Annotated in this window: 99 protein-coding genes, 4 pseudogenes and 1 riboswitch (2 of these 104 only partly in view); of the genes and pseudogenes, 65 read left to right on the top strand and 38 right to left on the bottom strand. The window is 54.4% G+C overall.

Annotation, left to right across the window (positions count from 1 at the left end; genetic code table 11):
- The 7 genes from lepA to acpS all read left to right on the top strand — a co-directional run.
- Nucleotides 1–980: the 3' portion of a translation elongation factor 4 gene (gene lepA, locus HB631_RS04925; RefSeq protein WP_213990017.1), read on the top strand. The gene continues 820 nt to the left of window position 1, outside the view; the window shows 980 of its 1,800 coding nt (coding positions 821–1,800); the start codon falls outside the window, past its left edge; the stop codon is at nucleotides 978–980.
- A 15-nt stretch (nucleotides 981–995) separates the two neighbouring features.
- Nucleotides 996–1,958, top strand: a complete 963-nt coding sequence (lepB, locus tag HB631_RS04920; RefSeq protein ID WP_213990016.1) for a signal peptidase I — start codon at nucleotides 996–998, stop codon at nucleotides 1,956–1,958.
- A 235-nt stretch (nucleotides 1,959–2,193) separates the two neighbouring features.
- On the top strand, nucleotides 2,194–2,874 hold the full coding sequence (gene rnc / locus HB631_RS04915) for a ribonuclease III (RefSeq protein ID WP_213990015.1): 681 nt from the start codon (nucleotides 2,194–2,196) through the stop codon (nucleotides 2,872–2,874).
- Nucleotides 2,871–3,776 carry a GTPase Era gene (gene era / locus HB631_RS04910; RefSeq protein WP_213990014.1) on the top strand — a complete coding sequence of 302 codons (906 nt, stop codon included), beginning with the start codon at nucleotides 2,871–2,873 and terminating at the stop codon, nucleotides 3,774–3,776. Before rnc ends, era begins: the two co-directional genes overlap by 4 nt.
- 11 nt (nucleotides 3,777–3,787) lie before the next feature.
- A complete protein-coding gene (gene recO, locus HB631_RS04905; protein WP_213990013.1) occupies nucleotides 3,788–4,534 on the top strand; it encodes a DNA repair protein RecO in 747 nt (248 codons plus the stop codon).
- A gap of 113 nt (nucleotides 4,535–4,647) precedes the next feature.
- Nucleotides 4,648–5,379, top strand: a complete 732-nt coding sequence (gene pdxJ / locus HB631_RS04900) for a pyridoxine 5'-phosphate synthase (protein ID WP_213990012.1) — start codon at nucleotides 4,648–4,650, stop codon at nucleotides 5,377–5,379.
- Complete coding sequence (gene acpS / locus HB631_RS04895; protein WP_213990011.1) at nucleotides 5,379–5,759, top strand: holo-ACP synthase; 381 nt, start codon at nucleotides 5,379–5,381, stop codon at nucleotides 5,757–5,759. The genes pdxJ and acpS overlap by 1 nt, the downstream gene beginning before the upstream one ends.
- A gap of 38 nt (nucleotides 5,760–5,797) precedes the next feature.
- On the opposite strand, the gene HB631_RS04890 is transcribed toward acpS, so the two are convergent.
- Nucleotides 5,798–6,058 carry a YfhL family 4Fe-4S dicluster ferredoxin gene (locus tag HB631_RS04890; RefSeq protein WP_213990158.1) on the bottom strand — a complete coding sequence of 87 codons (261 nt, stop codon included), beginning with the start codon at nucleotides 6,056–6,058 and terminating at the stop codon, nucleotides 5,798–5,800.
- 384 nt (nucleotides 6,059–6,442) lie between these two features.
- Here HB631_RS04890 and HB631_RS04885 point away from each other — a divergent pair, with 384 nt between their 5' ends.
- From HB631_RS04885 to HB631_RS04875, 3 genes are all read left to right on the top strand, one after another.
- Nucleotides 6,443–10,687, top strand: a complete 4,245-nt coding sequence (locus HB631_RS04885; RefSeq protein WP_213990010.1) for a glycosyltransferase — start codon at nucleotides 6,443–6,445, stop codon at nucleotides 10,685–10,687.
- Between the two features lie 300 nt (nucleotides 10,688–10,987).
- Nucleotides 10,988–11,191 (top strand): hypothetical protein, encoded by a 204-nt coding sequence (locus HB631_RS04880; RefSeq protein ID WP_213990009.1) that lies wholly within the window; start codon nucleotides 10,988–10,990, stop codon nucleotides 11,189–11,191.
- Between the two features lie 242 nt (nucleotides 11,192–11,433).
- A complete protein-coding gene (locus HB631_RS04875) occupies nucleotides 11,434–14,559 on the top strand; it encodes a hypothetical protein (RefSeq protein WP_213990008.1) in 3,126 nt (1,041 codons plus the stop codon).
- A 53-nt stretch (nucleotides 14,560–14,612) separates the two neighbouring features.
- Here HB631_RS04875 and HB631_RS04870 read toward each other — a convergent pair whose 3' ends face one another.
- Nucleotides 14,613–15,473 carry a MurR/RpiR family transcriptional regulator gene (locus HB631_RS04870; protein ID WP_213990007.1) on the bottom strand — a complete coding sequence of 287 codons (861 nt, stop codon included), beginning with the start codon at nucleotides 15,471–15,473 and terminating at the stop codon, nucleotides 14,613–14,615.
- 242 nt (nucleotides 15,474–15,715) lie between these two features.
- Between HB631_RS04870 and murQ the strand changes: the two genes are divergently transcribed.
- From murQ to tadA, 3 genes are read left to right on the top strand one after another with little or no spacing between them, the layout of a single operon-like run.
- Complete coding sequence (gene murQ / locus HB631_RS04865) at nucleotides 15,716–16,615, top strand: N-acetylmuramic acid 6-phosphate etherase (RefSeq protein ID WP_213990006.1); 900 nt, start codon at nucleotides 15,716–15,718, stop codon at nucleotides 16,613–16,615.
- A gap of 50 nt (nucleotides 16,616–16,665) precedes the next feature.
- Nucleotides 16,666–17,304, top strand: coding sequence for a phosphatidylglycerophosphatase C (gene yfhb / locus HB631_RS04860; RefSeq protein WP_218626935.1), 639 nt, complete (start codon nucleotides 16,666–16,668; stop codon nucleotides 17,302–17,304).
- 54 nt (nucleotides 17,305–17,358) lie between these two features.
- Nucleotides 17,359–17,871, top strand: coding sequence for a tRNA adenosine(34) deaminase TadA (gene tadA, locus HB631_RS04855; RefSeq protein WP_213990156.1), 513 nt, complete (start codon nucleotides 17,359–17,361; stop codon nucleotides 17,869–17,871).
- Between the two features lie 208 nt (nucleotides 17,872–18,079).
- Here tadA and mltF read toward each other — a convergent pair whose 3' ends face one another.
- On the bottom strand, nucleotides 18,080–19,588 hold the full coding sequence (gene mltF / locus HB631_RS04850; protein WP_255556811.1) for a membrane-bound lytic murein transglycosylase MltF: 1,509 nt from the start codon (nucleotides 19,586–19,588) through the stop codon (nucleotides 18,080–18,082).
- A 287-nt stretch (nucleotides 19,589–19,875) separates the two neighbouring features.
- Here mltF and purL point away from each other — a divergent pair, with 287 nt between their 5' ends.
- From purL to glyA, 6 genes are all read left to right on the top strand, one after another.
- Entirely contained in the window at nucleotides 19,876–23,766 is a 3,891-nt protein-coding gene (gene purL / locus HB631_RS04845; protein WP_213990154.1) for a phosphoribosylformylglycinamidine synthase, read from the top strand.
- A gap of 647 nt (nucleotides 23,767–24,413) precedes the next feature.
- Nucleotides 24,414–25,850: a HAMP domain-containing sensor histidine kinase gene (locus HB631_RS04840; protein WP_213990005.1), complete on the top strand. Its 1,437-nt coding sequence runs from the start codon at nucleotides 24,414–24,416 to the stop codon at nucleotides 25,848–25,850.
- 2 nt (nucleotides 25,851–25,852) lie between these two features.
- Nucleotides 25,853–26,653 (top strand): two-component system QseEF-associated lipoprotein QseG, encoded by an 801-nt coding sequence (locus HB631_RS04835; protein ID WP_213990004.1) that lies wholly within the window; start codon nucleotides 25,853–25,855, stop codon nucleotides 26,651–26,653.
- Between the two features lie 21 nt (nucleotides 26,654–26,674).
- Nucleotides 26,675–28,012 carry a two-component system response regulator GlrR gene (glrR, locus tag HB631_RS04830; protein ID WP_213990003.1) on the top strand — a complete coding sequence of 446 codons (1,338 nt, stop codon included), beginning with the start codon at nucleotides 26,675–26,677 and terminating at the stop codon, nucleotides 28,010–28,012.
- Nucleotides 28,013–28,077: 65 nt separating this feature from the next.
- A complete protein-coding gene (glnB, locus tag HB631_RS04825) occupies nucleotides 28,078–28,416 on the top strand; it encodes a nitrogen regulatory protein P-II (protein ID WP_132926739.1) in 339 nt (112 codons plus the stop codon).
- 303 nt (nucleotides 28,417–28,719) lie between these two features.
- On the top strand, nucleotides 28,720–29,973 hold the full coding sequence (gene glyA, locus HB631_RS04820) for a serine hydroxymethyltransferase (RefSeq protein WP_213990002.1): 1,254 nt from the start codon (nucleotides 28,720–28,722) through the stop codon (nucleotides 29,971–29,973).
- Nucleotides 29,974–30,254: 281 nt separating this feature from the next.
- On the opposite strand, the gene HB631_RS04815 is transcribed toward glyA, so the two are convergent.
- Entirely contained in the window at nucleotides 30,255–30,995 is a 741-nt protein-coding gene (locus HB631_RS04815) for a hypothetical protein (RefSeq protein WP_213990001.1), read from the bottom strand.
- Nucleotides 30,996–31,370: 375 nt separating this feature from the next.
- Nucleotides 31,371–32,666: a stationary phase inducible protein CsiE gene (gene csiE / locus HB631_RS04810; RefSeq protein ID WP_213990000.1), complete on the bottom strand. Its 1,296-nt coding sequence runs from the start codon at nucleotides 32,664–32,666 to the stop codon at nucleotides 31,371–31,373.
- A 276-nt stretch (nucleotides 32,667–32,942) separates the two neighbouring features.
- Between csiE and HB631_RS04805 the strand changes: the two genes are divergently transcribed.
- Together HB631_RS04805 and HB631_RS04800 are read left to right on the top strand one after the other, a co-directional pair.
- Nucleotides 32,943–33,563: a DUF1007 family protein gene (locus HB631_RS04805; RefSeq protein ID WP_255556829.1), complete on the top strand. Its 621-nt coding sequence runs from the start codon at nucleotides 32,943–32,945 to the stop codon at nucleotides 33,561–33,563.
- Nucleotides 33,554–34,678 carry a nickel/cobalt transporter gene (locus HB631_RS04800; RefSeq protein ID WP_213989998.1) on the top strand — a complete coding sequence of 375 codons (1,125 nt, stop codon included), beginning with the start codon at nucleotides 33,554–33,556 and terminating at the stop codon, nucleotides 34,676–34,678. The genes HB631_RS04805 and HB631_RS04800 overlap by 10 nt, the downstream gene beginning before the upstream one ends.
- 9 nt (nucleotides 34,679–34,687) lie before the next feature.
- Here HB631_RS04800 and suhB read toward each other — a convergent pair whose 3' ends face one another.
- Nucleotides 34,688–35,491, bottom strand: coding sequence for an inositol-1-monophosphatase (gene suhB, locus HB631_RS04795; protein ID WP_213989997.1), 804 nt, complete (start codon nucleotides 35,489–35,491; stop codon nucleotides 34,688–34,690).
- A gap of 118 nt (nucleotides 35,492–35,609) precedes the next feature.
- Between suhB and trmJ the strand changes: the two genes are divergently transcribed.
- From trmJ to sseB, 5 genes are all read left to right on the top strand, one after another.
- Nucleotides 35,610–36,359 carry a tRNA (cytosine(32)/uridine(32)-2'-O)-methyltransferase TrmJ gene (gene trmJ, locus HB631_RS04790; RefSeq protein ID WP_213989996.1) on the top strand — a complete coding sequence of 250 codons (750 nt, stop codon included), beginning with the start codon at nucleotides 35,610–35,612 and terminating at the stop codon, nucleotides 36,357–36,359.
- A gap of 126 nt (nucleotides 36,360–36,485) precedes the next feature.
- On the top strand, nucleotides 36,486–36,983 hold the full coding sequence (gene iscR, locus HB631_RS04785) for a Fe-S cluster assembly transcriptional regulator IscR (protein ID WP_213989995.1): 498 nt from the start codon (nucleotides 36,486–36,488) through the stop codon (nucleotides 36,981–36,983).
- Between the two features lie 53 nt (nucleotides 36,984–37,036).
- The gene (locus HB631_RS04780; protein WP_213989994.1) at nucleotides 37,037–38,251 is read left to right on the top strand and encodes an IscS subfamily cysteine desulfurase; all 1,215 of its coding nucleotides are present in this window, start codon (nucleotides 37,037–37,039) and stop codon (nucleotides 38,249–38,251) included.
- 372 nt (nucleotides 38,252–38,623) lie between these two features.
- Complete coding sequence (pepB, locus tag HB631_RS04775; RefSeq protein ID WP_213989993.1) at nucleotides 38,624–39,919, top strand: aminopeptidase PepB; 1,296 nt, start codon at nucleotides 38,624–38,626, stop codon at nucleotides 39,917–39,919.
- 127 nt (nucleotides 39,920–40,046) lie between these two features.
- Nucleotides 40,047–40,850: an enhanced serine sensitivity protein SseB gene (sseB, locus tag HB631_RS04770; protein ID WP_213989992.1), complete on the top strand. Its 804-nt coding sequence runs from the start codon at nucleotides 40,047–40,049 to the stop codon at nucleotides 40,848–40,850.
- Here the strand turns inward: sseB and sseA are convergent.
- Nucleotides 40,841–41,698, bottom strand: coding sequence for a 3-mercaptopyruvate sulfurtransferase (gene sseA, locus HB631_RS04765; RefSeq protein WP_213989991.1), 858 nt, complete (start codon nucleotides 41,696–41,698; stop codon nucleotides 40,841–40,843). The two genes, sseB and sseA, sit on opposite strands and share 10 nt — an antisense overlap.
- A gap of 354 nt (nucleotides 41,699–42,052) precedes the next feature.
- Between sseA and ndk the strand changes: the two genes are divergently transcribed.
- From ndk to HB631_RS04715, 10 genes are all read left to right on the top strand, one after another.
- Nucleotides 42,053–42,484 carry a nucleoside-diphosphate kinase gene (ndk, locus tag HB631_RS04760; protein WP_213989990.1) on the top strand — a complete coding sequence of 144 codons (432 nt, stop codon included), beginning with the start codon at nucleotides 42,053–42,055 and terminating at the stop codon, nucleotides 42,482–42,484.
- A gap of 169 nt (nucleotides 42,485–42,653) precedes the next feature.
- Nucleotides 42,654–43,832 carry a bifunctional tRNA (adenosine(37)-C2)-methyltransferase TrmG/ribosomal RNA large subunit methyltransferase RlmN gene (locus HB631_RS04755; RefSeq protein ID WP_213989989.1) on the top strand — a complete coding sequence of 393 codons (1,179 nt, stop codon included), beginning with the start codon at nucleotides 42,654–42,656 and terminating at the stop codon, nucleotides 43,830–43,832.
- 66 nt (nucleotides 43,833–43,898) lie between these two features.
- Nucleotides 43,899–44,648 carry a type IV pilus biogenesis/stability protein PilW gene (gene pilW / locus HB631_RS04750; protein WP_213989988.1) on the top strand — a complete coding sequence of 250 codons (750 nt, stop codon included), beginning with the start codon at nucleotides 43,899–43,901 and terminating at the stop codon, nucleotides 44,646–44,648.
- Nucleotides 44,638–45,663, top strand: a complete 1,026-nt coding sequence (gene rodZ / locus HB631_RS04745; RefSeq protein WP_213989987.1) for a cytoskeleton protein RodZ — start codon at nucleotides 44,638–44,640, stop codon at nucleotides 45,661–45,663. The genes pilW and rodZ overlap by 11 nt, the downstream gene beginning before the upstream one ends.
- Nucleotides 45,664–45,693: 30 nt before the next feature.
- Nucleotides 45,694–46,815, top strand: coding sequence for a flavodoxin-dependent (E)-4-hydroxy-3-methylbut-2-enyl-diphosphate synthase (ispG, locus tag HB631_RS04740; protein WP_213989986.1), 1,122 nt, complete (start codon nucleotides 45,694–45,696; stop codon nucleotides 46,813–46,815).
- Nucleotides 46,816–46,964: 149 nt separating this feature from the next.
- Nucleotides 46,965–48,239 (top strand): histidine--tRNA ligase, encoded by a 1,275-nt coding sequence (hisS, locus tag HB631_RS04735; protein WP_213989985.1) that lies wholly within the window; start codon nucleotides 46,965–46,967, stop codon nucleotides 48,237–48,239.
- A gap of 13 nt (nucleotides 48,240–48,252) precedes the next feature.
- Nucleotides 48,253–48,876: a tetratricopeptide repeat protein gene (locus HB631_RS04730; RefSeq protein WP_213989984.1), complete on the top strand. Its 624-nt coding sequence runs from the start codon at nucleotides 48,253–48,255 to the stop codon at nucleotides 48,874–48,876.
- A 10-nt stretch (nucleotides 48,877–48,886) separates the two neighbouring features.
- The gene (gene bamB / locus HB631_RS04725) at nucleotides 48,887–50,068 is read left to right on the top strand and encodes an outer membrane protein assembly factor BamB (protein ID WP_213989983.1); all 1,182 of its coding nucleotides are present in this window, start codon (nucleotides 48,887–48,889) and stop codon (nucleotides 50,066–50,068) included.
- Nucleotides 50,069–50,203: 135 nt separating this feature from the next.
- Nucleotides 50,204–51,676 carry a ribosome biogenesis GTPase Der gene (der, locus tag HB631_RS04720; protein ID WP_213989982.1) on the top strand — a complete coding sequence of 491 codons (1,473 nt, stop codon included), beginning with the start codon at nucleotides 50,204–50,206 and terminating at the stop codon, nucleotides 51,674–51,676.
- Nucleotides 51,677–51,867: 191 nt separating this feature from the next.
- Nucleotides 51,868–52,089: a zinc ribbon domain-containing protein gene (locus tag HB631_RS04715; protein ID WP_213989981.1), complete on the top strand. Its 222-nt coding sequence runs from the start codon at nucleotides 51,868–51,870 to the stop codon at nucleotides 52,087–52,089.
- Between the two features lie 100 nt (nucleotides 52,090–52,189).
- Here HB631_RS04715 and HB631_RS04710 read toward each other — a convergent pair whose 3' ends face one another.
- The 3 genes from HB631_RS04710 to mqo all read right to left on the bottom strand — a co-directional run bounded on the left by HB631_RS04710 (nucleotide 52,190) and on the right by mqo (nucleotide 57,735).
- A complete protein-coding gene (locus HB631_RS04710) occupies nucleotides 52,190–52,642 on the bottom strand; it encodes a GNAT family N-acetyltransferase (protein ID WP_213989980.1) in 453 nt (150 codons plus the stop codon).
- A gap of 131 nt (nucleotides 52,643–52,773) precedes the next feature.
- On the bottom strand, nucleotides 52,774–55,935 hold the full coding sequence (locus tag HB631_RS04705; protein WP_213989979.1) for a beta-galactosidase: 3,162 nt from the start codon (nucleotides 55,933–55,935) through the stop codon (nucleotides 52,774–52,776).
- 189 nt (nucleotides 55,936–56,124) lie between these two features.
- Nucleotides 56,125–57,735 (bottom strand): malate dehydrogenase (quinone), encoded by a 1,611-nt coding sequence (mqo, locus tag HB631_RS04700; protein WP_213989978.1) that lies wholly within the window; start codon nucleotides 57,733–57,735, stop codon nucleotides 56,125–56,127.
- Between the two features lie 484 nt (nucleotides 57,736–58,219).
- Here mqo and HB631_RS04695 point away from each other — a divergent pair, with 484 nt between their 5' ends.
- Nucleotides 58,220–59,425, top strand: coding sequence for an MFS transporter (locus tag HB631_RS04695; protein ID WP_213989977.1), 1,206 nt, complete (start codon nucleotides 58,220–58,222; stop codon nucleotides 59,423–59,425).
- On the opposite strand, the gene xseA is transcribed toward HB631_RS04695, so the two are convergent.
- Nucleotides 59,422–60,804: an exodeoxyribonuclease VII large subunit gene (gene xseA / locus HB631_RS04690; RefSeq protein ID WP_213989976.1), complete on the bottom strand. Its 1,383-nt coding sequence runs from the start codon at nucleotides 60,802–60,804 to the stop codon at nucleotides 59,422–59,424. The genes HB631_RS04695 and xseA overlap by 4 nt on opposite strands.
- 162 nt (nucleotides 60,805–60,966) lie before the next feature.
- Here xseA and guaB point away from each other — a divergent pair, with 162 nt between their 5' ends.
- From guaB to HB631_RS04675, 3 genes and pseudogenes are all read left to right on the top strand, one after another.
- Nucleotides 60,967–62,430: an IMP dehydrogenase gene (gene guaB / locus HB631_RS04685; protein WP_213989975.1), complete on the top strand. Its 1,464-nt coding sequence runs from the start codon at nucleotides 60,967–60,969 to the stop codon at nucleotides 62,428–62,430.
- Between the two features lie 193 nt (nucleotides 62,431–62,623).
- Nucleotides 62,624–64,201 (top strand): glutamine-hydrolyzing GMP synthase, encoded by a 1,578-nt coding sequence (gene guaA / locus HB631_RS04680; protein WP_213989974.1) that lies wholly within the window; start codon nucleotides 62,624–62,626, stop codon nucleotides 64,199–64,201.
- Between the two features lie 216 nt (nucleotides 64,202–64,417).
- Nucleotides 64,418–64,606, top strand: a pseudogene (locus tag HB631_RS04675) (Arm DNA-binding domain-containing protein); the annotation flags it as partial.
- A gap of 437 nt (nucleotides 64,607–65,043) precedes the next feature.
- Here the strand turns inward: HB631_RS04675 and HB631_RS04670 are convergent.
- Nucleotides 65,044–65,301, bottom strand: coding sequence for a hypothetical protein (locus HB631_RS04670; RefSeq protein ID WP_213989973.1), 258 nt, complete (start codon nucleotides 65,299–65,301; stop codon nucleotides 65,044–65,046).
- A gap of 97 nt (nucleotides 65,302–65,398) precedes the next feature.
- Between HB631_RS04670 and HB631_RS04665 the strand changes: the two are divergent.
- Nucleotides 65,399–65,740, top strand: a pseudogene (locus HB631_RS04665) (JAB domain-containing protein); the annotation flags it as partial.
- Nucleotides 65,741–66,147: 407 nt separating this feature from the next.
- Here HB631_RS04665 and HB631_RS04660 read toward each other — a convergent pair.
- A complete protein-coding gene (locus HB631_RS04660) occupies nucleotides 66,148–66,366 on the bottom strand; it encodes a helix-turn-helix transcriptional regulator (RefSeq protein ID WP_213989972.1) in 219 nt (72 codons plus the stop codon).
- A gap of 110 nt (nucleotides 66,367–66,476) precedes the next feature.
- Here HB631_RS04660 and HB631_RS04655 point away from each other — a divergent pair, with 110 nt between their 5' ends.
- The 5 genes and pseudogenes from HB631_RS04655 (at nucleotide 66,477) to bfr (ending at nucleotide 70,449) form a co-directional block, all read left to right on the top strand.
- Nucleotides 66,477–66,722 carry a helix-turn-helix transcriptional regulator gene (locus HB631_RS04655; RefSeq protein ID WP_213989971.1) on the top strand — a complete coding sequence of 82 codons (246 nt, stop codon included), beginning with the start codon at nucleotides 66,477–66,479 and terminating at the stop codon, nucleotides 66,720–66,722.
- Nucleotides 66,723–67,095: 373 nt separating this feature from the next.
- Nucleotides 67,096–67,869, top strand: coding sequence for a type IV toxin-antitoxin system AbiEi family antitoxin (locus HB631_RS04650; protein WP_213989970.1), 774 nt, complete (start codon nucleotides 67,096–67,098; stop codon nucleotides 67,867–67,869).
- Nucleotides 67,862–68,149: pseudogene (locus tag HB631_RS04645) on the top strand (nucleotidyl transferase AbiEii/AbiGii toxin family protein); the annotation flags it as partial. The gene HB631_RS04650 and the pseudogene HB631_RS04645, both read left to right, overlap by 8 nt.
- A 467-nt stretch (nucleotides 68,150–68,616) precedes the next feature.
- Entirely contained in the window at nucleotides 68,617–69,615 is a 999-nt protein-coding gene (locus tag HB631_RS04640; RefSeq protein WP_213989969.1) for a zinc-dependent alcohol dehydrogenase family protein, read from the top strand.
- A gap of 354 nt (nucleotides 69,616–69,969) precedes the next feature.
- Entirely contained in the window at nucleotides 69,970–70,449 is a 480-nt protein-coding gene (bfr, locus tag HB631_RS04635) for a bacterioferritin (protein WP_213989968.1), read from the top strand.
- A 279-nt stretch (nucleotides 70,450–70,728) separates the two neighbouring features.
- On the opposite strand, the gene HB631_RS04630 is transcribed toward bfr, so the two are convergent.
- On the bottom strand, nucleotides 70,729–71,343 hold the full coding sequence (locus HB631_RS04630) for a TetR/AcrR family transcriptional regulator (protein WP_213989967.1): 615 nt from the start codon (nucleotides 71,341–71,343) through the stop codon (nucleotides 70,729–70,731).
- Between the two features lie 185 nt (nucleotides 71,344–71,528).
- Between HB631_RS04630 and HB631_RS04625 the strand changes: the two genes are divergently transcribed.
- The gene (locus tag HB631_RS04625; protein WP_213989966.1) at nucleotides 71,529–72,743 is read left to right on the top strand and encodes an MFS transporter; all 1,215 of its coding nucleotides are present in this window, start codon (nucleotides 71,529–71,531) and stop codon (nucleotides 72,741–72,743) included.
- On the opposite strand, the gene HB631_RS04620 is transcribed toward HB631_RS04625, so the two are convergent.
- Complete coding sequence (locus HB631_RS04620; protein ID WP_213989965.1) at nucleotides 72,676–73,704, bottom strand: UV damage endonuclease UvsE; 1,029 nt, start codon at nucleotides 73,702–73,704, stop codon at nucleotides 72,676–72,678. The genes HB631_RS04625 and HB631_RS04620 overlap by 68 nt on opposite strands.
- 431 nt (nucleotides 73,705–74,135) lie before the next feature.
- On the opposite strand from HB631_RS04620, the pseudogene HB631_RS04615 reads away from it, so the two are divergent.
- Nucleotides 74,136–74,617: pseudogene (locus tag HB631_RS04615) on the top strand (Hcp family type VI secretion system effector).
- Between the two features lie 4 nt (nucleotides 74,618–74,621).
- Here the strand turns inward: HB631_RS04615 and HB631_RS04610 are convergent.
- Both HB631_RS04610 and HB631_RS04605 read right to left on the bottom strand, forming a co-directional pair.
- On the bottom strand, nucleotides 74,622–74,897 hold the full coding sequence (locus HB631_RS04610; protein ID WP_213989964.1) for a hypothetical protein: 276 nt from the start codon (nucleotides 74,895–74,897) through the stop codon (nucleotides 74,622–74,624).
- The gene (locus tag HB631_RS04605) at nucleotides 74,869–75,399 is read right to left on the bottom strand and encodes a DUF2778 domain-containing protein (protein WP_213989963.1); all 531 of its coding nucleotides are present in this window, start codon (nucleotides 75,397–75,399) and stop codon (nucleotides 74,869–74,871) included. Before HB631_RS04605 ends, HB631_RS04610 begins: the two co-directional genes overlap by 29 nt.
- 163 nt (nucleotides 75,400–75,562) lie before the next feature.
- Between HB631_RS04605 and HB631_RS04600 the strand changes: the two genes are divergently transcribed.
- The 4 genes from HB631_RS04600 to HB631_RS04585 all read left to right on the top strand — a co-directional run bounded on the left by HB631_RS04600 (nucleotide 75,563) and on the right by HB631_RS04585 (nucleotide 78,291).
- On the top strand, nucleotides 75,563–77,098 hold the full coding sequence (locus HB631_RS04600) for a Fic family protein (RefSeq protein WP_213989962.1): 1,536 nt from the start codon (nucleotides 75,563–75,565) through the stop codon (nucleotides 77,096–77,098).
- A gap of 126 nt (nucleotides 77,099–77,224) precedes the next feature.
- Nucleotides 77,225–77,413 (top strand): hypothetical protein, encoded by a 189-nt coding sequence (locus tag HB631_RS04595; RefSeq protein ID WP_213989961.1) that lies wholly within the window; start codon nucleotides 77,225–77,227, stop codon nucleotides 77,411–77,413.
- 81 nt (nucleotides 77,414–77,494) lie between these two features.
- A complete protein-coding gene (locus HB631_RS04590; RefSeq protein ID WP_213989960.1) occupies nucleotides 77,495–77,767 on the top strand; it encodes a hypothetical protein in 273 nt (90 codons plus the stop codon).
- A complete protein-coding gene (locus HB631_RS04585) occupies nucleotides 77,767–78,291 on the top strand; it encodes a DNA-binding protein (protein WP_213990151.1) in 525 nt (174 codons plus the stop codon). Before HB631_RS04590 ends, HB631_RS04585 begins: the two co-directional genes overlap by 1 nt.
- 64 nt (nucleotides 78,292–78,355) lie before the next feature.
- Here the strand turns inward: HB631_RS04585 and HB631_RS04580 are convergent, their stop codons facing one another.
- On the bottom strand, nucleotides 78,356–78,538 hold the full coding sequence (locus tag HB631_RS04580; protein ID WP_255556828.1) for a helix-turn-helix domain-containing protein: 183 nt from the start codon (nucleotides 78,536–78,538) through the stop codon (nucleotides 78,356–78,358).
- Nucleotides 78,539–78,718: 180 nt separating this feature from the next.
- Here HB631_RS04580 and HB631_RS04575 point away from each other — a divergent pair, with 180 nt between their 5' ends.
- The 3 genes from HB631_RS04575 (at nucleotide 78,719) to HB631_RS04565 (ending at nucleotide 82,256) form a co-directional block, all read left to right on the top strand.
- Nucleotides 78,719–79,279: a DNA-3-methyladenine glycosylase I gene (locus HB631_RS04575; RefSeq protein WP_213989959.1), complete on the top strand. Its 561-nt coding sequence runs from the start codon at nucleotides 78,719–78,721 to the stop codon at nucleotides 79,277–79,279.
- Nucleotides 79,280–80,010: 731 nt separating this feature from the next.
- The gene (gene ampC / locus HB631_RS04570; RefSeq protein ID WP_213989958.1) at nucleotides 80,011–81,189 is read left to right on the top strand and encodes a class C beta-lactamase; all 1,179 of its coding nucleotides are present in this window, start codon (nucleotides 80,011–80,013) and stop codon (nucleotides 81,187–81,189) included.
- A 293-nt stretch (nucleotides 81,190–81,482) separates the two neighbouring features.
- Nucleotides 81,483–82,256, top strand: coding sequence for a DUF3750 domain-containing protein (locus HB631_RS04565; RefSeq protein ID WP_213989957.1), 774 nt, complete (start codon nucleotides 81,483–81,485; stop codon nucleotides 82,254–82,256).
- A 54-nt stretch (nucleotides 82,257–82,310) separates the two neighbouring features.
- On the opposite strand, the gene HB631_RS04560 is transcribed toward HB631_RS04565, so the two are convergent.
- Nucleotides 82,311–82,463, bottom strand: a complete 153-nt coding sequence (locus HB631_RS04560; RefSeq protein WP_213989956.1) for a hypothetical protein — start codon at nucleotides 82,461–82,463, stop codon at nucleotides 82,311–82,313.
- A gap of 225 nt (nucleotides 82,464–82,688) precedes the next feature.
- Between HB631_RS04560 and HB631_RS04555 the strand changes: the two genes are divergently transcribed.
- Complete coding sequence (locus HB631_RS04555; RefSeq protein WP_213989955.1) at nucleotides 82,689–83,582, top strand: dihydrodipicolinate synthase family protein; 894 nt, start codon at nucleotides 82,689–82,691, stop codon at nucleotides 83,580–83,582.
- Nucleotides 83,583–83,712: 130 nt separating this feature from the next.
- Here HB631_RS04555 and HB631_RS04550 read toward each other — a convergent pair whose 3' ends face one another.
- The gene (locus HB631_RS04550; RefSeq protein ID WP_213989954.1) at nucleotides 83,713–84,309 is read right to left on the bottom strand and encodes a TetR/AcrR family transcriptional regulator; all 597 of its coding nucleotides are present in this window, start codon (nucleotides 84,307–84,309) and stop codon (nucleotides 83,713–83,715) included.
- A 223-nt stretch (nucleotides 84,310–84,532) separates the two neighbouring features.
- Here HB631_RS04550 and HB631_RS04545 point away from each other — a divergent pair, with 223 nt between their 5' ends.
- Together HB631_RS04545 and HB631_RS04540 are read left to right on the top strand one after the other, a co-directional pair.
- The gene (locus tag HB631_RS04545) at nucleotides 84,533–85,312 is read left to right on the top strand and encodes an SDR family oxidoreductase (RefSeq protein WP_213989953.1); all 780 of its coding nucleotides are present in this window, start codon (nucleotides 84,533–84,535) and stop codon (nucleotides 85,310–85,312) included.
- 37 nt (nucleotides 85,313–85,349) lie between these two features.
- Nucleotides 85,350–86,105, top strand: a complete 756-nt coding sequence (locus tag HB631_RS04540; protein WP_213989952.1) for an SDR family oxidoreductase — start codon at nucleotides 85,350–85,352, stop codon at nucleotides 86,103–86,105.
- Between the two features lie 38 nt (nucleotides 86,106–86,143).
- On the opposite strand, the gene HB631_RS04535 is transcribed toward HB631_RS04540, so the two are convergent.
- The 3 genes from HB631_RS04535 to HB631_RS04525 are packed head-to-tail and all read right to left on the bottom strand — an operon-like array spanning nucleotide 86,144 to nucleotide 89,707.
- The gene (locus HB631_RS04535; protein ID WP_213989951.1) at nucleotides 86,144–87,784 is read right to left on the bottom strand and encodes a GMC family oxidoreductase; all 1,641 of its coding nucleotides are present in this window, start codon (nucleotides 87,782–87,784) and stop codon (nucleotides 86,144–86,146) included.
- A complete protein-coding gene (locus HB631_RS04530) occupies nucleotides 87,781–88,317 on the bottom strand; it encodes a sugar dehydrogenase complex small subunit (protein WP_213989950.1) in 537 nt (178 codons plus the stop codon). Before HB631_RS04530 ends, HB631_RS04535 begins: the two co-directional genes overlap by 4 nt.
- The gene (locus HB631_RS04525; RefSeq protein WP_345945688.1) at nucleotides 88,301–89,707 is read right to left on the bottom strand and encodes a cytochrome c; all 1,407 of its coding nucleotides are present in this window, start codon (nucleotides 89,705–89,707) and stop codon (nucleotides 88,301–88,303) included. Before HB631_RS04525 ends, HB631_RS04530 begins: the two co-directional genes overlap by 17 nt.
- Before the next feature lie 334 nt (nucleotides 89,708–90,041).
- Between HB631_RS04525 and yghU the strand changes: the two genes are divergently transcribed.
- From yghU to HB631_RS04510, 3 genes are all read left to right on the top strand, one after another.
- The gene (yghU, locus tag HB631_RS04520) at nucleotides 90,042–90,908 is read left to right on the top strand and encodes a glutathione-dependent disulfide-bond oxidoreductase (RefSeq protein ID WP_213990148.1); all 867 of its coding nucleotides are present in this window, start codon (nucleotides 90,042–90,044) and stop codon (nucleotides 90,906–90,908) included.
- Between the two features lie 101 nt (nucleotides 90,909–91,009).
- Nucleotides 91,010–91,990, top strand: coding sequence for an aldo/keto reductase (locus tag HB631_RS04515; protein WP_213989949.1), 981 nt, complete (start codon nucleotides 91,010–91,012; stop codon nucleotides 91,988–91,990).
- Nucleotides 91,991–92,244: 254 nt separating this feature from the next.
- The gene (locus HB631_RS04510) at nucleotides 92,245–92,709 is read left to right on the top strand and encodes a DUF1456 family protein (protein ID WP_213989948.1); all 465 of its coding nucleotides are present in this window, start codon (nucleotides 92,245–92,247) and stop codon (nucleotides 92,707–92,709) included.
- 31 nt (nucleotides 92,710–92,740) lie between these two features.
- Here HB631_RS04510 and HB631_RS04505 read toward each other — a convergent pair whose 3' ends face one another.
- Entirely contained in the window at nucleotides 92,741–93,187 is a 447-nt protein-coding gene (locus HB631_RS04505; protein WP_213989947.1) for a GNAT family N-acetyltransferase, read from the bottom strand.
- 367 nt (nucleotides 93,188–93,554) lie between these two features.
- Between HB631_RS04505 and HB631_RS04500 the strand changes: the two genes are divergently transcribed.
- The 4 genes from HB631_RS04500 (at nucleotide 93,555) to thiD (ending at nucleotide 96,702) form a co-directional block, all read left to right on the top strand.
- Nucleotides 93,555–94,286: a LuxR family transcriptional regulator gene (locus tag HB631_RS04500; RefSeq protein ID WP_213989946.1), complete on the top strand. Its 732-nt coding sequence runs from the start codon at nucleotides 93,555–93,557 to the stop codon at nucleotides 94,284–94,286.
- Nucleotides 94,287–94,591: 305 nt separating this feature from the next.
- Complete coding sequence (locus HB631_RS04495) at nucleotides 94,592–94,939, top strand: hypothetical protein (protein WP_213989945.1); 348 nt, start codon at nucleotides 94,592–94,594, stop codon at nucleotides 94,937–94,939.
- Between the two features lie 29 nt (nucleotides 94,940–94,968).
- A riboswitch (TPP riboswitch) is annotated at nucleotides 94,969–95,069 on the top strand.
- Nucleotides 95,070–95,107: 38 nt separating this feature from the next.
- Nucleotides 95,108–95,902, top strand: a complete 795-nt coding sequence (gene thiM / locus HB631_RS04490; RefSeq protein WP_213989944.1) for a hydroxyethylthiazole kinase — start codon at nucleotides 95,108–95,110, stop codon at nucleotides 95,900–95,902.
- Nucleotides 95,899–96,702: a bifunctional hydroxymethylpyrimidine kinase/phosphomethylpyrimidine kinase gene (thiD, locus tag HB631_RS04485; protein WP_213989943.1), complete on the top strand. Its 804-nt coding sequence runs from the start codon at nucleotides 95,899–95,901 to the stop codon at nucleotides 96,700–96,702. The genes thiM and thiD overlap by 4 nt, the downstream gene beginning before the upstream one ends.
- Here thiD and HB631_RS04480 read toward each other — a convergent pair.
- From HB631_RS04480 to HB631_RS04415, 14 genes are all read right to left on the bottom strand, one after another.
- On the bottom strand, nucleotides 96,649–97,563 hold the full coding sequence (locus HB631_RS04480) for a hypothetical protein (protein ID WP_213989942.1): 915 nt from the start codon (nucleotides 97,561–97,563) through the stop codon (nucleotides 96,649–96,651). The two genes, thiD and HB631_RS04480, sit on opposite strands and share 54 nt — an antisense overlap.
- A 108-nt stretch (nucleotides 97,564–97,671) precedes the next feature.
- A complete protein-coding gene (gene yegS, locus HB631_RS04475) occupies nucleotides 97,672–98,571 on the bottom strand; it encodes a lipid kinase YegS (RefSeq protein ID WP_213989941.1) in 900 nt (299 codons plus the stop codon).
- 449 nt (nucleotides 98,572–99,020) lie between these two features.
- On the bottom strand, nucleotides 99,021–100,424 hold the full coding sequence (gene yegQ / locus HB631_RS04470; RefSeq protein ID WP_213989940.1) for a tRNA 5-hydroxyuridine modification protein YegQ: 1,404 nt from the start codon (nucleotides 100,422–100,424) through the stop codon (nucleotides 99,021–99,023).
- Nucleotides 100,425–100,696: 272 nt separating this feature from the next.
- Nucleotides 100,697–101,035 (bottom strand): YegP family protein, encoded by a 339-nt coding sequence (locus tag HB631_RS04465; RefSeq protein ID WP_213989939.1) that lies wholly within the window; start codon nucleotides 101,033–101,035, stop codon nucleotides 100,697–100,699.
- A gap of 88 nt (nucleotides 101,036–101,123) precedes the next feature.
- The gene (gene baeR / locus HB631_RS04460; protein WP_213989938.1) at nucleotides 101,124–101,834 is read right to left on the bottom strand and encodes a two-component system response regulator BaeR; all 711 of its coding nucleotides are present in this window, start codon (nucleotides 101,832–101,834) and stop codon (nucleotides 101,124–101,126) included.
- Entirely contained in the window at nucleotides 101,831–103,216 is a 1,386-nt protein-coding gene (gene baeS / locus HB631_RS04455) for a two-component system sensor histidine kinase BaeS (protein ID WP_213989937.1), read from the bottom strand. Before baeS ends, baeR begins: the two co-directional genes overlap by 4 nt.
- A gap of 10 nt (nucleotides 103,217–103,226) precedes the next feature.
- Complete coding sequence (gene mdtD / locus HB631_RS04450) at nucleotides 103,227–104,681, bottom strand: multidrug transporter subunit MdtD (RefSeq protein ID WP_213989936.1); 1,455 nt, start codon at nucleotides 104,679–104,681, stop codon at nucleotides 103,227–103,229.
- Nucleotides 104,682–104,688: 7 nt separating this feature from the next.
- Entirely contained in the window at nucleotides 104,689–107,769 is a 3,081-nt protein-coding gene (mdtC, locus tag HB631_RS04445) for a multidrug efflux RND transporter permease subunit MdtC (protein WP_213989935.1), read from the bottom strand.
- Nucleotides 107,766–110,882, bottom strand: a complete 3,117-nt coding sequence (locus tag HB631_RS04440) for an MdtB/MuxB family multidrug efflux RND transporter permease subunit (RefSeq protein WP_213989934.1) — start codon at nucleotides 110,880–110,882, stop codon at nucleotides 107,766–107,768. The genes mdtC and HB631_RS04440 overlap by 4 nt, the downstream gene beginning before the upstream one ends.
- Nucleotides 110,882–112,147 (bottom strand): MdtA/MuxA family multidrug efflux RND transporter periplasmic adaptor subunit, encoded by a 1,266-nt coding sequence (locus HB631_RS04435; RefSeq protein ID WP_213989933.1) that lies wholly within the window; start codon nucleotides 112,145–112,147, stop codon nucleotides 110,882–110,884. The genes HB631_RS04440 and HB631_RS04435 overlap by 1 nt, the downstream gene beginning before the upstream one ends.
- Before the next feature lie 281 nt (nucleotides 112,148–112,428).
- Nucleotides 112,429–112,590 carry a hypothetical protein gene (locus HB631_RS04430; protein ID WP_213989932.1) on the bottom strand — a complete coding sequence of 54 codons (162 nt, stop codon included), beginning with the start codon at nucleotides 112,588–112,590 and terminating at the stop codon, nucleotides 112,429–112,431.
- A 251-nt stretch (nucleotides 112,591–112,841) separates the two neighbouring features.
- Nucleotides 112,842–113,432, bottom strand: a complete 591-nt coding sequence (locus HB631_RS04425; protein ID WP_213989931.1) for a hypothetical protein — start codon at nucleotides 113,430–113,432, stop codon at nucleotides 112,842–112,844.
- Nucleotides 113,433–113,864: 432 nt separating this feature from the next.
- A complete protein-coding gene (locus HB631_RS04420; protein WP_213989930.1) occupies nucleotides 113,865–114,647 on the bottom strand; it encodes an ABC transporter substrate-binding protein in 783 nt (260 codons plus the stop codon).
- A 148-nt stretch (nucleotides 114,648–114,795) separates the two neighbouring features.
- A protein-coding gene (locus HB631_RS04415; RefSeq protein ID WP_213989929.1) for a methionine aminotransferase crosses the window boundary here: on the bottom strand, nucleotides 114,796–115,343 show its final stretch. It continues 616 nt past the right edge of the window; only the last 548 of its 1,164 coding nucleotides appear in the window; its start codon lies beyond the right edge, outside the window; its stop codon occupies nucleotides 114,796–114,798.

Here is a 115,343-nt window from a genome sequence, read left to right as displayed (position 1 = left end):
TGACCCTGATGCGCCAGCCGGCGCAAAAGGCCCTGCCGGGTTTCAAAAAGGTGAAGCCACAGGTCTATGCCGGTATGTTCACCATCAGTTCCGACGATTATGAAGCCTTTCGCGACGCCCTGGGCAAACTGAGCCTGAACGATGCTTCGCTGTTTTATGAGCCGGAGAGCTCCACCGCCCTGGGTTTTGGCTTCCGCTGTGGTTTCCTGGGCTTACTGCACATGGAAATCATTCAGGAGCGTCTGGAGCGGGAATACGACCTGGAGCTTATCACCACCGCGCCGACGGTTATCTATGAAGTGGTGACCACGGATAACCAGACCCAGTTCGTGGACAGTCCGTCCAAACTGCCGCCCCTGAACAATATTCTGGAATTGCGCGAACCCATCGCGGAATGCCATATGCTATTGCCGCAGGAATTCCTCGGCAATGTCATCACCCTTTGTATCGAAAAACGCGGCATGCAGACCAATATGGTCTACCACGGCACTCAGGTGGCGTTGACCTACGACATCCCTATGTCGGAAGTGGTGCTGGACTTCTTCGATCGGCTGAAATCCACCTCCCGCGGCTATGCTTCGCTGGATTACGGTTTCAAACGTTTTCAAACCTCCGATATGGTTCGGGTGGATATCCTCATTAACGGCGAACGGGTAGACGCCCTGGCGTTGATTACCCATCGTGACAATTCACAGCGTCGCGGGCGCGAAATCGTGGAGAAAATGCAAGAATTAATTCCCCGGCAGCAGTTCGATATCGCCATTCAGGCAGCTATCGGCAACCACATTATTGCCCGTTCAACTATTAAGCAATTGCGTAAAAACGTACTGGCGAAATGTTACGGCGGCGATGTCAGCCGTAAGAAAAAATTGCTGCAAAAACAAAAAGAAGGCAAGAAGCGCATGAAGCAGGTTGGTAACGTGGAGCTGCCGCAGGAAGCATTTTTGGCTATTCTGCACGTCGGCAAAGACAGCAAATGAGTTTGAGGAGTTAGCATGGCGAATATGTTTGCCTTGATCCTGGCAATAGCGACCTTGATAACAGGTATTATCTGGTGCGTGGATCGATTTAAACTGGCACCGGCACGCCGGATAAAACAAGCGCAAACCACGCTTGACGCGGGCGTTCCGGTCACTGGTAAAGCCGTGCCGAAAAAAGCCGGTCAACCCGGCTGGATTGAAACCTGCGCATCGATTTTTCCGGTATTGCTGGTGGTATTCGTAGTTCGTTCTTTTATTTATGAACCGTTTCAAATTCCGTCGGGCTCAATGATGCCGACGTTATTGGTAGGCGATTTTATCCTGGTGGAAAAATTCGCTTACGGCATCAAAAACCCCATTACCCAGACCACGCTGATTCCCACCGGCCATCCGCAGCGCGGCGATGTGGTGGTTTTCAAATACCCCCTGGACCCTACGCTTGACTATATCAAACGTGTGGTAGGCCTGCCCGGCGACCGCGTCAGTTACGATCCGCTGTCAAAAACCGTGACGGTGCATCCGGGGTGCGGCAGTAGCCCTACTTGCACCAGCGCACTGCCGGTGACCTATAGCGAAATGTCCCCCAGTGATTTTGTCCAGACCTTTGATTCCACCGGCAGCGGCGAGTCCTCTTCCGGCTTTTTGGAAGTGGCGCCGGACCAGTCGGTGGATGACGGAATCCGTCTGGCGCAGCGCATCGAGACCTTGGGGGATGTGTCCCATCGCATCCTGACGGTGCCGGGACAGCAGGATCAGATGAATCTCTATTATCAGCAGCGGATGGAATGGGTAGTGCCAGACGGGCAGTATTTCATGATGGGCGATAATCGCGATGATAGCGCCGATAGCCGTTATTGGGGTTTTGTACCGGAAAGAAATCTGGTGGGCAAGGCGACGGCGATTTGGATGAGTTTTGAAAAACAAGAAGGTAAATGGCCTACCGGCGTTCGTTTAAGGCGTATCGGCGGTATTCATTAATCAAATCTCTTTTTAAGCGAAGCATTATTGCGCCACCCGTTGTAGAATATACCTAATAGACCTCGAGTTGCGGCCTACACAGCCGCAGCTTGAAAGTGAAGGGTATAATGGCACTAAAGACTGGCTCCCGGCTCGGGAGCCACTGCAAACGAAACAGTTTTGGCATGGCCTGGCTCAAGCAGACCTGTTCCGTATGCTGTAGTTATTTGACGCATGGTTGAGTTATTGGTAACGCATGAACCCCATCTTAATTAATAGGCTCCAGAAGAAACTGGGCTACACTTTTCAACAGCACGAGCTCTTGTTACAGGCTCTGACACACCGAAGCGCCAGCAGCAAACATAATGAACGGCTGGAATTTCTCGGTGACTCCATATTAAGTTTTGTCATCGCCAATGCGCTCTATCTCCGTTTCCCCCGGGTTGACGAGGGTGATATGAGCCGGATGCGCGCGACGCTGGTGCGGGGCAATACCCTGGCGGAAATGGCGCGCGAGTTCGAACTGGGGGAGTGCCTGCGCCTGGGGCCGGGAGAATTGAAAAGCGGCGGGTTTCGTCGTGAATCTATTCTCGCGGATACCGTGGAAGCGCTGATCGGCGGGATTTTTCTCGATAGCGATATTGAAAATATCGAGCGCCTGATCCTCAACTGGTATCACAGCCGCCTGGAGGAAATCAGTCCCGGCGATAAGCAAAAGGACCCAAAGACCCGTCTGCAGGAGTATTTGCAGGGGCGTCATTTGCCGTTACCTACTTATCTGGTGGTTCAGGTTCGTGGCGAGGCGCATGATCAGGAATTTACTATTCACTGCCATGTCAGCGGCTTGTCGGAACCCGTGGTGGGTAACGGATCCAGCCGCCGTAAAGCCGAACAATCAGCCGCCGAGCAGGCGCTGAAAGAGCTGGAGCTTGAATGAGCGAAGATATCACCTATTGTGGATTTGTGGCCATCGTCGGACGCCCTAACGTGGGCAAGTCCACCCTGCTGAACCAGTTCCTGGGCCAGAAGGTTTCTATTACCTCGCGAAAACCGCAGACCACCCGTCACCGCATCATGGGCATTCATACCGAGGGGCCGTATCAGGCGATTTATGTCGATACCCCGGGGCTGCACATTGAAGAAAAACGCGCCATCAACCGTTTGATGAACCGTGCCGCCAGCAGCTCCATGGGGGATGTGGAGCTGGTTATTTTTGTGGTGGAAGGTACCCACTGGACCGATGACGACGAGATGGTGGTGAACAAATTGCGTGACGTTCATTGTCCGGTGGTGCTGGCCATCAATAAAGTGGATAACGTCACTGACAAAAGCCGGCTGTTGCCCCATATGAATTTCCTTAGCCAACAGCTGAATTTCCATGATGTGGTGCCTATCTGCGCCGAAACCGGCATGAATGTCGACACCCTGGCTTCCATTGTGCGCAAGTGCCTGCCCGAAGGCGTCCATCAGTTCCCTGAGGAGTACATTACCGACCGCTCCCAGCGTTTCATGGCCTCGGAAATTATCCGTGAAAAACTGATGCGCTACCTCGGCGAAGAACTGCCTTATTCGGTCACCGTGGAAATCGAGAGTTTCGTCACCAACGAACGGGGCGGTTTTGATATTCACGGACTGATTCTGGTGGAGCGCGAAGGCCAGAAAAAAATGGTCATCGGCAACAAAGGCAGCAAGATCAAAACCATCGGTATCGAAGCCCGCCAGGACATGGAAACCATGTTTGAAAACAAGGTGCATCTTGAGCTGTGGGTCAAGGTGAAATCCGGCTGGGCCGATGATGAACGGGCCCTGCGCAGTCTGGGTTACGGCGAAGATCTCTGAGGGGATTGCCGATGGAAGGCTGGCAGCGCGCGTTTGTCCTGCATGGACGACCTTATAGCGAAACCAGCCTGCTATTGGATTTTTTTACTGAAAACGACGGACGGGTGCGGATCCTTGCCAAAGGCGCGCGCTCACGCCGTTCCGCTCTGAAAGGGGTGCTTCAACCCTTCACACCGCTGCTAATCCGCTGGAGCGGGCGCGGCGAAGTCAAAACCCTTCGCAACGCCGAACCCGTTTCCCTGGGGTTACCGCTAACAGGCCTGATGCTCTACAGCGGGTTATACGCCAATGAGCTGCTGTCCCGGGTGATGTCCTATGGCACCGACTACTCCTCCCTGTTCTTCGATTATCTGCAATGCCTGCAATCCCTGGCGGCCGCTACCGGATCCCCCGAGCCAACCCTCAGACGATTTGAGCTGGCGCTGCTTCACCACTTGGGTTACGGCGTGGATTTCCTGCATTGCGCCGCCACCGGCTTGCCGGTGGACGATGATATGACTTACCGTTTCCGGGAAGAGAAGGGATTTATCGCCAGCGTCGTCATTGATCACTACAGCTTTACCGGGCGCGAACTACAGGCGTTGGCCACCGGCGATTTTCCCAATATGGAGACCCTGCGCGCCGCCAAACGGTTCACTCGCATGGCGCTTAAACCCTATCTGGGCGGTAAGCCATTAAAAAGCAGGGAACTTTTCGGCCAGTTCATGGCAAATAAAATCCCGCCCAAGCCGTTGCCCGACGATGGTCCATCCAGTTAAACTGGCTGTGGCCGGTCCGGTGCCGGGATAAGTCCCCCGCTCTATGTCTCAACAGAGAGATGTAGACTGATAAGGGCAGACTGATAAGGGTAGACTGAGTACAGAGGAAAGTTATGTCTGGTTTGCTGTTAGGCGTGAATATTGATCACATTGCTACTTTGCGCAACGCGCGGGGCACGATTTATCCCGACCCGGTACAGGCGGCCTTTATCGCCGAGCAGGCGGGAGCGGACGGCATCACCGTTCATTTGCGCGAAGATCGCCGTCATATTACCGACCGCGATGTCCGTTTGTTGCGCCAGACCATCCAGACCCGGATGAACCTGGAAATGGCGGTCACCAACGAAATGGTCGGTATCGCCTGTGAACTGCGGCCGCATTTTTGCTGTCTGGTGCCGGAAAAACGCCAGGAGGTGACCACCGAAGGCGGCCTGGACGTGGCCGGCCAGATTGCCAAAATGAAAGATGCTGTGGCCCGGTTAACGGCGGCCGGCATTCAGGTGTCGTTATTCATCGATCCGGATGAAGGACAAATTGCTGCTGCGGCGGCGGTGGGCGCGCCTTATATTGAAATCCATACCGGCGCATACGCCGATGCCGTTGATGAAGCCGCCCGGCTGGCGGAATTCGAGCGTATTCGCCAGGGGGCGGTGTTTGCAGAGCTTCAGGGGCTTAAGGTGAATGCCGGGCACGGCCTGACCTATCACAATGTACAGCCCATTGCCGCGTTGCCGCAAATGCATGAATTGAATATTGGTCATTCCATTATCGGCCGCGGGGTAATGAGCGGTTTGGCCGAGGCGGTGTCCGAAATGAAGCGGCTGATGCTTAAGGCGCGTATCTGATGCCGATCCTGGGGATCGGCACCGATATTGTTGAAATAGAGCGTATCGAAGCGGTGGTGGCACGCAGCGGCGACCGTTTTGCCCGTCGTATCCTCAGCGAAGCCGAATGGGCGCAATACCTGCGGCATAAACAACCCATCCGTTTTCTGGCCAAACGCTTTGCGGTAAAAGAGGCAGCGGCGAAAGCGTTCGGCACCGGCATTCGCAACGGCCTGGCGTTTGCGCACTTTGAAGTCGTCAACGATGTATTGGGCAAACCCGGCTTGACATTGCATCTTCAGGCCGCCGAACTGGCGGCTAGCCTCAAGGTAACGCAAATCCACGTGACGCTGACGGATGAGCGCCACTATGCCTGCGCCACGGTCTTAATCGAATATTAAGCCATGTATTTCAGCGGATCGCACTGCGGTCGATAGCGCTACAGCCGGTCGCCGTGGTGCATCACGACAAATTTTTCCCACAGCTGCTCGTTGCTTTCGACAACCGCCGGGTCCGTAATGATAGTGTTATCGATGGGGCACACCTTCTGGCAGGTGGGCGCCTCGTAATGCCCTACGCATTCAGTGCAGCGGTTCGGGTCGATTTGATAAATATCCGGCCCCATGCTGATGGCCTGGTTCGGACACTCTGGCTCGCACATGTCACAGTTGATGCACTTCTTGGTAATCAGTAATGCCATATCACTTTTGCGCCCCATTAACGGCCGGGACGTGTTGTCCGACCGCATCACCCGCGCACATTACCACAAAGCCGGGCAAAGACCAATAATGGCCTTTTGCCGGGCACTATTCCCCCGCCGCTTTAATCGCGGTTAAAATCCTCCCAACGTATTCAACATTATATGACGAACGTTAAATGATAAATCGAAAACGGTATACAGCATATCGGGTTTATCATAACCTTGATGAAGACCATTTTAGTATTCTCACCTGCTTAATCATGTTAAAAGAAATAAAATTCCGCTGAGTTATATAGAGCTTCACTGCATATTTAACCATTGATGTAATGATGATTACAAAAATAACATAACTGTGTTTTATATTATTACCTAATGGGGCCGGCAATGAAATTAAATGAACAGGCTATTTATCGCCGAAATATAGGAATATACCATAATAATACTCATAAATATTTTGGCGATGGACAGTTAACGGAAAGATTAAATCAGTTAGCCCTTTATCCTGGGAATGCCGCTGCCCGTTGCCGGGCAAACCTGATGCTGCATGTGCTGCTGCTGGTGGCCAATGCGGCGGATACGCAGGCGTATGCCCGCCATGGCCGGCAAGGGGGACATGCTGCCACGGGTGACGGGCCAGCGCACAGCTACCTTAGACAAATACGCGCCGAACAAAACGAGTTGCCGTTACCTCTGGCGCAGTGGTCAGAAATAACGGGCTCTATTTGCAATGGGAAAATATCGCCAGCACCAATAAGCAGCTTATCGGCGGCGGCCAACGTTGATCATAAAGCCTGGGTAGAGAAGGCAATCAGCCACCAGACGCGGCGGGCGCGGTCCGCTGATGGAATTAATCATCATGACCGTATCGGCCGGTTGCGTGCCGGCACGGATACTACGGCGCCGGCGGCCAATCATAGCCTTGTCATTGAGCCTCATGGTGCTCTTTATTATCCCCAGGAGAATGGAAAAGTCGCCGTAGACAGGCAAAACGCGGCGATGTCGGTTTTTCTTCGCGATTATATTATAAACGATAGCGCTATTATTAATCCCATTACTTACCTGGTTCGGGGCGTAGTGTCGTATATTGCATTGGATGAGAAAAATATCCATAAATTAGCCAAAGTGTTATTAGAGTCTGTGGCTTATTATGGCGGCGGTAAAGGGGAGAGTATTCCAGACAACGTCGCCGGCATGGTCGTTCGCCGCTGGCTCCATATCAATGTTTTAAAAAAGACTTTTGAAAATTTTTTCACTGAACTTTTATCAATCTACCAAGACCTTGAAAGCGTATCATTATTATCACTGGGGACTCGCCTGAACAATGTTCTGGCGGACTTTTCGGCTAATATTTCCACGTGGGACGGAGCGGCGGATGAGGCACTGTTTACGGAACGATTATGGGCTAGGGCTATCATCCCTGAGCTACCGGTATTGGAATATTGGCAGGAAACGCCGTTCAATAAAATCAGTATGATGGATTTTAAGCTGGGGGAAATGCAGGCTGGTTTGATTTTTGCCCGGCAAAGCGGCATTGACATCAATACATTGACCCGTGAAGAAGCCGCCGAATTAGGTGAGTTTATTCAATTGCAGGTTGAAGCGGGCATTGCTCCCCCGCAGTGGCTCATGTTTTATCAGTTTCCCGCCTTGGTGAGGTTTATGGCATCACAGAAAGGAGATTATCAAGAAACTGTATTTTATACATCCGCTGTACATGATGCTTTGCAATATTATTTTAAGGAAAAAGAACGTTATCTTGAGGCTAATAATCCTTTTAATGAGCTAGCAGGCGCGATGGCAAATTATAAATCGCGAACGAAACTCGCTGGGGAGATCATAGATACATTCTGTCCCCAGGTTTCCGTAAGTGAGTATTTGATAAAAATTACCCCCACCTGCCTCTCTTCCGCGGCTCAATCTGCTAATAAATACATACCTATTTCCAAATTTGGCCGCGATGCCGGAGCACCGAGCGCTACCATGCTATTTTTTCATCCAGATCAGGTAAGTGAGGTTGAATTACCAGATATAGATAATGTTTTTATTGTGCAAAACAAAGCTATCACTGAAAAATTCAGTGTGGTTGAACGTCTTTTACTGAATTCCGCCTGGAGTGCCTATTTTGATACCAACAATAGCTATTGGCGAGGTGTCACTGTTGACAAATACGTGGCTTCTATACCCTCTGTCAATCCAAAGTTTGGTTTCAAGTATTGCCAAACGAGGTGGTTCCGGGAGAGTCCTAATTCCTATGTCTTTTCCGCTGAAAATGCAAAAATTGTCATGGATCCTGATACTGAGTTATTTACTGTAAACCGGTTCAATCAGGACGTCTTATATGCATTATCCCGGAATAAAGAGGGTTATCGGATAATCTATATCTCTCCCTTAGAAAATGATTCGTCATTCAAATTGACTAGCGCTAAAGTTTCAGTCTGTTTGCTGAAAACGAGAAATCTCTTAAGTTCTTCTCAGGATTTTGAGCAGCTGATTGACTCCTTGGTTGCGGATCATGCCGCGCAATTGATGAGTAAACTGTATGACGCGGGGTATGATAAGCATTTTGTTCATGTGGCGAAGGATTTTTTCCTTTCATTGGTTCCTTTTTATTCCTGTATTGATGGTATCACCGAAGATGCTGCGGAAGAGACTATATTCGATTGCGCGGTGGACATTGTTTCACTGGTGCCGGTTCTAGGTCAAATTAACCACCTGATGGCTAAAAGCAGCACGCTGCTTTTTAAAGGTCTGCATACGGCGGGGCGAAGTGCACTTACCATGGCGGCGTCACGCTATACCTTGAAGGAGATAGCGGCCAGGTCGGCTAAACTCCTCTTCTTTCATTCTCTTCAGCCTGCGTCGAAACTCGTCTCTCTCAACGAAATGATAGCATTCGCTAAAGGAGCGGCCCGCTTCATAGATCCCGGCTTTGAAATTATTTATTTTGTCGGTAAAAAATCTTTCCGACAGGTTACGTCAGTCAGTAAACATATGGGAAAAAACCTGCCTACATTAAAAGCCTTATTTGAACGGACACCGTATACGCCGTCGTTATTGCAGCAACCGGCGCGTTTTAATGCTATGTCCTTCGCCATTGAGAAAGGCACAGGGAGAAGAATTGGTGTCCAACTGCTGGATGATCAAAAATATCGCGGTCGCGAGGTCTATGCCATGAGTAACCTGGAAACGGGCATCCTGTTTGGTCCCAAACTGTTCCTTACCAAAAAAAATCATTTCAGGGCCATTCCGGTTAAATTCAGCACGAAGGTAAAAATCATCCGCCATCAAGGCTTGGGCGGAAAAGGCGGGCCGCGGGCCGCGAAAAAATGGGGAGACGATTCCCCAAGCGCCGCCGGCCATTCAAGCGCCTCCGGCTCGTCGAATGCTGCCGCTTCTGTCGTTCGCCCGGAGTCTTCATCCTTTTCTCATGTGATCCATCCCTTTAAGGCAAAACAGTGGGAGTTTAACGAACATGGATTGTTTGCTGATAATAATGTCATTCGCGCCAAGATAAACGATAAATCCGCCTCTGTGATATACGATCTTTCACGTAATGTGTTTTACCTGCGGCAGGATAAAAGTAAGGTCAATACGATAATCGAACATATTCCACAGGAGAGTTATTCGCTTAATCCTGCCGGCAAGCTGGAAAAATCAAATACTTTGGCACTGGCTTCAGCAACGTTTCAAGAGCAATATGATGGTATCAAAGCGTTAGGAATTGATTTGGCGTGGAATAGTTCCCCCATAAAAATATTGGCGGATTTTAAAAAGCCTATTCCGCGAAAAATTACGTCTATTTGGGTAGGCAAAAATGACATACCAGTGGAGATTATCAAAAATCTGCAAAATAATGCGGCTAAGGCAAAAGAATTTCCACGCCCCTACGATTTTAAACTCTATCTCTCCAGTGATAATAGCGACGTCTATTTTCGCAATATGGCGCGATTGAATGAACTGGCAAAAGATGTAGTGGTCATCAATTTAGAATTTACGGATTATTACCATGTTTTCTCGCAAACGAAAAATTATGAGCATTATCTTGCCGCCATTGAGGGCAATCGGGGCAGGGCAACAAATTTTGCTTCCGCCTGCGATGTCCTTCGGTTGGATCTCCTTAATCGCCGGGGAGGGTTATATCTGGATGCGGACGATACGCTTTTTCTTCCCCCCGGCTTATTTGAATTAAAAACCAACCCTAACGGTCTCATATTATCTACGCCAGTTTATCATAGTGCACTAAATTTGAAGGGAAAATATCCCAATAGTATTTGGGGCACCCATGCCAATAATCCGACATTAGACTCTATGTTGGAGGAAAGCTATCAGCGATATATGTCTCATAAAGAGCTCTATATGCAAAGACCTCCTATCGAAGATGAAGTTGCTTTCGCCCAATTTTCCTCTACTTTATCCTATGTCACCGGGCCGGATCTTTTCAACCATGTCATAGATCAATATCTGCCCAATGAAAAACAGACCCGGGAAGCGCTAAAATTATTTAATTTGCCCATCGTCATGGACCGGCCTACCTATGCCAAATTGGAAGAGTATTGGGACCTTGAGGTTTGCGCACTAAAGAATATCGCACAGGTTGGTAATGCGCATACCTGGCGGCACTCTCGTTAGGACAATGGCTACCGTTCAGGCGGGAATCATTAACATGCATACACAGCCGTTATCCTTTCGGCTCCCATCTGCTCTCAGATTGAAAAGACCGATTCATATCTCTTGAAGAGAAGGCTTGTTTACCACCATTGTGATCTTATTAAGGAGATTCTATGCCGTTATCGCCAATAATCTGTCAAACTAATAATATGGGTAAATACCGCGTCGATAAGAATAATGATAGTAATGTATCATTTATACAAAAAGAAGCTCGGGTGAAAAAAACAGGCGGCATGCTTCTCAGACTGGCGCGGAACGTAAATGAAGAAAACATCAGCAATTCAAGCTTCGCCTTTATTCCTGTCGTACCGGCAAAAGCGCAACTATTACTGGCTTCAGCGACTTTTTTGTCCATTGCTGATGTTAAGGGATTTGATGCTCGGCATGGAAACCGGCAGGGGGATGCCGCGTTGGCGGTTATTCGGCATCCTGCCAGCCATTTCAACGCCCTATCCGCCACCATGATAGGAGCCTTTAATAAGGTTTATAATTTTATTACTAATATAAAGGACCCCATACGATTCCCTCTTGCTTCCGCCGCCGTGTTGCCGGAGAACCGCTTATCCGCCGGGTTTGGCAACGATAATTCATTCAGTAATAACAAAGGCAGCAATGAAGTTTTAGATGATAAAAATCGCTACGTTGCTCAATTGGTGGCGCAGGGCTGTGATGACCATAGAGATGTTAATTATACTCAACGAGCTGTTTTGGTAAAATCAGTCATAAACGCCCTGGCGGGGAATACCCTGTCTGAGGAAGAAGTTGCCCTTTTTATCCAGGCGGCTACCGGCGGTTATGGTATCAATTCCCAGGAAACGATGCCCGCGACTATGACCACTCCGATTATCAATACTTGGATTAGCGAGAATATATTTGGCGCCGGCATGGTTGATTTTATCACCAATACGATTATAGATGGCCGAAAATCAGGGGAAAACAGGCTTATATTTATCAAAAGCCGGCTTGATGGCGCTATTGAACTGTTTTTTGCCGGTGAACGCATCGAAGCCGGCAATGTTGTCAAGGGGTATATCATGCGGCATATCGTCGCGCCGGTGCTCCCGTTGTTGGCAATACCGCTGCTGTATAATGGACATATCGAAGACCCCCAATGGGCCTATATGCACGCCGGGGCATCTTTTGCCCTGGCGGCGGGTAGCGATACGCGGGCACTCACGGCCCGGGACGCCGCCGCGCTGGGACGGATGATCTACCTGCAGGTGAAGATCGCTGCTGCCCCTGCTCATTGGTCCGGATTTTTTCTTGTTCCCGCACTTATGAATTTCAGCGCCGATAATGCCGACGGGATAGAGCGGGACGGGCGCACGGATGCCTCCCTGCTTAAAGAAACGGCGCTGGAAAGGTTCTTTCACGCCCCTGACAGGGACAAAGAGCAGATCAATCCCTTGGCTCGGTTTTCTGAACGCTTTGATGCATACCAAACCCGGCGTCAACTGGCGGAGGCTAACCTGCATCACCATACAAAATGGCTGGATGACACGTTCAAAAAGCAAAACGAAGACATTACCGATGCCTTTCATACCGCGGACCTATTGCTAATCGCCAGTGCAATAAGCCGGCTGCCGGAAGATGAACTGGAATTTATCAATACAGCCGATATTTCCCTGCCCACCTTCGCTTTAATCAAAGAACATCAGACGCGTGCCCATGTGATGTTGCCGGCATTGTCCCACGACCCGGATCGGGTGACCATAATCCCTAATCCTGCCGATGTCGATCTTGTTTGCGCCGATCGGGAAGGCGAAAAGCGTTTTTATGCCCTGGCGATAAAACAGCAGCATTATTCACTGGATCGGGTAGATTCAGATATCGCCCGGTATAAGGCCCTGCTGGCAAAGGAAGACCGGCAACGCGTAGTGAACGGTTTTTCCCTGGAAATAACTCAGCGGCCGAACCTTGAACCCACAGCGGGAGAAACCGCCGACGAAATGCTTATCAATACCCTCGCGCTAAATCATAAAAACGCCTTATACCAACTGCTGTACAACTATGGTAATGCAATGACCCCGGTTGAATCGGTGAGGGAATTCCTACTCTCCATGCTGCCTTTATATTCATGTTTAACCTCGGCGGACAGCGGGGAGAAAGGCGAGCAATTTTATTACTGCACCACCGATGCTTTAGTTTTTTTGACGCCGATTGCCAAGGCCGGGGCCAAAATGACGCTACGAAGCGGAAAAAAAGTCGTGCGCCTGGGCGTCAAGCCGGCGCTGAAACTGCTGGGCCGCGGACAGGCTGCCCCGCTGGCGAAGATGGCGGTACATGCCGCGGACCCGTTGCTGAGCCGCCTGCCATCCGTATTGGGCAGTACAGTCCTCTCTCAATCATCGCGGTTAGGGAATTATTTGCAGGAGCTGATTCCCGGCATCAAGGATGCCTTGCGCAGAATGGGCACCGGTCAACCTATGAAAAAATTGCCGCTGGAGTTCATTCCCGACAAGACCATTACCATAGACGGCGCCAAAACGCGGGTGGCGTTTATCAAGCCAGGTGGAGATAAATACCTTGGCCAGGAGGTTTACCTGCGGCTTAACCCGGAAAAAACCGGCGTCCTGAGTAACAAGTATACCCTTCACCAACACCATATTGCCGTTATCCCGCCGCAGGAGGCGATATTGCTCGGCAATCCCATACGTTATCAGCGACGGCCTTTGCAAACGGTTATGGCGATGAACGGCGCGCAGCCGATCGCCAGCACCTCGTCGGTTATGCGCCGACCGGTGCCCAACCACCCGCTGCCGAGCTTCAATTCCTTTATGCCGATGCGCAGGATAGCACCCTTGGTAGACGGGTACGTTTCCGCACATATCGATGATGAGATCACCCGTGTATTCGGCGAAATCAAAACCGTTCAGGTGACCGGCACAGTTGAAACCGCCTTGAGTAAAAGACATCCCTACCTCGCCGGCGCGCAACTGTCGGTCAGCGTCCAGTTTGGCAACGTTTTTGATGAAATAGGGCAGGTCAGTAATTTTTTAGAGCGTGCTAAAACGAACGCCCTGGAAAGAATGATGATTGATAATTATTTTTCAAGCGCTTTAATGGTGAAAGCCCCTTTTATTGTCGGATTGGCGGTCAACAGGTTTCGAGGAATTATAGACGCGGCCATCAATCTCAAGAGGGATGTGGTAAAAAACGTCCTTATCGTGTCCACGGTCAGGGAAAAGAATACGCTTGGCGTATACCAATCAGCGTTAGCCTCACCCTCGGACCCCTTTGCCGGAAATAGATTGCTGCCCCTTGAAGGTGAAATCTTGGGATTTTGCGTGCCGGGGGATGGTCGCAATCGTGTGGTTGTTATGGCCGACCGGTTGGTGCAGAGCTTGGACAAGCAGGAACATCTTGCCATAACCCTGATGCATGAAGTAACCCATTTAGCCGAATATACCGACGATATTTATTATCTTAGCGCCAGTAGTATTAAGGATTTACCGCCAGCAAAGCATGTTTCCACGCTGCAAACTATGCTGGACCAGGGCAATGTGATTAACTACAGTCAAATCGCGCCCCAGATCAGGAGTCACTTGGGTTGGGAGAAAAACAATATGATAAACATAGAAATGATCAATCAAGCCATTTCTCATGATCCTATGTTTCGGGCGGATATTATGACCAGGAATGCCGACAGCGTGGTTAAATTTATTATGGATATCGCTAAAATGGAGCGTTCACGGATGAAAAGGGATATAACGGGCCGGCCAACGCGCGGTCCCCTGGAGCAGACACTGCAGCATTTGACGATCAAATTGGCCATCGATGCCGTTGCAGAGGTATCTGTCCCCCCGCACGCCAACAAGGCGACGGAGAGATAATCCGTGGCGCGAAACAGGGGGCCAGATAAACAGCGTGACGTTCTCCGTTAAGGTTATTCCGTGGACCTGCTGAGTTTTTTGACCAGTTCCTCGCTATGGCGAATGCGCTGCGGCGCATGCTCCAGATCCCGCTGTACCAACGCCATAAACAGCAAATCGGTCAGCGACAGCTGCGCCACCGTGGAAGAGATGGCGCCGCTGTGCTGGGCTTTCTCTTCGGCAACGGTATATAAAGAGATATCGGCGTGCTGTTGCAGGCTGTTTGGGGAGAAATTCGTAACGGCCATGACCCCTGCGCCGACCCGGTGCGCTTCCTGGGCCGCCAGATTAATTTCGCGCCGGGCGCCGCTGTAAGAGATGGCAAGCAACACATCCCGGGGACTGAACGCCTGTACGGTGGCCAATAAAACGTGCATATCGGTTTGGGCCACCGCTGTCATGCCGATCTTCATGAGTTTGTATGAGAAATCCCTGGCTACCAGCCCCGATGCGCCGATGCCGACAATAACAATCCTGCCGGCGTTTTTCAGCAGCGCCACCCCAGCCTGGAGCTTGTCCTCACTATTGATGTCCAATGTCGCCCGCAGGGCAGCCAGCTTTTCCGTCAGCAGTTTCTCGCCGACGGTTTTTATGGGATCGTCGCTGAGGATCTGGTTATGCACCGGGACGGACAAAGGCATATGACCCGTGGCGAGGGCGTCACTAAGAGCCAGCTTCAAGGCGGTAAACCCTTTGTATCCCAGCTTCTGGGCGAATTTCACCACGCTGGACTGGCTGACACCGGACTGTGCCGCCACCTGTTGCGAGCTGAGATGTCTGGCGGCATCGGTAGAGGCCAATAAATAATCCGCCAATTTGCGATCGTTAGCCGATAGGCTGTGATAAATCTGGCGGATGCGCAACAGGCTGCTCATAAATGTTCCCAGTACACCGGTAAATGTGAAAGCTGATGCAAATTGTGGCGGACCTGGAGATCGGGCTTTGTTCCGCTGTTGGCCTGAAAAAGGCTAACGCTTAGCGCTTTTAGAAGAAGTGCCCGGTCCAGACAGGCTGCCAGATCGTAAACACGTCCCTGTGGGCAAATACACTCGCCCGCGGGAATTAAATATTCAATAATAGTGTTCATTATTTGAATTAAATATTCAACGGTGATGTGATGAATTTAGGTACTCTCGTATCGGAAACACGCAATGCGGCCTCCATGGAGCTGGACAATCTCACCACCCTGGACATGGTGCGCTTATTCAATCAAGAAGATCATAAAGTGCCCGAGGCGGTGGCGCGGGAGCTGCCGGCCATTGCGGCGACGGTGGATCTGGCGGCGGCGGCGTTGATGGCCGGCGGCAGATTGATTTATATTGGGGCGGGTACCAGCGGTCGCCTGGGGGTGCTGGATGCAGCCGAATGTCCTCCCACCTTCGGCGTGGCGCCGGAGCGGGTCATCGGCCTGATTGCCGGCGGTCCCGGCGCGTTACTTAAGGCGGTGGAAGGGGCCGAAGACAGTTTGACCCTGGCGGAAGAGGATTTAAAGGCGCTGCGTCTTACGCCGACGGATATGGTAATCGGGCTGGCGGCATCGGGGCGCACGCCCTACGTGATCGGCGGGCTGCGTTATGCGCGCCGGCTGGGTTGCGCCACGGCGGCGATTTCCTGTAATCCCGGCTCTGCCATCGCCCGCGAAGCCGCGGTTGCCATCTCCCCGGTGGTCGGACCGGAAGTGCTTACCGGTTCCACCCGGATGAAATCCGGCACCGCCCAAAAACTGGTGCTGAACATGATTTCCACCGGGGCGATGGTAAAACTGGGGAAAGTCTACCAAAATCTGATGGTGGATGTGAAAGCCACCAATATCAAGCTGGTGGATCGGGCATGTCGAATTGTCGCCGACGCCACGGGTGCCGATATGTCCGTGGCGAAAAACACTCTTGCGCAAACGCATTATGAAGTCAAACCGGCCATCCTGATGATACTTACCGGCCTGGATGCCGCCGGAGCGCAACGGGCGTTGGAACGGCACCAGGGCTATTTGCGTCGGGCGCTGGATGCTCCAGACTGAGCCTGTATTCGCTTTTTTTTTCATAGGATTTTTGAGCCGGAGGACGTGTTTTGAGTCGCTCAGCAGCATCGCGTATTATTTTTTTCGATTTGGACGGTACCCTGCACCGGCAAGATATGTTCGGGTGTTTTTTGCGTTACTTACTCTGTCATTCGCCGCTGAATATTATCCTGGTACTGCCGGTATTACCCGTCGTGGCGATCGGCCTGCTGTCAAAAGGGCGTTCGGCCCGATGGCCGATGAGCCTGCTCTTATGGTCCATCACCTTCGGGCATAGCGAGGCACGCCTGCTTGAGCTGCAAAACCGCTTTATCGCCTGGTTTCGCCGGCGCGTCACGGAATTCCCCATCGTGCTGCAAAGGCTCAATGAGTATCTGGACAGCCAGGATACCGAAGTCTGGCTTATTACCGGTTCCCCTGAGCCCCTGGTGCGCGGCGTATACAGCGACGCGCTGTTTTTACCCCGGGTCCGTCTTATCGGCAGCCGGATGAAACGGCTCCATGGCGGCTGGGTTTTGACCTTACGCTGTCTGGGACATGAAAAGGTTTCACAGCTGGAGCGCGAACTGGGCACGCCGCTTAAATTATTCAGCGGTTACAGCGATAGCCTGCATGACAGCCCGCTGCTTTACTTTTGCGAGTATCGCTGGCGCGTCACCCGCGAGGGGAACTTAAAGCAGTTGGATTGACGGCTATTTACTCCGCGACGGACTACGCGACGCATTTTTTACGGGATGGCGATGATGAGCACAGAACAGGGGGACGAATACTGGATGCGCCATGCCTTGCGGCTTGCCGGCCGTGCCGAGGCAGAGGGGGAGGTGCCGGTGGGCGCCGTGCTGGTGTTGGGGGATCGGGTGATTGGCGAAGGTTGGAACCGTTCCATCGGTCATAACGATCCCACCGCCCATGCGGAGATCATGGCGCTGCGGCAGGGCGGGACGGCGCTGGGCAACTACCGGCTGGTGGACACCACCCTGTATGTCACCCTGGAGCCGTGCGTCATGTGCGCCGGCGCGATGATTCATGGCCGGGTAGGTCGCCTGGTATTCGGCGCCCGGGATGAGAAGACCGGCGCGGCGGGTTCCCTGTGCGACATATTGCGCCATCCGGGGATGAACCATCTTATGGACATCACCTCGGGGATACTGGCGCAGGAGTGTTCAAGCCGGCTCAGCGCTTTTTTCCGCGACCGCCGGGAGCAGCATAAAGCCCGGCGCCAGGCGCTGAAAACCCCGCCGTTTGCAGATTGTTGATAAACTTGCTCGGAATTAATGAGGCGGGACGGGATGCCAGAAGAGTAAACCGTCCGCACCGAGGACCAAAACGCCGTCAGGCGTTGGCCTAAAGGGCGGCTCCAGGGATGATAAGTGCCGTAATCCCACGGATCGAGCCGCCATGGATGGATTCACGGCAGGTTTGTCATATCGTTACGATCTAGTATTCTGACCCGACCTTCCTTCGTTAAGGGGCGGCTTTGGCCAGGACCGGCGCCGTGCCGGACGGAACCGGCGTCAGCCCGGAAAATTGGCTGCTCACCACCGGATATGAGGCTGGCGGTTGAGGGATGTTTTGCGCCGCCAGGAGCGCGGTTTTTTTCTCTTTTTCCTGTAAATACCCCACCAGGCTCATTTCGTAGCGGCGGATATTCTCTACATAATCATACGCCTGCTGGCCGCGTGCATAACCGTAGGTGGTCTGCTGGTAATAACGCGGCTGGCTGAGCATCGGCAGGCGGAGCTTCACATCCACCCAGCTGTCGGGATTACCCTGCTGTTTGGCCGTGAGCGCACGGGCATCCAGCATATGGGCATAGCCCATATTATAGGCGGTGAGCGCAAACCAGATTTTCTCATCTTCCGGAATGGTATCGGGCACTCTTTGCATCATGTGGGATAGATACAGGGCACCGCCGCGAATACTCTGTTCCGCATCAACCCGATCGTTGATCCCGAGGCTATCGGCCGTGGCGCGGGTCAGCATCATCAGGCCGCGTACCCCGGTGGGAGAGACGGCCTGAGGATCCCAATGGGACTCCTGGTAAGAAATGGCCGCCAATAATTTCCAGTCGACTTCAGTGGCATACTGTTGGAATAGGGATTGCAATGCCGGCAAGGTCGCATCAATGGAGGAGAGAAAGGTTTTGGTGTCCACGTAATCGAAACTGCCCACATGGCCGAGGTATTTCTCCTCTAACCGGACAAGGGTCCCTTCCTGGTTCAGTCCATTGTAAAAATCCAGCAGTGCGGCGGACAGATTATCGCTGTGTTTCTTTGGCAAATACCAGGTTACCGGTTCTTCGTCACTGACATCAAACGCCACCGCCAATTTGGGGTGGATGCGCTGCAGCAAACCGATGGTGGCGGAATCCGCCAGGGTATAATCAAGCTTGCCTTCCGCCACTTGCTCCAGCAAAGCCTTACCGCTCAGATCGGAAGACGCTTCCCATGCCAGATGGGGGTATTTTTTTTCTTTCATGGCGCGCAGCAACGAGATGTGGGCCGACCCGGAAGCAACGACTAGCCGTCCCTGCAGGGACCCCAGGTTTTTCGGCTTGGGCTGTCCCAGGCGATACACCAGCTGCTGGGACACATAATAATAGGCCGGGCCGGTGGCGTAACGCTGTAATCGTTCGTTATTGTAGATGAGGCCGGCGGCCAGCATATCGGCGTCGTCGTTATCCAAATCGTTGAATAATGCATTGAGGGTGTCGCGCTGGCGTATGACCAGCTTCACCCCTAAATAATCGGCGAAGCGTTTCGCCAGTTCATAGTCGAAACCGGATGGCTGATGGTTGGTAGTGGTGTAGCTGAGAGGAGCATCGATGGTGCTGACACGTAAGATTCCCCTGGCTTTGATTTGACTGAGCTTATCATCATGTATCCCATGCCAGGGCACGTTGAACCACAGTGCCCAGGTCAGCAATACGGTGATGGCGCCAATCACGACATAATTTAATTTTAAGCGCTTCAAATAGTTATCTCTTGCCGGAGTGCAATCCTTACTGTCTCGAACGGCAAAATCGTTATCATTTTCTCCCTGGTGTCGGGGCATTTTGCGCAAGAAAGCGTCAGGGCGCAACTAAAAAGCGTAAAGACCATTTTTTTAATAAGGTTATTCTCGTTGCAAGAATAACCGCGCAAACGGTTTCGTCCGTCGCCGGGATTCTCTATAATGGCGCGCGTTTCCCCCTGAAGTTGCGCCCCATGGCAAGCCGTACTCCACATTGGCGGACGGCGGTTCAAAGACGAGAGATCTTTATTATGGAAATACTGCGTGGTTCGCCCGCTCTGTCGGCATTTCGTATCAACAAACTGCTGGTTCGCTGCCAGGAAGCCCGCCTTCCGGTAAGTGATGCCTACGCTGAATATGTTCACTTTGCCGATTTGAGTGCGCCCCTCAATACCGACGAACGCGCAAGATTGCAACGGCTGTTGAAATACGGTCCCTCCCTGGCTGAGCATTCGCCTCAAGGACGCCTGCTGCTGGTGACGCCGCGACCCGGCACCCTGTCCCCCTGGTCGTCGAAAGCCACGGATATCGCCCATAACTGCGGCCTGGCGCAGGTGAAGCGTCTGGAGCGGGGACTGGCGTTTTATATTCAGGGGTCCACCCTCAGTGAGGAGCAGTGGCGTCAATTGGGGGCGCTGCTCCATGACCGGATGATGGAAATCGTATTCGACGAATTTGAACAGGCGGCGGCGTTATTCTCGCATCAGTCGCCGGCGCCGGTAGGGGAGGTGGCCATGCTCTCCGAGGGCCGCGCCGCCCTGGAACATGCCAATCACGCGCTGGGTCTGGCATTGGCCGACGATGAAATCGATTATCTGCAGGAGGCGTTCACCCGTTTGGGCCGCAATCCCACCGACGTGGAACTGTACATGTTCGCCCAGGCAAACTCCGAACACTGCCGCCATAAAATATTTAACGCCGACTGGGTTATCGACGGCCAGGCGCAGCCGAAATCGCTGTTCAAAATGATTAAAAACACCTTTGAACAGACGCCGGATTTTGTCCTGTCTGCCTACAAAGATAACGCGGCGGTCATGGAAGGTTCGGCGGTGGGGCGATTTTTTGCCGACCCGGGCGATTACCGCTACGATTTTCACCAGGAACCGGCGCATATCCTGATGAAGGTGGAAACCCATAACCATCCCACCGCCATCTCTCCCTGGCCGGGCGCCGCCACCGGTTCCGGCGGTGAAATCCGCGATGAGGGCGCCACCGGCAGGGGCTCGAAGCCCAAGGCCGGCCTGACCGGTTTCTCGGTATCCAATTTGCGTATACCCGGTTTTGAACAGCCGTGGGAACAGGACTTCGGCAAGCCGGATCGCATTGTCTCCGCCTTGGACATCATGACCGACGGTCCGTTGGGGGGCGCGGCGTTTAACAACGAATTCGGCCGCCCGGCGTTGACCGGTTATTTCCGTACTTATGAAGAACGGGTCAACAGCCACAACGGCGTCGAACTGCGTGGTTATCATAAGCCGATTATGCTGGCGGGGGGCATCGGCAACATCCGCGACGGCCATGTGCAAAAAGGGGAAATCTCCATCGGCGCCAAGCTGATTGTCCTGGGCGGGCCGGCAATGAACATCGGCCTGGGCGGCGGGGCGGCATCGTCCATGGCGTCCGGACAATCGGATGCCGATCTGGATTTCGCCTCGGTGCAACGGGACAATCCGGAAATGGAACGGCGCTGCCAGGAAGTGATCGATCGCTGCTGGCAGCGGGGAGACGACAATCCGATACTGTTTATTCATGACGTGGGAGCCGGCGGCCTGTCCAACGCCATGCCGGAGCTGGTGAGCGACGGCCATCGCGGCGGACGTTTCCAACTGCGGGATATCCCCAATGACGAGCCGGGCATGAGCCCGCTGGAAGTCTGGTGCAATGAATCCCAGGAGCGTTATGTCCTGGCGGTGGCGCCGGAACAGCTCTGGGAGTTTGATGCCATCTGCCGCCGCGAACGGGCACCTTACGCGGTGATCGGTGAAGCCACCGAGGAAATGCACCTGAGCCTGGCGGATAGTCATTTTGACAACCAGCCCATCGATATGCCGCTGGATGTGTTGCTGGGCAAAACCCCCAAAATGCTGCGTGATGTGACGCGTTTGACGGCGGCGGGCCAGCCGCTGGTCCGGGAAGGCATCCATCTGGCCGAGGCGGTAAAAAGAGTACTGCATCTGCCGGTGGTGGCTGAAAAAACCTTTTTGATTACCATCGGCGACCGAACGGTGACCGGCATGGTGTCGCGGGATCAGATGGTTGGTCCGTGGCAGGTTCCGGTGGCGGATTGCGCGGTCACCACCGCCAGCCTGGACAGTTATTACGGTGAAGCGATGTCCATTGGCGAAAGGGCGCCGGTGGCGTTGCTGAACTTCGCCGCCTCGGCCCGCCTGGCAGTAGGTGAAGCGCTGACCAACGTGGCGGCGACGCAGATTGGCGATATCAAGCGTATCAAGCTGTCCGCCAACTGGATGGCCGCCGCCGGTCATCCGGGGGAAGACGCCGGATTATACGATGCGGTAAAAGCGGTGGGGGAAGAGCTTTGCCCGGCGCTGGGCCTGACCATTCCGGTGGGCAAAGACTCCATGTCAATGAAAACCCGTTGGCAGCAGGGGGCGCAACAGCGGGAAATCACTTCCCCTCTGTCCCTGGTAATTACCGCCTTCGCCCGGGTTGAGGATGTGCGCGGCACCGTCACGCCGCAGCTGCGCGCCGCCGGGGAAAACCGGCTGCTGCTTATTGATCTGGGTGCCGGTCATCAGGCCCTGGGAGCCACCGCCCTGGCCCAGGTGTACCGCCAATTGGGGAACGAGACAGCCGATGTGCGCGATGCCTCACAGCTGGCCGGTTTTTACCGCGCCGTGCAGGAGCTTGTGGCGCAAAGACGGCTGCTGGCTTACCACGACCGCTCAGACGGCGGTTTGCTGGTCACCCTGCTGGAAATGGCGTTCGCAGGGCATTGCGGTCTTGATGTGGATATCGCCGCCTTGGGCCAGGACCGGCTGGCGGCGCTGTTTAACGAAGAGTTGGGAGCGGTGATTCAGATTGCCGCCGAAGACAGCGAACAGGTGGCGGAAGTCTTCGCCCGGCACGGATTGCGGGATTGCCTGTTCTTTATCGGCAGCGCCGTGACCGGCGACGAAGTGGTCATCCGGGCCGGCGATCGTCCGGTTTACAGTGAAAACCGCACCACATTGCGGACTTGGTGGGCGGAAACCACCTGGCAAATGCAACGTTTACGCGATAATCCCGACTGTGCCGACCAGGAGCACGCCGCGAAACAAGACGATCTCGACCCGGGCCTGAACGTCAAGCTCACCTTTGATCCCGCCGAGGATGTCGCGGCCCCCTTTATCGCCAGGGGCGCGCGCCCCAAGGTGGCGGTGCTGCGGGAACAGGGCGTCAACTCTCATGTGGAAATGGCGGCGGCGTTTTATCGCGCCGGTTTTGATGCCGTGGACGTTCATATGAGCGATTTGCTGGCGGGTGAAAGGGATTTACAGGAGTTCCATGCGCTGGTGGCCTGTGGCGGATTCTCCTATGGCGACGTGCTGGGGGCCGGCGAAGGCTGGGCTAAATCCATACTGTTCAACCCGCGGGTGCGTGATGATTTCGCCGCTTTCTTTAATCGCCCGCAAACCCTGGCGCTGGGCGTTTGTAACGGTTGCCAGATGATGTCCAACCTGCGGGAGTTGATCCCCGGGGCCGAACTGTGGCCGCGCTTCGTGCGCAATAAATCTGAACGTTTCGAAGCCCGCTTCAGTCTGGTGGAAGTGACGCAAAGCCCGTCGCTGCTGCTGCAAGGCATGGTGGGGTCACGTCTGCCCATCGCGGTTTCCCATGGGGAAGGGTTGGTGGAAGTGCGCGATGCGTCACATTTGGCGGCACTGGAAAGCGCGGGCCTGGTGGCGCTGCGTTTTGTGGATAATCGGGGTCATGCCACCGAAGCCTATCCGTCAAACCCCAACGGTTCAGCAAATGGCATTACGGCGGTGTCCAGCGCCAACGGGCGGGTGACCATTACCATGCCGCATCCGGAACGGGTCTATAGAACCGTAAGCAACTCCTGGCATCCGGAAGAGTGGGGCGAAGACGGCCCTTGGATGCGTGTTTTCCGCAATGCCAGAAAGCAGTTAGGTTAAGCCGTTACGGCGATCGCGGGTATAAGTGTCGCTTTTTTCATGAATCTAAGAATTATCTGTCTCTAATTGGAGACAGATAATTAGTTGTATTTTATGAATATTTTTTTTGAAGCGGCTTTGTGTCTCCGTAGAGCGACAAATGGCCCGCGTTTTTTGGCGACGACTGGCATTCACAAGGAAGTTCGGGAGATATTATCTATATTTTTCATGTAGTTAATAAATACTTTTATTTGTGGCACGATAGCTGCATAATACTACCCAGTTGCTCATTCACCTCGATATGTCGGCCCTGCTCCCTAAGAGCGGATATTGCTCCATAACTACCGAATGACGCCAAAGAACGGTGCCTATCGTCCAACATACCGATAATTGTCTTACGACTTTATCAAACATCGGGCGACACGTTGAGTGAGGCACCCCCTATTCTGGAAAAAGCACCTGCCGTTTGGCAGGTGCTTTTTTTTTATGGTGGTGCGCCGGGCATGGCGGCCGTGAGTTTGTGCCTGGCGATAAGGCCCTGGCGGCCGCGATTTTATTCCCGCTGATAAAGCCATGGCGGCGTTTTATCGCCGGCGGCCATGATTTTGTGCTTTCGTCATGACCGCGAGTCGGATAGCATCGGCAGGGTTCAGGCCGGTAATCACAGGATGATTTCTTTGAAAAAGTGGCGTCTGTTTCCCCGATCCTTAAGACAGCTGGTTATTCTCGCCTTTACGCTGGTGTTGCTGCCCCTGCTGTTGCTGGCCTATCAGGCCTGGAAAAGTTTGGACCATCTGAGCGAGCAGGCGGCGGATATCAATCGCAGCACCCTGGTGGATGCCCGGCGCACCGAGTCCATGAGCAGCGTGGCGCTGGAAATGGAACGCAGCTATCGTCAATACTGCGTTCTGGATGACCAGACCCTGGTTACGCTATATCAAAACCAACTGAGCCAATACGGCCAGATTCTGGCGGCGCACGGCGGTATGCCTCCCGATCCGCGCTATGTTCAGAGACTGCGTGATTTGCTGGGTCAACTACAGCACCTTGAGTGCGAAAACAGCGGGCCGAGCAAAGCGGCGTCAGACCAGCTCAGGAATTTTTCCCGCGCCAACAGCGATATGGTGCAGGCCACCCGAACCAGTATTTTCGCCCGCGGCCAGCAACTGCAAATGGCTATCGCCGAGCGCGGTCGTTTTTTCGGCTGGCAGGCCCTGCTGCTCTTCCTGTTCAGCCTGGTATTGGTCACCCTGTTTACCCGGATGATTATCGGCCCGGTGAAAATGGTGGAAAAAATGATTAACCGGCTGGGGGAAGGACGTCCGCTGGACGGCAGCATTACGTTTAGCGGACCCCGTGAAATCCAGTCGCTGGCGCAGCGGATACTGTGGCTGAGCGAACGGCTGTCGTGGCTGGAATCCCAGCGTCATGAGTTTTTAAGACATATCTCCCATGAACTAAAAACGCCGCTGGCCAGTCTGAGGGAAGGCACCGCCCTGCTGGCGGATGAAATCGCCGGGCCGCTCAGCGCCGATCAGCGCGACGTGGTGACAATCCTCGACAGCAGCAGCCGGCACCTGCAACAGCTAATCGAGCAACTGCTGGATTACAATCGCAAGCTGGCCGACAGTCCGGCAGAGTTCGCCGATATCGCCCTGCGCGACATGGTGGATTCGGTTATCGCCGCCCACAGCCTGCCGGCCCGGGCCAAAGACATTCATACCCTGGTTACGCTTGAATGCGAACATTGCCGGGCACAGCCGCTGTTATTAATGCAGGTGCTTGATAATCTCTATTCCAATGCGGTGCACTATGGGCAGGAATCCGGTAACATTTGGATCCGCAGCCGCCAGACGGGGCAACGGCTCTATCTGGACCTGGCCAATAGCGGCGAGCCGATACCGGCAGCGGAGCGGAGCATGATTTTCGAGCCGTTCTATCAAGGCCGCATTCAGCGCAAAGGCGCGGTAAAAGGCAGCGGACTCGGGTTGAGCATTGCACGGGATTGTATTCGCCGGATGAACGGCGAACTTAATCTGGTGACGGTAGATTACGCCGGTGTTTGCTTTCGTATCGAATTACCCCTAACCGCCGAGAACGCATAACAATGAATTTACGGTTTTCACCGTCGAACCACGGACCTGCCGGCTGTGTTAAAAGTCTGTTCCATCTGGCGTGGCCCACCGGCGCTGCCCTCGCGGCGTTGGGGCCGCTATTGATGCTGCCCCTGGTATTAACCGGCTGCGGCGGCAATTCGGACGGCCGGCACTCCGCAACGCCATTGTCCATGGTGCGGCAGAACGCGGCGCCGGGCCGAAATGCCGCCGAATGCGGGCAGCTTTGGCAAACCCGTGGGGAGGACCGCGTCCAAGACGCCACTTACTGGCTTCGGGCCATGGAGTGCGCCGAGCGCATGACGCCGTCGCAGGCGCGGCTTGAGGCCGAAAACCAGGGGGGAGACACCTGGGATGACTCTTTTCGGGAGAGTATCCTGCTGAATTCCGCCAACATTTCCGTTACCGAACGGCGTCAAACCTATCAGCGCCTGCTGGGATTTCGTTCCCAGTTTCCGCCTTCGGTGTATCCGGTCTTTAAGATGTGGCGTCAGCAACAGGCGCTGCGTCTGATTCTGGCGGATGAGCGCAGCAGTAACCAACGGCAGCATGAAGCCGACGCTGCGCAAATCGAGCTAATACGCCAGCAGCAGGTGGAATTGCAACGTAAACTGGATATAACCACCCGTAAACTGGAAAATCTGACGGAAATTGAACGACGCCTGTCGGCCCGGAAACAGGGCATTTCGGACGGTGGCGACAGTGACGCCGGCGACGCGCCGGCATCCGATGTTCCGCCGTCGGGGGGCAGTTCAGCCGCCGGAGTTAAAACGGCGCCGGCCGCAAAGCAATGAAGCGAAAGGAAGCGGTAACCCATGAGCCAGCGTAAAAGCGCCAATCTGTTATTGGTGGACGATGATGCCAGTTTGCTGAAATTACTGGGAATGCGTCTGACCAGCGAGGGTTTTAACGTCACCACCGCCGAAAGCGGGCAGGAAGCGCTGCGCCTGCTGGCGCGGGAAAAAATTGATTTGGTGATTAGCGATCTGCGAATGGATGAAATGGACGGGCTGGCGCTGTTCGAGGAGATCCAGCGCCACCAGCCCGGCATGCCGGTGATTATTCTCACTGCCCACGGTTCCATACCCGATGCGGTGGCCGCCACGCAAAAAGGCGTGTTCAGTTTTCTCACCAAACCGGTGGATCGGGATGCGTTGTATAAAGCCATTGATGAGGCGCTGTTGCTGTCCATGCCGGCCGGCGACGAGAGCTGGCGGGAGTCCATCGTGACCCGCAGCCCCATCATGCTGCGACTGCTGGAACAGGCCAAAATGGTGGCCCAGTCAGATGTCAGCGTATTGATTACCGGGCAGAGCGGTACCGGCAAGGAGGTGCTGGCGCAGGCGATTCATGCCGCCAGTCCCCGTGGCAAAAACGCCTTTGTCGCCATCAACTGCGGCGCGTTGCCGGAGCAATTGCTGGAATCGGAGCTGTTCGGCCATGCCAAGGGCGCGTTTACCGGCGCGGTCAGCAGCCGGGAAGGATTGTTTCAATCCGCTGCGGGCGGCACGCTGTTTCTCGATGAAATCGGCGACATGCCGATATCCTTGCAGGTAAAATTATTGCGGGTATTGCAGGAACGTAAAGTACGCCCCCTGGGCAGTAACCGGGATTTGGATATCGATGTCAGGGTGATCTCCGCCACCCACCGGGATTTACCAAAAGTGATGGCGCAGGGAGAGTTTCGCGAAGATCTTTTTTATCGCCTGAATGTGGTCAGCCTGAAATTACCGGCTTTGCACGAACGGGCCGAAGATATCCCGCTGTTGGCCAACCATTTGTTACGGACCGCGGCGGAGCGGCATAAACCCTTTGTGCGCAGTTTTTCATCCGACGCCATGAAGCGTTTAATGGCGGCCGGCTGGCCCGGCAATGTACGCCAGTTGGTTAACGTGATAGAACAGTGTGTGGCCTTGACCTCCGCCCCGGTCATCAGCGAAGCGCTGGTGGAGCAGGCTCTGGAAGGTGAAAATACCGTATTGCCGACCTTCGTCGAGGCTCGGCTGCAATTTGAACTGCATTATCTGCGCAAACTGCTGCAGATTACCAAGGGAAATGTGACTCAGGCGGCGCGTATGGCAGGCCGTAACCGGACGGAGTTTTATAAACTTTTGTCGCGCCATGAGCTGGACGCTAATGATTTTAAAGATTAAGTTGGCTCTCTTTTATCCGATGATGAGCGGCGCAGGCCGCAAATCAGCTTGAGAAAGGTTGTATAATGAAAAAGATCGATGCGATTATCAAACCGTTCAAACTGGACGATGTCCGCGAAGCGCTGGCGGAAGTCGGTATCACCGGCATGACCGTCACCGAAGTGAAAGGTTTTGGACGCCAGAAAGGCCATACCGAGCTGTATCGCGGCGCGGAATATATGGTGGATTTTTTACCCAAGGTGAAGATAGAACTGGTGGTGTCGGACGATATCGTCGACAGCTGCGTGGAAACGATTATGCATACCGCACAAACCGGTAAAATCGGCGACGGTAAAATTTTTGTCTTCGACGTGGCGCGGGTAGTGCGAATCCGTACCGGCGAGCAGGACGAAGAAGCGATATAAAGCGACCTTGCGGCTTCGTCCCGGCGCGTTATGCCGCCCGGGCGTTGGCCGTTGTCGGTCAAAAATTGTCCGCCATGAAATTCTTGATCATGAGAAAGTGCCCCGCCGCAATGAAAAAATATCCTGAAGGTTCTCCGGACCCCATCCCCCGCGCTCTGCGGCGGGACAGCACGGAAACGTTTGCGTAAAAAGCCGGGTCCGGGCCTATCGGAGCAGGGGCAAAAAAGTTTACACTATCGCCATACCCCCTCGGAATCTAAATCGCCGAATTACGAATTACGTCAGCTGAGTCAGGAGAACCGGATGTTAAAGCGTGAAATGAACATTGCAGATTACGATGCCGAATTGTGGCAGGCAATGGAGCAGGAAGTGGTGCGTCAGGAAGAGCACATTGAGCTGATTGCGTCGGAAAATTACACCAGTCCGCGCGTCATGCAGGCGCAGGGTTCTCAGCTGACCAATAAATACGCCGAAGGGTATCCGGGCAAACGTTATTATGGCGGTTGCGAATTTGTTGATATCGTCGAGCAACTGGCTATCGATCGCGCTAAAGAATTGTTCGGCGCCGACTATGCCAACGTGCAGCCCCATTCCGGTTCCCAGGCCAATTTTGCCGTCTACACCGCCTTATTGCAGCCGGGAGATACGGTGCTGGGTATGAATCTGGCCCACGGCGGCCACCTGACCCACGGTTCGCCGGTGAATTTTTCCGGCAAGCTGTATAACATTATCCCCTACGGCATCGATGAAACCGGCCATATCGATTACCAGGAATTGGCGGAGCTGGCGTTAACCCATAAGCCGAAAATGATTATCGGCGGTTTTTCCGCCTATTCCGGCGTCGTGGATTGGGCCAGAATGCGTGAAATCGCCGACAGCATCGACGCCTACCTGTTTGTGGATATGGCTCACGTGGCGGGGCTGGTTGCCGCCGGCGTCTATCCCAATCCGGTTCCTCACGCCCATGTAGTCACCACCACCACCCATAAGACCCTGGCCGGACCTCGCGGCGGGTTGATCCTGGCAAAAGGCGGCAGCGAAGAGCTGTATAAAAAACTGAACTCGGCGGTGTTTCCCGGCGGCCAGGGCGGCCCGTTGATGCATGTTATCGCCGGCAAAGCGGTGGCGTTGAAAGAAGCCATGGAACCGGCATTCAAGATTTATCAGCAGCAGGTTGCCAAAAACGCCAAGGCCATGGTGGCGGTTTTCCTGGAGCGTGGTTATAACATTGTCTCCGGCGGCACCGATAACCACTTGTTCCTGCTGGACCTGGTGGAGAAAAACCTTACCGGCAAAGAGGCTGACGCCGCATTGGGCCGTGCCAATATCACCGTCAACAAAAACAGCGTGCCCAACGATCCGAAAAGCCCGTTTGTCACCTCCGGTGTCCGTATCGGCACCCCGGCGGTCACCCGTCGCGGCTTTGGAGAAAGCGACGTACGTGAGCTGGCCGGCTGGATCTGCGACATACTGGATAATGTTCACGACGAAGCGGTCATTGAACGCACCAAGCAAAAAGTCCTGGCTATTTGTGCCCATTATCCGGTCTATGCCTGATTAGCCGAATTATTTTCCCCCCGCAAAATGCTATTGCGGGGGGAAACGTCAATTAATATAGAAGTATTTCCCTTTTTTCCGTGGTGATATTTTTTTTGGCGCCGCTGCGTTGAGAAGATACTACAAATTTATTATTATGAAATTTTATGTTAATTCTATTTCTTTTGTGCTCTGTTTTAATGTAATACCTATTGCGTTTATTCTTGTTTTGGATTAATTCCACATAGCGCCCCTTTATCCTTAAATAGCTTTTATGGTCATGGGTCCACTGTAATCCCCGCTCATCGGGCGCGGATATTATGATTATTGCTCTTGTTTGCCTTGTCAGTCCTGCGCTCCACCCCATCGTTCTGTGACCCTTTGCCTTGACCGGACACCGCGCCGGAGACAATCAATTCGGCATTAGCGTTCGGGCCCGTCGGTCTGTTTTTGATGTGCCGCCTGTGCCCTGATCGGCCTTTAAGCGGCGCGTGCCGTGTCGCATCGGATGGCTCCGTCGATGGGTGCGAAAACATTTGCGCCAAATCTTGAGGGTCCACTACATAGTGGAGCCAGGAATCAGTAGTATGACTGCGATGCTCTTTCAACAGCACCATGGAAGAGGGATTATCGCTATCTCCCGCTATCAGATAATGCTCATTGGGATCAAAGTGGGGTAGCTGCCTGATGCTCCATTCTGTTGTAGCGGCAAGGGCCGAGGAAGAGGGCGCGGCTGAATAGGGCTTATCATCCGCCCTGTTATTTTTCAGATGCGAAAGCTGTTCACTATAATGACCGTGTGAAGTTAATGCAGAGTACTGATAAAGACCGGCTGTGATAGCCTGCGGTATATTTTTAATCCGCATGTTTCCGTTAGATTGTTTTGGGTAGTGAATGTTTTTTTCCTGCTGTAATAGCGATGATGCCTGGTGGAGCTTTTTACCCGAGGTTTTATAATCATCCTGCTCATTTTTTTTCCAACAACCGGTAGATTTCGCGCTTGGGTCAACGGCAGCGAAAAAAATAACAGGGCGGGAAGGCATTGCGTTAATGTCGAGACTGAACGTTTTATTGCCTCGGCAAAGCCAAAAGTAATATTGGAAACCTCGTTCAACGGCTTTGGTAGGCCCAGGAAATGATGGTTTTTATTTTTTTTGTACTGAATAATTTTTACCAGAAGAGTTTATATGAAAATGAAAAGGTAAGGCATTTTGATTTATTTTAACTGAATTCATTAATATACTTAATCAATAACAAGGGGGTGACGCATATTAGGGAACCCACTAATCAAAATAAAGCCATGATTTCCGGTAATGAGCGTTTTTTTCAATTTTTAACATGATATAGATTCCAAATTAAAGTCCGGTATCGATGGCATTTCCTGCTATTTACAAAGATTCGTTCAGTCATCTAAAAGGTTACGCTTCCAACAGTTGACGGATGCGCTCCTGCTGGGCCTGTGCCAGCGGCAATCGCACCAACATTAACGGTGGCGAAAACAGGGGTAACGGCAGGGAAAACGGCGAAATAACCAGGACGGTGTTTTTAGGCGCGCCGCGCACCTGGAATTCGGCGAGGGACTGGAATTTGATATTCAGCGGCAATAGGGTCAACTCGCGAATTTGCAGTTCCAGCGTTTTTTCCTTGTCTCCCTCGCTGTTGGTCAGAATCACCACCTGTTTTTCCTGCAAATCGTTATCCTGCATCAGCCAGGCACCGAAAATAACCGCGATAAGTCCCAGCTCCTCGCGGGGAAAACGGATCCGGTATGCCGCTTCCAGAGGCATTACCGCCGCGCGGGTTGTGCGCATCAGACGAGGGTATTTCTCCTCCACCTCCAGTTGCAGGCTATTGTCGATGCCGACATGGAAATGACAGCGCTCCAAAGCGGCGCTGAGGTGGGAAAACAGCTGTGCTCCCAGCATTTCCGGCTGATGAAAGCGCATGCTCGCCACCTGCTCGAACCGCCGGATGATATTCATTACTTCCAGCAGGAGACGTCGGTCATCGTCGGAACGGACCCCGGTCTGGTTGGGTGTCTTCAACAGCCGGGCCAACAGGGTGAAGCCAATCAATTCGCTCTCCGGCAGGGGCCATAAACGAAAAATGTCCAATACCTGCCGGTATTCGCACTTTTGCCGCAACCATTGCAATTGATGCTGATTGAATTCCGGCTGCTCCCGTAAATGGCATTGCATCAGAACATAACGCAGATAGAGATGCAGAAAAGCCAGATCGCTTACGGACGGCGGTCTTTCCAATAACGAGGTGTAACCGGCGATGGCTGCATCCAATCGTTCGGCGGGAATTTGAAAAGCGGCGGGCAGCCGTAACCACTGATGCTGTTGCAGCGGCCAAAAGTAGCGGTTCACTTTATCCGGGCAAAGACGTAGCGTACGGCGCATACCCTCTATGAGGCAAAGCCGTTTGTTTAAAACGTTGCCCTCGATCCGGTAATTGCCGTCATGCCCTACCATCAGAGAGAGATGGTAGATACGTCGCACCTCACTCTCGATATGGACAAGGTCACGCCGCGTCGTGGGTAAATCCTCGCCGTTATATCTTGAAAGCGAGACCAGCGACAATGATGGCAATGGCGCGAAAAGCATCAATAGCAAATGGCTGCGACGTTGCGGACCGGAAAGCGCTGGCACCTGAGGGGTGGGCAGGCTCATGGATATCATCGTCCTTACGTTGATATTATTGCTAAGCATAGCTAATCAATTCCCCCCTGCGAGAATAGGTAAAATTTTGTTTGCGAGATTTAAGCGCGGTCACACTTTGCAGAGACCTTCAGCGACGATAAGGAGTTATCGCAAGCCTTTGCAACAGTTAATGTCTTGCGGTGGCGAATGCCTTTCCGCTAGCATCGCCGCTGATGGATTAATCGATTCTGAAAGGTGAAACAACGTTGAGGTGGCGAGGTGGTGCGAGGAGTTGTCTTGGCGTTATATCGTCAAAAAAGTGATCGGCGGCAAAAACCGCCATGGCTGCTTTTGCTGGGGCTTACCCTGGGTATAAGCCAGGGGGCGTTCGCTCATCCCCACAGCTTTATTGATATGAAAACTGAAATCATCAGCCGGGATAACCATCTCAGCGGCTTCAAGATGACCTGGACCATGGATGAAATCACGTCCGCCGATGTCTTTTATGACGATGCCAATGCCAAGCCGGATTCGGTGGCCTGGAAAAAGCTGGCGGCGCAAGTGATGGCCAATGTGCTGGGCCAGCACTATTTTACCGAGGTATATCGAGACGGACAGCGGGTTAAATTTGAGGATATGCCGGCGGAGTACCATTTGTACCGCAACGGACAAAAGGCGGTCTTGATGTTCGTATTGCCCCTGGCTCATCCGCCGCTGCTGGCGGGCGGCCCCATCCAGTTCTCGACCTATGATCCCACCTATTTTGTCGATATGACCTATCATGACGAGACCGCCATTACCTTGCCCGCCGCGCTGTCCGCGGGCTGTAAGCTGACCTTGATGACTCCCAAGCCCAATCCCTCCCTGCAGGCCTACGCGCTCTCGCTGGATAATCCCGGTTCGAAGGGGATGGATACCAGCCTGGGCAAACAATTCGCGCAACAGGTGCAACTGCAATGTCACTGATGACCGCTTCCGGGCCAGGCTCCCGCAATGTACGCTATTGGTTGGCGGGGCTCTGGCCGTTTTGGCTGTTTCTGTTCGCCGCATTGACGGCGATACGCTACCTGGTCGCCTACTGGCCGATGATCCTGTTGAAAAGCGTGGTATGGCAGGAGCAACTGCACCAGCATTTGGCGCAACTGCTCTATCAGGTCCGGCAAGACCCGGGGCGGGCCGGTTTATCGCTGCTGCTGTTCAGTCTGGTTTACGGTGTATTGCACGCGGTGGGACCGGGCCACGGCAAAGTTGTGCTCACCACCTATCTGGCTACCCATCCATCCAGATTGAAACTCAGTATCGCCATGACGCTGGCGGCATCCCTGCTGCAAGGAGGCATGGCTATTATTCTGGTGAGCGTGGTCTTGGTGGGGCTGCACCTTTCTTCCCGTGTACTGCATCTGGGGGAGTTCTGGCTGGAAAAGAGCAGTTATGTTCTGGTGGCTTTTCTGGGGGCGCTGTTATGCCGGCGGGCATTGCTGAAACTGCGTGATATCATCCGGCGTTTCAGGCACGGGGGGCAGCGATATTTCGGGTCCATCACGTCACTGCGCTATGTGGCGGACGAACCTTTAACGGCGGGGCGTCAGTACCGGGCCGGCTTGGCTTATCCGCCCCTGGCGGCGCGGCAGCGTTTTTCGTTACCCCCGGCCAGCCCGGATCATCCAGCGGATTGTGGTTGCGGGCACCACCATCTGCCGGATGAATCGGCGCTACAGGTAGCCGCGGGCTGGCGAACCCGCGTGGCGGTGGTGTTGGCGATGGGATTTCGTCCCTGTTCAGGCGCGGTGCTGGTATTGCTGTTCGCCAAAGTGATAGGGGTTTACGGCTGGGGGATGGTGTCCGCGCTGGTGATGGCCGCCGGGACATCGATGACCCTGCTCACGCTGGCTTTTCTGGTGTTTTTCAGCCGCCGGGTTGCCGAAAATCTCACCCGACGCCATACTCCGGGGGCATCGGCCGGTGTTGCCTGGGCAACATTATCGCTGGCCGGCGGTTTGCTGCTGATTGCCGCCGGGGTGGTACTCTATATCAGCGCCCAGCCGCTGCTTATGGGCGCTGTCAGGCCGTTCAGCCATTAAGGGCTGATGTTAGCGCCGCAGCGCGTCGCTGAGCTCGTCACGCATGTTGGAAAGCATGGCTTTCACCACCCTGGGATTGCCCGCCACCAGGTTGCCGGACTGCCAATAGTCATGGCCGCCGACAAAATCGGTTACCAGGCCGCCGGCTTCGCGCACCAGCAAATCACCGCCGGCGTAATCCCAGGGTTTCAGTCCGATTTCGAAGAAGCCGTCCACCCGTCCGGCCGCCACATAGGCCAGATCCAGCGCGGCGGAGCCGCTGCGGCGGAAATCGGCGCATTGGGTAAACAGTTTGCCCAGCAGGTTGATATAGGTAGCCGCATGCTGCTTGGCCTTAAAAGGGAAACCGGTGGCCAGAATGGTTCCATCCAGATCGCGGGCGGTGCTGCCGCGCAGGCGGTAACCGTTCAACTGGGTGCCCTGGCCGCGAGAGGAGGTAAAGAGTTCGTTGCGCATGGGATCATACACCACCGCCACTTCGGTACGGCCTTTAATGCGCACGGCAATGGAAACGGCGAAATGGGGGAGGTGTTTGATGAAATTGGTGGTGCCATCCAGTGGGTCGATTATCCATTGTACGTCCTGATCCTCGCCGGTCAGTTCACCGCACTCTTCGCTGATAACGGTGTGCTGCGGGTAGGATTTACGAATTACCTCGATGATCAGCCGTTCCGCTTCGCGATCGACGTTGGTCACAAAATCGTTGTCGCCTTTCTGGCTGGCTTCGACGGCATCAGGAGTTTCATAATGTTTGGCTATTAAATTACCCGCCTTTCGCGCAGCGCGAATGGCGATGTTAAGCATCGGATGCATGGATATCGTCCACTAAGATGTTAAAGAACTAAAACGGCGCGGAGTATAGCAGAGCTTCGGTAAAAAACCTACGATTGTGATAACATATTGCCCACTTTCCCATTAGCTTTGAAAGACTATGCTGCACAATATTCGCGTTGTTCTGGTTGAAACATCCCATACCGGCAATATCGGGTCCGCCGCCCGGGCCATGAAAACCATGGGGTTGAGTAATCTTTATCTGGTTAACCCGTTGACCAAACCCGATTCACAGGCTATTGCCCTTTCCGCCGGCGCCAGCGATATCATCGGCAACGCCACCATAGTCGACAGTCTCGACGAGGCGCTGGCCGGTTGCGGCCTGGTGGTGGGTACCAGCGCGCGCTCCCGCACCTTGCCCTGGCCGATGCTGGAACCCCGGGAATGCGGCGTTAAAAGCGTCGAGGCCAGCGAGCACGCGCCGGTGGCGCTGCTTTTCGGCCGCGAGCGCGTAGGCCTGACCAACGAAGAGCTGCAGAAATGCCATTTTCACGTGATGATCCCCGCCAACCCGGAATACAGCTCGCTGAATCTGGCGATGGCGGTGCAAATCCTGGCCTATGAGATCCGTGTGGCCTACCTGGAAGGGCAGAATGCCGTCGCGCCGGCCCATGATGAAGCGTCCCCTTACCCGCTGGCGGATGAACTGGAGCGGTTTTACCAGCATCTGGAACAGGTGTTGATCCGCACCGGCTTTATCCGGGCGGCACATCCCGGCCAGGTGATGAACAAGCTGCGCCGGCTGTTTGTCCGCGCCCGTCCGGAAAGCCAGGAACTGCATATCCTGCGCGGCATCCTGACCTCGATAGAACATCCGCCGGTGGTAAAAAACGAGTCGGATCCCGGATAAGACTTTGCTCAATCGATGAAGTCGGATCGCGGGTAATACTTGAGTAAATTGGTTGGTTAAATAGTTGACTAAATTACTCAGGAATGGCAGACTTTTGACATATTTCACCAAACGGGAATTATTATCATGAGACTTACTTCTAAAGGCCGTTATGCGGTTACCGCCATGCTTGACGTTGCACTGCATTCACAAGAAGGGCCCGTTCCACTGGCGGAAATCTCCGAACGCCAGGGTATCTCCCTCTCTTACCTCGAACAACTCTTTTCTCGTTTGCGTAAAAATGATCTGGTTGCCAGCGTACGCGGTCCCGGCGGCGGTTATCTGCTGGGTAAAGCGGCGGATCAAATCGCCGTCGGCGCCATTATCACCGCCGTGGATGAATCGGTGGACGCCACCCGTTGCCAGGGCAAAGAAGGCTGCCAGAACGGCGATCGCTGCCTGACCCACACATTATGGCGTGATCTCAGCGTGCGCATCAGCGATTTTCTCAATAATATTTCCCTGGCCGAACTGGTGCAGAACGAAGAAATCCTGGATGTGGCCGACAGGCAAGATAACGATACCCGCCGCACCGCCACAAACGGGCGCATACAAGAAACCATTAATGTTAATCTGCGCGCATAAGCAGAAATACGGCATCTGGCATAGTTTGAAGTAATGTACGGAGCGTAATAGCAATGAAATTACCGATTTATCTGGATTATTCGGCCACCACACCGGCCGATCCTCGGGTTGCCGAAAAAATGATGCAGTTTTTGACCCTGGACGGTATTTTTGGCAACCCGGCTTCCCGTTCTCACCGTTTCGGGTGGCAGGCGGAGGAAGCGGTAGATATTGCGCGCAATCACATCGCGGAGCTGGTGGGTGCGGACCCGCGTGAAATCGTGTTTACCTCCGGCGCCACCGAATCGGACAACCTGGCGATAAAAGGCGCGGCCCATTTTAACCGGGACAAAGGCAAACACATCATTACCAGCAAAACGGAACATAAAGCCGTGCTGGATACCTGTTCCCAGTTGGAAAACGAAGGATTCGACGTCACCTATCTCTCGCCGCAGCGCAACGGCCTTCTCGATTTGCAACAGTTGGCGGGTGCGATGCGCGACGATACCGTCCTGGTATCCGTCATGCACGTCAATAATGAAATCGGCGTGGTGCAGGATATCGCGGCCATCGGTGAAATGTGCCGCAGCCGTGGCATTATTTTTCATGTGGATGCCACCCAGAGCGTCGGCAAGCTCCCTATCGATCTCACCGAGCTGCAGGTGGATTTGATGTCCTTTACCGCCCATAAGATCTACGGACCCAAAGGTATCGGCGCACTGTATGTCCGCCGTAAGCCCCGGGTGCGTATCGAGGCGCAGATGCACGGCGGCGGCCATGAACGCGGCATGCGCTCCGGCACCCTGCCGGTGCACCAAATCGTCGGCATGGGCGAAGCGTACCGCATCGCCAGGGAAGAGATGTCCATTGAGGTGCCGCGTCTGCGGTCGCTGCGCGACAGGTTATGGAACGGCATCAAGGATATGAAAGAGGTTTATCTCAACGGCTGCCTGGAGCGGGGCGCGCCGAATATTCTCAATGTCAGCTTCAACTATGTGGATGGCGAATCCCTTATCATGGCGCTGAAAGACCTGGCGGTGTCATCCGGATCCGCCTGCACTTCCGCCAGCCTGGAGCCTTCCTACGTGCTGCGCGCGCTGGGATTGGATGACGAGCTGGCGCACAGTTCCATTCGTTTTTCCCTCGGGCGTTTTACCACCGCCGAGGAAATCGACTACGCCATCCAGCAGGTACATCAAGCCATCGGCCGCCTGCGTGAACTCTCCCCGCAGTGGGCAATGTTCAAGCAGGGCGTGGACACCGGCAGCATCGAATGGACCCGGCGCTAACCCTTCACGTTTTATGCCTGCACCGGGTCGAAGGCTTGTACTGTCGCGGCGGGAAAAGCATCGGATGATACCTGCCCGGACTGCCGGTAAGCGGGAAAATGCCGATAAAAACCCTGACTTCCTCTTGCGCAATATGCCGTTAAGCCGATATTTTAGCGGGCAATAAGCCCGATTGCGGGAAGTTGCTGCTGAATGTCATCCCATTGTCATTAGCTTTAGAGACCATCGGCGGGCCTTATCCTGCCAAGTCAATGAGGCGGGGCACTTGGCAAGCAATTGAAAGCGGTGCCCGGAAGTGGGCGAGAGAATTTGTCACTGTACCGGATACGTACAGAATTGCCTCACACAAACAACTATTATAGGAGTCATAGCATGACAACTGAAGCGATGCCGGTCACGCTATCAACGGTAGCGGCGGATCCCCGTTGGGGCGAAAAAACGCTGTTGAGTGCCAACGATCGGGGAATGACCCTTCACCTGACCGGCGAGAATGCGCTGATGGAAATCCAGCGCGGGGCACGTAAAATTGACGGGCAGGGCGTGAAACATGTCCGCCTGGAAGGCGACGGTTGGGATCTTGAACGCTGCTGGTCTTTCTGGCAGGGCTACCGGGGGCCGAAAGGACAACGGACCATCGACTGGCCGGAATTGGCGAACGACGCCCGACAAGAGCTGGATAACCGGCTGAAAGTGATCGACTGGGTGCGCCATACCATCAATACCCCGGCGGAAGAATTGGGTCCGGAGCAGTTGGCCCAGCGCGCGGTGGATATCATGTGCCACGTTTCAAGCGACATCAATTACCGTATCACCAAGGCCGAGGATCTGCGCGAGAACAACTATATGGGCATCCATAGCGTCGGTCGCGGATCGGAAAGGCAGCCGGTTCTGCTCTCCCTGGACTACAACCCGAGCGGCAACCCGGATGAACCGGTGTTGGCATGCCTGGTGGGCAAGGGTATCACCTTCGACAGCGGCGGCTACAGCCTGAAAGGCAGCAGCTTCATGGATTCGATGAAATCCGATATGGGCGGCGCGGCCACCGTCACCGGCGCATTGGCCCTGGCCATCGCCCGCGGTCTGAAAAAACGCGTGCGCCTGTATCTGTGTTGCGCAGACAACATGGTCAGCGGCAACGCGTTCAAGCTGGGCGATATCATCCGCTATCGCAACGGTAAAAGCGTGGAAGTCATGAATACCGATGCCGAGGGCCGGCTGGTGCTGGCGGACGGCCTTATCGACGCCTCGTCGAAAAAACCCCGCATCATTATCGATTGCGCGACCTTGACCGGCGCGGCTAAAACCGCCTTGGGCAATGATTACCACGCGTTGTTCAGCTTTGACGATGTCTTGGCCCAATCACTGCTACAGAGCGCCGAGCAGGAAAACGAGCCTTTCTGGCGCCTGCCGCTGGCGGAGTTCCACCGTTCCCAATTGCCGTCCAACTTTGCCGATCTCAGCAATGTGGCGGGGGCGTCATATACCGCCGGTGCCAGCACGGCGGCGGCTTTCCTGTCCCATTTTGTGGAAAACTACCGGCAGGGCTGGCTGCATATCGACTGTTCAGCCACCTACCGCAAGAGCGCGGTGGATCAATGGTCCGCCGGCGCCACCGGGTTGGGGGTACGTACTCTGGCTAATCTGCTACTGTCACAGGCGGCCGAATAATCTTTTTTGTCCATGAACCGATGTGCCGGTGTGTTCAATCTATTGCCGCTCGGGACAACACGTCTCGGGTCTGCGCCATGGATGAAAGGCGCCGGTAACGGGGACGTCAAGATTAACGGAGAATATCATGACTCAAAATAATGCGGCTCAGGTGAATGCGCTGGATATTGCCCTCAAACAGGCGGCCGGCGAACCGGCCCACCGGCCGGCTTTTTTTCGCCTGCTGATGGAATCGACGGTTTTTGTGCTGGGGGATGCCGGCGACGGCTGGATAGCCGGAGCGGCCCGCCAGGACGGCGAGCAACCGGTTAATCTGCAACATTGGGAAAAACCGGACGGCACCACCGCCATTCCGTTTTTTACCTCAATGGAAGCGCTGCAACAGGCGGTCACCGAACCCCAGCCGTTTATGGCGCTGCCCACCCGGACGCTGTTCGCCATGACGGCGGGGGCGGAACTGTTCCTGAACCCAAAGCTGCCTTACGGCAAGTCTTTTGGGCCGGATGAAATTGCCGCCCTGATGATGAACGGCGGCGATGCCCTTACCGAGCGTGAAATCCTCGAGGGCGAGATGCGTTTCTCGCTCACTGATACTGAGCAAAAACCGGCGCAGATGGTTAATTCCCTCACCAGGCTATTCGCCGATTACAAACAGGTCCGCCGGGCTTTTATGGTGCAGATTCGCGACGAACCCGAGGATCCGCCGCATTGGCTGATTGGGTTGGAATGCGAGGGGGATGCCGAGGCCGCTATCGAAGCGGCGGGACAGGTGGCGACAGACACCGCTCCCGACGAACAGCCGGTGGACCTTTGCCTTGTGGGGGAGGACGAACCGGGCATCAGTCATTATTTTATCCACCACATCCAGCCGTTCTATGAGCGTAAATGGGGCAGTTGGCTGCGGACCCTGCGGGAAGGGAATCAGTCCTGAGGGCCGGCCGCAATAGGCACATCGTCGCGACCGCCCCATTCGCTCCATGAACCGTCATAGAGCGCCACGTCATCCACGCCCAGCGCGGTGAGCGCCAGTACAGCCACCGCCGCGGTGACCCCCGAACCGCAGCTGGCCACCAGAGGCCTGCCGGTATCGATTCCCGCCTGCTTTAACAGCGATTGCAGTTCTTCCGGGGTTTTCAGCTCCCCGTCCCGTACCAGTTCACTCCACGGCAGATTGCAACTGCCGGGAATATGGCCGCGATGCAGACCGGGCCGCGGCTCCGGCGCCTGGCCGCTGAACCGGGCGGCGGGGCGGGCATCAACTATCTGCGCCGAGCGGTCGGCGATAATCCGGCGGATATCCGCCAGGCTTTTCACCTGCCCCTCCGCCATGCGGGGACGGAAGGTCCGCGGGGCCGGGACCACCGGTCCCTCGGCCAGGGGCAGACCGGCCCGTTGCCAACCCGCCAGCCCGCCCGCCAGCAACGAGACCTGCTCCACACCGGCAATGACATGCAGCATCCACCAGGCTCGGGGAGCGGAAAACAGCGAACCGTCATCATACACCACCAGATGCTGCCTATCGCCCACCCCAAGCGACTCCATGGCGGCGGCGAACGTCCCGGCGGAGGTCAGCATGTGCGGAAGCGCGCTGTGACTATCGGACAAGGCCTCGATATCGAACATCACTGCTTCCGGCAGGTGCTCCGCCAGATACTCCACCCGCAAATCGCGCGGCCCCTGGTAACCGGGCGGCAACATACGAGCATCCAAAACCCGAAGCGAAGGATCGTGAATATGGGCCTGCAGCCAGGCCGGGGAGACAAACAGCGAAGAGGTCATAACGGTGCTCCGTGGTTGCGCCGCGGCGGGTCATTTAACCGGCGCGGCCCATAAGATGAGGCATTGTCGATGATTTTTATCCTGCGGACAAGGGCATTGCTCAGGAGAGGACTCACCGGACGGAATTTAATTTTTGAGCGATTTGCACGTAATTTGCGCTGGTATAAAACTTTTTTTTATGGAAAATAGAATAGCCCCTTGAAAAGTAGGGAATAAGCTAAATATTTTTTAATGGAATGTTGCATTTCTGATAGGCAAAAGCCTATACGATCCCTATAATTTGCGCCACTTGAACAGGTCGACACAACAAACGATTAACTCGGCCATTTATTAATTTGTTACAAAGAGGTCTTTATGACGATAGAGCGTACTTTTTCCATCGTGAAACCCAATGCGGTGGCAAAGAATGTCATCGGCGCCATTTATGGGCGCTTCGAAAGCGCCGGCTTGAAGATTATTGCCGCTAAAATGCTGCAGTTGACCCGCGAGCAGGCCGAAGGCTTTTATGCCGAGCATCGGGGAAAACCTTTTTATGACGGGCTGGTGGGGTTCATGATCTCCGGTCCGGTAATGGTCCAGGTTCTGGAAGGTGAAGATGCCGTGCGCCGCAACCGTGAAATCATGGGCGCCACCAACCCGGCCAATGCCCTGGCCGGCACGCTGCGCAGCGACTATGCCGACAGCCTGACGGAAAATGCCGTGCATGGTTCCGATGCCCATGAATCCGCCGCGCGTGAGATCGCTTATTTCTTCAGCGAAGATGAAATTTGTCCCCGCGCGCGCTAATCGCCGCCGCACTATAGATAAAAAAGCGGGACTGCTGCTTTTAAGCAGCGCCGCTCTGCGCTAAAATCTATACCCAATGCGCCCCGGATGAGGTGGTAATACGCACTCGGACGGGGCATTTCTTTATCTTTTCCGCGCCATAACGTGTAATAACGAGGCCTTCATCACAATGTCAGAGCAATATGTACCTGAAATACCGCCAGTGGCGGTGGAACTCGCCGAGCCCGCATCCCTCAACCAAAAGCTGAATTTGCTGGATATGAATCGCCAGCAGATGCGCGAATTTTTCCTCGGCCTGGGCGAAAAACCCTTTCGTGCGGATCAGGTCATGAAGTGGATGTATCACTATTGCAGCGACGATTTTGATCAGATGACCGATATCAATAAGAATTTGCGCGGCAAATTAAAAGCATTGACCGAAATTCGCGCGCCGGAAGTGGCCAGCGAGCAGCGTTCCAGCGACGGCACCATCAAATGGGCGATTAAAGTCGGCGATCAGCAGGTAGAAACCGTTTACATCCCTGAAGAGGATCGCGCCACGCTGTGTGTCTCCTCCCAAGTGGGCTGCGCTCTTCAATGTACGTTCTGCTCCACCGGCCAGCAGGGATTCAACCGTAACCTCCGGGTGTCCGAAATCATCGGCCAGGTCTGGCGCGCGGCGAAGATTATCGGTGCCGCCAAGGTCACCGGCCAGCGGCCTATCACCAATGTGGTGATGATGGGCATGGGCGAACCGCTGCTCAACCTGTCCAACGTGGTGCCGGCCATGGAAATCATGCTGGACGATTTTGGCTTTGGCCTGTCAAAACGCCGCGTCACCCTGTCCACCTCGGGTGTGGTGCCTGCACTGGACAAATTGGGCGACATGATTGACGTGGCGTTGGCCATTTCGCTGCATGCCCCTACCGACGCCATCCGCGACGAAATCGTCCCCATCAACAAAAAATACAATATCGAGATGTTCCTGGCGTCGGTCCGCCGCTACCTGGATAAATCCAATGCCAACCAGGGACGGGTGACGGTGGAGTATGTCATGCTGGATCATATCAACGACGGTACGGAACACGCGCATCAGCTGGCGGAGTGTTTGAAAGACACCCCCTGCAAGATTAACCTGATTCCCTGGAACCCCTTCCCGGGAGCACCCTACGGACGCAGCTCCAATAGCCGGGTCGATCGTTTCTCCAAGGTATTAATGGATTATGGTTTTACCACCATCGTGCGAAAAACCCGGGGTGACGATATTGATGCCGCCTGCGGGCAGTTGGCCGGGGACGTGATTGACCGTACCAAACGCACCCTGAATAAGCGTATGGCCGGGGAGCCTATCGCGGTGAGAACCTTGTGATAAATCGCCGCCGGACCGGCGGTGACTGAAATTAACCGAATCTTCAGAGGATAAAAGGGAACAGGCATGACGCTGAGACGGTTAACTGGAGTATTATTGCTATTTGGGTTATTGAATGGATGCGCTGGTGACAGACATGATACCGAGATATCATCGAAGTCGTCTCAAACCCGGCTGCAGTTGGGTATGGAATACCTGGCGGCCAATAAATTGGATGCGGCGCGGCAAAATCTCGACAAGGCGGTAAAAGGCGCGCCCGCGGATTACCGCACCCAGTTGGGCATGGCGCTTTATGAACAACGGGTCGGCGAAAATGACGCCGCGCAGAACCGTTATAACCTGGCGCTGAAATTGGCACCGCAAAACGCCACGGTACTGAATAATTACGGTGCGTTTTTATGTAGTTTAGGGCAGTATGTATCGGCGCAACAACAGTTTGCTGCGGCGGCACAGTCAACGGATTATGGGCAGGTTGCCGATAGTCTGGAAAATGCCGGTTATTGTTTTTTCAAAGCCGGTCAAAACGATGAGGCGCGGATATTACTCGGTCGAGCGCTGAAATACGACCCGGAAAAGGGCGTAACGTTGCTGGCGGAATCAAATCGGCAATTCAGTGAAGGGAAAGGCGATAAAGCACAACAATTATTGGATGTTTATCAGCATATTCTTCCGGCAAGTGCTGAAAGTTTATGGTTACAGATTCGTTTCGCTGCGTTAGCGGGACGCCACAATGACGTTCAACGTTATGGCACACGGCTTGCGCGAAGTTTTCCACAATCTAAACAGTACCAGCAGTTCCTAGCTAATGAATACTGAAGCCCTCCAAGATCAGACAGCATCAACAACGACAGGCGGACGCCTGCGTCAGGCCCGTGAACAAATGGGACTCAGCCAGCAGGCCGTGGCCGAAAGGCTATGCCTGAAGGTCACTACCGTGAAGGAAATAGAGGAGGATAGAGCCAATCCCAATCTGGCCTCGACCTTCTTGCGGGGTTATATCCGCTCCTATGCCCGGTTGGTTCACGTTTCCGAAGAAGAAATTTTGCCGATGATGGCGAAACAGGCGCCGGTCCGAGCCTCGAAGGTCGCGCCGATGCAGACCTTCGCCCTCGGAAAAACCCGCAAAAAGCGGGACGGCTGGTTAATGGGATTTACCTGGCTCATTTTGTTCGTGGTGATAGGCCTGACCGGCGCATGGTGGTGGCAAAACCACCAGGCGCAGCAAAAGGATATCTCCGATATGGCCGGTCAATCCTCCACGCGGCTAAACCAGGGAGGCGGTGATAATGACAATACCGCTTCCGGCGGCCAAGCCGGCGACGATAATACCGGCGGCGATGATGCGGGCCAAGTGACGGCGGATCAGTCCCACGGCAGCGATGCCGCCGCCACGGGCAGCACCCCGTCTGCCACACCGGCCCAGCCGGGTACGGCAGCGGCGCCCGCCGATAACGGCGCCAATGCCAATGGCGCGACCTCACCGGCGACGGCGCAAAATAACGCGCCGACGGCCGTGTCGACTTCTTCGGCAACCCCGCCGCAGCCTGCAGCTCCGGCTCCGGCGGCAACTGAAGGCGAGGCCGGCACCAACGGCTTGGTCATGAATTTCACCGCCGATTGCTGGTTGGAAGTCTCCGACGCCACCGGTAAAAAGCTGTTCAGCGGTACGCAGCGTCCCGGCGGCAAGCTTAATCTGGCCGGGCAGGCACCGTTTAAATTAAAAATCGGCGCGCCTGCGGCGGTCACTATCCAATATCAAGGCAAGCCGGTGGATTTAAGCCGTTATGTCAGGTCAAACCAGGTTGCACGACTCACCATAGCCGCTAATTAGGCTGCATTGAGCAATTATGGAGAGAATGTAATGCATAATAACGCACCCATTAAGCGCCGGAAATCTACTCGGATCTATGTCGGCAAGGTGCCGATTGGTGACGGGGCGCCTATCGCCGTACAATCGATGACTAATACCCGCACCACCGATGTTGCGGCGACGGTGCGGCAAATTCAGGCGCTGGAGCGTGTGGGTGTCGATATTGTCCGTGTTTCCGTGCCGACCATGGATGCGGCGGACGCTTTCCGCCTGATAAAACAGCAGGTCGGCGTTCCGCTGGTAGCGGATATCCACTTTGACTATCGCATCGCGCTGAAAGTGGCCGAGTTCGGGGTTGACTGCCTGCGGATTAATCCGGGCAATATCGGCAGCGAAGCGCGTATTCGATCAGTGGTTGACTGCGCCCGCGATAAAAATATTCCCATACGCATCGGCGTCAACGCCGGTTCGCTGGAGCGTGACATCCAGGAGAAATATGGCGAACCCACGCCGGAAGCCCTGCTCGAATCCGCCATGCGCCATGTGGACATCCTGGATCGCCTCAATTTCCACCAGTTTAAAGTCAGTGTCAAAGCCTCGGATGTATTCCTGGCGGTTGAATCCTACCGTTTGCTGGCGGCGCGCATCGACCAGCCCCTGCATCTGGGGATCACCGAAGCGGGCGGCGCGCGCAGCGGCGCGGTAAAATCCGCCATCGGCCTAGGCCTGCTGCTCAGTGAAGGTATCGGCGATACCCTGCGGATCTCGCTGGCGGCCGACCCGGTGGAGGAGGTCAAAGTGGGATTCGATATTCTTAAATCCCTACGGATCCGCGCCCGCGGCATAAACTTCATTGCTTGTCCCACCTGCTCGCGCCAGGAGTTCGATGTCATCGGCACGGTCAATGCCTTAGAACAGCGGCTGGAAGATATCGTCACCCCAATGGATGTGTCCATTATCGGCTGTGTGGTTAACGGTCCGGGGGAGGCGCTGGTGTCGACCATCGGCGTCACCGGCGGCCACAATAAAAGCGGTTTTTATGAAGACGGCGTACGCCAGCGGGACCGCTTCGATAACGAACAGATGATCGATCAGTTGGAAGCAAAAATCCGCGCCAAGGCGGCCATGCTTGATGACAGCAATCGCATTGTCGTTAATTTGATTGATAAGTAATGCTTTACCCTAAATAATTCGAGTTGCAGGAAGGCGGCGACGCAGCGAATCCCCCAGGAGCTTACTCAAGTAAGTGACTAGGGTGAGCGAGGAAAGCCAACGCACCTGCAACTTGAAGTATGACGGGTATATAACTAAAGAGAATCGACATGGCGAACAACATCCAGGCCATTCGCGGCATGAACGACTATTTGCCGGAAGAAACGGCAGTGTGGCAGCGTATCGAAGGCATATTGAAGGATGTACTGGCCGGCTACGGCTACAGTGAAATCCGGTTACCGATCGTTGAACAAACTCCTTTGTTTAAACGCGCTATCGGTGAAGTGACCGATGTTGTGGAAAAAGAGATGTATACCTTCGAGGATCGCAACGGCGATAGCCTGACGTTGCGGCCGGAAGGTACGGCGGGTTGTGTCCGCGCCGGCATTGAACACGGCTTGCTTTACAACCAGGAACAGCGCCTGTGGTACATTGGGCCGATGTTCCGGCATGAACGCCCGCAAAAAGGCCGTTATCGTCAGTTTCACCAGCTCGGCGCTGAGGTGTTCGGCCTGCAGGGGCCGGATATTGATGCGGAGCTGATTCTCCTTACCGCCCGCTGGTGGCGGGCGCTGGGTATCGACAAACATGTGGCCCTTGAGCTGAACTCCATCGGTTCTCTTGAAGCGCGCGCCGATTATCGCGACGCGCTGGTTGCCTTTTTGGAACAGCATCAGGAGAGGCTGGACGACGACTGCCGCCGTCGTATGTATGTCAATCCATTACGTGTTCTTGATACCAAAAACGAAGATATTCAGCTTTTGCTGAAGGATGCGCCGGTATTAACCGATTATCTTGATGAAGAGTCCCGTAAACACTTTGCCGGCTTGTGTGAACTTTTAGAGCAGGCAGGTATCCCATATACGGTTAATCCGAGTTTGGTTCGCGGCCTGGACTACTATAACCGCACGGTTTTCGAGTGGGTGACCGCCAGCCTCGGTTCGCAGGGGACGGTGTGCGGCGGCGGACGCTACGACGGATTGGTGGAACAGCTGGGCGGACGCGCCACTCCGGCGGTGGGTTTCGCCATGGGTCTGGAGCGTTTGGTACTGCTGGTGCAGGCGGCGAATCCGGACTTTAAACCTCGGCCGACGGTGGATGTCTATCTGATATCCTCCGGCGAGGCAACCCTGAGCGCGGCGATGGCCTTGGCGGAAAACCTCCGCGACGCTTTGCCCGCCCTGCGGTTGATGACCAACTACGGCGGCGGTAATTTCAAGAAGCAGTTCGGCCGAGCCGACAAATGGGGTGCACGGTTGGCCTTGGTTTTGGGAGAGAACGAAGTGGCCGCGCAGCAGGTGGTGGTGAAAGATCTGGCCACCGGCGCCCAGGAAACGCTGGCGCAAAGTGATGTGGCTGCACGGCTGGCATCGATTTTAGGTTAAGGAGAAGGACCACGTGGAAGTTTACAGCTCGGAAAACGAACAGCGCGAAGCGCTGGTGCGGTTTTTTGCGGATAACGGTAAGGCGCTGGTTATCGGCGTGATTATCGGTATCGCCGCGTTGGTGGGCTGGCGTTATTGGCACAACCATCAAAACGATTCGATGATGAAATCGTCGGCCTCCTGGCAGCAGGTCAACACGGCGCTCACCAGCGATGCGGACCAGCAGCGGGTCGACGCCGCGCAGAAGTTTGCCGACAGTAATAACAATAACTATGGTGCCTTGACCTCTATGGATTTGGCACGTTTTTATGCGGAAAAAGGTGATTTCACCACCGCGGAACGACAACTGAAGAAATCCTTAACCCAGACTAAAGAAGAAAATCTTCAGTCGTTGATTAATCTCCGTCTGGCTCGTGTTCAGCTTCAAGGGAAAAACGTGGACGGCGCGCTCACGACCCTGGCCGGCGTTAAACCTGCAGCCTGGTCGGCGCTGGCGGATGATATCCGCGGCGACGCCCAGCTGATCAAGGGTAATAACCAAGCGGCGCGGGACGCTTATGACAAAGCGCTTAAAGCGAATCCGCCGCAGGCATTACAAGCCTTGTTGCGCATGAAACTGAATAACTTGTCCAGCTAAGAGGGACCCCATGCAATTGCGTAAAACATGTTTCGTCGGACTGATTTCATTAGCTTTGCTTAGTGGCTGTTCGTGGTTTAGCGGTGAAGAGGATGTGGTCGTCATGTCACCGCTGCCTAAAGTGGACAATCAGTTCCAGCCGACCGAAGTCTGGAGTAAATCGGTCGGGAACGGTACCGGCGAATTTTATTCCAATCTTCACCCGGCCTGGCAAGATAACCGCGTATTCGCTGCGGATCGTCACGGTACGGTGAAAGCGTTGGATATTGATACCGGCAAGGAAATCTGGTCGGTGGATCTGTCGGAAAAAACCGGCTTTTTGTCCAGTAACCTGCCGGCATTATTATCCGGCGGTTTATCGGTGGCGGACAATCGTGTCTATGTCGGTAGCGAAAAGGCGGTGGTATACGCCCTGAGCGCCGACGACGGCACGGTGGCCTGGCAGACGAAAGTCGCCGGCGAAGCCGTCTCGACGCCGGTTATCAGCGACGGCCTGGTGCTGATTCATACCGGCAACGGCATGCTGCAAGCCCTCAACCAGACCGACGGCTCAATAAAATGGACTGCAAACCTGGATATGCCGCCGTTGACCCTACGGGGCGAGTCCGCACCGGTCACCGCCTTCGGCGCGGCGATTGTCGGCGGCGACAACGGCCGTGTCAGCGCCATCATGCTGGCGCAGGGCCAGATGATTTGGCAGCAGCGCATTTCACAAACCACCGGCGCGACGGAAATCGCCCGACTGGGTGATGTGAACACCTCGCCGGTGGTGGCCAATAACATGGTGTACGCCCTGGCTTACAACGGTAATTTGGCCGCATTGGATCTGCGTTCCGGCCAGATTGCCTGGAAGCGTGAAGTCGGTTCGGTTAACGATCTGATTGTGGACGGCAACCGGATTTATGTGGTGGACCAGGATGATCGGGTCCTGGCGCTGGATATTCAGGGCGGCGTCACCCTGTGGACGCAAAGCGAACTGCTGCACCGTAACCTGACATCACCGGTTTTGTTCGACGGTTATTTGGTGGCGGGCGACTCGCAAGGTTATCTGCATTGGGTAAATACTGACGACGGGCGTTTCGTGGCGCAGAATAAAGTGGACAGCTCCGGCTTGCAGAGCAAACCCGTGGTTGCCGGCGGTAAATTGTTGGTACAGGCCAACGGCGGTGAGGTTTACGCCTTTACCCGCTAAAAAATAGGTTTTTGCCCGTCTGTTTCTCAGTTTGCGGGTTATCAACGGCTCCTGACGTGTTCAGGAGCCGTTTTGTCTTATATAATCAGCCCAATTTCGTGCTGAAATACTTTATTACCTTATGAGGTTGTAACAATGATACCTGTCGTCGCGCTGGTTGGGCGCCCCAATGTAGGAAAATCCACCCTGTTCAATCGGTTAACGCATACTCGCGATGCGTTGGTGGCGGATTTCCCGGGGCTGACGCGTGACCGCAAGTATGGTCGTGCGGAATGGGAAGGCCACGAATTTATTGTTGTGGATACCGGCGGTATCGACGGCAACGAAGAAGGGGTTGAAACTCGCATGGCCGGGCAATCGCTGGTGGCCATTGAAGAAGCCGATATTGTGCTGTTCATGGTGGACGGCCGCGCCGGATTGATGCCTGCGGATGAAGGCATCGCCAAGCACCTGCGCAGCCGGAAAAAAACCACGCTGGTGGTGGCCAATAAAACCGACGGCATAGATGCCGACAGCGCGGTGGGTGATTTTTACTCCCTCGGCCTGGGTGAGGTTTATGCCATCGCCGCGTCCCACGGCCGCGGTGTCAACAGCATGCTGGAAGATGCCCTGTCGCCGCTGGTGGTGGAAGAAAAAGACGAAGTGGTAGTGGAGTACCCGGGCCAGGAGCCCTGGCCGGAAGATGAAGAGGGGATTCCCGAAGACGAAGAGGAAGAAGCCTTTGATCCCCAATCCCTGCCGATTAAGCTGGCCATTGTCGGTCGTCCCAATGTCGGTAAGTCCACACTGACTAACCGGATACTGGGGGAAGACCGCGTGGTGGTTTTTGATATGCCTGGCACCACCCGTGACAGTATTTATATTCCCATGGTGCGGGATGAGCGGGAATATATCCTCATCGACACCGCCGGCGTGCGCAAACGCGGCAAAATAACCGAAACGGTGGAAAAATTTTCCGTTATCAAGACGTTGCAGGCTATTGAAGACGCCAACGTGGTGTTGCTGGTCATTGATGCACGGGAAGGTATTTCCGATCAGGATCTTTCTCTGTTGGGTTTTATCCTGAATAGTGGGCGCTCACTGGTCATTGCGGTGAACAAATGGGATGGTCTGTCGCAGGAAATCCGCGATGAAGTCAAGGAGACGTTGGATATGCGCCTGGGCTTTATCGATTTTGCCCGGGTACATTTTATTTCCGCCCTACACGGAAGCGGCGTGGGCAACCTGTTTGAATCCATTAACGAAGCCTACCGCTGTTCCACCAAACGCATCAGCACCTCCATGCTCACCAACATCATGCAAATGGCCATCGAAGAGCATCAACCGCCGCTGGTGCGCGGACGCCGGGTAAAGCCGAAATATGCCCATGCCGGTGGCTATAATCCCCCCATCGTGGTTATTCACGGCACCCAGGTGAAACATTTACCGGATTCCTATAAACGCTATCTGATGAATTACTTTCGACGCTCGCTGGAAATCATGGGCACGCCGATCCGTATTCAGTTCAATGAAGGGGCTAATCCGTTCGCCGGCAAACATAACACCTTGACGCCCAATCAGATGCGTAAGCGTAAGCGGCTGATGAGCCATATCAAAAAAAGCAAGTAAGCCCACTCAGGCCCTTAAACGGGCCTGTTGTCCGCTTTTTGCCGCTGCAAAAGAGTTCTGTGGAGGTAAACATCACGGCGACAAGCGCGTTTCATCTCGCAGCGCATGGGCGGTGCCTTTTTTCGTCCCAAAACGGGCTAACATCCTTTGATAGCTTTATATAAACCGCAAAGCCCGCTTAAGGAATAAAAATGGATCAAAAATGTCCGGTTTGCCAGCATGAACTCCAACGGCAGGAGGCGGATTTTTACTGCCCGTCCTGTCAGGGCCGTTTTAAGCAGGAAGTGTTGTGCCCGGATTGCGGTAAACCATTGGAAGTGCTGATGGCCTGCGGCGCGGTGGACTATTTTTGCCCCCATGGCGATGGGCTGATCTCCAAAAAACGCGTCACTCCGCGATATAGTGCTTTATGATGGGTGCTCCATGGCGCTGTAGTTCCGCTATTGGCATAAAAATGGCGCAAAAAGGAAAAAGCAGTGGTACGGAGCGGGGCTGAGACCGGGTTATTGCGAATTAACGCTGATATTTGATGAAATCGGTCTTCCTGGCGATTTTATCGTATAACGCCATAGCGGTCTGGTTGTTGGTTTGGGTCATCCAGTAAACGCCGGCCTTGCCGGTTTTATCCGCGTGGGAATAGACTTTCTCAATTAATAACCGACCGATGCCCTTACCACGCATACTCTCATCCACATAAAGATCCTGCAAATAAACCACCGGTTCCTGGCACCAGCCGCTCTCATGCACAATACAATTTACCAATCCCACAATCTGTCCCTGGCTTTCCGCCACAAAGGCAAACATGGCCGGATGGCTGTCATCCACCAGGCGCTGGAAGGTATAATCGTATAGCGCATCATCGCGTATGGTGGAGTAGAAACTGAGATAACGGCGCCACAGCTGTTTCCACTTGTCTTTATCTTTAAGCGCGATAGACCGAATAATTGTGACGTTATTGGCCGGCATGTAAACCTCTCCGGTTAAAAGCCTGTTCCAGTGGTTCGGACGCCAATGTTATGCTGGGCAATGGACGTAGAGAGACGGTAGCGATAAACCGGTCTCGATGTCAATCGTTAACCTGTACAAAAACAACTATATTAGCCGCTGGTTGTACCTGCAGCCTGGTGGAGGACGAAGTCTCGCCGGAAGCGTAAGGAATAACGGTATTCCCTGTCTTTTAGCAGGTACTTTTCGTGTACGCTCGGGCTCCAGGAATCATCGCCCCCCACCCCCATATGACGGCAGTCCAGGTTCAGCCATACCCCTGGCTCCGGTTGCAGCAGATGCCGGTGCGTGGTTCGGGTCAATTGCCCGGTGCTGTACGGGCCGACGGAAAAATGGAAATGACCGCTGATATGCCAATCCCCCAGTTCCAGCCGGCGGGTAAAGCAGCGCAGGCCGTTTTCACTGGGAAAGATATAGGGAGTGTGCATCTGCTCTAGGGGCAGGCGCCAAAGAGAGAAACGCGCCCCAGTGCACCGGTCCGGATAGTTTTCATGGGGCCCCAACCCCAGCCAGCTCACTTCTTTCACTTCGCCATACAGCTGACAGACCGCGCCGACTCGCGGCAGTGGCGGCAGGTTGACGGACGGCGTTACCTGGATATCGGTTTCCAACTGCCCGCTATTATCAACGGTGATATGCCAAACGCTTCGTATCAGCAGGTTGTCTTCACGGAAATAGCCGTGTACGGCCCGAAAAATAACCCGATCCGACAGCTGTTCGGCCTCAAGAGACAGGCAGCGGTGTTCAAGATCAAACAGGCCGGCGGCTTTCCAGCGTTCCGCCCAGGCATGGGGATCGATATGGTCCACCTCGCTAATGCCGATATCGTTATCCAGCGGCGCGCGCACGAACTGGTCGGTTAACGGGGACAGCAAGCCCGGCTGCTCGTCGATGTACCACTGGCTCAGCCAGCCGCTGTGTTTATCCAGCTTCCAGCGTTGTTGCCGATGGCAAACGAAATACTCGCCTTCGCTTTCGTGCAGGCGAGGGGCTTCGCCTGCCTTGGACTCCGGGATCTGGGCTGATAAACATTCATAGGGCAGCGGCCATTGCTCCCAGGCGACGCAGTGTCCGGCGGGAGACCAGGGGGTTTCGGCCGGTTGCAGGATGCGCACCTGCAAATAGATTTGGCCTTCACCGTTCAACGGCGGCAGAGTATCAGCAAGCGTCAGCTCGGCTGTTTGTCCGGGAGCGAGTGTCAGGGGAGCTTCCCCGTGCCGCAGCGGGGTACCGTCCAGCTCCAGCGACCAGTGCAGCACCTCGTTATCGCAGTGGCGGAACAGGTATTCGCTGGCCACTTCAATACGTAACGGCTTTGTTTCCAGCAGGCGGAACTGAAAAAACTGTTGCTGTTTTTTCGCTTCGACCAGCGCTGGGTGCGGCGTGCGATCGGGGAAAACCACGCCGTTGAGGCAGAACTGGCGATCGTTGGGCCGGTCGCCGAAGTCGCCTCCGTAGGCCCAATAGGTCAGGCCCTGGTCGTCGGTGCGTTCAAGGGCCTGATCCGCCCAGTCCCAAATGAAGCCACCCTGCAGGCGGGGATACTCACGAAAGGCCCGCCAGTAGTCGGCGAAGTTGCCCAGGCTGTTGCCCATGGCATGGGCGTATTCACACAGGATCAACGGACGCCGCTCGTTGGGCAGGCTTATCCATTTTTTTATCGACCATTTCGGCACCGCCGGGAAGGGTTGATCCTCGTCCACCCGCGCATACATTGGACAAATAATATCCGTAGCGCGGGTATCGGCACCGCCGCCTTCATATTGTACCGGGCGGCCGGGATCCCGGGATTTGACCCATTGATAAAGGGCGTCATGGGTTGCGCCGTGGCCCGATTCGTTGCCCAGGGACCAGATGATGATACTGGCATGGTTGCCGTTGCACTGCACCATGCGGCTCACCCGTTCGCTAAATGCCGGGAACCATACCGGATCGTCCGACAGCCGATTCATGGGTTCCATCCCGTGGGTCTCAATATTGGCCTCGTCCACCACATACAGGCCATAATGGTCGCACAGGCGATACCATAACGGGGTATTGGGATAATGAGAGCAGCGCACCGCGTTAAAGTTATTCTGTTTCATCAACAGGATATCTTGCCGCATGCTCTCGGCATCCATCACCTGGCCCCGGGCCGGATGATGCTCATGGCGATTAACGCCGCGAATCAGCAAGGGTTTGCCGTTAAGCTGCAACAGGCCGTCTTTGATTTCCACCTGCCGGAACCCCACGTCGTAGGCTTCCACCTCAAGGATCGCGCCCGTTGCATCTCGCAATGTCACCACCGCACGGTGGAGATGCGGAATTTCAGCGCTCCATAAGCGTGGCGCCGGTATGGGCATATGGATATCGACCCGCTCCGGGTATCGTCCCCGCTCATCGATAATCTGGGATCCGAACGGCACCCGGCGCTCGGCGATATTTTCATCGCCCCACCATAATGAGACACCCAGGCTATAACCGCTTAACTTGGCATCCGGCGGCGTGAGTGCGACGGCGACATCCAGCACGGCGTCGGTATATAACGCGTCCAGCCGGGTGCGTATACAGATATCATGAAATCCCGTCGCCGGTTTGTGCAACAGGGATACGGAGCGGAAAATGCCGCTCATGCGCCACATATCCTGATCTTCCAGGTAACTGCCGTCGCACCAGCGCAGCACCATGACGCACAGCCGGTTATGGCCGCTTTGCAGGTAGCCGCTGAGATCGAATTCCGCCGGCAGCCGGCTGTCCTGGGAATACCCTACCCACAGGCCGTTGCACCAGAGATAAAACGCCGAATTCACGCCGTTAAAGATAATGCGGGTCCGCCCCTGGTTCAGCCACTGGTCAGGCACGGTGATGTCACGGGAATAACAACCGGTGGGGTTGAGCTCCGGCACCCGCGGCGGGTCCACCGGGATGGGATATTTTACATTGGTATAGATGGGCAAATCGTAGCCGGCCATTTGCCAGTTGGAGGGGACGGTTATCCCCTTGTCATCCGCCAGATCTTCTTGCAGCCAGCTTTCCGGTACGGCGTGCAGTTCCTTGAAATAGTAAAAACGCCATTCACCGTCCAGGGAGAGAAGGCTGGGAGAGTCGAGATCCCTCCGTGCGCCATCTTCGTCGCGCCAACTGTGGAAGGGGGGATGGGCGGGCAATCGCCGGTAATGCGTGCTGACGGGATTTTCCCAGTCACGCCGTGATAAAACAACGGCCAGGGATGAAAACGAGGCCGCTTCCTGATGGGTCGGACGGGTGCTATTCATGGTTAGCCTTCATGATATGCCTTCATCGTTTTATCGCGTCGTAACGGGTAACGCCATTAAGATAATAAACAATGTTATAGGAAGATAAACCACGAAGTATTAAACCTTCGGCGGCGATCGCAATCTATGATCGCCAAGGCGGGTTTCAGCAGAGGAACACCCCCACCGGCACAAATATCACCGACCGATTCAGATAACCTTGGGCAGCGTTCCCCATGTATCGGTTGCCCCCGGCTGTCCGGCTTCTGCATAGTTCAGGTGCAGCAGGCGGCTGGTATAGGCGTGGATCCGGTTGGTCAACTCCGCATCGCCGCTTAGGGGCCGTCCATAGGATGGGATGATCTCTTGCAATTTGTCACGCCAGGCCGGCGATGCCGCGCGGTCCTTAAACATGCTGTTCATCAATTCCAGCATGATTGGCGCGGCGGTGGACGCCCCCGGCGATGCCCCGAGCAACGCCGACAGCGAGCCGTCGTTCGCGCTGACCATCTCGGTGCCGAACTGTAGAATGCCCCCCTTGACCCGATCTTTTTTGATGATCTGTACCCGCTGGCCGGCATCGATTAATTGCCAGTCCTCCAACCGGGCCTCGGGATAATAAGCCTGCAATGCCGCCAGGCGATTTTTATCCGACATCAGCGCCTGGCTTATCAGATAACGCAGCAGATTCAGATTATCCCAACCGACGCGGAACATCGGCAGCAGATTATGCCGGTTCAGCGAGGAAAACAGATCGAACCAGGATCCCCGTTTCAGGAATTTACTGCTGAAAGTGGCATAAGGCCCGAACAACAGGGAACGTTCTCCATCCAGCATTCGGGTATCGATATGCGGCACCGACATCGGCGGGGCGCCAACCGAGGCTTTTCCATACACTTTTGCCAGATGGTGATCAACGATATCGGGCCGGGTGGTAACCAGAAATTTGCCCCCCACCGGAAAACCGGCATAACCCCGCGCCGCCGGAATGCCCGATTTTTGCAATAGCGTCAGGGCCGCACCGCCGGCGCCGATAAACACATGGCGGGCGCGGACGCTCGAGCGTTTGCCGTCGTTGTTCAAATCGGCGACGGTAATCTCCCATGTCGCGTCTTCTCCGCGCGTAATATTCACCACCTCATGCTTGAGGTGCAAATCGAACCCATCCCGTTGCGCCAGCGACGCCAACATCTGGCGGGTCAATTCGCCGAAATTGACGTCGGTGCCCATTGCCATCCGGGTGGCCGCCACTTTTTGAAAAGGTTCGCGGCCCTCCATAATCATGGGCGCCCACTGTTTAATCACATGGCTGTCTTCCGTATATTCCATGCCATGAAACAGCGTGCTTTGCTGTAATGTCTCATAGCGCTTGCGCAGGAAATTCACATCTTCTTCGCCCCAGACAAAACTCATATGCGGGACATTATTTATAAAGGTTTCCGGTGCGCCCACCCGCCGGTTTTTAACCAGGTAGGACCAGAATTGGCGGGAAACTTCAAAAGACTCGTTGACAGAAACCGCTTTGGAAATATCAATAGAGCCATCTGCCCGTTCCGGAGTGTAATTCAGCTCGCAGTACGCCGCGTGGCCGGTGCCGGCATTATTCCAGCCGTTTGAACTCTCTTCCGCTATTTTATCCAGGCGTTCATACAGTTGAATAGTCCAGTCGGGCTCAAGCTCCTTGAGAAGGGCGCCCAGCGTGGCGCTCATGACCCCGCCGCCGATAAGGATCACATCCACCGGTGGGTTGTTCGCGGCCTTTTGCCGTTGGGCAGACGCCAACAGATTCATGCAAAGGCCCGCGACGAAATGCTCTTTCATGCGCAGTGTCTCTATATATGAAAAGTAAGTATACGGCAGGGCAATATTATTGAGATTGCTTTTGGCCCAATACTGTCTGCTATTCCATCTCGATTCTATTAGCCGACCGCCGCTATGTAAACTAAAAAGTGATGTTATAGACTGGTTAAGATAAATAAAGCTTATGTCTGTTATCTTACTGTTTTAGCAAGATAATATTACTACATTTTGTAAAAAACAACTTTTTGATAACAAATCGTTACCATCTTTTTATGATGATAAAAAAGCTTTTTCAGGTTGATTCTGCCTTAGAATATCCGTCGCGCAACCGGATCGTCTTTAATCCGGGAATAAATAGCAGCTCGTCTGTTCTGATTTATTTATCTTGCCGGTAGAAGTTGTTTTCATTGGTATTTGATTGGTATTATTTTTGCTTCTAATGGCTATAAATCCCTTCTGGATAAGCGGATATTGCCTGAGTATTTTGGCGGTTAAAGGAATTATCATGGTAAATACCTCGGCTGACATCGCTGACGGCAGTCGTTTTTGGCAACGCAATTTATTCGTCTGTGTTTTCGGTTCCTTTACCACCATTATCGCCATGACGCTATTGCTGCCTTTCCTGCCACTCTATGTGGAACAGCTTGGGGCGGTAGGACATGCCGCCATCAGCCAATGGTCCGGGGTGGCCTATGGCGCCACGTTTTTCAGCGCGGCATTTACCGCGCCGCTGTGGGGACGCCTGGGGGATCGCTACGGCCGTAAACTGATGCTGATCCGCGCCAGTCTCGGCATGGCGGTGGCCATGACGCTGCTGGGTATGGCGCAAAGCGTCTGGCAACTGGTGGCGCTGCGCCTGCTGGCAGGTTTGCTGGGAGGATATGCCTCGGGATCGATGATCCTGGTGGCGACCCAAACGCCGAAAGCCCGTACCGGCTGGGCGCTGGGAGTCATGTCGTCCGGTATCATGGCCGGTAACTTCGCCGGTCCGCTGATCGGCGGTACCTTACCGCCGTTGATTGGCATTCGCGCCACCTTTATTGTCGCCGGAGCGGCTATATTCGTCTCATTCCTTGCCACCAGCTTTTTATTAAAAGAAGAACCGGGCGCCGCGCAAAGGCGGGCCGCCGAACCGGCGCCCGACGCCGCGATGAGCAAACCCGTAGTCGCCATGTTGATTACCGGTGCGCTGCTGATGATCGCCAATATGTCCATCGAACCGATTATTACCCTCTATGTGGGGCAGTTGGTGTCGTTTTCACGGGTGACGCTGGTGGCGGGATTCGCCATGTCCGCCGCTGCCCTTGGCAGCATTTTATCCGCGTCCAGGCTGGGCAAGCTGGCGGATCGCAGCGGTCACTGGAATGTCATTATCGGTTGCCTGCTGGCGGCGGCGCTATTGCTGATTCCTCAGGCATTTGTCACTCAAGGCTGGCAACTGGTGGTGCTGCGGTTTTTCATGGGGCTGGCCTTGGGCGGCCTGTTGCCCTGTATCGCCAGCGTTATCCGTCACAATGTCCCGGACAAGATTGCCGGTAAAATGCTGGGGTATTCCACCTCGGCTCAATATGTCGGCCAGGTGGCGGGGCCGCTGCTGGGGGGCGTGATCGGCGGCCATTTCGGCATGCGCCCGGTTTTTCTCGGCACCTGCGTTTTATTGTTTATCGGGGCGTTGTATAACGTCGTTGCGCGGTCGGCGGCAGCGCGCTAGCGGTTTTTACCAGTGGTCTTCTTCGATATCTCCTCTTCCGGCGTAATGCGCACCACCTGGCTATCCACCCAGCCGTCCTGCAGACGGGTGGTCAACGCATCGCCGGGCTGCAGTTGCCCGGTGCGTTTGATAAGCTCCCCCCCGGCACCGGTGGTGACGCTGAAACCGCGTGCCAGCGTCTTTAGCGGACTGACCGCCTCCAGTTGGGAACATAACATGCCGAAGCGTTGCTGATGCCCGTTAAGGCGGCGGGTGATGCTCTCGCGCAATTGATAATTCAATGCCTGTAGTTGCTGCTGCGCCCGGCCGATGCGCGGCAGCGGCGATTGTTGCGCCAACCGTTGCTGCGCTCGCTCGTGGCGGCGTTGCGCCAGTCTCAGCTGCGCCTGCACGCTATCGTCCAGCCGGCGCCGCAGTTTAATCAATGCCGTTTGCTGACGCGCCAGCCGCAATTGGGGGTGTTGCTGCTGCAAGCGATGCTGAAGGCGGGTAAGAATCTGCTGTCGTTGGGCCAGATAATAGTCCATTGCCATTTCCAACCGCTGCTGCTGTGACTGCAATTGGCGCACCAGCTCCAGCTGATTGCGGCTTACCAGCTCCGCCGCCGCCGACGGGGTCGGCGCACGGAGGTCGGCGACGAAATCGGCAATGGTCACATCGGTTTCGTGTCCGACGGCGCTCACCACCGGCAATATGCTGGCAAAAATGGCCCGCGCCACCCGCTCGTCGTTAAAACTCCATAAATCTTCCAGTGAACCGCCGCCGCGCCCGACGATGAGGACATCGCACTCCTGCCGGCGGTTGGCGGTTTCAATGGCCCGCACGATCTGCGCCGGTGCGTCCTGTCCCTGAACCGACGTCGGGTAAATCACCACCGGCAGCGACGGATCCCGTCGGCGCAGGACGTTCAGTATATCGTGCAACGCCGCGCCGCTGGCGGAGGTGATGACGCCCACCCGGCGGGCCGGGCTAGGCAGCGGCCGCTTATGGATTTGATCGAACAGTCCTTCCGCCGACAGCCTCTGCTTGAGCTGTTCGAACTGTTGCTGCAACAAGCCGTCGCCGGCGGGCTGCATGCTCTCGGCAATCAGCTGATAGTCGCCGCGGGGTTCGTACAGTGTCAACGAAGCCCGCACCAGCACCTGCTGCCCGTTGCGCGGGGCAAAGGTCACTCGTCGGTTGCCATTGCGGAACATGGCGCAACGCACCTGGGCGCGATCGTCTTTCAGGGTGAAATACCAATGGCCGGAGGCGGGCTGGGAGAAGTTGGAGATTTCGCCGGTAAGCCAAATCTGGCCCATCTCGCTTTCCAGCAGTTCGCGCACCTGCTGGTTCAGGCGTGAAACGGTAAAAATCAGTGACGAGGCGGGTGCAGGCATGTGAGCCGGATCAACTTAGTTAAAAAAGACTTAATCGATTGATATTACTTATCGCGGAGCGGTTATCAAGGTTTTTTTTAAAAAAATAGCTGGAGGCAGGGGTTTGGGTTCTGTATAATGCCACGGCAATATTTTATACATTCACCCTGGTGAGATATTGCTATGCTACGTATCGCAAAAGAAGCCCTGACATTCGACGATCTCCTCCTTTTACCTGCACATTCCACGGTTCTGCCCAACACGGCCGACCTGGGAACTCAACTGACCAAAAAAATCCGTCTCAACATTCCACTGCTGTCCGCCGCCATGGATACGGTGACCGAAGCGCCCCTGGCTATCGCACTGGCCCAGGAAGGCGGTATCGGCTTTATCCATAAGAATATGTCCATCGAGCGCCAGGCTGAGGAAGTCAGCCGGGTGAAAAAACATGAAAGCGGCGTGGTGACCGATCCCAAAACCGTAACGCCTTCAACTACCCTGTCCCAGGTCAAGGAAATGACCGCCCGCAACGGTTTCGCCGGTTACCCGGTGGTCACCGACGACAACGAACTGGTGGGTATCATCACCGGCCGCGATGTGCGGTTTGTAACCGATCTTTCCCAGCCGGTCACCGCGGTAATGACGCCGAAGGAGCGTCTGGTGACGGTAAAAGAGGGCGAAGCCCGCGAAGTCGTGCTGCAAAAAATGCACGAGAAGCGCGTGGAAAAAGCGCTGGTGGTGGACGGCCAATTCCATTTGCTGGGCATGATTACGGTAAAAGATTTCCAGAAAGCCGAACGCAAACCCAATGCCTGCAAAGATGAACACGGCCGGCTGCGGGTGGGCGCCGCCGTGGGCGCGGGCGCCGGTAACGAAGAGCGTATCGATGCGTTGGTGGCCGCCGGTGTCGACGTTCTGCTCATCGACTCCTCCCACGGCCACTCTGAAGGCGTATTGCAGCGCATTCGCGCCACCCGCGACAAATACCCCGATTTGCAGATTATCGGCGGTAATATCGCCACCGGCGCCGGCGCCATCGCGCTGGTGGAAGCGGGCGTGAGCGCGGTTAAAGTAGGTATCGGGCCGGGGTCCATTTGTACCACCCGTATCGTGACCGGCGTCGGCGTACCGCAAATCACCGCCATATCCGATGCGGTGGAAGCGCTGGAAGGCACCGGCATTCCGGTTATCGCCGACGGCGGTATCCGTTACTCCGGCGATATCGCCAAGGCCATTGCCGCCGGCGCTTCATGCGTCATGGTTGGCTCGCTGCTGGCCGGTACCGAGGAATCCCCCGGCGAGATCGAACTCTACCAGGGCCGTTCGTTTAAATCCTATCGCGGCATGGGATCCCTGGGGGCCATGTCCAAAGGTTCCTCTGATCGTTATTTCCAGACCGATAACGCGGCGGACAAATTGGTGCCCGAAGGCATAGAAGGGCGGGTTGCCTACAAAGGCCGCCTGAAAGAAATCGTGCATCAACAAATGGGCGGCTTGCGCTCCTGCATGGGACTCACCGGTTGCGCCACCATCGATGAACTGCGCACCAAGGCTGAATTTGTCCGCATCAGCGGTGCCGGCATCCAGGAAAGCCACGTCCATGACGTCGCCATCACCAAAGAATCGCCGAACTACCGCATGGGCTAAACGCACGGAGCGGCGCGCTGCGGGCTAGTTGCGAAATAGTATAGTGCGTTGCTTATTTTCCCGTAGCCCGCAGCTTGTCGCCAAAAGCTCGTTCAGCGCCGGGTGGCCGAGGATTGGCCATCCCAGATTTTTTCTTCCCGGCCGCGGCCGGGTGGTGTTTTATTTTGACCACCGCTCTTGGAATACGCCTTCTATGACAGACAATATCCATAAACATCGCATTCTGATTCTGGATTTCGGCTCGCAGTACACGCAATTAATTGCCCGCCGTGTCCGTGAACTCGGCGTCTATTGCGAACTCTGGGCCTGGGACGTGACGGAGGCGCAAATCCGTGCTTTTGATCCCAGCGGCATTATTCTTTCCGGCGGTCCTGAAAGCACCACCGAACATAACAGTCCAATTGCGCCGGCGTATGTTTACCAGGCCGGCGTCCCGGTGCTGGGCGTATGTTACGGCATGCAGACCATGGCCATGCAGCTGGGGGGCCGGGTTGAAGGCTCTTCGCAGCGGGAATTCGGTTATGCCCAGGTTGAAGTGGTAAGCGACAGCGCCCTGGTGAGGGACATCAAGGATTCCCTCAGCGTCAACGGCAAGCCGTTGCTGGATGTCTGGATGAGCCACGGCGATAAGGTTACCGGTATTCCGGCCGGGTTCGTCACCGTCGCCAGCACTGAAACCTGTCAGTTCGCCATTATGGCCGACGAGGAAAAACGGTTCTACGGCGTCCAGTTCCACCCCGAAGTCACCCATACACACCAGGGACAGCGGATACTGGAACGGTTTATCAAGGATATTTGCCGCTGCGAGGCGTTATGGACGCCGGATAAAATTATCGAAGATGCCGTTAGCCGTTTGCGCCAACAGATCGGCAACGACCATGTAATTCTCGGACTGTCCGGCGGGGTGGATTCTTCGGTTACCGCCATGCTGCTTCATCGCGCCATCGGCAATCGCCTGAGCTGCGTGTTCGTGGACAACGGCCTGTTGCGGCTGAACGAGGCCGCCCAGGTACTGGAAATGTTCGGCGAGAAGTATGGCCTGAATATCATCCATGTCCCGGCGGAAACGCGTTTTCTCAGCGCCCTGGCCGGTATCGCCGATCCTGAAATCAAACGCAAAACCATCGGCCGGGTGTTTGTGGAAGTGTTCGATGAGGAAGCCGGCAAACAGACCGACGTAAAATGGCTGGCCCAGGGCACTATTTATCCCGACGTGATTGAATCCGCCGCCTCCGCCACCGGCAAGGCCCATGTCATCAAGTCCCATCATAATGTCGGCGGCCTGCCGAAAGAGATGAAGCTGGGCCTGGTGGAACCGCTGAAGGAGCTGTTCAAGGACGAGGTGCGCCGCATAGGCCTTGAGCTGGGCCTGCCTTACGATATGCTTTATCGCCACCCATTCCCGGGGCCGGGCCTCGGCGTGCGGGTGCTGGGGGACGTGAAAAAAGAGTACTGCGATCTGCTGCGTTGCGCCGATGCGATTTTCATCGAAGAGCTGCATAAAGCGGATCTCTACAATAAGGTCAGCCAGGCGTTTACCGTATTCCTGCCGGTGCGTTCGGTTGGCGTGATGGGGGACGGCCGTAAATATGACTGGGTGGTCTCCCTGCGCGCGGTGGAAACCATCGACTTTATGACCGCCCATTGGGCGCATCTGCCCTATGACTTCCTGGGACGGGTCTCCAATCGGATCATCAATGAAGTCGATGGGATTTCAAGGGTGGTTTACGATATATCGGGTAAGCCGCCGGCGACGATAGAGTGGGAATGATTTACAGCGCTTTTATAGCTATTGTTATCAATTGAGATCTACACATAACCCCATGATAATAAGTGGGGTTTTTATTTATATTTATCTATATCTATTGTCCAAAGCAAGCATTTTTCGTCGGTACTATTGTCGGTATTGGCTTAAAGGTAGTAATCTCGAACAACATAATATCGTACGCTGTCAGCCGATTTTGACGGTATTGGGATGCTACTCCTTGTGCTCACCGACACGAAGCTCAAAAGCCTAAAACCCCGCGATAAGCTCTATAAAATTGCCGATCGGGATGGCCTCTATGTGGCCGTCACCGCCAGCGGTACCGTGTCCTTCCGCTATGACTACCACATTAACGGCCACCGGGAAACCGTCACCCTTGGCCGGTATAGCCTTGACGGTAGTTCCTTGGCAGTGGTACTAAAAACCGGAGGGACTACACAACGACTTTGCCCGCGCTCATGATAACAGCTATCGAATTGAACTGGGCGGAAAGTCACTGGGAAATGTGGCGCAATCCGATCATGGCGAGTAAATCTAAGAAGAGAAAAAAACCTGTGGATGAAGCGCGATTGGAATCACCAAAACCAGTGGTCGCATTCAGCGAAATAAGCAATGGTCTGTCCTTGATATTGAAGATGCTTCACCGCATATCTGGTCAATGTGGGCATGTCGGTACCCCGGTAATCCCCCAGCCATTGCTACTCAGCAGGTTCTCAGTTATTCACCCAATCTAGTCTCCGCTATGTAGAGTCTTTGAGCGACAAGTGAAGTTACCGCTCTCTCGATGTCATTTGCACTAACGACCATGGCACCGCTTGTACTTTACGCCGCTGCCTCACGGGCAAAGATCATTCCGCCCCGGTTTTTTTGATCTTCACAGGCAGAATGACATTTTTCGGTTGGTTGAGATTCACCGCCCGCGTAGGCTGAGCCATTCGCGCGGCGTCTTCGTATATGTGGGCGTTATCTTCCGTTTGCCCGGTCGGTATGTTGATCGTGAAAAACTGCGCCTGGTAGTATGTTTCATGGGCGTCAACTTCTGCCACGTCGCCGATGACATTAGAAGCCTTGACGGCCAATCCAGCTGCGCTGGCCTTGTCATTCACCCTAGTCCAGTCAATTTGGTAGTCGTGTTGTTGAAGCCAAACAAATAGCGGCCCACCGTCCCCAAACAGAAGAAAGTATCGAGCGGGATGCTGGTATTACCTGTGCACCAAATTGGCCGGTTTTGAGAGTGAAGTTTTCGCGTTTCTGTTCTTAGATACGCAACATCGGTTGATTGAGTACGCCGAGATGTTCTACGGCACGATTACCAGTACCGCGGTCCATCCGCGTGAAGTCGTCAAAAAGGCCCCGCGGAACAATGCGGCAGTAGTCATCCTCGCTTACAACCATCCCAGCGGGAATACCGAACCGAGCGATGAAGACAGGAGGCTTACTCAGCTACTCAGGGAGGCTCTGGAACTGGTGGACGTGCGGACGCTCGACCATATCATCATTGGCGGTAACGATACCATGTCGTTCGCGGAGCGCGGGTGGTTGTGACATGAGGGGCTACGGCCCCTTTTTTGCTGCGTCTGGGTGTCTAAGCGAGACCGCCGGGTGTTGCATTACGGCGTAGTGGGAAGTGGTCACAGAGCCGATCTAATAACCTAGCAAAGATTTGGATTGCATAATCCAAAATGCAGTTAAATGAACAGAATGCTGAAAAATCAAACCATCTGCTGGCTAAGCTTCATGGCATCACCCTAGCCTCCAGCCGTTGGTGGCACGCCGCCGGGCAGGCTGACGCTGGCATTCAGCCGTAAGGCTGATAGCATTGAGGCCGCCAATTCTAAGTGAGATGGCAGATGTCGGCCGCACCGTATTGTCGGCGAAGCTGAATAAAGCAGCTATAAGTCCCTACCACAATTAATCTTGCTGCTTGAAAACAGGTTGGCAGTCAAAAATCTTTAAAAATCGAACAAGGCTTTTAGCGGAATTCCCAAACCGTTGGCAATCACTGCTATCACTTCCAGCGTGGGGTTTCTGACGCCTCGCTCAATCCCACTGATATAAGTGCGATCCAACCCGCATTTGTCGGCGAAAGTTTCCTGTGAAAGTCCTGCCTGCAAGCGGAGCGTTTTTACTCGTAGCCCGAAGCGGACGGCAATGTCAGTTGATTTTTTCATGCCGATAAGCATTATCTTTTGTTGCCTATCAGACCACGGACTATTAGTCACAATCGTTAATTTTTATGCTAGCATTATGACTCATAGTCAACATCTTATTAAGGAATGGTATGGAGCAACATGATTGGCATCCTGCTGATATTATTGCAGGCGTAAGGAAGAAGGGGACATCGCTGGCGGCGATTTCTCGTTCGGCGGGGTTGGCTTCGTCTACATTGGCGAATACTTTGACACGGCATTGGCCAAAAGGTGAACGCTTAATCTCGGAAGTGCTAGGTAAACGTCCCGAGGAGATCTGGCCTTCCCGCTATCAAATTATAACAAATGGGCAAGTCACGGAGGGAGGACCGGATTGAAAACTTGCTGCCAGACAGAGTTGGCAGAATTTTGATGATGCTTTTAGCCGATTTCAGTGCTCCTGGCGGGTTTTCCAATCAGTGAAGATTCCGTCAGAGTCGATAAGCGCTTCACTTCAACGCTTTATTATAGTGGCAGCTTTACAAGGCAAGCATCATCCAAAGAATTATGCTGTTGACCGAAGGCGCTTTTTCAAGGCGAACAAATATCCCGTTCGCTGGCACGTTGCCGAGTATCATTTTCGCTGCTCAAATACGAAGAGATCCATCTGGAATTCTATGCCCGCCTGCCGGCCCTGAGATCTTTCAGTATTGACTCTTTCCGACATCCATAGTTTACTTTATTATGGATAGTTACACTTAAAGTGAATCTATGTCGTCGAAAATAAACTGGCTTTTACAAAACACAGCTCCTGGTTCTCTGGTGGCGCAGTCTTGGCTGACAAAGCATGATATCAGTCCTTCCCTGGCACATAGGTATGAGCAGAGCGACTGGCTGCATAAACTGCGTTCGGGATTATACGCGCGTACCGGTCGAGAACCTGATTGGCATGACGCGGTATTGTGCCTGCAAAACCAGTTATCTGTGCCGGTTCATCTGGCAGGTCTTACCAGCCTGACCTATCAAGGCCGTGCTCATTATCTCCAGCTAACCCACAAAAGCGTCTGGCTGTATGTAGAAGACAAAGCGGCGTTGCCAAAGTGGTTTAAAGAATTCCCCGGAGTTGACTGGCTTTTTCTTACGAATCAAAAGTTGTCTCTTATTGGCGAGCAATATCTAACCGATATCGAGATAAAAGGGAATATATTAAAAGCCAGTGTGCCTGAGTTAGCTGCCTACGAACTGGTAAATGCTGTGCCGGCGGAGATCGCTTTTGAGCATGCGGCCGAGCTGTTTCAGGGATTGGTTAACCTGAATCCGGGCAAAGTGGAGAAGTTACTTAACGCCAGCGGTGCAGTGCAAACGAACCGCTTATATCTATTTTTAGCCGACTATTATGCCCATGCCTGGGCTAAACGGATCGATAAAACTAGCATCGACCTAGGATCAGGAAAACGGCAGGTGGTATCAGGCGGTAAGCTGGATAAACAATACCAGATCATCGTGCCTGAAAAATTTATTAACGGAGAGTCATCGCATGGATAAGCAATCACCCTATTACAAACAGTTAGCGCTATTGATAAGCGCGCTACCGGAAGTGGCAAAGGAACGTTGTTTTGCGCTAAAAGGGGGAACCGCAATCAATTTGTTTGTACGCGATTTTCCCCGCCTTTCAGTGGATATCGATTTGGCCTATATCCCATTGGAAAATAGGGAACTGGCGCTACCGAATGTTCGGGCGGCATTGACGAGAATAGCCGCCGGGCTTGAGCGGGAAGCCGGCGTGTCGGCGCTCCTGCAAACCAATAATCCCGATGAGATACGCTGGATAAGCTGGAAACGGTACTTAGGGACTGGCTGAAGTAGTTTACCAAAATAGCGATAGAGTCACTTAAAGTATCAGTTTATTAATTTTTTTAAACTAATTGCCCAGGCTTAATAAGCAGCCAGTTCGACATAGAGAGTCTGCTTGATCATAGTTTCAAATACGTCAATCTCCGCAAACAGCTCCATCATCCGCGACAGCAAAAGAACTCCTCTGATGACGGTAAAACGACGGTATCGGCCCCAGGTCAATCATCAAAAAAATCTTTAATCACGAGGGCTTGTGTAGTTTTTTGAAAATCGAGTGGAGATGCTGAACTGAAGTAGCACGTAGTGAAGTTGGCCACCTGAATAGAGGTGATATCGTCACATCACAGTACATGAACAGGTGACACAATGATCGGAGCTGACAAAAGAACGTTCAGGCCGAACACATCCAAAAAGAATACTTGAACCCAGGAGTACTCCATGCCTACTACTGCCAAGATCGTTCGCTTTCATAAGACCGGAGGTGCCGAAGTCCTGCAGTTTGACGAGCTCCCCCTTCCCGCACCCGGTCAAAACGAAGTGCGTCTGCGAGTTAAAGCGCTTGGACTGAACCGCGCGGACATCATGTATCGTTCCGGTCACTATTTGGAAACGCCGATTCTGCCTTCCAAGAGCGGCTATGAGGCTTCAGGCATCATTGAAGCCGTGGGACATGGGGTTGATTCGAGCTGGATTGGGAAAACCGTCAGCACTGTCCCGGGAACTTTCAGTCTTAACGAATATGGCGTCTATGGCGAAGTCGCCGTTGTACCTTTTCGTTCAATTGCTGAATACCCATCCAATCTCTCCTACGAAGAAGGGGCATCCATCTGGATGCAGTATTTGACTTCGTACGGTGCGCTCATCTGGCTAGGTCAGGTAAGTAAAGGGGACTTCGTCTTAATCACTGCAGCCAGCAGTAGCGTAGGAGTGGCCAGCATCCAGTTGGTAAAAGTACAGGGTGGCGCCAGCATTGCCGTAACCCGTACAGCAGCCAAGAAAGCCCGACTCCTCGAACTTGGCGCCGATCACGTCATCATAACTGATGAGGAAGACCTGGCCGGTAAAGTCAATGAAATCACTAATGGCAAAGGCGCACGCGTCAGCTTCGATCCTATCGGAGGCAAGATGCTGGAGTTGCTCGCAGCAGCAGCGGCCCATAAGGGACTCATCGTCGAATACGGGGCGCTGGCATCCGAGCAAACGCCCTATCCGCTTTTCACTGCGCTCGCCAAGTCCCTCACTATCCGCGGCTATGTGGTAAACGAACTGACGCAAGAGAAAGAGTTCCAGGACGCGAAGCAGTATATTTTCGATCATCTTGCATCCGGCGCTTTCAAGCCTCTGATCGATAGGACGTTTCGCTTTGACGATATCGTTGAAGCCCATCGCTATATGGAAGCGAACAATCAAGTGGGCAAGATCGTTGTAACAGTCTGACGCATACGGATCAGGCCCGCAATCGCGCCCCTTGTCGCGATTGCGGCCGGCCGGGATGATCCCCGCGCTGCTCCCGCCAGTGACCGCCAGTCAGATCGGTGATGGTTCGGGCGAAAACCCCTGACAAAACGGTCTAACAAGTCGCGGAGATAGTGGGCAAGCATCAAACGATCTTGATCGTTATTGCGGCTCCCGATGTCGACCGCGAGAGCCGCCATCGGGCGGCGGCTGATGGGGTGGCGTTCTCGGTGCCGCGCATGCCCCTCATACCTTTTAACATAATTAGTAGGGTTATTACCTTGATTTACCTTGCTCCGGTTATATTCTTAATTAACCGTAACGAAGGAGTGTGCTATGAAAGGCGACGCCCAAATTATTACTCATTTAAATAAATTGCTCGGTAACGAGTTGGTTGCCATCCATCAATATTTTCTTCACGCGCGAATGTTCAAAAACTGGGGCCTGAAGCGTCTCGATGATGTCGAATATCATATTTCACTTCATGAAATGAAGCATGCCGACCATCATATTGAACGAATACTTTTTCTCGAAGGGCTGCCTAATCTGCAACATATGGGTGCCTTGAACATCGGCAAGAATGTGGAAGAGATGCTGCGTTCGGATCTGGATTTGGAACTGCAGGGTGCGCGGGATTTACGAGAAGGTATCTCATACGCCGATAATGTTCGGGATTATGTCACTCGCGATATGCTTATCGAGATCCTGACGGAAGAAGAAGAACACATCGATTTTCTGGAAACCGAATTGGATTTAATCACCCGTATCGGTGTGCAGAATTATTTGCAGTCCCAATTAAAAGACGCCTCTCAATAAAGACCGGTCATGGACTTTTTCCCTGTCGCTGGGATTAAAGGCGGCGGAATTTCCCGAGCCACACAAGCTATATACAATATGATCTATCCCCGCAAGCTCGCTTCAGTTCATAGCCGACCGGGACGGTATGTATGTCATGGTATTGGCAGTCTATATTAAGGGCGATCGCCGCGAATTTGAACAGGTGCGGGAGCGGATCGCGGGGCAATGCGTCGGGAAGCAGTGAATTTCTTCAATAATCGAACAACATCACTAGTTTAATATCCAGTCCACCGGCAATCACCGATCCCGCGCGGTATCCCATGCCGTCATAATGCGGTCGATAGCGGCATTGAGCACCGGGTAACCCACGCCATCGCGCGCAAGAGTGGACAGGCCCAGCAAAAAACCGTCGAACACCGTGGCGAGGGCTCGAGCGTCTGTTGTCGGAGCCAATTCGCCGTCGGCGATGCCGCGCTCGATACATCCGGTGATGCCGGCACGGGTGCGGGTGCGTGATTGTGTCAGCGACTGCGTCACCGCCGCGTTTTCGGGCGAGGGAGCGCTCATCACCGCCAAAGCCACCATGCATCCCTTGGGGTGCCCGCGTTCGCACTGCATTTTTGCCGAGGCACGCAGGGCTGTCTCCAAGGCTGGCCGGGGAGCCAGACCCGTGTCCCACAGGTATTCCGTGACCGTTGCGTATTGGCTCAGGTAGCGCCGCGCGCATTCTTGGAATAGCGCCTCCTTGGAGGCGAATGCGGCATAAAAGCTGGGTGCGGAAATCCCGCCGCCGATCGCGGCTTTGAGCTGGGTCAAAGAGGTGGCTTCATAGCCTTGCTCCCAAAACAGGTGCAAGGCTTGGTCGATAGCCTTGTCTCGATCGAACCTACGGGGCCTGCCCATTTGCGCCATGGCGTCCTCCTTTCGATTATCACCTTCATCTATGAAATAGATACTAATCGATACATAAATTGTTGACAATCGGTATTGCTCTTCTCTATATTTATATCGATCAGTACATAAGTGAACGAAACGGAGGGAGCAGGCTTCCTGTTTTGATTGTCACTGCTGTTGTCCCCACTTTCAGGAAACGCTGTATGAAAACCGTTACTTATGCTTCCTCTTCAGAGCTAGCCAGCGCGCCGCTACCCGTCTTCGCACTGCTGGCGTTGGCAATGACAGGCTTTATCTGCATTTTGACCGAGACGCTGCCGGCGGGCCTGCTGCCGCAAATCGGTGAGGGGCTTGCCGTTTCTCCGTCGCTGGCCGGACAGATGGTCACCGCCTACGCGGCGGGCTCATTTCTGGCGGCGATACCGCTGACCATCGCTACACGCACCTGGAGACGGCGAAGCGTGCTGCTGTTGACCATCGTTGGCTTTCTGCTCTTCAACTCGGTTACGGCACTCTCGTCCAATTACCAGCTGACGCTGGCCGCGCGTTTCTTCGCCGGCGTTTCGGCCGGATTGGCATGGAGCCTTTTAGCGGGCTACGCGCGGCGGATGGTGGCCGTGCACCAGCAAGGCAAAGCGATGGCGATCGCGATGGTGGGAACGCCCATCGCATTGTCATTGGGCGTTCCGCTGGGTACCTGGCTCGGCGCTCTGGTGGGATGGCGTACCGCATTCTGGATCATGTCAGCGCTTACCTTGATGCTCATCATCTGGGTACTGGCCAAGGTGCCGGATTACCCCGGCCAGGCGGCTCACGAGCGCATGTCCTTGCACAAGGTGTTCATCACCCCGGGGGTGCGACCGGTGCTCGGCACGGTGATTGCCTGGATGCTGGCGCACAACATCCTCTACACCTATGTGGCGCCATTCGTGGCGCAGGCCGGACTGCTTGGTCGTGTGGATCTGGTGCTGCTGGTCTTTGGTCTGGCTGCGTTGCTGGGGATTTGGGTCACCGGCTGGCTGGTGGATCGCCACCTGCGCAACATGGTGCTGACCAGCCTGGCGACGTTCAGTGTGATTTCGCTACTGTTTGCCTGGTTCGCCAGCGTGCCCACAGCGATCTACCTGGGTGTGGTGGTGTGGGGAGTGACGTTCGGCGGGGCGGCCACGCTGCTGCAGACCGCCCTGGCGGATACCGCCGGCGACGGGGCTGATGTGGCGCTGTCGATGAATGTGGTGGCGTGGAATGGCGCCATTGCCGGAGGAGGGTTGCTCGGCGGCGTCCTGCTGGACGCTTGGGGTGCAAGTTCGTTCCCATGGGTCTTGGTCCTGCTGTCTGCCCTGGGATTCGTCATCGCTTGGTCGGCAAGGGCACATGGCTTTCGGCCCGGACCACGACTTCACCGACCTGATGCCTGAATGTTGGCGCGCTGCATGCGTATTGATACAATTTTTCCCTGGCGAGATTTTTCATTTTCACTTCACACATGATATCGAAATCGTCAAAGGATAAAGCCCAGTCATTCAGTGTATTATTAAAATAGTACTTTGAATGAGCGCGTAATGTTGGTTTTGACAAACCCAACGTATCTTGATCCGGAAAGCCATGCTCCGGGATAAGACCTTCCTGAGAAATGGAATAATGTAAGACAGGTCTTATTCCTCTCCAAGATTCCTTTATTATTTTCATTCGATCATCGGCTGGTTTGATAAATTTATTCTCTTTCACCCAGTGATGATGAATATCCAAAACGATCGGGCATAAGCTTTTTGCCTGCAATACGTCATCCACTGAACAGGAAATTTCGTCATTTTCAACAGTCACCATCAGCCTTGCTTCGGGGCTGAGCTTTAGGAAAGCGTCCTTGAAACCGGCAAAACCTTTCTTCCCGTTCATATGAATATTTATTTTAAAGTCCTGGAAACGTTTGCCATATCCCATCGATTTCGCACACAGGGCATGATATTCAATGTCTTCAATAGATCTTTCCACTACTGATGGATTGTCTGATGCCAGGACAGTGTATTGTCCGGGGTGAAAGGATAATCTTATATCGTTCTGCTTTGCAAAATCCCCGCTGTTCCTGAATAGAGGGTATAAATCGGGTAAAATTTCTTTGTACAGAATAGTAGCTTCGGGGACAGTATATAATGGCAGCAAATCACTTCCAATCCTTATCATTCTCAGATTTTTAGGAAGTAAAGCCAATTGCTCAAAAATCAACAGAAGGTTGGTTAAGTTTTCTCTCGAACTTTCCCAAAGCAAAGCGAGTCTTTTATCATTATCCAACGTCAAAAACCGTTTACGCGTTGGGGATTTAAAGGGGAATGGCTGTAGTGTTTCTGAATAAAAATATTTGCAGGCGAATCCAAGTTTCATAATACCTCCCTTAAATGCGGTTTCTACAAGTGTAACGGCTCACTGAGATTTTGCCTCCCTGACAGCCGCATTCGGTTTCAGCGTAAGTGTGAAGGGCAGCGCGCCTAACGTGGATAAAGAAACTTCATCTATTGGTTGAGCATAGATTGATTGAGGGAGAACAGCGAGATTGAGGGTAAAGCCCTAGGACCGGCTTAAGACACATATGCTGACCGAAAGATCTATGCTCGATCTTGCTTATGTTTCAGCGAGAAGCTATTTTGAATCACGCCATGACAACTAACGGGGATGGATTGCAATACACCCTGTAAGCAAAGCAACGAGAATATGAAAAACGCTAATAACATATATATTGATGAGATGTTTAGAATTTAGTCAGTTTTACTTACTATTGTTCTGATAAACTTACTCTTTTCAAAAGGAGGATCGTTATGCCTATTCCCGCTTACCTATGGCTTAAAGATGATGGCGGTGCGGATATCAGGGGTCAGTAGATGTGCAAGACCGGGAGGGCAGTATTGAAGTTATTGGTTTTAACCACGGCCTGAATATCCCAGTAGATAGAAGTAATGGTAAAATCACGGGTACTCGATCACATTCACCAATAATGATTGAAAAGGAATTTGATTCGTCAAGTCCGTATCTTTATAAAGCTGTAGCAAAGGGACAAACGTTACAATCGGCAGAGATCCGCTGGTATCGGATAAATTTTGCAGGACAGGAAGAGTCTTACTTTGTTATGTTACTGGAAGGTGTAAAAGTGACTGGAGTTAATCCTGGGATGCCTAACACTAAATTATCTGGTATGTCCGCAGTCAATCATATGGAATCCGTTTCATTGATGTATAACCGAATTACTTGGTGTTATGTTGATGGAAATATTCGTTATACCGATGACTGGAATGAACGATAAATTGTCATCCGAGGAATGTACCCGGATTTTGTCTTTGAGACCAATACCACACTTTTTTTATAAAGTTATATACTATTGTTGTTAAAAGTGTATTAAATGTAAAAAAAGTAGCAATCAAAATTAATTCTGGATCTCTTGAACCAAAAAAATGAGTTGCTTGTAAAAGTATATTTTGCTGTACTGCTGTCAAGTCGTCCGGATACGGAAATGAACGACCAATAGCAAAAAAAACGACAAAAAATAGTAGTGAGTTACCCATCGACCGGGCAAATGCCGCCATAAACTATTACCTCAATCATTCCATGAGCATCGATTCCAGTGCTATAGACGGGAACCTTAATAGTTCTCAATAGGGCCGAGCGTATTGCCGCAAAATCGGATTTGTGTTGTAGTGTAATACATCCAAGAGAAATCCCGCCGCCCCCTATTGGATGCAAACGGAAATTGCCCCTTCTTACACCGTCAATCCAAGTATAATCATCTATTTTCCCATCGTCTCGATACAAGGCAAACCATTCTGTATGATTTGAAGCGCTGCCTCTTACCACTGTGTTCCAAGTGTCTTTAAAGTAAGTTATAGCTTGCGATCGTATACCTCCGGCTGGTCGGTCAACAATCCAATAGCGTCCCGAGGGTATAGGTCCGGCTTCTGGAACCCTCACACACCCGCCTTGGTTTCGATATCCTTTATTCCCAGAAAAAGCTAGGAATGTTCCGACCCCATAAATAGTTAGTGGGGAAAAACTAGAGTTATTAACAATAAACTTTCCCTGTAATGACATCCCAAATCCTTTCTGGTCTAACGAGTGAAGATACAAATTTCACATTACAGATCTGAACTTATACGTTTCATAAATAGCCTTTTAAATGCCCTCATGTTATCGTTTTCCAAGGATCTTATTATTTCAGTATCATTTTCGCGGCCCCAATACAGGATTTTGCCTTATGCAGGTTGGCTTCAAGGTATTAGAACGCCTTTACGGCATCATGTTGGCGCAGCTATTGCGTGTCGAGTCAGCTATTGGCACGGGTCGCGTCCATCAGGATGAGGGCGGACTGATAAAAAATCAGTATCCGGCCAGCTACCGGCCGGCGAATGACTTCGCGGGGCATTTCGAATTCGGGCTCAAATACGAAGAGATCCATATGGAGTTCTTTGCCCGCCTTTTTGCCGCCATCGGCCCCGAGCCTATCGCGGCATGGTGTCGACGCGAGCCTTTCGGCCAGTACGCGCGCCGTGCGGGTTTTCTGTACGAGTGGCTGACCGGAACGCGGCTGGATGTGCCGGACCTGACCAATGGCAAATATATTGATGCCATCTCCGGTCAGGACTATTTCACCAGGGTCGAACCGCTGCGCGAGCGTCGCTGGCGGATCAATAATAATCTGCCGGGGACGGTCGCGTTTTGCCCTTTGATTCGTCGGACTACAGCGCTTCAGGACGCGCTGCATTTTGATCTCACTGCCGCGCTGGTTGAACTGGACAAAGCGTTCGGCGCCGATCTGCTGATGCGTACCGCCGGCTGGCTGACGTTTAATGAGTCCCGTGCAAGCTTTTTGATAGAAAAGGAGTCTGACCATACCGATCGGATCCAGCGGTTCGCCCATGTTATTGAACAGTATTGTGGCCATATTGAAGACCCGCTGGGCAGCGACAGTTTATATACCTTGCAATCCGGTATTTTGGGCCGGGATGCCGTGGGACTGGGCCTGCGTCGCTCGCCGGTTTTTGTCGGGCAGTCCACCCTGCGTCAAAATCTTGTCCACTATATCGCTCCCCACTTCGAGGCAGCGGTGGGCATGCTGGAGGGCCTTAAAGCATTTGAAGTTGCGACCCGAGGGGCCGAGCCTATGGTGCGTGCCGGGGCGTTGGCCTTTGCTTTTGTCTATATCCATCCAATGAGAGACGGTAATGGCCGGATCCACCGTTTTCTGATAAATGACGCACTGGTGCGTGATAGGGCGGTCCCTGACGGCATCATTCTGCCGGTATCTGCCACGATCGTCAGTTCTCCCCATTTTCGCGCGGCTTACAATCGCACGCTCGAGGTGTTTTCCCGCCCGTTTATGCGGCGCTATGCAACGGCTTACCGGTTTGGCGAAGTGGTGGCATGTGAAGATGGCACCCGCAGCAACTTTATTTTTGATGACTATGAGGACGCTTGTTTTGCCTGGCGCTATCCGGATCTGACCGAGCATGTGCTGTTCACCGCGCGGGTGATTAAGCATACGGTAAGATATGAGATGGCAGACGAGGCGAGGGAATTGGCCACCTTTCAGCTCGCGCAGGAAAACCTTAAGGATGTCATTGAGATGCCAAGCCAGGACGCGAACAGGATTATCCGTTCTGTCAAACAAAACGGCTGGCGCGTGTCCGGCAAATTGAGAGCGGAATATCCGCTCCTGGAGGATGTGCTCACGGCGCAGCATGTCGTGGAGGCTGTGCGCTCCGCGTTTGAGGATAGCAGTGCCAAACCTTAATATTGCCCTCACGCTGGGTCAGTCGATGGGAGAGGTTATTTTGTCTTAACCTGAGAACTCCGATAATACGCTGGTTAAGTTAAAGGCTACAAATCTACCCCGCATTGATACCCTTCCTCATCCCTAATGGCAAAAAATCGTCATCTCACAGAAGAAAAAATTTCGATACTCACCGGCATCGCCCTGAACAATCTCACCTCTATCTGGCAGATAGGCCAAATTTGCAACAGTGCTTCCAGCATCGCTAAAGACCTTATCGGCTGCCTGAACTCACTGTCTACGCTGTTGCCGGAGAGTATGACGGACCCGTGTTAAAGACGTCACTATATGCAAGTTCAAGATAGCAAGGTTGTCACTTGACAACTCACATGCAAAAATCTATTCTGGAGGTCAATGATGACACGTCCCTCGCATTCAAGGAAAGAGGTGGAAGAGGCACTCAGATATGCTGAAGAGCAACATTGGCGAATCGACGTTGGCGGCAGTCATGCCTGGGGGAAGATCTACTGCCCTTATAATGAAAATGAGTGTCGCTACGGAGAGTTTTGCATTACCAGCGTCTGGAGCACGCCTAAGAATCCCGGCAACCATGCTCGCGCCCTGCGCCGGGTCGTGGATAATTGCACAACGCATCGCAAATGGTGTGATCCTGACGACAAGGAGAAATGATGGAATTTACCTTTACCTTAAAGTACCAGCTTGCCGCTGAGGACTGCGAAACGGATGCGATTGTCGAACGTCTGGGCGAAGCCGGCTGCGACGATGCTCTGGTGGGCATAGGGCTGCCGGGCAGGCTGGCGTTGGAATTCACTCGGGAGGCTAAGAATGCCGAGGCTGCCGTACGCAGTGCGCTGGCGGATGTTCGTCGCGCCGTACCCTCGGCGACGCTTATCGAAGCGGCGCCGGATCTGGTGGGACTGACTGATGCAGCTGAGATTGTAGGCGTGTCGAGACAGAATATGCGCAAGCTGATGCTGGCCCATCCGGGCAATTTTCCGGCGCCGGTCCATGAAGCCAGCGCATCGATTTGGCACCTTGCGGATATCTTGTCCTGGTTGCAGGCCAGAGGAAACTATCGGTTGGCGCAAGATATGTTGGAACTTGCTGAGGTGGCGATGCGGGTTAATGTGGCAAAAGAGGCCCACCGCTTAGCGCCCCCATCGGCAAAGGAATTGAAAGCCTTGGTCAGTTGATATCGAATATGGGCATGGTTACCAACGAGGTAAATGTTGCCTTACTTGAGGGGGCGTCTTCGGCTCAGCGCTCCCCCTTGTCATAACCCTCTCTCGCTTGCTTGATGGCATCCCAATTGCCGCCAATCCACTGAACCAAATGCTTCATCGGCTCCAGCAGGCTAAGGCCGAGCTCAGTCAATTCATATTCCACTCTCGGCGGCACCTCGGGGAATATTTCACGGGACAGAAGGCCATCCCGCTCCAGGTTGCGCAGTTAGCCTTTGATTCAATGAATCAGCCACAGTGCATTTTACGAGTAGGATGACAGTTTAAAAGCATGCCCCGTTTGCCACGACCTTTAAGACAACGCACAGGGCATGCCTGTATGATCACAAAGGTAAAGGCAAAGCGGATTAACGACCGGTAATCGTCCAGGAGGACGCAAATGACGGATAACCGACATCGCTGCACGTGGGCGAATTCAGGACCTTTGATGCAGCATTATCACGATACGGAGTGGGGCGTGCCGCAACGGGATCCGCGTATGCTGTGGGAGACGCTGATGCTTGAGGGTTTCCAGGCCGGTCTGTCATGGGACATTATTCTGCGCAAGCGGGACGCTTTTCGCCTGGCCTTTGACGGCTTTGATCCACGGGTTGTGGCGGCTTACGGCGCCGACGACATTGATCGCCTGCTGGCAAATCCGGGGATCGTGCGGGCGCGGGCAAAGATCCAGGCGACGATTCGCGGCGCGCAGATTTTTAACGACATGCGGGCGAACGGCGAGGACTTCGCGGATTATTGCTGGTCTTACACTCACGGCGAACCGCTGATGGGAAAGGGCTTTGCCACCGAAACAGAGCTGTCCGGCAAAATTTCAAAGGACCTGAAACGAAGAGGCTTCAAGTTCATCGGGCCGACGATTGTCTATGCCTGGATGCAGGCGGTGGGCATCGTCAACGACCATGATCGCGCTTGCTTCCGTTATCAGGAGAGCATCAAATAAGCAGGGCGTTCTGTATATTGACTCGTCATTAACCGCGTGAAGTGGTGTGGGCTTTCAACCTTTTTTCTTGGGCGCAATTGCCGCGATGGATATTAAAAATCCCGTTAACGCAGCCGTTATTAAAAGGCGGGCTTGTTTCGGATAAACAGTCCCAAATTAAGTGTATCGCCATATATGTTAAACAAATCAAAAAAGAGAAATGGGTTAAATATTCCGCATCTTGCGGTAAATACCATGGTTGTTCCCGCACTTTAGCTAACAAAGTGTTTGTCCCTTATCAAACGTGACGGTATTGTGCTGGGGGAATAGCTCACCGCCACACATGTCTGTAGCGCCCGTATCAACACATTTTAGTATATGACTATGTAATTGTTATATTCATCATATATGCAAAAATGTTTATTTGATGCGAAATAATGGATTGTGGGCTTTCATAATAAATACTGTGGAAAAAATATTTTGACTCGGCGGCTATTATCGTAAAGTATATCTATATTGATGGATCAAAATTTGGGATGTACTGTAAGAATGAAAGAATAATTATTTAGCTGATCATCTATTTCAATGCAAAAATGGCTCTACTGTAACGCTCGCGCAACAATCGTTTACCAAAAATAGATGATTAAGCAAATCACTCTGGCCGCGAGATGTCCTGTATTTTTCAAAAGACTATAAATTATTCACCAATGCATTAATTTTATTATTTTTTTAACGAAAGTTATGAGAACTTTATGAATACAAAAAATATATTTCCCTCGATTGCAATATCATCCATGTTGGCAACATCCGTGGGCGCTCAAGGCGCACCTAACAAAGATGCGGATATGTATCGCGCCAAGGTAGATAGTTCAATCCTTCCCCTAATGAAGGCACATAACATCCCCGGAATGGCTGTTGCTTTGACGGTTGATGGCCGGCAGTATTATTATAATTACGGGCTGGCTTCGGTAACACCTGAAAAGAAAGTCGCTGCCGATACGCTGTTTGAACTGGGTTCGGTGAGCAAAACCTTCAATGTGACGCTGGCCGCCTATGCCGATTTGCAAAAAAAGTTATCCTTGGTGGAAAAAGTCAGTAATTACCTGCCTTCATTGAAGGATACGCCTTTCGGCAATTTATCCCTTGTCAATCTGGCCACCCATACCACGGGTGGGATGCCGCTGCAGGTTCCGGAGACGGTGACCAACGAGGCGCAACTGATGGAGTACTTGCACGCATGGCGTCCGGAAAGCGCGGGCCAGGGGCGTTCATACTCCAATATCAGTATCGGTACCCTGGGGCTTATTTCCGCCAGGGCGATGGGAGATACCTATGTCAATTTGCTGCGCAACGTTATCTTGCCGGGGCTGGACATGCGCCATACCTGGATCAACGTGCCTGATGGAGAGATGAAAAACTATGCCTGGGGATATAACAAGCAGGATAAGCCGGTACGCGTCAATTCCGGCATATTGAGTGATGAAGCCTACGGCGTAAAGTCGACTTCCGCCGATATGATCCGGTTTGTGGAAGCCAATATGAAGCAAGCGGGGGAGGGAACTGCCGTGCAGCAAGCCGTGACTGAAACCCATCGGGGCTATTTCTCCACGGCGAAATACACCCAGGATATGCTCTGGGAGCAATATCCTTGGCCGGTGGCGCTCGGCGCCGTTATTGAGGGCAACAAGAATGAGATGACGTATAATATCAATCCGGTTGAATCCATCACCCCCGCCACGCCTCCCCTGCAAGCCGTTTTGTTGAATAAAACCGGCGCTACCGACGGCTTTGGCGCCTATGTGGCATTTATCCCGGAGAAAAAAATGGGTATCGTGATGCTTGCCAACCGAAATTATCCGAATGTTGAGCGGGCCCAGGCGGCATGGCAAATCTTTAACGACATCGATAAACAGACCGCATTGTCTCGCTGAATCCGGCCGGACTTAGTCCCGAGGCCCTGACCGGGCCTCGGGATGTGGAGGTTGATCCGCGTTTTTGGCCCGTCCATTAATGACGGGTGGCAAATTTTGTGCTTTCCACCCAACGCTGGAGCCACTACACTAACAGCTGGTTTGACCATGGTGTCGCAAGTATCGTGCCCCGCAAACTGTTCCCTCTCCCGCCTCATCACCTGTCATTTTTGTAAAGCTTTATAGCAAAATCTTCTGAGAGGATTAGGCTGAATATTCAGCCAACGCATATTAAGCCGGCAGACTAAGGACATATGATCTACCTCAAAACCTTCATTATCGGTTTTCTCTGTATCATGCTGTTATCCTTTGGACAAAGCTGGTCCAAGGCCAAGCAGAGCGGTGAAGTCTTTACAGGGCAGCACTGGTGGACAGCCCGGCAGGATTCCGCCGGTATTGCGCCGGATCCGGTACAGCTTCGGGATACGGCGATCGTTCAAATCTATGCGGCACCCACTTATGGGTGGCGAGGTCTGGTGGCGGTTCATCCCTGGATCATCTTCAAAAAGGCGGGGGAAACCCAATACAGCCGATACGATGTCATCAGTTGGGGCAGCGATGACGTGGTTCGCCGCGACTACGCCATCCCCGACGGATACTGGTACGGCTCACGGCCCAAACTATTGGTGGATCATCGCGGCGCTCGTGCCGAGGCCATGATCCCGCGCATTGAAGCCGCCATCAATAGCTATCCCTATCCACATACCTATCACGCCTGGCCCGGCCCGAATAGCAATACCTTTATGGCCCACATCGGCAGGGAAGTGCCTGAACTGCGGCTGGACCTGCCGGCCAATGCCATCGGCAAGGATTACCGGACGTTGCTGCACCCTATTGGCTTATCCCCGTCGGGCAGGGGCGTGCAGGTATCATTGCTGGGCGTGCTGGGAGTGACGCTAGGGGTGGAAGAGGGGGTCGAGATCAATATCTTGGGATTTAATGTGGGCGTTGATGTCATGTCCCCGGCGCTGCGTTTGCCTTTTATCGGCCGGCTCGGCTATGACAAGGTGGCAAGGGATAAATCCTGAGCATTGATCTTACCCGTGCGAGGTAGGTGGCGTAGTTGTTCGCTTCAATGTTTCTTATTCGAATAATTCCCGTTCACCGGCAAAGAGTTGAATCAGGAAATCCACCGCCGTTTTGGTGGGCGGGTCCTGACGGACTTTCCGTCGGGTAATGAGCCAAAGCTCTCGCGGCGGCGGCACGTGATCCAGACTGCAGTGGTTGAGCGCCATATCGCCGCGCCCGATAAAATGCGGAAGCAGGGCGACGTCGGCGCCGGCTTTTGCCGCGACAAATACTATGGAGCGGGGCCGGCCATTGCGGTTTGCCTGGTGATAAAAAACGACGATGGCCTATTGGGCGTTTATCGCTTCGGTGGTATATGTGTGCTTGATAACAAACTGACCCCATAAAAAAATGCAGTGATAGCGGGCAAGACTAAAAAAGGAACATTAAATATGTTTTCTGGTTTAAGCGCTTTCCCGCTCACGCCCATGAATGAGACGGGCATTGATGAACAGGCGTTCCTGCGCCTGATAAAACGCCTTGTGGAATCGGGAGTGGATTCCATCGGCGCCCTCGGCTCAACCGGCAGCTATGTTTACCTTAGCCGCGCCGAGCGTGCCTATGTCGCCAGGCTTGCGATAGAGCATGCCGAAGGTGTGCCGGTGATGGTGGGTATTGGCGCGTTACGCGTTCGCGATGTGCTGGATCTGGCCGAAGACGCGCAGAAAGCGGGTGCGAGCGCGGTTCTGCTGGCACCGGTGTCCTATCAGAAACTGACCGATGATGAAGTGTTCGGGCTTTATGAATCGGTGTCCCGTTCCCTCTCCGTACCGCTTTGCGTATACGACAATCCCAGCACGACGCATTTCGTGTTCAGCGATGAGCTCCATGGCCGGATTGCACGGTTGCCGCAGGTGCGCTCCATCAAGATCCCCGGGGTGCCTGAAGACCCGTTGGCGGCAAAAGCCAGGGTCGAACGGCTGCGCGCCCTGATCCCTTCCCACGTGACGGTGGGTATTAGCGGGGATGCTTTCGGCGCCGCGGGCCTGAACGCGGGATGTGACGTCTGGTATTCCGTTATCGGCGGACTGTTTCCCAAAACCACGCTGGCTATCACCCGCGCCGCTCTGGACGGCCAGGGGAACGAGGCCGTCAGGCTGTCGGCGCGTCTTGAATCTCTATGGGCGCTTTTCCGTCAATACGGCAGCCTGCGCGTCATTGCATCCGCCGCCGAGATCCAAGGACTCGTCAATCCCCCTTGTCTGCCTTTACCTCTGACCACCTTGAACGGCAATGCGCGGCGACAGCTGGCGGAATTCTTGACCGATGGGGGGATGGACGAATGAGCCCGCGCTTCCTCCCAGGTTCAGGTTAACGTTGATTTATTGACGCATGAACGCGCGTTCGGTTATGAAAGCGAACGCCAGTTATCAGCGCTCCAGGGGAGTTGGATGACGAACGACGTACATAAGCTCCTTACCGGGTTGCAGGGGGTGTGGGCCATGTGCTCAACACATGCTCGGCAAGTTTTTCCAGGGACTTCCGGGAAACCCCCGCTTTGGCTTGTACCGCCATACCTTGTGAAACGATCATCACGTACTCGGCAAGGGTGGCGCAGTCCGCCGACGGCAAGAGATCTCCCTCCCGCTGTGCACGCTCCAGCCGGCGGCGCAGCGCAAGCTGTGAAGCTGCGCGGCGCCTGATGAGCTCTTGCCTGACGGACTCCGATTCGTCGGAACATGCCAGGGCGCCGTTCAATCCCAGGCAACCGGGATGGTTGGCGGATAGGGTATGCAGCACGGCGCAACCGTGCAAGGTGCGTTCCACGACCTTGTAAGATGTCGGCTCATCCAGCGCCTGGCTCATGAAACCCAGATATTTTGCACCGTAAAGATCCAGCGCCTGGAGGAACAATGCCTCCTTATTGCCGAAGGCTGAATAGAGGCCGGGACGGGCGACGCCGGTGGCCTGCGTGAGATCCTCAAAAGAGGTCCCCTCATATCCCTTCTGCCAAAAGACGGACAAGGCCGCCTCCAGCGCCTGGTCCACATCAAACTCTCTGTGACGGCCCATAACAAATCCTGGTGGTACCGCAAATTCGGTAACGTTCATTATAAAACCCTTGACGCCTCAATCTCAATACAATACTGTTCGTTACAGTAACGATCATTCTTAAATTAAAGCAATAAACGAATCGGGGGCGGCCGCGCGGGCAACGGAGAGGGAGCCGGAGCGGGCCGACCGGGGTGGTTCTTTTACCTCTATGAATTCACAACGTTTGTAAAGAGGCATCGTCATGCATGACAGCACAGCAAAAATGAAACCAGGCCTTAGCGGGAGAATAGCCCTGGTCACCGGAGGGGCGCGCGGCGTTGGCCTTGAGATATGCCGGCAACTGGCGGTCCTTGGCGCGGAGGTCATTATTGCCGCCCGAGACGGAGCACAGGCGGATGCCACAGCCAATGAATTGCAAAGCCGGGGGTATCGCGCCATTGGCCTTCAGCTCGACGTGACGGCGGAAAAAGACCGGGAAGCGGTTTTTGCGTTTTTGTCAGACAGGTACGGTTTGCTGGATATTCTTATTAACAACGCGGGCGTCTGGCTGGACAGCGCCAATGCCGCCACGCCGCCGGATCTGCCGCCAAGCCGGGCAGCGGAGAAGTCTGTACGCAGCACCTTCGAGGTCAATTTCTTTGCGCCGATATTCCTGACGCAGCGACTGCTGCCGCTTTTGCGCCGATCCCCGGCGGGGCGCATCGTCAACGTGTCGAGCATTCGCGGCTCTTTGACCCATCTGTCCGATCCCGCATCACCGGTCTACCCCATCAAGGCGCTGGCCTACGATACGTCGAAGGCGGCACTGAACGCTTTTACCATCCTGCTGGCCGAAGAGCTTCGCGACAGCCCCATCAAAGTCAATGCCATCCATCCCGGCTGGGTACGCACGGCTATGGGTAGCGAGCATGCCGACCTGAGTCTGGAAGAAGGTGCCCGCACCGCGATCCGCTATGCAACCTTGGCGGAAGACGGCCCCACGGGGGGATTTTTTTACCAGGGCCAGCGGCTGCCCTGGTAAGGGCCGGCGCATCGTTCAACATAGTGAGGAGTAGATTATGAGCAAGCGTTTGGCAGGCAAGGTTGCCCTGATTACCGGGGGTTCCAGGGGATTGGGCGCGGCCATCGCTACGACACTGGCGGAGCAGGGCGCGGACGTAGCCATCACTTATGTGGCATCGGCGCAAAAGGCCGCGGCTGTGGCGGTGGCGCTGGAAGCGAAGGGCGTACGGGCATTGGCCATCAGGAGCGATCAGGGTGACCCGTCCTCTGCCAAGCCCCTGGTTGACCAGGTCATCTCGCACTTCGGGCGGCTGGATATTCTGGTGAACAATGCGGCTCTCGCCATCCAGGGCAAGCGCATTGACGATCCGCAGATAGATAACGCGGCGCTGGACCAACAGTGGAGGGTAAACGTCCTGGGCGTTGTGGCGACCATTCGTGCCGCGGCGCCGGTGATTACCGACGGGGGCCGGATCATTTCAGTCGGCTCCGGGCTAGGCACCCGGGTTGGTTTCGCCGGGACGACCGATTATGCGGCAAGCAAGGCTGCCATCGTCGGTTATGCCAAGGGCGCCGCGCGGGATCTCGGTCCCCGTAATATTACCGTCAATGTCGTCCAGCCCGGCGTCATGGCCACAGATATGGCGGCAGGATCGGCGGACAAGTTGCCGCCTTCGTTTATGGACACCCATGCCATCGGCCGTTTTGCGACCGTGGAGGAGGTGGCTGCGGTGATCGCTTTTATCGCCGGGCCTGACGCCGGTTATATGACCGGCTCGGTTGTCGACGTAAACGGTGGGTTTACTGCCTGAACCCCGACGCGATCGGATTCTCCATGGACGCTTGAAGTCTACACCTTTACCACGTCCAGCATGTATTGCGCCAAACGCAGACTTAACGCCGCGCCGGTCAGCGTGGGATTCATACAGGACGTGGACGGCATCACGCTGGTCCCGGCGATGAACAGATTCGGGTGATCGTGGGATTGGCAGTGGCGGTTGACAACCGAATTCTTTGGGTCATCCCCCATGATGGTGGTGCCCATAATATGCTGGCGATCCTGATAACCGGTATCAATATTCACGATATCGGCATCCAGCAAGCCGGCGATTTTTTGGAAATCTTTCAGCGCCACGTCTTTTCCTGCCTGCCAGTAATCGGTGACGCTATAGTAAATTTCCGGCACCGGTATGCCAATGGCATCGGTTTTGGTTTTACTCGGCACCACGCGGTTTTCTTGCAACGGCAGCGTCTCAAAATCAACGGCGAAGTTAAGGGAACGCGCCGACTGGCGATGCAGTTCCTCATCCAGCTTCGACCCCAGAATGCCTTTCTTGATCAGTGAAGCCGCGTAATCGGCGGTGGGCACGGTATTACGGATTTTGGTTTTGTAGCTTGGGAAATCCTTACGAAATTCACCGTCGCGATTATTGAGATAGACCAGCAATTCAGTGGGTCCCTGGCCCGGCCAGACATCCTCTTTCATCATAATGTTCATGCTGATGCCGGTATGCCCCATCAAATTACGTCCCACCTGGTCGGAACTGTTGGCGATACCGTTAGGATAGCGTTCCGAGGTTGAGAGGAGCAGCAATTTCGGCGACTCGATCCCGTAGGCGGCCAGCACGAAATAATCAGCGGTCAGATGATGTTGCGACCCGTCGGGCTTTTTGTACCATACGCCGCTGATTTTACCCTGATCGTCAGCGTCTATTTTGTAGACCACCGAGTTATCCAGTAATTTTGCACCCAGCCGTTCAGCCTGATCGATATGCATCGAACCATCATACTTGGCCCCAATCGGACAGACGGGGTTGCAATTGTTGTTACCGGCGCAGACCGGACGATTGCCGTAAGGGCGGGTTGCTCGGCCATTGGGCTCCATCACCGGGTTATAGCCGCCTTTGCCCAATAATTCCGACAACCGCGTAAACAGATAACTCGGCGTCAGTCCTTTCATCGGAAAAGGGGTAGAACGCGGTGGCCATGGCCTTTTACCCTGGCCGCTCTCATCCTGCCCGTCGACGCCGGACACACCCAGTTCATGCTCGGCCAGGCCATACCAGGGTTCAATTTCGTTATAGTCGAACGGCCAGTCTCTGCCGTGGCCATAAAGGGTTTTTAATTTGAAATCGTTGGGAATCATCCGCCACAGCGCCGAGCCAAAATGCCAGGTCGTGCCGCCCACCACGCGTAAATACTTGGCGGGATATTTTACCGGACCGGTTTGCTGCAGGTAGCTGCCATAGGTCGAAGGGACATGAGGCAAATCGGGATAAGGCGAACCCACTCCCTGGAGTTTCATGTTGGTCAGCGACATTTTGAACGGGGAATTACGGAAGCGCTCAACGATATCCGCGCGCTTGATGCGTGGACCCGCCTCAAGAATAATCACCGACTTTCCCGCTTTTGCCAGTTGGGTAGCAATCAATCCACCCATTACGCCGGCGCCGATGATGATGACATCGGCATCAATATGTTGATTGCTCATAGAAGAGGTCCCTTATCCGACGGTGGATCAATTGGCTTGCTGCCCCATGAATCAGGCCCCCCACCGTAGGTTGGCACAACCAGAATGCCTTTGGTCGGCAGATACATCATCGCCTCCGCGTAAGCAATCAACTCAAGATGCTCGTCTTCACCGACAACGCCGGTATACCAAGCGGAAATGATCAGAGTCGCGGTTTGCCTGAGGGCATCGTCCTGGCTCAGGCTGGCGAGAAAATCATCCACATGGGCAAAATGGTGGCTGTTGATATAGCCGCCGAGCGCGGTGAGCCTGGCGGGAAAGTCTGGGTAGTGTTTAATCAGCACGTTGTAATAACGTCGGCTCAGTAAAGGACTGACCTGGCGGCTGACCAAAAAAGAGGACACCGGAATAAAACCGCTTTCCTTTAACTCTTGCGCACGCACCTTCAGGATGGGAAACAGGGACGAACATAACGCGCCGAGGGATAAAACCCCTATCCCTTGCAAAATCCGGCGCCTCGTCACTGAAGCCGGCGGATTATTTTTTTCCGTCATGTTTCCTCCTTCTTTTGGCGAGCAAGACCAGCACAATAATCAAAACGAGTAGCAAAATAATCGCCGCGGCAAGCAATGACGCCGGGCTGGTAAGCTTGGCCAGCAGCGGTTTCTCGCCACCTTCACGAATAATTTTCACCTGGTCGGCGGTGACGCCGACCTGCGGATTGCCGTAGTGTTTAAGCACATAATTGCTGACATCGGCAATCTGTTGGTCGCTAAGCCGTTCACTGAAGGGGGCATCCGGGCCAAAGGCGGGCATGGCTACCTGTTCGCCGCTCACGTCGCGATGCACGCCATAGAGAATGGCGGAGACCAGGTTATCCGGCCTGTCCGCGCCGGTTGCACTGTTATGGAAAAGCGGCGGGTAATAACCGTTGCCCTGTCCGTCCGCCTGATGGCAGTTGGCGCAGCTGCCGCTGAACACCTTCCAACCAGCATCGGCATTGTCCGTTTGACCGCGCATCAGCAATTCGCTTGCGGAAGGTTGACCATAGCCGTCCCGTGGCTTGGCGGAGCCTGTATCTACCGCGGGTATCTGATGCAGATAGGCGACTATCGCGTGGATATCATCATCGGAAAGAAATTGCAGACTGTGCTCGACGGCTTCAGCCATCGGACCCGCGGCCTGTGCTTTGCCGCCCAGGTGCCCGGTTTTCAGATATTGCGTGAGGTCTGCGGCTGACCATTCACCAATGCCTGAATTGCGGTCAGGCGTAATATTCGGCGCATACCAACTGCCCAGACTCCCGCCGGATAAGGCTTTGCCGTTGTCCTGCCCCATTAATGCGTTACGCGGTGTGTGGCATGTATCGCAATGTTCCAATGCATTGACAAGATAATCGCCACGGTTAACGTCATCTGCGACCTTGGGAGAGGATGTAAAAGGTTTATTCCCCGCAAACAGCGCGTTCCACACCGCCATGGACGCCCGAATGTTGAAAGGGAACGGTAAATGGGTTGGCGGCGAGGGTTCATCCACAGGTTTCACGCCATGCATGAAATAGGCATAAAGCGCGTGAATGTCGGGATCGGTGATACGTGAGTAAGAGATATAAGGCATGGCCGGATACAGATGCTGACCCTGTTTATTGATACCTTCTCTCACAGCGCGGGCAAAATCCCGCTCGCTGTAATCACCGATACCGGCCACCTTGGATGGCGTGATATTACTGGCAAAAATAGTGCCCAACGGGGATTGAATCGCATACCCGCCCGCCATGGGCGCACCTTGATGAGGTGACGTATGGCAGGCGCCGCAGTCCGCGGCGGTAGCGAGATATTTTCCTTTCGTGATGAGATCCTCCGCACCGGATTTATCCGCGGCCATCGCGGTGAGTCCGGTGGAATAGAGTAGGCCCATCACGAGAGGCAGATAACGACGCCTCACAGTCTTCTTCCTTTTAAATAATTAAAGTGTAAGTATTTTTTATAAGTTTTTATGTTAAGTCCCGAAAGCGGCGGCCTGCTTTCGCACGCCAGGCAAAACTCGCCGCCACAGTAGGTGTCGCTAAAGCGAATTTTGACGTTTAAAGATTAAAGAAGTTTTACAATAATTCAACATATTTTTAAACCATTGTAGCCCAAGCGCCATTATGGATTCCGCTTTTCAGCTATGGTTAGCACCTGGTCCGACATTCGTTCCGCTATCGCCCCGGATCAAGGGACGGTATGATGATCTTTACAACCTTCTCAAGATGAAAGGAGTATTGAGCATGAGCAATTTGTCCGATTACGTGCCGCCGAAGGTATGGACTTGGAACAAGGATAACACTGGCCGCTTTGCCAACATCAACCGACCGGTTTCGGGGCCGACCCATCACCAGGAACTGCCGGTGGGTCGTCATCCGCTTCAGCTCTACTCGCTGGCAACGCCGAACGGCGTGAAAGTTACGGTGATGCTGGAGGAACTGCTGGCGCTTGGCCACAGCGGCGCGGAGTATGACGCCTGGCTTATCAGGATTGGCGAAGGCGATCAGTTCGGCAGCGGCTTTGTGGCGGTGAATCCGAACTCCAAGATTCCGGCGCTGATGGATCGCAGCGGTCCCGCGCCTATCCGGGTTTTCGAGTCCGGCTCGATACTGTTGTACCTGGCGGAAAAGTTCGGCGCTTTTTTGCCGAAAGAGCTCGCCGCGCGTACTGAATGCCTCTCATGGCTGTTCTGGCAGATGGGAAGCGCGCCCTATCTGGGCGGCGGTTTAGGCCATTTTTATGCCTACGCCCCCACCAAGATTGCCTATGCCATCGACCGGTTCGCCATGGAGACAAAACGTCAGCTCGACGTGCTCGACAAGCGGCTCGCGGATAATGAATATATAGCGGGCAGTGAATATACTATTGCCGATATGGCCATCTGGCCGTGGTATGGCGGCCTGGTGAAGGGCTGGTTATATGAAGCGGCGGAATTTCTCGCCGTGCAGGACTATAAGCATGTTCAACGCTGGGCCGACGCCATCGGGCAACGCCCGGCCGTGCGGCGCGGACGGATGGTCAATCGTGTTTTCGGCGAACCGTCAAGCCAGCTGCACGAACGCCATGACGCCGCCGACTTTGATACCAACACCCAGGACAAGATTGCCGGTAACAGCTAGCCGAAAGACTATCTAACACATTTCGTTGTCAAGGGTTCTGTCCGGGGCGCATCGTCAGATGCCGCGCCGGCGGGATTATTCAACTCTCCCAGGAGAAGACCATGGATTACATTAAACTCGGCCGAACCGGCCTCGATGTGTCGCGGCTGTGTCTGGGCTGCATGACCTACGGCGTGCCTGACCGTGGCGGCCACGAATGGACGCTGGATGAGGAAAAGAGCCGCCCGCTTATTCGCCAAGCGGTGGACGCGGGCATCAATTTCTTTGACACCGCCAACGTCTATTCCGACGGGACCTCGGAGGAAATCGTCGGCCGGTTGCTGAAAGAGTTTACGCGCCGCGATGAGATTGTTATCGCCACCAAAGTACACGGCCGCATGCATCCGGGACCGAACGGCGCGGGCCTCAGCCGCAAGGCCATCATGCAGGAAATCGACAATTCTTTGCGCCGGCTCGGCACCGACTATGTCGATCTCTACCAGATCCATCGCTTCGACTACGGCGTGCCCATCGAAGAGACGCTGGAAGCGCTCCATGACGTCGTGAAGGCGGGCAAGGCCCGTTATATCGGCGCTTCATCAATGTATGCCTGGCAGTTCGCCACCATGCTCCATGTCGCTGAAGCCCATGGCTGGACGAAGTTCTCCACCATGCAGGACTATGTCAATCTGCTGTATCGCGAGGAGGAACGTGAAATGCTGCCGCTGTGCGAGGCCAAGGGTATTGGCGTGATCCCGTGGAGCCCCCTGGCTCGCGGTCGTCTGACGAGGCCATGGGACGATAGCACGAAACGATCCGAGACCGACAAGTTCGGCAAGACGCTTTATGAACATACCGCCGATGCCGATCGCAAAGTTGTCGAAGCGGTGGCGGCGGTGGCCGGGGAGCGTCACGTTTCACTCGCCCAGGTCGCACTCGCCTGGGTGTTGGCCAAATCCGCGGTTACCGCCCCCATCGTCGGAGCATCCAAGCCGGGTCATCTTGACGACGCCATCGCCGCCCTCGATCTGGTATTGAGCGCCGAAGAGATTGCCCGGCTCGAGGCACCGTACATTCCACATGGCGTGGTGGGTTTTTCATAAACACCTTAACCGGTCGTGCCAAGGGTGTCCGTCGATCGCCGGTCGGCACCCTGTTACCAGCCGGGCAGTGAGGCCCGTTATTGATTATCGCGCAGGTTTCCCTGCTGCTCCCCGTGATGACATCGAAGACGAAAAAACGCGCAGGCCCGGCCGGACGGGTTTTTATGATCTAAAAGGATCAATGCTGTGTTTAACGGCGGATATCTCTATACTGTCCGGCCATGAAGGTTATCGGGCGATGAGGGACACCGGTCATGATGAATAACGATGTATTGCGCAGCGTACGCTATATGCTGAATCTGCATAATGAACAACTAATTGGCATAGTGGCGTTGGCGCAGTGCGTCATTACGCCGCAACAGATGGCCGGCTTCGTCAAAAAAGAAGATGAAGAGGGCTATCAGCCTTGCCCTGACATGGTGATGGGCTGTTTCCTTCATGGCCTGGTGATCCATTTGCGCGGCCGGGATGAAACGATGCCGGAAGCAAAAATTGAACGAAAAATCACCAATAATATTATTCTGAAAAAACTTCGCATCGCATTTTCGCTGAAAACCAACGACCTGCAGGACATTCTGCTGTCCCAGGACTTCCGGATTTCCCTGCCGGAGGTGACCGCCATGCTGCGGGCTCCGGGGAATAAAAATTACCGGCTATGCGGCGATCAGGTCATGCGCTACTTCCTGAAAGGACTTGCGGCCCGGCTGCGTAAGTCATAGCGCAAAATATTGAACCAATGCGACTATCTCATTATCGAAAGAACAATTTGTTATGCTCAATGGTGTGATGCATCAGGAAATATTCCCCGTGTTCAGCGATGCCCGATGAGATGATTTTCCAGCCATGATGCTGATAAAACGCCAGGGCGCGACGATTTTTAGTCAGGCACTTAAGCGCCATTTTATCGCCGCACAGCGGATAACATGCTTCCAGCAGGGCGGTGGCGACTCCCTGCCGCTGCCAGGCGGGATCGACAAAAAGGTTGTGCAAGAAGCTGTCCGGCAGCCACAGGGAGGCAAAACCGACGATATGATTTTGCTCTTCGGCCACCAGAATCTTTTCGCCAAAGGTGACACTGTCGAAATCTTCCAGGTGCCATTGGCTACCCTCCAGCCAGGTCCAACCCTTTCTGCGGGAAGACAGGTACAGGGTGCGTAAAAAAGGTCGGTCCGATTCTCGATAAGTCCTGACAAACACAGCTTCTCCTTACTGCAAACAGCCGGTGCAGTTAATGGAATTTTAGGGGAACGTTCGGCGGTTAATTATATCAGACAATTTGCCAATACTTTGATGCTTGTGGCCCTCTGCCCGAACCCGCGGCCCCGGCAGGTTAAAAAGACCGCCCCGGGGGTTGCCGGGGAAGATAAAGCGCCGTCATTCCGGCATCAAAGGGCGGCAATTCTCCGAACAGACAAGGATGTCCGTTGTTCTATTAGTAGTTGCATCAACGGCTAGCCTCTTATATTATCGAAAAATTCCCATGGAATTAACATTTCAGTCAGTCATTTATTACCTGACAAGGATAATAAATAATGAATATTAGTTAATATGGCAGGCATAGATTATGGAAAAATTCGTTGAAACCAGTCAAGACGTTTTTATCAGTGCCATGAAGAAAGAACTCAAGCTTTATCTAATACAAATCTTCAGGAATACGCATGTTTTTTGTTTTGCTTACTTAATGATGAACAAATCACACAATTCCCCGGCCTCTATAATATCTGACTATCCGGCAGGCTGGATTAATCAATATAAAAATTATGGCTATCAGAAAATTGATCCGGTCATGATCATTGCATGCCGAAAATTTTCGCCTTTTAACTGGCCCGACAATCCGGCGATAATCCATCAACATAGTTTTTTTAACATGTCGAAATTCTATCGTCTGAACAGCGGTTATACCTTTACTTTGCATGACAGCGACGACAACCTGGCGACATTGAGCCTTACCAATCGCACCGGCAGTGCGGATTTTTACCGTATCATCGAGCAAAACAAGGAAAAATTCCAGATGCTGCTGATAACCACCCATGAAAAAGTGACAAATTTTTTGCGTGCCAATACGCCCGGCATACAGTCTTGTGGTGGTCCGCCCCAAAGCGTCCTGCTGTCGCCACGGGAGAAGGAAGTGTTATTTTGGGCCAGCGCGGGTAAAACTTATGGCGAGGTGGCTACTATTCTCACTATCAGGGAAGGAACGGTAAAATTTCATATAAGAAATATTATTGATAAGCTTGGCGTTGTCAATGCCAAGCATGCCATAAGCCGGGCCATGGAGCTGAAGCTTTTCAATTAACACCTCATTTTATGATAAGGCTGGATAATATTCACCCTGTTTTCACAGCCCGTATTATTTTACTTTCAATCAATAAAGATTGTCTCTGAAATATTTTACTTCGTTCATTGATTGATGGTTTATCATTATTCAATGCCTTAAGGTTTTCCGTCGAAAAAATATAAAATTCTGTCTCTGATTGTCGTGGCGTTGATATCTTAACGTTTAATTTAATCAGACAGGATACCGGCACCGCAAAAGACGCAGACTGTGTGAGTATCTGAATAAGGAGTTTAGTAGAGGGCAAATAGGATATATATTATAACATGTGTAAAAAAATTGTCTTTTGTCTGTTTTTTTTATTCCCTTTAACGGCATCCGCCTCCAATGTCGTTGCTAAAGAGGCGTTGCAGCACATCATCACAACCGTTTCCTTTGAGTGTCTTGGCGAGCCTGTCTGGCCCATCTCCGTGCCGATGGAAAACGATTCCTGGCTGTTGGGCCGCCTTGGCGTTTTGGCCGGCGCGGGACTGGTCCGCCCGGCCTGGTCAAATAACCGGCCGGTCTGGCTGCTGACCCCTACCGGCACCCCTTCCTCGTCCGGCAGCGGCGACGGCTGTATTAATCGTATGCTGTTGCGACAAGGCTCTCAAGAAGCATGCATCGATCGTTGATCTTTTCCTCCCGCACCCGGATAATCAACAGACTTGACTCGGGGTGTCCGTTGTTGTGCGACGGACTGAGAATTAACCCGCATAACCTGATCTGGATAATGCCAGCGTAGGGAAGTCACGGTATCCCTTCCTCCGGATCCGTCTTCTTAAACGCCGGTTGGGAGAAATATGACTATCCAACCTACCGAATTTCCCGGCCTGACCGCCGCCGCCTCCCTTGATTTGCTGCGACAGCATGCGCCGTTGGTGCATTGCTTGACCAATGAAGTGGTGCAGGCTTTTACCGCCAATACCCTGCTGGCTCTCGGCGCCGCGCCGGCAATGGTCGTTGAACCGGAAGAGGCGGCGCAATTCAGCGCCATGGCCGATGCCCTGCTGGTGAACATCGGCACGCTGTGCCACAGCCGGGCGCAGGCCATGCTGGCCGCCGTCCAGGCCGCTAACGAGGCCGGCACCCCTTGGGTACTGGATCCGGTGGCGGTGGGGCCCCTCGCGTATCGAACCGGGTTCGCCCATAGCCTGCTGCCGTTACGTCCGGCCGCTATTCGCGGCAATGCGTCCGAGATCCTGGCCTTGGCCGGCGAGAGCGCGCTGGGCCGCGGCGTGGACAGTGCCGATGATTCCCTTCATGCCCTGTCCGCCGCCCTGAAGCTTGCAACCGACTATGGCACTCTGGTGGCGGTGACGGGCCGGGTGGATTTTGTCACCGACGGAGAGCGTATATGGTCCATAAACGACGGTCATCCGCTGATGACCCGGGTGACGGGAACCGGCTGCGCGTTATCGGCTGTGGTGGCGGCATTTTGCGCTCTGCCGGGGGATCGTTTGTTGCATGTGGCCGCCGCGTGCAAGGTCATGGCCCGCGCCGGCCGGCTCAGCGCCGGTGAGGTCAGGGGCCCCGGCAGTTTTGCCGTGGATTTCCTTGACCGGCTCTACACTTTGCAAGGGGAGCATCTGCAATGAGCCGCATCCGGAATCTCTTGTCCATCGCCGGTACCGATCCCAGCGGCGGGGCCGGCATCCAGGCCGATTTGAAAACTTTTTCGGCCCTCGGCGCTTACGGCACCACGGTGATTACCGCCCTGGTGGCGCAAAATACCCGCGGCGTGCAATCCATCTATCCCATCACGCCGGCGTTCGTCGGTGAGCAGCTGGACTCGGTGCTGAGCGACGTACGTATTGATAGCGCCAAAATAGGCATGCTGGGGCAAGGGGAAATTGTCCGGGTGGTGGCGGAAAAACTGCGGCGCTATCCGATCCCCTTCGTGGTGCTGGATACGGTGATGGTGGCAAAAAGCGGCGACTTCCTGCTGGCGCCGGATGCGGTATCGGCGCTGCGGGATGAATTACTGCCGCTGGCATCCATCATCACCCCCAACCTACCGGAAGCGGCGGCATTATTGAACTGCCCGCCGGCGGCGGATGAAAAGAGCATGCGTGAGCAAGGCCGGGCATTGCTGGCGTTAGGCTGCCGGGCGGTGGTGATGAAAGGCGGCCATCTGCATGGGGAATCCAGTCCCGATTGGCTGATTACCGCCGATGACGAGCAGCGGTTTGATGCCCTCAGGGTAAATACACGCCACACCCACGGCACCGGCTGTACGCTGTCCGCCGCGCTGGCGGCGCTCCGCCCGCAGTATAATGACTGGGCGCAAACCCTGCGGGCGGCGAAAGCCTACGTGCAGCAGGCATTGCTGCGCGCCGATGATTTAGAGGTCGGGCAGGGGATCGGGCCCGTTCATCATTTCCACCAGTGGTGGTGACATACCGGTTAACACGCCTTCGGCGTAGCTGAGCAGCGAACGGGCATACTGCAAATGGCGGGCGTCGAAGACGTTAAGCGGATAGTGTTTCTCGGCGCGATGAGGGCGAATGCGCAGCGAAGGCACCAGTTTGTCCTCCTTTTTATGCGGCACCGCCGTAAAAATATACCCCGGCTGCAGGTGGTTCTCTTCATCGCGCCATAATAGCTGCAATGACGGATAGGGAGGCTTGGAACGGGCTATAAAGACATTACCGGACCAAAAACCTTCGAACGGACCGTCTTTTTGCAGCCGCTTTTCCTCGAACACCGGTGCGTTGATCCATGCGGTCAATGCCGCCGGGGTAATGGATTGTTCCAGATGTTGCCACAGCGGGCAGCCATTTTCCAATTGCCAGCAGGCCATGCCGATATAGTCGTTAAGCGCCCGCCAATCCTGTTCCAACTTGAGTTTTAACGCCTTGTCGAACAAGTTGCGGTACTGGACGATGGGGCTGCGCAGTTCACCGACGGTATCATAGGTGATCAAGGTAGTATTGCGCGGCTTGCGGCGCAGCGATAACCAAAGAATGAATTTGGGAACGCGAAAGGTTATGGACTGTACGCTGAGGCGATATTGATTCTCTTTGGTCAGCACGAAGCCATTGGAGGTACCGCGCTTTTCATGATAGTTGTGAATCACCACCACACTATCTTCACCCATCCACCCGGTGACGTAATGTTCTTTGTTACTCTGGTTGATTTTCAGGTCATCCACCATAGAGCAAAGGTTCTTTTCGTCTAAGGTCGACAGGGGATGAGCCTCTTTGCCACTGTAATACAGGCTCTCTGGCATGGGTAGGTCGGGTGAAAAAGCGTGCATTAAATTTTCCTAGATCATCAATATGCCGGATAGCTTACCTTAAGTTGTTATACAAATTCCTCACCCTTGCGTTTATGACGGTCAATACTGTGCGTGAGATCAAAATCCCTATTCCAATAACGGACATTGCGGCGGCAAACGGCATGAGAGTGCCGCCGGCAAGACTTTAATCAGGAATTTTTTGCCTTTCAGCGGTTCGCCGTCCAGATTGAAGGTGACTTCGTGGGGAGAGATTATCTCCAGCCAAGGCAGCGCGGCGGAAACAATATGCGGATTGTCTTCATCGGTGGACAGGCTGTTAAGCAGGATAGGCAGCCACTCTTCCACGGCGAAGATCCGCAGTTGCAGCTTGTTGTCGTTGATAAGCGCTCCCGGGCATAATACCTGACCGCCCCCGGCCTGCCGGCCGTTACCGATACCGATCACCAGGGCGTCGCCGGCCCAGCTGAAATCCGGCCCGCGGATTTCGCAGCTATCGGCTTTCAGGGTGTCCATGCGCAGCAAACCGTGAATAAAATAGGACGCGCCTCCCAGCACCGATTTCAATTTTGCCGGTGTTTCGCTGGTGATGCGGGTGCCGAAGCCGCCGGTGGCCATATTGATAAAAAAGCGATCCTGGTTCACCTGGGCGAGATCGATATCCGTGGCCTTCCCCAGTATGGCCAGCATCAGCGCTTTATCCAGTTCCGCCGGAATGGCGCAGCTTTGGGCAAAATCGTTGGCGGTGCCCAGCGGCAGGATGCCGAGGCTGGGACGCCGCGCCGCCGGCAGCAACGCCAGCGCGCAGGCCACTTCGTTAATGGTGCCGTCGCCACCGCCGGCAATCACGGTGTGCACCCCAAGCTTAACCGCTTCCTCCACATAGCGGTGGACATCGCCGTGTTCCCAGGTGACGCGAACATAGAGCGGGTAGCCGGCCTGCCGCTGCTGCTGCACGGCTTGCCTAAGCTCTTCATTGGCCGCGTTCTTGCCGTTCAAAATAATCAATGCAGCGGGTACGGGTGGCATGGCTGGTTCCATTGATTCTGTCTCTTGATCCGGATATGGAGGGATTGATGCCGTCTTCCCGGGGTGCGGAGGCCACGGCGGGCCTCATGATTTACATGTATACCCATCATACTTCAAGTTGCAGGTACGTTGGCTTTCCTCGCTCACCCCAGTCACTTACCGGAGTAAGCTCCTGGGGATTCACTGCGTCGCCGCCTTCCTGCAATTTGAATTATTTTGGGTCGAGTTTAAATACTAGCGTCAGTGCCGGTAAAGTCGAGGAACAATAAAACGTTTTGCCGGGGCGGGTCAAAAACAGTAAAGGGACGTTAATACAAAATAAAAAGCCAGCTCAAGGGAGGATGAGCTGGCGAAAGAGGTGGTTCCTGGTGTAGCTGGGTCGTTATTATTCATTTGGTTTCAGCAAGCGCATGATACGCGTTGCGGCCAAAGCGTATTGTGACCCAATTCTAACTTCCGGATATTTCATGACTCTGGCGCGGCCGGGCAGCGGTCTTGCCATGAGGATCGCGGGTGGTGGTGCCGTCCAGGTTGCGCAGTAATAATGCATAACCGATATCCAGGGCTTCCGGTACCGGTAAATAGACGGTATGGCCGTTGCCGGGAGCGACCTGAACGGGGTTCCCTTTAATATCGATAATCTGTTCGAGGGTAAAGGTGATATTGCCTTGAGGTGTCATCAGTTCGACGCTGTCCCCCAGTGAGAATTTATTTTTTACCGCCACTTCCGCCAGGCCGTCTCGGCGGTGACCGGTAAATTCTCCCACGAACTGCTGGGTGTCGGATACCGAATAGCCGTAATCATAATTCTGTTGATCTTCATGGACATGGCGGCGGAGAAAACCTTCGGTATAGCCGCGATGCGCCAAGCCTTCAAGGGTGCGCAGCAGCGTCGGATCAAAAGGTTTGCCCGCCGCGGCATCATCAATCGCCCGGCGGTAGACCTGGGCGGTACGGGCGCAGTAATAAAAGGATTTGGTGCGGCCCTCGATCTTCAGCGAATGCACGCCCATCGCCGTCAGGCGTTCCACATGGGCAATGGCCCGCAGATCTTTCGAGTTCATGATGTAGGTGCCGTGCTCATCCTCGAAGGCGGTCATATACTCCCCGGGACGCTGTTTTTCTTCCAGCATGAAGACCTTGTCGGTGGGGGCGCCGATACCCAGCGTCGGCTCGACGGTGGTAACCTGGATGGGTTCATACTGATGGACAATATTCCCGATATCGTCTTCCTTGCCTTCCCGAACGTTATATTCCCAGCGACAGGCGTTGGTGCAGGCGCCCTGGTTCGGATCCCGTTTGTTAATATATCCCGAGAGCAGGCAGCGGCCGGAATAGGCCATGCACAGCGCGCCGTGGACAAACACTTCCAGTTCGATATCCGGTACCTGCCGTCGTATTTCGTCGATTTCTTCCAGGGACAATTCACGGGAAAGAATCACCCGGGACAAACCGGCCTGCCGCCAGAATTTTACCGTCGCCCAGTTTACCGCGTTGGCCTGCACCGACAGATGAATCGGTATCGCAGGAAAAGCCTGGCGTGCCATCATGATAAGGCCGGGATCGGACATGATCAACGCATCGGGTCCCATCTCCACTACCGGCTGCAGGTCGCGGATAAAGGTTTTCAGTTTGGCGTTATGGGGCGCGATATTGACCACGACATAAAATTTCTTCCCCTGGCTGTGGGCCTCACCGATGCCGATGTCCAGGTTCTCGTGGTTAAATTCATTATTGCGCACCCGCAGGCTGTAACGCGGCTGGCCGGCATAAACGGCGTCGGCGCCGTAAGCGAACGCGTAGCGCATATTTTTCAATGAGCCGGCGGGGGACAGGAGTTCCGGAATAAACATGTTCAATCTCGTCTGATGTCAAGTCAGTTTGCCCGGCCCCCGGTCAAATACCGGGAGCCTATGGGAAGGACGCGATTTTAGACCCGGACGGGGGAAAAATCAGCAAAAAAAGCAAACCAATCGCCGACAGCTAAAACCCGCAGGGAATGTGTCGGCGTTTTATTGTCAGGACAGGAGACAGACAGAGGAAAAGACCTTTATCGCCGGTGTCACGGATGGCGCCGGCGAAGCTATTATCAGAACGTCAAATGCTCTCAGAACGTCGTATGTCTTCAGGACGTCAAATCCATGATTTCTTCCGTGGCGGCGCATTCCATGGCCGCCTTAATCCCTCGGCGAGCATCGGATTCGCTGCTGTAAGGGCCGCTTAATCCGAGAATTTGTTCATTTTTACCCCGCAAAATGAAATAGGGGTGCTCGTCAGTACTCTGCTTCAACTCATAGTTGTGTTCGTCCGGAGCATTATAACGGGCGAAGGTGATGGCATTCTCCGCTGACGCTTTACTGCAAAACGTTTCGCTGGCAAGAATGATTTCACCATCTCTTCCTTTTAGTTTGAAAAGATAATGTCCGTTCCTTATTTTTTGCAGCTCATAATGCACTGTAGCCATAGCGGGCCTCCTTTTAAACCGCTTGATCGCACTTGCGCTCATTGATCAGTATAGAAGATGCCTGCCGATGTCACCGTGGCTGAATCGGTTAAATTAATTCACAGGGCTCGGCTTCCCACCGGTATCCCATGCCGTAGACCGCCCGTATGAAAGGGACGTCCTCCGTCAGGCTTTCCAGCTTGCGGCGCAAGTTTTTGATATGACTGTCGATGGTGCGATCGGTGACCACGCGATAATCGTCATAAAGCTGGTTGAGCAGGGTCTCCCGCGAAAAGACCTTACCCGGTTCACTGGCCAGGATTTTCAGCAGCCGGAATTCCGCCGGGGTTAAATCCAGCGGCATGGACCGGTAACTGGCTTTGAACCTGTTTTCATCTATCAGCAGCGGGCTGGGGGTGGGTAATGCGGCAATCGGGCGGTAGCTGCGGCGGATAATGGCTTTGACCCGGGCCACCACTTCCCGCGGGCTATAGGGTTTGCAGATATAATCGTCCGCGCCGATCTCAAGACCCAGCAAACGATCGATTTCTTCGGTTTTGGCGGTCATCATGACAATGGGCACATCGGAAAAGTGCCGGATATCGCGGCACAGGGACAAACCGTCGCGGCCGGGCAGCATCAGATCCAGCAGAATCAGCGCCGGCGGAGATTGATGAAGATACTCCACCACCTTATCACCGCGGGTCAGCCACTGGGTTTGAAAATCCGCCGCCTGCAGATAATCCACCAACAGTTGTCCCAGTTTGGGCTCGTCTTCCACAATCAGTATGGTCAACGGTAAGGCGTCATGTTCAGTCATAAGATCCTGGCAGCTCTGGAATCCAAGGGTAATACTACCGCGATTTGCAAACCGCCTAAAGTTGAATGTGCGGCGGTCAGATTGCCGCCGTGGGCTTCGACGATATTCTGGCAGATGGGCAGTCCCAGGCCGGAACCGCCGCTGGAGCGATTGCGTGAACCTTCGGCGCGATAGAAACGCTCGAAAATCTGCGATAGCTGCGATTCCGCCACCCCCGGCGCGCTGTCTTGCCAACGCAGGGTCAGAGACTCTCCCTGAATAAGGCCGCTGACCACCAGCCGTCCCGGCGGGTCGGTATAACGCAGGCTGTTTTCCAACAGGTTATGGAACAGCTGGGTCAAGCGGTCCGGATCGCCGAATATCAAGGCCTGTTCGGGCAGCGACAGCGAAATGTCCAGCCCCTTGAGGCTAAACCGTTCCCGACAGGCCGCCACGGCTATCTGCAGAAGATGTATTACGTCGACCCGGCTTTTGCGGTAGGCCAGCGCCCCCGAATCCGACAGCGACAATTGATGTAAATCGTCCACCAGCTTGGTCAGGATTAAGACTTCCCCCTGCAACGAGGACAGGGAGTCGGCGGTAGGTTTTCTGACGCCGTCTTGCAGCGCTTCCAGTTCGCCGCGCAATATCGCCAGCGGGGTGCGTAATTCATGGGAGATGTCGGCCATGAATTCCCGCCGCATGGCGTCATTTTTTTCCAATGATACCGCCAGCTGATTAAAGTCACTGGCCAATCGCCCCAGTTCATCCTGGGAATCGGCCATGACGCGGGCGGAAAAGTTACCGGCGGCCAGTTGATGGGTGCCTTTTACCAGCCGTTTGACCGGCGCCAGCAGGCCGCGGGCGGTGAGCCAGGCCACCGCCGCCGCCAGCAGGCCGGCCAGGGCGACAATCAGCCAGCTGGTGCGCTGCTGTTGCTGATCGAAACTGATATCCGCCTCCCGCGTCAGCCGTTCCACCGGGGTCGACATCACCCAACCCACTACCTCGTCGTTAACGGTAATAGGCAGGCGCGGCCCTTCGTCGGGCAAGGGCCCGTCCGGACCCACCAGTTTATGCATTTCGCCGTCCACCACCCAAATTTGAGTGCGCAGACCGTGGGGAGGATAATTTCTTCCTTCATCGGGATTTTGTTCAAAAGATCGCAGCAACTGGTATACGAACCGTTCATTGTTGCGCAGGAAGCCCCAATTGCCATGTAGTTGATATTGCTCGGTCAGGGCATTGTCCAACAGCGCAATCCGCTGGCTGTTGGTGCGTTTTATGTAATCGATAAAACCCCGTTCGAAACTCAGCCTTACGCCCCAATGCATAGTGATGACCACCAGCATGCAGGTGGCGAAAATGGCAAGGAACAATTTTGCGGTAACGCCGAATTTCATGATGGCCTCGTTAGCTTTTGTCTTCCTGTTCCGTCAGTACGGCATTTTTCACGGTATCGGGCGGTACCCTGAGAAAGACCAGCGCCGGCAGGGCGATAACCACCGCCATACAGAGATAAGTGGCGATAAACACCCCATGCATATTGGCGGGGCTGGACGATGGGGCGTGTGAAGCGACAAACAGGCCGAGCAGAATCCCCGCGGTGGTCACCCCCAGGCTCATGGACAGCTGCATTACCATGGACAATAAACTGTTGCCGCCGCTGGCCAGGGTGTCCGGCAAATCTTTCAACGTTAAGGTATTCATCGACGTAAAACGCATGGCGTTAACCACGCCCTGGAAAAACAACACCACCGGTATGGCGTAAATCCAGCCCATCAGCGCCACCAGCGGAAAAACCAGGTTGATGGCCGCCAGCGCCAGCGTCGCCCCGGTCAGTACCGCGCGGTAACCGAAGCGGTTAACGATCTGCACGATCATGCGTTTGGTTCCCATGCTGCCTATCACCATGGGGATCATCATCAGCCCGGCATGAAACGGGGCGAAACCCACGCCCAACTGCAAAAACAGCGGCGTCATGAACGGCAGCATCCCGCTTCCGATCCGCCCCAGCAGGCTGCCCAACAGGCCGAGGGAGAAGGTAGGCGTTTCAAACAGTTTGAGATTGAACAGGGCGTCCTCGTTGCGCCGGGCATGCAGCCAGTAACCCAGCAGCGCCAGAACACCCACTCCCGCCAGCAGAGCAATATACAGGGGACCGAGATCCAGGCTGCGGCTCCCCCCCAGGGCCAGCGTCAAGGTAGCCATGCCCACCGCCAGCAGCGCAAAGCCGAAAAAATCAAAGCTGCGGGTCTGCATGGTGTAATTGGGCATCAGCAGCCAGGTTATCACCGCGCCGACGGCGCCTACCGGTAAATTGATCAAAAAAATCCAGTGCCAACTGGCATATTCCACCAAAAAGCCGCCCAGGGCCGGTCCCAGCAGCGGGCCGACCTGTCCGGGCATGGTAACAAAGGCCATCGCCGCCATATATTGTGAACGGGGTACGATTTTCATCACCGTCAGACGGCCAACGGGCACCATCATCGCACCGCCGATGCCCTGTATCACGCGCGATATTTCCAGTTCATACAGGGTGGAGGAGCGGGCGCATAACAGCGACCCCAGGGTAAACAGCAAAATCGCGCTGAAAAAGACCTTTTTGACGCCGAAACGATCCGCCAGCCAGCCGCTGGCCGGCAGCATCATGGCCACCGTCAGCACATAAGAGACGATAACCGAATGCATATGCAGGGGATTTTCATGCAGGCTTTTAGCCATGGAGGGCAGGGCGGTATTAACGATGGTGGTGTCCAGCGTTTGCATAAAAAAGCCGAAGGCGACTGTCCAAAGTTGCCAGTGTACCGACGCGGAAGGGCGGGGCTCGGCGGTCGCTACGTGGTGTTGGAAAGGATGCCATCTCATGCGATCGTTACTCTTCTGTGGGGGTTAAAAAAGGTGGAGCGGTACGGCGCTTGATCCGTAACTTATCGAAAAACAGGTAAATGACCGGCGTGGTATACAGCGTCATCAGCTGGCTGACGATCAATCCGCCGACAATGGTAATGCCCAGGGGTTCACGCAGCTCGGCGCCGTCGCCCCGGCTCAGGACCAGCGGCAGCGCGCCGAACAATGCGGCCAGCGTGGTCATGATGATCGGACGAAAACGCAGCTGGCAGGCCTGAAAAATGGCGTCCTGGGCGCTGATGCCGCTTTGCCGCTGGGCGGTAAGGGCGAAATCCACCATCATGATGGCGTTCTTTTTCACGATGCCTATCAGCAGCAGGATCCCTATCAGGGCGATTAAGCTGAACGGTGCGTTAAACAGTTCCAGGGCAAGCAGTGCGCCGATCCCCGCCGACGGCAGCGTCGACAGGATGGTCAGCGGATGGATATAACTTTCATACAGGATGCCGAGCACGATATACACCGTGGCCACCGCCGCCAGAATCAGCAGCAGCTGGGTTTGCTGGCTTTGCTCGTAAGCCTGGGCGGTACCGGCAAAACTGCCGCGGACGCTGGCGGGTACCCCCAACTGCGTCATGGTCCGCTCGATGGCCGCCGTCGCATCAGATAACGCCACGCTGTCCGGCAGATTGAACGCAATGGTGGATGCGGCGGACAGCCCCTGATGATTCACCGCCAGCGGCGCATTGGCCGGCTGCCAATGGGCGAAGGACGACAGGGGAATCGGTTGCCCCGCGCTGTTATTGAGAAACATGTGTTCCAATGTGCTCGGATCCTGGGTATAGGGCGAGGCGACTTCCATCACCACCTTGTATTGATTCAGCGGCTGATAAATGGTGGAGATCTGCCGCTGCCCGAACGCGTTGTTCAGGAGGTTATTCACATCGGACACCGACAGTCCCAGCCGTGCCAGCACATCGCGGTCGTATATCAAATCCAGTTCCGACCCTTTATCCTGTTGATCGGAGCTCACATCCGCCAACTGCGGCAGCGCCATCAGCGCCGCACGGACCTTCGGTTCCCATTCGCGCAAATCCGCAATATTGTCCGCCAGTAAACTGTATTGATAGCTGGCGTTGGCCTGGCGTCCGCCGACCCGGACATCCTGCACCGCCATAAGAAACAGGCTGGCGCCGGGTTCTTTCGCCAGCTTGAGCCGCAGGCGGTCGATAACCTGTTGCGCGCTGTCCCGGCGTTCGGCCAGCGGTTTCAGTGAGATATACATAGAACCGCTGTTGGTGCGCGAGCCGCCGGTATAACCGGTGACATTGTCCACCGCCGGATCCTCCCGGACGATGCCCATGAAATCCTGCAGCTTACCGCGCATGGCCTGAAACGAAATGCTTTGGTCCGCCTGGATAAAACCTAACACCCGCCCGGTGTCCTGCTCCGGCAAAAAGGTTTTTGGAATGGCGATATACAGCCAGATATTTAGGCCCAGGGTGGCGATAAACAGCAGCAATACCCAGCGCGCATGGGTCAGGACCCATTGCAACGAACGGGCATAGCGCAACTGCAGGCCTTGCAGCACGGCGGCGAAACTATAGCGCCGGGCGGGGGCGGGGGGCTGATTGCGCAACAGCCGGGCGCACAGCATCGGTGTCAGGGTCAGGGAGACCACCAGGGAAATCGCGATGGCCACGGACAAGGTCACGGCGAATTCCCGAAACAGCCGGCCCGGCAAGCCGCCCATCAATAACAGGGGAATAAACACCGCTATCAGCGACAGGCTCATGGACAACACGGTGAAACCCACTTCCCGCACCCCCAGCAGGGCCGCCGACAGGGGTTTGATGCCGTTCTCCACGTGGCGGGCGATATTCTCCACCACCACAATGGCATCATCCACCACAAAACCGGTGGCGATGGTCAGCGCCATCAGCGAGATGTTATTCAGACTGAAGCCGCACAGGTACATGGCGGCGAAGGTGCCGATTAACGACACCGGCACCGCCAGCGCCGGTATCAGCGTGGCGCGCCAGGAGCGCAGGAACAGCAATACCACCAGAATCACCAGCGCCACCGCTATCACCAGAGATTGTTCCACCTCCGCCAGGGACGCGCGAATGGTGGGGGATCTGTCCTGGGCGACGGCCAGATCGATACCGGCGGGTATGGAGGCGCGCAGCGCGGGCAGGGCATCCCGGATGGTTTTCACCGTCGAGATGATGTTGGCATCCGGTGAACGCTGGATGGCAATCAATATCGCCGGCTTGGCATCGGCCATGCCGGCGTTGCGCACGTCCTGCACCGAATCCTTCACCTGCGCCACATCCTGTAACCGCACCGCGCCGTTATTGCCGTAATGCACGATAAGCGGCTGATATTCTTTGGCGGTATGCAGGGCATCATTGGTGCGGATTTGCCAGCGGGACTGCCGGTCTTCCACCACGCCCTGGGGAAGGCGGACATTGGCCAGGCTGATGGCGTCGCGCACCTGATCAAGGGTCACCCCCTGGTTGAACAGCGCCAGAGGGTTCAGCTCCACCCGCACCGCCGGCAGCGAGCCGCCGCCCACCGTGACATCACCGACGCCCTCCATTTGCGAGATGTTCTGCGCCAGCTCGGTGGAGGCGATATCATACAGTTGGCCCTGGCTATAGGTATCCGAGGTCAGGGTCAGGATCATGATGGGGGCGTCGGAGGGATTGACCTTACGGTACTGCGGCCGGTTGGGCATCCCGCTGGGCAACAGATTCTGCGCCGCGTTGATGGCCGCCTGCACGTCCCGGGCGGCGCCGTTGATATCACGATCCAAATCGAACTGCAGGATAACGTGCGTCGTGCCCAGGGTGCTGTTTGAGGTCATTTCATTCACCCCGGCCACATGGCCCAGCGCCCGTTCCAGCGGCGTGGCCACCGAGGAGGCCATGGTGTCGGGGTCGGCCCCGGGCAGCGAGGCCGATACCACTATCACCGGGAAATCCACCTGCGGCAGCGGCGCCACCGGCAATAACCGAAAGCCCAGCACCCCGCACAACGTGATGGCCAGCATCAGCAATAACGTGGCCACCGGGCGGTAGATGAACAGGGCTAAAAATTTCATACCGACTCCGGCGTTTCGACCACCGGACGGTGGTTACGGGACAGGCGATCGAACAGCAGATAAATCACCGGCGTGGTAAACAGCGTGAGGATCTGGCTGACCACCAGGCCCCCCACCATGCAAATCCCCAGCGGGCGGCGCAGCTCGGCGCCGACGCCGGTGCTGAACATCAACGGCAAGGCGCCGAACAGCGCCGCCAGGGTGGTCATCAGAATCGGCCGGAAACGCAGCAAACTGGCCTGATAAATGGCATCGTAAGGCAGCATGCCCTTCTCGCGTTCGGCGGCCAGCGCGAAGTCTATCATCATGATGGCGTTCTTTTTGACGATACCTATCAGCAGGATAATGCCGATGATGGCGATGACGTCCAATTCGTGTCCGGAGATAATCAACGCCAGCAGCGCCCCCACCCCGGCGGTGGGGAGGGTGGAGAGAATGGTGACCGGGTGGATAAAGCTTTCATACAATACGCCCAGCACGATATACACCGCCACGATCGCCGCCACAATCAGCCAGACGGTGCTGTTCAGCGCTGCCTGGAACGCCATGGTGCTGCCCTGGAAGCGGGTATTGATGGTGGCGGGAAGCTGTAGCGACTGCTCCGCCTGCTTGATGGCGGTTACCGCTTCTCCCAGGGAGTAGCCCGGCGCCAGGTTAAACGAGACGGTGGCGGCGGGGAACTGCTCCAGATGATTTATCGACAGCGGCCCCAGGCGCTGCTGTACGCTGGTAATGGCGCTCAGGGGCACGATGTTGTTATCGCTGCCTTTCAGGCGGATATCGTTCAGCGCCGCCAAGCCGGGACTGGCGTCGGTATCATGTTGCAGCACCACCCGGTACTGGTTGGCCTGGGTATAAATCGTCGAGATCAAGCGCTGGCCGAACGCGTTATATAAGGCATTGTCCACATCGGTCATGCTGATGCCCAGGCGGCTGGCGCTGTCGCGATCGACCTTGATATAGGCTTCCAGGCCCCGGTCCTGTAAATCGCTGCCCACATCCCGCAGTTGCGGCAGGGCCTGCAAGCGTTCCAGCAGCCGCGGCATCCATTTACCCAGATCCGCCAGGGACATGGACTGGAGGGTAAACTGATACTGGGTATAACTGAGCTGGGTATCGATGGTGAGATCCTGTACCGGCTGCAAATAGAGCCGTATACCGGTTAAACCGTCGGCGGCCCGTTGCAGCCTGGCAATCACCACATCGATACGATCCGCCCGTTGGTCCAGCGGCTTAAGATTGATCTGCAGCCGGCCGCTGTTCAGCGTGGCGTTGGTGCCGTCCACGCCGATCAGGGAAGAGACGCTTTCAACCGCCGGGTCGCGCATAATGGTGGATACCACCTCCTGCTGGCGCTGGGCCATGTTGCTGAACGACACGCTCTGCGCGGCCTGGACCGTTCCCTGGATGACGCCGTTGTCTTGGGTGGGGAAGAATCCTTTCGGGATAAACAGATAGAGCAAAATCGTCAGTGCCAGCATGCTCAGGGCCACCATCAACGTCTGCCAGGGGTGGCGGAGCACTTTTTCCAGCCAGCGGCCGTAGCCGGCCACCAGACGTTCAAACAGACGCTCGCAGGCGCGGGTAAGGCGATTTTGCTTACGCAGCGATTCGTAGCTCAGCATACGCGCGCACATCATCGGCGTGAGGGTCAGCGATACCACGGCGGAAATCAGTATGGCGATGGCCAATGTGACGGCGAACTCCCGAAACAGCCGTCCGACGATGTCACCCATGAACAGCAGGGGGATCAGTACCGCGATCAGGGAAACGGTTAATGAAATGATGGTAAAACCGATTTCTCCGGCGCCTTTCAACGCCGCCGCAAGGGGCTTTTCCCCCTGTTCGATATAGCGGGAGATATTTTCAATCACCACAATGGCGTCATCCACCACAAACCCGGTGGCGATGGTCAGGGCCATCAGCGTCAGGTTATTGATGGAAAAGCCCAGCATATACATCGCCGCAAAGGTTCCCACCAGGGAGAGCGGCACCGCCACCGCCGGGATAACCGTTGCCGCGGCGTTGCGCAGGAACAGGTAGATCACCATCACCACCAGGGCAATGGACAGCAGCAGTTCAAACTGTACGTCGCTCACCGACGCGCGGATATTCACGGTGCGATCCGCCAGCAGCGACACGGTAACGGATTTGGGCAGGCTGGCGGTGAGGGCCGGCAATAAAGCGCGGATATTGTCGGCGGTGGTAATAACATTGGCGCCGGGCTGACGCTGGATATTCATCACGATCGCCGGCTGGCGATTGGCCCAGGCCCCCAGGTAAACGTTTTCCGCACCTTGTTCGATGGTGGCCACATCCCCCAGCCTGACCGGGGCGCCGTTCTGCCAGCTGATAATCAACCGGCGGTAATCATCGGCGGATTTCATCTGGTCGTTGGCAGACAGGGTCACCGATCGCTCGGGTCCGTCCAGGCTGCCCTTGGGGGTATTGACATTGGCGGCGGAAATAGCGGTGCGCACCGTTTCACTGTCCAGTCCATAAGCCGCCAGCGCCTGGGCGTTCAGTTTTACCCGTACCGCGGGACGCTGCCCGCCGGAAATCGACACCAGGCCCACGCCGGTGACCTGTGAAATCTTTTGCGCCACCCGGGTTTCCACCATGTCTTCCACCTGGATCATCGACATGGAGGTGGAGGTGACCGCCAGGGTCATGATCGGCGGGTCGGCCGGGTTAACCTTGCTGTATATCGGCGGATTGGGCAAATCGGACGGCAGTAGGTTGGTGGCGTTATTGATTGCCGCCTGCACTTCCTGTTCGGCCACGTCCAGTGGCAACGACAGCTGGAATTGCAGGACAATAACCGACGCGCCGCCGGAACTTTGGGACGACATCTGCTGTAATCCCGACATTTGGCCGAACTGGCGTTCCAGCGGCGCGGTGATGGCCGAGGTCACCACATCCGGACTGGCGCCGGGGTACAATGTCACCACCTGAATGGTGGGATAATCCACTTCCGGCAGCGCTGATACCGGCAGCGCCCGATAACCGATGATACCGGCCAGCAGGATGGCGATCATCAACAGCGTAGTGGCCACCGGCCTTAGGATAAACAGCCGCGAGGGGCCGCCGTTGTGGCTGGGCAAGACCTCCATCAGGGTTTTTCTCCCTGGCGTTTCGGCTTATCGGCAGGGGCCGTTTGGGTCGTGACCGGGGTGACCACTTCCACCTTGGCTCCTTCGGTCAGGCGGTCGATACCGTCGGTAACGACCCGCTGTCCCGCCTCCAGCCCGGCGGTAATCACCACCTGTTGGCTGTCTTCCATACCGGTGGTGACGCGGTGCTGGCTGACCTGATTATCATCATTCAAGACCCAGACGAAATGCCCGTCATTGTTCATTTGCACGGCGGCGGAGGGTATCACCACCGCATTTTGCAGGGTATCCACTTTCATCCGGATATTAACGAATTGGTTGGGAAACAGGCTGTCGTCGGTATTGGCAAAACGCGCTTTAAGCTTTACCGTGCCGGTGGTGACATCAATCTGATTATCCAGGCTCAGTAATTTACCGTCGGTGAGTTTTTGCTTATTGGTGCGATCCCAGGCTTCCACCGGCAGTGGAGTACCGGTTTTTTGACCTTTGATAACCGTGGGGATATCGCTTTCCGGCAAGGTGAACAGGACGTCGATGGGCCGGGTCTGGGTCATTATCACGATACCGGTGGTATCGGTGCTGGTAATATAGTTACCCACGTCCACCTGGCGCAAACCCACCTGCCCGTCGATGGGCGCGGTAATACGGCTGTAAGCCAACTGCAGCTCGGCGCTGGCCATCGCCCCTTGATCCATCTGAATCTGTCCTGCATATTCATTCACCGTGGATTGCTGGGTATCTAGCTGTTGGCGAGAAACCATATTGGTTTTCACCAGGTTCTGATAGCGGATCAAATCCTGTTGCGCGTTAACAAGGGTGGCCTTGTCTTTCGCCAACTGTCCCTTGGCCTGCTGCAACGCCACTTCGAACGGGCGGGGGTCAATCTCGGCCAGCAAGGCTCCGGCCTTCACCCACTGCCCTTCGTCAAAATGCAGCGCCATGAGCTGGCCGTCCACCCGGCTGCGGACGGTCACGGTTGCGGCGGCGGTGACCGTGCCCAGGCCGGAAAGATAATAGGGCACCGATTTTTGTTGCGCCTGCCCCGCCTGCACCGGCGGCAGGGCCTGCTGTTGTCGACGCCCGCCGCCGGAACGGGCACCCAGCTGGGCGGAGTGCTGCCGTTCGCCGCCATGGTGGCGTCCGCCGGCCATCGTTGCCGATAGAGACGGCTGATGGAAATGACGCCAGACAACCACGGCGCCAATGACAATAATCAATAGCACTAATGTTAAGCCAAGTAAGCGTCCGATGCGTTTACCCTTCATTGATATCATTACCTTTAAGTCACGCGTGCAGGGCACAAGGATCGCATGTCCCCGCGAAAAGGGAAATTCTTATAGTTATTTTAGTCAGAAATAGGTCGGTAAATATGGAGGAAGTATGGAGGTACTGTCAGGGGGAGTGTTATTCTGTCATCGACGCGCCGCAACCGCTGACAAAGGCGTTTATTACCGGAACGGCGTGTTGTTTCGTCAACCGAACCGGTGGTCACGTTTTGGCTAATGGCTTCGCTTTCATCGTAGTATTATTTTGGCTTTGGTCGGTTCTAGGCGCTGATGGTTTCACTTTTCTGTTTGAGCAAATCATCAAATAATCTCTCGATTTTTTTCATTTGCTGCAAAAACTCACCCGGAGATAAAACATGTTGTTTACTGCTCATATAAGCTAAGGCCAGTTCTTTTGCCTGATAACGAGAGAATGTGTACATATTCCAGTCCTTATTAAATTTTGACATTAAATTCAGTAAGTTACAAATGAGTATGCTCATTCATATCAATGCCGACCCGCAAAAAATTCGCCATCGACTTTCATGTATCCATCCTAAGACACTTATTCCTTAACCGCAGGATTGTCGATGTGATCCCTCTTCCGTGCAGCAAATGTAAGATCAAAGGCATTTTTTTACTAACTGGTTATACAAATGGATTCGATTGCTGGAATATTACATTGATGATTGCATCACACTAATGATGGCAGCACATAGGCCGCGCGGGTTATGCATTTCAACTGGGTTAAATGCGAGATCAGGAGCCAACCTGTGGCTGCAGATGAGCGCATGGGAGGCGTAACCAGGTCTTCGATATGATAGACTTCTCCTAGAGAAATCACCCGTCTTCCTTGTAGATATCCCACCCCGATAATATGCCCTCCGGGCAGCTTGACGGATTTACTCTGCAGATAATAGGCATGATCATTTACTAAAACCGCAATGAAATGCTCTCCATATGCTGCTGATAGTGAATCCGGATAACGCTTTAATTCAGCTACGCAACCAAACAGCCGGTCGGCCTGCCGATCTTCATTAGCGATATGCTGTGGATTGAAAACGTTTCGATTGTAAAAATGCCAAAAAGACCTGGTGCGTTTTTTCCCGGCATTAGTCGGCCTGTATTGTTCTGTGAATAAAGTACTTTGTTCCGCGGTTATGCTGGTATTCCGGATGCAATAAGGCAACGGATGAGAGGGTGCTATATTATCTTCAGAATATTTTTCAGATGTATTGATTTTTGTGGGATATATTTCGAATGATAAAGAACTATTTCGTAGCATAATGTTGTCTCATGATTTCTAGAGAAAGCAATGATGATTTTTATGACAATTATTAATATATTTATTACGGATAAATTAATATTATGTCAATGTGACCAATATGAACTGTTTAATTTTTATTTTTTATAGGGAATGGATGAAAAAAGCAATGTTTAATGGCGGTAAATTTTTAAATAACAGCGATCTTCTGATGTAAGCGATCCTCCCATGAGATCGTGAAGCCAGCTTGGCCAGCATTGGGTTGATGTTAGTAAAATATCACAATTGTTTATATAAATCTGCCGGTGGGAAATAAATACATGCTATTAATAATTGCTGCCTTTGATGCTGAAAAGGGTATATACGCGACGCGCCATCAGCAAAAAAGGAGGATATGTACTCATCGCCAGGGTCGGGGACCGGCGATGGGTACCGGGCGAGATGGCCGGGGTATTATTGCGGCGCCGAGACGTCGATATCGCCGAAATACTTATGCGCCAGGGTTTTTATCGTGCCCTGCGCTTTTACTTTGGCGATAGCCGCGTTCAACTGCTGTTTCAGAGCGTCATCGCCCTTGCGGATACCGAAAGCAATGCCGCTGCCGAGAATTTTATCGTCGCTGACCGCATCTCCCACAAAGGTGAAGCCTTTACCCTGCGGCTGGGCCAGGAAACCGGACTGGCCGGCCGGCGCCAGCACCAGCGTGCTGTCCAACCGACCGGAGGTCAGATCCATATACACCTGGTTTTGATCCTGATAAGACACCACGTGGATGCCCTGCGGCGCCCAATGGGCATTGGCATAGGATTCCTGGATGGAGCCCTGCAGGACGCCGACGCTTTTGCCTTTCAGTCCTTCGGGGGTGGCGGTTAATCCGCTGTCGGCGAGGGCAATGAGTTTGGTCGGGACCCGGTAGATCACATCGGTAAAATCAATGGCCTGCTTGCGTTTCTCCGTGACGTTCATCGCCGAATTGATGGCGTCGAATTTACGGCCTTGCAGCGCCGGGATCAGACCGTCAAAGGAGGTATCCAGCCATTGGCATTTCGCCTTGGCGGCCTGGCATACGGCATTGCCCAAATCGATATCGAAGCCCTGCAATTCGCCGGTGGGGGATTTGGACTCAAATGGAGGATAAAGGGCTTCGAGGCCGAACCGGATCTTTCCTTCATCGGCCAAGGCCGGCAATACAGCTAATCCACAGGTAATGAGCACTAAGGCGGAAAATTTATTCATTTTAAATCCTGTTAAAAGTCAATGATCAATGATGAATGTGAAGCTGCTCCGCCAACCGAGGCGCGAGATGCGACACAGATTGTTTTTATTATGAAATGAGGCCCCGTTCCGACGAGGCCTTTTTACCTGGCCTAAAAATTGCGATTCCTCAGGCGTGGCGCCAGGCGCATAACCGTCGCGCGCCTTCCAGTAATGTTTCGTCGTCTTTGGCGAAGCTCAGCCTTAACATGCCGGTTTCGGTACCATCGCTGTAAAACGCCGACAGGGGGATAGACGACACTTTAGCATCCTGAATCAGTTGCACGACCATATCGTTGTCCTTCATGGAGGTAAAGTGACTAAAGCGCGCCAGCAGGAAAAAACTCCCTCCGCTTGGCATCACCTGGAAGGGGGAGGACGCCAGCGCCTGCGTCAGAAGATCCCGCTTGCGCTGGTAAAAGGCCGGCAGGCGCAGATAGCTTTCAGGGTTTTCCAGCGCCGTGGCAAAAGCGAATTGCATCGGCGTGTCGGCGGCAAACACCATAAACTGGTGCACTTTGCGGATCTCCCACATCAATTCCGCCGGCGCCAGGCAATAACCGACCCGCCAGCCGGTCACGCCGTAGGTCTTGCCGAAAGACGATACCACCACGCTGCGCGCCGCCAGAGTCGGATAGGCGGCCATGCTCCGGTGGGGCTGGCCGTCAAAGACCATGT

Source organism: Sodalis sp. dw_96, assembly GCF_018449575.1.
In the GTDB taxonomy this organism is placed as follows: Bacteria; Pseudomonadota; Gammaproteobacteria; order Enterobacterales; family Enterobacteriaceae; genus Acerihabitans.
The sequence above is the reverse complement of the archived record's forward strand: the minus strand, read 5'-3'. Positions and strand labels throughout refer to the sequence as shown.

What these genes read in the sequence shown, in the direction of transcription:
- HB631_RS04625 (WP_213989966.1), top strand. Translation starts at nt 71,529, where the DNA reads ATGAAAACCGTTACTTATGCTTCCTCTTCAGAGCTAGCCAGCGCGCCG.
- pdxJ (WP_213990012.1), top strand. Translation starts at nt 4,648, where the DNA reads ATGTCTGGTTTGCTGTTAGGCGTGAATATTGATCACATTGCTACTTTG.
- thiM (WP_213989944.1), top strand. Translation starts at nt 95,108, where the DNA reads ATGACTATCCAACCTACCGAATTTCCCGGCCTGACCGCCGCCGCCTCC.
- HB631_RS04885 (WP_213990010.1), top strand. Translation starts at nt 6,443, where the DNA reads ATGAAATTAAATGAACAGGCTATTTATCGCCGAAATATAGGAATATAC.
- HB631_RS04515 (WP_213989949.1), top strand. Translation starts at nt 91,010, where the DNA reads ATGGATTACATTAAACTCGGCCGAACCGGCCTCGATGTGTCGCGGCTG.
- trmJ (WP_213989996.1), top strand. Translation starts at nt 35,610, where the DNA reads ATGCTGCACAATATTCGCGTTGTTCTGGTTGAAACATCCCATACCGGC.
- csiE (WP_213990000.1), bottom strand. Translation starts at nt 32,666, where the DNA reads ATGCTTAGCAATAATATCAACGTAAGGACGATGATATCCATGAGCCTG.
- yegS (WP_213989941.1), bottom strand. Translation starts at nt 98,571, where the DNA reads ATGCCACCCGTACCCGCTGCATTGATTATTTTGAACGGCAAGAACGCG.
- HB631_RS04480 (WP_213989942.1), bottom strand. Translation starts at nt 97,563, where the DNA reads ATGCACGCTTTTTCACCCGACCTACCCATGCCAGAGAGCCTGTATTAC.
- HB631_RS04560 (WP_213989956.1), bottom strand. Translation starts at nt 82,463, where the DNA reads ATGGCGCTCAACCACTGCAGTCTGGATCACGTGCCGCCGCCGCGAGAG.
- mdtC (WP_213989935.1), bottom strand. Translation starts at nt 107,769, where the DNA reads ATGAAATTTTTAGCCCTGTTCATCTACCGCCCGGTGGCCACGTTATTG.
- HB631_RS04500 (WP_213989946.1), top strand. Translation starts at nt 93,555, where the DNA reads ATGGAAAAATTCGTTGAAACCAGTCAAGACGTTTTTATCAGTGCCATG.
- tadA (WP_213990156.1), top strand. Translation starts at nt 17,359, where the DNA reads ATGAGCACAGAACAGGGGGACGAATACTGGATGCGCCATGCCTTGCGG.
- HB631_RS04530 (WP_213989950.1), bottom strand. Translation starts at nt 88,317, where the DNA reads ATGACGGAAAAAAATAATCCGCCGGCTTCAGTGACGAGGCGCCGGATT.
- HB631_RS04465 (WP_213989939.1), bottom strand. Translation starts at nt 101,035, where the DNA reads ATGGCTACAGTGCATTATGAGCTGCAAAAAATAAGGAACGGACATTAT.
- lepB (WP_213990016.1), top strand. Translation starts at nt 996, where the DNA reads ATGGCGAATATGTTTGCCTTGATCCTGGCAATAGCGACCTTGATAACA.
- xseA (WP_213989976.1), bottom strand. Translation starts at nt 60,804, where the DNA reads ATGCCTGCACCCGCCTCGTCACTGATTTTTACCGTTTCACGCCTGAAC.
- glrR (WP_213990003.1), top strand. Translation starts at nt 26,675, where the DNA reads ATGAGCCAGCGTAAAAGCGCCAATCTGTTATTGGTGGACGATGATGCC.
- der (WP_213989982.1), top strand. Translation starts at nt 50,204, where the DNA reads ATGATACCTGTCGTCGCGCTGGTTGGGCGCCCCAATGTAGGAAAATCC.
- baeR (WP_213989938.1), bottom strand. Translation starts at nt 101,834, where the DNA reads ATGACTGAACATGACGCCTTACCGTTGACCATACTGATTGTGGAAGAC.
- mqo (WP_213989978.1), bottom strand. Translation starts at nt 57,735, where the DNA reads ATGAAAGAGCATTTCGTCGCGGGCCTTTGCATGAATCTGTTGGCGTCT.
- HB631_RS04800 (WP_213989998.1), top strand. Translation starts at nt 33,554, where the DNA reads ATGTCACTGATGACCGCTTCCGGGCCAGGCTCCCGCAATGTACGCTAT.
- HB631_RS04880 (WP_213990009.1), top strand. Translation starts at nt 10,988, where the DNA reads ATGAAGAAAACATCAGCAATTCAAGCTTCGCCTTTATTCCTGTCGTAC.
- HB631_RS04710 (WP_213989980.1), bottom strand. Translation starts at nt 52,642, where the DNA reads ATGCCGGCCAATAACGTCACAATTATTCGGTCTATCGCGCTTAAAGAT.
- HB631_RS04585 (WP_213990151.1), top strand. Translation starts at nt 77,767, where the DNA reads ATGGAATTTACCTTTACCTTAAAGTACCAGCTTGCCGCTGAGGACTGC.
- HB631_RS04435 (WP_213989933.1), bottom strand. Translation starts at nt 112,147, where the DNA reads ATGAAGGGTAAACGCATCGGACGCTTACTTGGCTTAACATTAGTGCTA.
- HB631_RS04655 (WP_213989971.1), top strand. Translation starts at nt 66,477, where the DNA reads ATGGAGCAACATGATTGGCATCCTGCTGATATTATTGCAGGCGTAAGG.
- HB631_RS04440 (WP_213989934.1), bottom strand. Translation starts at nt 110,882, where the DNA reads ATGGAGGTCTTGCCCAGCCACAACGGCGGCCCCTCGCGGCTGTTTATC.
- HB631_RS04430 (WP_213989932.1), bottom strand. Translation starts at nt 112,590, where the DNA reads ATGTACACATTCTCTCGTTATCAGGCAAAAGAACTGGCCTTAGCTTAT.
- HB631_RS04780 (WP_213989994.1), top strand. Translation starts at nt 37,037, where the DNA reads ATGAAATTACCGATTTATCTGGATTATTCGGCCACCACACCGGCCGAT.
- thiD (WP_213989943.1), top strand. Translation starts at nt 95,899, where the DNA reads ATGAGCCGCATCCGGAATCTCTTGTCCATCGCCGGTACCGATCCCAGC.
- mdtD (WP_213989936.1), bottom strand. Translation starts at nt 104,681, where the DNA reads ATGAGATGGCATCCTTTCCAACACCACGTAGCGACCGCCGAGCCCCGC.
- HB631_RS04840 (WP_213990005.1), top strand. Translation starts at nt 24,414, where the DNA reads ATGATTTCTTTGAAAAAGTGGCGTCTGTTTCCCCGATCCTTAAGACAG.
- rodZ (WP_213989987.1), top strand. Translation starts at nt 44,638, where the DNA reads ATGAATACTGAAGCCCTCCAAGATCAGACAGCATCAACAACGACAGGC.
- HB631_RS04890 (WP_213990158.1), bottom strand. Translation starts at nt 6,058, where the DNA reads ATGGCATTACTGATTACCAAGAAGTGCATCAACTGTGACATGTGCGAG.
- recO (WP_213990013.1), top strand. Translation starts at nt 3,788, where the DNA reads ATGGAAGGCTGGCAGCGCGCGTTTGTCCTGCATGGACGACCTTATAGC.
- glnB (WP_132926739.1), top strand. Translation starts at nt 28,078, where the DNA reads ATGAAAAAGATCGATGCGATTATCAAACCGTTCAAACTGGACGATGTC.
- iscR (WP_213989995.1), top strand. Translation starts at nt 36,486, where the DNA reads ATGAGACTTACTTCTAAAGGCCGTTATGCGGTTACCGCCATGCTTGAC.
- HB631_RS04620 (WP_213989965.1), bottom strand. Translation starts at nt 73,704, where the DNA reads ATGAAACTTGGATTCGCCTGCAAATATTTTTATTCAGAAACACTACAG.
- HB631_RS04575 (WP_213989959.1), top strand. Translation starts at nt 78,719, where the DNA reads ATGACGGATAACCGACATCGCTGCACGTGGGCGAATTCAGGACCTTTG.
- HB631_RS04545 (WP_213989953.1), top strand. Translation starts at nt 84,533, where the DNA reads ATGCATGACAGCACAGCAAAAATGAAACCAGGCCTTAGCGGGAGAATA.
- ispG (WP_213989986.1), top strand. Translation starts at nt 45,694, where the DNA reads ATGCATAATAACGCACCCATTAAGCGCCGGAAATCTACTCGGATCTAT.
- HB631_RS04600 (WP_213989962.1), top strand. Translation starts at nt 75,563, where the DNA reads ATGCAGGTTGGCTTCAAGGTATTAGAACGCCTTTACGGCATCATGTTG.
- HB631_RS04640 (WP_213989969.1), top strand. Translation starts at nt 68,617, where the DNA reads ATGCCTACTACTGCCAAGATCGTTCGCTTTCATAAGACCGGAGGTGCC.
- guaB (WP_213989975.1), top strand. Translation starts at nt 60,967, where the DNA reads ATGCTACGTATCGCAAAAGAAGCCCTGACATTCGACGATCTCCTCCTT.
- murQ (WP_213990006.1), top strand. Translation starts at nt 15,716, where the DNA reads ATGAATTTAGGTACTCTCGTATCGGAAACACGCAATGCGGCCTCCATG.
- HB631_RS04610 (WP_213989964.1), bottom strand. Translation starts at nt 74,897, where the DNA reads ATGGCGGCATTTGCCCGGTCGATGGGTAACTCACTACTATTTTTTGTC.
- HB631_RS04540 (WP_213989952.1), top strand. Translation starts at nt 85,350, where the DNA reads ATGAGCAAGCGTTTGGCAGGCAAGGTTGCCCTGATTACCGGGGGTTCC.
- HB631_RS04595 (WP_213989961.1), top strand. Translation starts at nt 77,225, where the DNA reads ATGGCAAAAAATCGTCATCTCACAGAAGAAAAAATTTCGATACTCACC.
- bamB (WP_213989983.1), top strand. Translation starts at nt 48,887, where the DNA reads ATGCAATTGCGTAAAACATGTTTCGTCGGACTGATTTCATTAGCTTTG.
- guaA (WP_213989974.1), top strand. Translation starts at nt 62,624, where the DNA reads ATGACAGACAATATCCATAAACATCGCATTCTGATTCTGGATTTCGGC.
- HB631_RS04550 (WP_213989954.1), bottom strand. Translation starts at nt 84,309, where the DNA reads ATGGGCCGTCACAGAGAGTTTGATGTGGACCAGGCGCTGGAGGCGGCC.
- HB631_RS04510 (WP_213989948.1), top strand. Translation starts at nt 92,245, where the DNA reads ATGATGAATAACGATGTATTGCGCAGCGTACGCTATATGCTGAATCTG.
- era (WP_213990014.1), top strand. Translation starts at nt 2,871, where the DNA reads ATGAGCGAAGATATCACCTATTGTGGATTTGTGGCCATCGTCGGACGC.
- pilW (WP_213989988.1), top strand. Translation starts at nt 43,899, where the DNA reads ATGACGCTGAGACGGTTAACTGGAGTATTATTGCTATTTGGGTTATTG.
- yegQ (WP_213989940.1), bottom strand. Translation starts at nt 100,424, where the DNA reads ATGTTTATTCCGGAACTCCTGTCCCCCGCCGGCTCATTGAAAAATATG.
- HB631_RS04420 (WP_213989930.1), bottom strand. Translation starts at nt 114,647, where the DNA reads ATGAATAAATTTTCCGCCTTAGTGCTCATTACCTGTGGATTAGCTGTA.
- HB631_RS04425 (WP_213989931.1), bottom strand. Translation starts at nt 113,432, where the DNA reads ATGCTACGAAATAGTTCTTTATCATTCGAAATATATCCCACAAAAATC.
- rnc (WP_213990015.1), top strand. Translation starts at nt 2,194, where the DNA reads ATGAACCCCATCTTAATTAATAGGCTCCAGAAGAAACTGGGCTACACT.
- HB631_RS04835 (WP_213990004.1), top strand. Translation starts at nt 25,853, where the DNA reads ATGAATTTACGGTTTTCACCGTCGAACCACGGACCTGCCGGCTGTGTT.
- baeS (WP_213989937.1), bottom strand. Translation starts at nt 103,216, where the DNA reads ATGAAATTCGGCGTTACCGCAAAATTGTTCCTTGCCATTTTCGCCACC.
- bfr (WP_213989968.1), top strand. Translation starts at nt 69,970, where the DNA reads ATGAAAGGCGACGCCCAAATTATTACTCATTTAAATAAATTGCTCGGT.
- HB631_RS04660 (WP_213989972.1), bottom strand. Translation starts at nt 66,366, where the DNA reads ATGAAAAAATCAACTGACATTGCCGTCCGCTTCGGGCTACGAGTAAAA.
- pepB (WP_213989993.1), top strand. Translation starts at nt 38,624, where the DNA reads ATGACAACTGAAGCGATGCCGGTCACGCTATCAACGGTAGCGGCGGAT.
- HB631_RS04755 (WP_213989989.1), top strand. Translation starts at nt 42,654, where the DNA reads ATGTCAGAGCAATATGTACCTGAAATACCGCCAGTGGCGGTGGAACTC.
- ndk (WP_213989990.1), top strand. Translation starts at nt 42,053, where the DNA reads ATGACGATAGAGCGTACTTTTTCCATCGTGAAACCCAATGCGGTGGCA.
- HB631_RS04555 (WP_213989955.1), top strand. Translation starts at nt 82,689, where the DNA reads ATGTTTTCTGGTTTAAGCGCTTTCCCGCTCACGCCCATGAATGAGACG.
- glyA (WP_213990002.1), top strand. Translation starts at nt 28,720, where the DNA reads ATGTTAAAGCGTGAAATGAACATTGCAGATTACGATGCCGAATTGTGG.
- HB631_RS04630 (WP_213989967.1), bottom strand. Translation starts at nt 71,343, where the DNA reads ATGGCGCAAATGGGCAGGCCCCGTAGGTTCGATCGAGACAAGGCTATC.
- HB631_RS04705 (WP_213989979.1), bottom strand. Translation starts at nt 55,935, where the DNA reads ATGAATAGCACCCGTCCGACCCATCAGGAAGCGGCCTCGTTTTCATCC.
- hisS (WP_213989985.1), top strand. Translation starts at nt 46,965, where the DNA reads ATGGCGAACAACATCCAGGCCATTCGCGGCATGAACGACTATTTGCCG.
- acpS (WP_213990011.1), top strand. Translation starts at nt 5,379, where the DNA reads ATGCCGATCCTGGGGATCGGCACCGATATTGTTGAAATAGAGCGTATC.
- sseB (WP_213989992.1), top strand. Translation starts at nt 40,047, where the DNA reads ATGACTCAAAATAATGCGGCTCAGGTGAATGCGCTGGATATTGCCCTC.
- HB631_RS04870 (WP_213990007.1), bottom strand. Translation starts at nt 15,473, where the DNA reads ATGAGCAGCCTGTTGCGCATCCGCCAGATTTATCACAGCCTATCGGCT.
- HB631_RS04565 (WP_213989957.1), top strand. Translation starts at nt 81,483, where the DNA reads ATGATCTACCTCAAAACCTTCATTATCGGTTTTCTCTGTATCATGCTG.
- HB631_RS04590 (WP_213989960.1), top strand. Translation starts at nt 77,495, where the DNA reads ATGACACGTCCCTCGCATTCAAGGAAAGAGGTGGAAGAGGCACTCAGA.
- HB631_RS04495 (WP_213989945.1), top strand. Translation starts at nt 94,592, where the DNA reads ATGTGTAAAAAAATTGTCTTTTGTCTGTTTTTTTTATTCCCTTTAACG.
- suhB (WP_213989997.1), bottom strand. Translation starts at nt 35,491, where the DNA reads ATGCATCCGATGCTTAACATCGCCATTCGCGCTGCGCGAAAGGCGGGT.
- HB631_RS04815 (WP_213990001.1), bottom strand. Translation starts at nt 30,995, where the DNA reads ATGCCTTCCCGCCCTGTTATTTTTTTCGCTGCCGTTGACCCAAGCGCG.
- HB631_RS04650 (WP_213989970.1), top strand. Translation starts at nt 67,096, where the DNA reads ATGTCGTCGAAAATAAACTGGCTTTTACAAAACACAGCTCCTGGTTCT.
- sseA (WP_213989991.1), bottom strand. Translation starts at nt 41,698, where the DNA reads ATGACCTCTTCGCTGTTTGTCTCCCCGGCCTGGCTGCAGGCCCATATT.
- ampC (WP_213989958.1), top strand. Translation starts at nt 80,011, where the DNA reads ATGAATACAAAAAATATATTTCCCTCGATTGCAATATCATCCATGTTG.
- HB631_RS04535 (WP_213989951.1), bottom strand. Translation starts at nt 87,784, where the DNA reads ATGAGCAATCAACATATTGATGCCGATGTCATCATCATCGGCGCCGGC.
- HB631_RS04695 (WP_213989977.1), top strand. Translation starts at nt 58,220, where the DNA reads ATGGTAAATACCTCGGCTGACATCGCTGACGGCAGTCGTTTTTGGCAA.
- HB631_RS04605 (WP_213989963.1), bottom strand. Translation starts at nt 75,399, where the DNA reads ATGTCATTACAGGGAAAGTTTATTGTTAATAACTCTAGTTTTTCCCCA.
- HB631_RS04715 (WP_213989981.1), top strand. Translation starts at nt 51,868, where the DNA reads ATGGATCAAAAATGTCCGGTTTGCCAGCATGAACTCCAACGGCAGGAG.